The organism is Streptomyces bathyalis, from assembly GCF_015910445.1.
GTDB lineage: Bacteria > Actinomycetota > Actinomycetes > Streptomycetales > Streptomycetaceae > Streptomyces > Streptomyces bathyalis.
In genome coordinates this window covers 2,751,784-2,862,970 of record NZ_CP048882.1, presented here as the reverse complement: position 1 = coordinate 2,862,970, position 111,187 = coordinate 2,751,784, and the positions used below count along the sequence as shown (strand labels likewise).

Sequence of the window (111,187 nt, the reverse complement as noted above, 5' to 3'; positions counted from 1 at the left end):
TTACACCCCGGCTCACCTCCGGGGCCGCGGCTACGCGGGCGCCGTGACGGTCGACGTGAGCAGGGCCGCTCTGGCCGCAGGAGCAACGGACGTCGTGCTCTTCGCAGACCCTGCCAACCCCACCAGCAACGCGCTCTACCAACGCCTCGGATACGTCCGGGTCAACGACTGGGCCGCGTACGACTTCTCGTGAGCCCAACCGGAAGCCAGTCGGTGACGTGACTTCGGCCGGCTGCCCGGAACCAGCATCTTCCGAAGCTCGCGACTCTCAGGAAGACCTCGATCAGGGAATCGGCTGTGCCCGTCGTCCCGTCCGCCGGGCAGCAATTCGCAGGGCCGACCCCGGCTCCCGGACTCCTTCCTCTGAACTACCTCAAGTTGGGGCTCCGCCACCGTCCCGTGGGCAACGATTCGCGACGAACCAGCTCTCTGCAGGCCCTCCCTGACCGAGCGTGGGCGGGGGCGTGAACTCGATTGCGGGGTTGTGCCGAGTAGAGATTGCCGGGTTGTGCCGAGTAGAGGCATCGAGCCGAAGAACTACCAACGGGAACAGGAGCATTCATGCGCAAGCGCATATTGAGAACGTCGATCTTAGGTGTGGCCGGCAGTGTCACGCTGGCTCTCTTGGCCCTGCCGGAAGCGAACGCCGCACGTGATGTCGCCCTGATCCTCGACTACAACGTGGCGAAGAGCTGCCGGGTGTACGAGAACTACCCGAAGGACGGAGTCGTGGGTAACGATCCGTCCTGGACCATCAAGCCCGGGGAAGTCGTCGCCTGGCGCTACAACGTCAACAGCCGCTGGGCGATGATCAGCGACAAGAAGTACCGCAACAGCCCGAAGCACCCTTGGTGGGGATTCGTCGACCCCAGCTGCATCGGCACCTCGGTGGGCGGCGAGCCGTTCCCCACGCCGAGCAGTTCCTATCCCGCCGGGCGCGCGGTGCCCAAGCGCACCCTCGAAGGGCGCAGCGCCGTCGAGAAGGACCACTACCGCAAGGTCGACTTCCGCGTCTCGCCCGGCTCCGTGGTCGACTCGAAGCGGATCGACAGCAAGGGCACGTTGCGCGATTTCCCGAACCGGTTCGTGATCGGCAACGTCAAGGCCGACTGGCACGTGCACCGGACGTCGGAACGCAAGGCCGGCTGGACCAAGGTCTACGTCCCGAACGCGAAGCGCTGGGGCTGGGTGCAGAACACCCACTTCTGACGGGCCCGCGGCGGCCGGGGCCAGGGGGACCGCAGATGTGCCGCCTGAACACTCCTGGGTTCGCATCCTGACGCCCCCACGGACGAGGCCGGCCCCTGACCGAGCACGACGGTCAGGGGCCGGTTCAAGTCGCAGATGTGGTCGTGGACCGTGAGGCGCGAGGTCAGGGAGTCGCCGCCTCGAGGTGTACCGGTTCCCGGTTCCCGTTGGAGGCGTGAGGGCTTCGACCACCCCGGGCCACGAACGCACGCGCCGTCAGGCCGCGAGGGTTTCGTCGGGGCTCACGCCGTAGGTGTGGTGGTACGAGGCGGCGAAGACGGCCGGTGTCGCGAACCCCCAGTGCGCGGCGACGGAGGCCACCGTCGTATCGCCGGTGCCCCTGCCGGTGCCGGCACCGGCGCCCGGCCCGGTAGACCCGGACCCCGCGGCGGCCAGGAGCTCGAAGTGCGCGCGATCCAGACGGACGCTACGCAGAAAGCCGAAGGCCCTAGTCCTGTGATGCCGGGCGAAGGCGAGCCGCAGCGCGCGCGGTGCTACCCGGGCCGCGTTGGCGATGTCGGCGAGGCTGATGTCCGTCTCCGCGTTCGACTCGATGAACGCGACCGCCCTGTGTACCGCCGCGGGTGTGGCGTCGCGGCCCTCCGCCGAAGTGGGCTGCCGTTCCTCTGAGTTGGGGAATGTGGCCATCGCGTTCTCCGCCGGGTTGCGGGCCAGGTTCCCGATCAGGAGCGGCTCGTTCATCGCGTCGGGGTTCGCCTCGATGACGCTGCGGAGATGCTCGACGGCGCTGCGCCACTGGCCCGCGAGCCAGGGGGACGGTCGTTCACGGAGAAGGAACCGAAGTCGTGGCGGGCGTGCCTGACCAGCTCATCGTGCTCGCTACCCCTGATGCGCGCGCGGGTTCCGTAGGCGGCGTTGATGTATTCGCGCCCCACATCGGGATCGTTCGTCTCGAAAAAGGTCCCGGAGGACGGGCAGCGCCGCAGATCCGGATCGACATTGGAAACGTTCATGGGCTTCCCGCAAGCGAGTCAGATCCAGATGCGGGATCGAGCACGGCCGACAAGCTCAGGCAACTGGCAACCCCTGCGCCGAGGCGGATGAACTGCCGCCTGCCCTCGCCGTCCATCTCCTGATCACGATCCGCCGTGATCACCTCTCGGCGGGTGACCGGACCTGCAAGGTCTCTCCCGCTCACCGTTCTCCTGGGACGAGGGGGAGCTGGCCCGCAGTGGAGCCCCCGGCCATCCGCAGCCGGCGAACCCCGGTGCCGTACGAGGGCACCGGGGGTTCGCCGGCAAGAAGTCACAGCGCCGCCGGAAGTGGATCACGCGAGGGGTTGAGCGCCGACGGGCACCGGTCGGGGTGTCCGGTCAGTGGGGCGGCCTGGGCAGTTGCGTGAACGTGCACGGCCCGAGCGGCTGGCCGGCGGTGGCGGCGCACGAGCCCTCCCAGGCCCGTCCGTTCTTGGTCAGCACGGTGATGAACACCGGCCCGCCGGCGACGTCCTGGGTATTGGAGGCCACCGATACGTCGGTGACGTGGCGGGGGGCTCTCGCGTTGACCCAGCCGCCGACGGGCGTCCCGGGCGTTGTGCGCTCGTCGACGGTCAGGGTGTAGACCTTGCCGTTGCACACCAGGGCGACGTACTTCGCGCGGGCGGCCTCGTTGCCCGCGGAACCGCTGTCGGTGCAGCCCTTCGGCCGCTCCCCGCCGGTGTGGTCCTGAGCCTGCGCTCCACCGGCCCCGATGAGCGTGATGATGGCGGTGGCGCCCAGCGCTGCGGCGATCTTTCTTTTGCTCACCATTCGTGCACTCCCCTCTCTCTGTCAGATACGGGTCGTGATCTGTGTGGCGAGCGCATCCGTACCCGCGCACTTCCTGCCGCCCCGAGCGGGAACACCGCTTTCACTCAGGCGTGGCCCATGTTGGTCTCATCGACGTCGACCGCTCGGAGGCCACCGAACTCCCGGCCTCCGGACTCCCCGCCGCACGAAGCAGCACGAACCGGCGGCCCGGCCGACGCCGTGAACCCTGCGGTGGTCGAGGCCGTGCGCGAGCCGTGCATCGACACATCGCCGGCGAGGTGCCGAAGGCCCTGCCCGTGAAGGCGGAACAGGACTCGGACGTCGTGATCACGATGGGCTGCGGCGACGCCTGCCCCTTCTTCCCGGCCAGCGCTACCTGGACCGGACGCTCGACGCCCCGGCGCGCCGGGGCGTGGATGCGGTCCGTCCGATCCGGGACGAGATCGAACGGCGCGCAAGGAGCCTACTGTCCGAACTGGGCCTCACCGCATGCCGATGAGCCGGTGCCGCCGTCCGCGCATGCGTGGCGGCGCCCTGGATTTTCCCGCCCCTGCGGGAGACCGGGCGCGGCCACAACGACGGCTCCGGACCGCAAGTTCGGTCCGGAGCCATCGCCTCCGCGGTGTTACGTGGACGTCTGGGACGTCTGGGATCGTGTGCCCATGCCCGCGCACAGCGCCCAGATGATGAACACGTCCACCGCCAGCGTGATCACTGCCCAGAGCGGGAAGTAGGGCAGCCACATGAAGCTGGCGATCATGCCCAGGCCGGCAAGGGCTATCCCGATCCATCGGGCCCATGTAGCACCCGTCAGCATCACAGCGATGCCGGCGACCGCTATTGCTGCGCCCAGGAACAGGTGCACCCATCCCCAGCCCGTGAGGCTGTAATCGAAGGCGTAGCTCTGCGTCGACGCGAAGACGGCGTCCTCGCGCAGGGCTGCGACACCGGACGAAACGGCGAGCAGCCCGCCGAAGAACATCAGCGCACCGGCCAGCTTCGTCCAGCCGGTGAACATCGCCGGCTTGCCGGTACCGCGAACGGCGGTGCCCGCATGCGCGCCGCCGGCAGCGTGAGTTGCCATGTCGAGACCCTCCCTCTTGCAAGGTCTATCTTCACCTGTTCAGGTGCTTATGTCCTAGTTTGGCAGAATCTCCACAGCCTGCGACCGGAGACGTTTCCCCAGCTCGGAGGACCTGCACAGCTCCATGTCCAAGCCACACCCGGCCGCCACCGGCGGGTGCACCGGGGCTCGCCACCCGGCCGGCGGGCGCCGTGAGGCGGGAAGCTGGTGCCGTGACGCTGGACGTACTGCCGCTGTCGATCACCATGCTGGCCGGGCCTCAGATCATCTCGGCCGTCATTCTGACGACGACTCCCCGCCCGTACCGGCTCTCCGGCGCGTTCATCGCCGGGATCCTGCTCTCCACCGCCGCAGGCACCGCAGCCGCGTTCGGGCTGGCGGACCTGCTGGACCTTGGAAGCGGCACCGGCCACTCGGCGGGCCGCAGCTCCGCGGGCCGCATCGTCCAGTACGTCCTCGTCGCGCTCCTGGTGGCGCTCGCCGTCAAGACGTATCTGGGGCGCCGGACGTCACGGCCGCCGAAGTGGCTGACCGGGCTGCTCTCCGCGGGCCCCGCGCAGGCCTTCAGGACGGGGCTGCTGCTGATCCTGCTGATGCCGTCCGACATCATCGTCATGCTGACCGTGGGCATCTCCTTGCGCGGCGACGCCTCGGGCTACGCGGGAGTGCTGCCGTTCCTGGGCGCGGTGGTGTTCCTCGCCGCGCTGCCCTTGATCGTCTTCACGATCTCCCGCCACTGGACGCAGGCCGCGATGCCGCAGGTGAGGGACTGGCTCGAGTCGCACAGCTGGCTCGTCAGCATCTTCTGCTGCGTGATCTTCATCTTGATCATCCTCGGCGGCAGCTGACGGGAACGGCCGGCCTACGACCCTCCGACGGCGTGCGCATACGCTCGATGTTTCCGCGCGGCTAAGGCGGCCGGACGCGTACGAGCCGCACCCGAGCGGACACCAGCAAGGCGGAGGGACAAGAGTGACGACAGGCGTGACCGGGGGAGAAGCCGGGGGAGCGGACCGCGGGAGCGGGTCCGCGCCGCGTCCCGGGACACCGGCTCCGGCGGCGACCGGGGGCGCCCTCGGCGATTCGTACGCGGCCGGGCTCCTGCCCAGCGCCGGGGACTGCCGCGTCGCGCTGCGCCGCACGCCCGTCTCCGTCTGGAACGACGACGTGACCGACTGGGCCGCCGCGCTCACGTACTACGCCGTGCTCGCGATCTTCCCCGCCCTGCTCGTCACGGTCTCGGCCGTCGGACTCGCCGGTACGGACGCCACACGGGAGCTCATCGCCCGCGTCACGACCGTCCTTCCCGCCGAGTCGGGCGAGCTCATGGCGGGCGTGCTGAAGGACATGGCCGCGCAGAGCACGGCGGCCTGGCTGCTCGCGGTGTTCGGCACGGCGGGATCGCTCTGGTCCGCGTCCAGTTACCTGAGCGTCTTCCGGCGCGCGCTGCACGCGATGCACGGCGTCCAGGACCACCGTCCGGTCTGGCGGACCGTTCCGCGGATCGTGCTGACCGCACTTGTGCTGCTCGCGCTGCTCGTCTCCAGCGTGTTCGTGCTCATGCTGAGCGGTGAGGTCGCGCGTACGGCCGGAGGGCTCCTCGGGATGGGCGGCTTCGCAGCCGGCGCCTGGAACACGATGAAGTGGCCGCTGCTGGTGGGCCTGGTCGCGGTGCTCGTGCTGGTCGTCTTCCGCACCGGGCCCGCCGAGACGCGAGGCGTACGACGGCGGGTTCCGGGCGGCGCGCTCGCGGTGATGCTGTGGCTCGTCGCGTCACTCGGATTCGCGCTCTACGCCTCGCACGTCGGCACCTACCACCGGCTGTACGGGTCGCTCGCCGGGATCGTCGTCTTCCTGATCTGGCTGTGGATGTCCAACCTCGCGCTGCTCGTCGGCGCGCAGTTCAACGCCGAACTCGCCAAGTTGCGCCGCAGCGCGGGCGGTTGATCCCGGCCGGTCCGGCCCGACAGGACCAGGCCCGCCGACGCCACGCCTCAGCGCAGTGCGACCTGTGCGACCGCCTCGTCGACAGGTGTGTCACCGCTGACCAGTTCGAGCGTCAGACCTGCCGTGCCGGGCGCGTGCAGCAGCGCCCCGATCACCGCCGCGACGTCGTCGCGCGGCACCTCGGAGCGTCCCGTGCGCTCGTCGAGCCGCACCCTGCCCGTACCGGGGCCGTCGGTGAGGCGCCCCGGCCGCAGCACCGTCCAGTCGAGGCCACCGCGCGCCCGCACGTCGTCGTCCGCAGCGCCCTTGGCCCGCAGATACGTGGCGAACACGGGGTCCATGCCGGGCGGCGGCTCCGTGAGCCCGGAGTCCGCGTTCATGGACGAGACGATGATGTAGCGCCGTACGCCTGCCTGTTCCGCCGCGTCGGCGAACAGCACGGCAGCCGCACGGTCGACCGTCTCCTTGCGCGCCGCTCCGCTGCCCGGGCCCGCTCCGGCGGCGAAGACCACGGCGTCGGCGCCCCGCAGATGCGCGGCCACCTCCTCGACGGAGGACGACTCCAGGTCGCAGACGATCGGCTCCGCACCCGCCGCCCTCAGATCGTCCGCCTGCTCCGGGTTGCGGATGATGCCCGCGGCCTCGTCCCCGCGCGAAGCGAGCAGACGCCCCAGCCGCATTGCGATTTGACCGTGTCCACCGGCGATGACTGTGCGCATGCCTCCGACCGTACGTCACCGCCGAGCGGACGGTGATGAGGCACCGTCAGCCCGGCGGGCGCTCAGCCCTGCGACTGCCTCGGCAGGTCGAACTCGGACGTACCGGTGAAGTCGCAGAACTCACGCGCCGCGCTGGTGCGTGCGACAACACGCCCCCGGTGCACGACCACTCGGCTGTACGCGAGCGAAAGCGCCCCCGCCAATTCCGTACCGCGCACGGCCACCAGCTCCGCGGGGAAGCCCGCCTCCACCCGCACCTCGGGCAGGCCCATCGTCGTACGGGCCCTTGCGCAGACCGTGTCGTAGGCGTCCTCCGGAGTGGCCTCGCCGTGCGACGCCAGCAAGTAGGCGGCCTCCAGCGGATCGCCCCTGCCCACCGTGTTCGCCGCGTCCCGCAGCGCCCCGCTCCCCGCGGCAACGGTGACGCCCGCCGCCCTGAGCAGCCGTACGGGCGCCACGCGCGAAGGCGCAGTCTGTGAAGGACGCTCCAGCACACCGCAGTTGCCCTGCGGCAGGCAGATGACGGTGACCCCCGCGGCGGCCAGGCGCTCGGCCGTGCGGACCGCGGGCTTGTGCGGCAGCCTGGCCAGGCCCGCGCACGGCCCGATCGCGACTCCGGGGCGCAGCCCGCCCGCCGCGGCGGCCAGCCTGGACAGCCGTGCCGGATCGGCACCGTCCGTGTGCAGGTCGACGGGGCAGCCGTGCTCCGCGGCGACCTCCAGGACGGCATCCACGTAACCGGCCGGGTCGGGGTCGAGGTCCGGGCAGCCGCCGATGACCGAAGCGCCCATCTTCACCGCGTCCCGCAGCATCGACAGACCGTCCGCCCCCGCCACCCCGGTCAGCAGCCGGGGCACCGCCACGGTGCTCAGCTCCACCAGCCCGCGCAGCGCCCGGCGTGCCTGAAGGACCGCCTCCAGCGAGCGCAGCCCCGCGACGTCGCCGATGTGCACATGCGTCCGCGTCGCCGTCGCGCCCAGCCCGAGTTGCTGAAGGGCCGCCTCCGTCGTGCGGCGCTGGACGTCCTCGGGCGCGCTGCGAGGCGGCCCTGCCGAGGTGGGGGAGACGGCTGTCAGCGCCGTGTCGTAGTGCGCGTGTGCCTCCGCGGGCGCCGGGAGCAGCAGATATCCGGCGAGGTCGACGCGCGAGGCGCCGCCCGGCTGCGGACCTTGCGCGAGGCTGCCGGCCGTGCCGACCGCTTCGATGCGGCCGCCGCCCAGGCGGACGTCGACGGTGCGGCCGTCGGCGAGACGGGCCCCGCACAGCATGAGCGGGCGCGGAGAGGTGCTGTCACCGGTGACGTCGCGGGGGGCGGCGGAGTCGCGGGCGGAGGCGCCGTGCGAGTCACGCGCCGGAGAGGCTTCCGCCTTGGGGCCGTCGGTCCCGGCGGACTCGCGAGGGGCGTCGCTCCTGGGGGCGTCGTTCCGGGATTCGGAGGCATCACCGGCCGGGCCGCCGTCCGTCTGGCCGTTCCCGGTGCCGTCCTGGCCCCGGTTCGCGTCAGATTCGTCGCGCGGGCCTTCACCGTCGCCCGGCCCATCTGACTGGCTGTCGGCCATCGCACTCCCCACATCGGCGGATGATCATGATCACGCAGCGTGAGTCGAGAGTAGGGCGCGCGGGGGGCACCGGCGAGGAGGAGGCCAATAGTCGTACTGACGTGGTGCGAGGGGACTTTGGCGCCTTCGGAGACGCGGGATGAGACCCTGGAAGCACGGCCCCCGAACGGCGCTGGACGGGTGCGATACGGATTTCACGTTTGGCTGTCAGGCGTGTAATGTCTTCACCGCTCGCCCCAATAGCTCAGTCGGCAGAGCGTCTCCATGGTAAGGAGAAGGTCAACGGTTCGATTCCGTTTTGGGGCTCTGATGTGTGAGATCTCCCGTCGGGAGATGGGAGTCCGCGCATCGTGGCGGTGTAGCTCAGTCGGTAGAGCAAGCGGCTCATAATCGCTGTGTCACCGGTTCAAGTCCGGTCACCGCTACTTCACCGAATGTAGCCGATTGTGGGTTCGGTCCTTCGATCGGCTACTCTTCCTGCGTTCTGGCCCATCTGTCCGTCAAGGAGCACTCACGTGGCTGCCACAGACGTCCGCCCGAAGATCACGCTGGCCTGCGTGGAGTGCAAGGAGCGGAACTACATCACCAAGAAGAACCGGCGCAACAACCCGGACCGTCTTGAGATGAAGAAGCACTGCCCGCGCTGCAACGCACACACGGCGCACCGCGAGACGCGCTGAACCAGGCCCTGTCACGAGGCCGTCCCCGCACCGGGGGCGGCCTCGTGTCGTTGCCCGCCGCGGCTCGCGGCCGCTTCCGGGGCCCACAGGCCGACGGCCGCTGCATCATCACCGTTCAGGAGGTGACGCGCCCATGGCGCTAGACCAGTCCTTCGTGGGGCGGAACTATCCGCCCACCACCCCGTACGAGGTGGGACGCGAGAAGATCCGCGAGTTCGCCGAGGCCATCGGCGACACCAACCCGGCCTATACGGACCCGGCAGCGGCAAAGGCCCTCGGGCACCCCGATGTGATCGCGCCGCCCACGTTCGTCTTCGCCATCACCTTCCGCGCGGCCCGCCAGGTCACCGAGGACCCTCAACTGGGCCTCGACTACAGCCGAGTTGTGCACGGCGACCAGAAGTTCGCCTACACCCGTCCCGTGCGGGCGGGGGACCGGCTCACGGTCTCCTCGACCATCGAGGCGATCAAGTCGATGGCAGGCAACGACATCCTCGACGTACGCGGCGAGGTGCACGACGAATCGGGCGAGCACGTGGTGACCGCCCACACCAAGCTGGTCGCCCGCGGCCCCGAGGAGGAGCCGTCCGCGCAGGGGACAGGGGGAGCGTGATGGCAGCGAAGATCGCGTACGCCGACGTCGAGGCCGGGACGGAACTGCCCGCGAGCACCTTCCCCGTCGACCGCGAACGCCTCGTGCGCTACGCGGGCGCCTCCGGTGACTTCAACCCCATTCACTGGAACGAGCGTTTTGCCAAGGAGGTCGGCCTGCCCGACGTCATCGCCCACGGCATGTTCACCATGGCCGAGGCGATCCGGGTCGTCACCGACTGGACGGGCGATCCCGCGGCCGTCGTCGAGTACGGCGTGCGCTTCACCAGGCCCGTCGTCGTGCCCGACGACGACAAGGGCGCCGCGATCGAGGTGAGCGGCAAGGTGGCGGCGAAGCTCGACGACGAGGCGCGCACCGTGCGCGTGGACCTGACGGTGATGAGCGCGGGCCAGAAGGTTCTGGGCATGTCCCGGGCCGTCGTGCGGCTCGCCTGAGCGGCGACGCGCGCCGGAGGCTCACTGGTACGGGCGCCGCCGGGGGCGCCCGGCCCGCCCGCTCTCGTACGCTTGAGCGCGTGCAGGAACTCCATGACGCGCCCCTCGCCCCGCTGACCACCTTCCGCCTGGGCGGCCCTGCGGCCCGCCTCCGCACGGCCACGACCGACGAGGAGGTCGTTGCCGCCGTCCGTGAGGCCGACGCCGCGGGCACCCCCCTGCTGATCGTCGGCGGCGGCAGCAACCTCGTCATCGCGGACGAGGGCTTCCAGGGCACCGCCCTGCGCATCGCCACCGCCGGCTTCGAACTCGACGGCACGCGCCTGGAGTTGGCCGCGGGCGAGAACTGGTCGGACGCCGTCGCCCGCACCGTCGAAGCGGGTCTGGCCGGCATCGAGTGCCTGGCCGGCATCCCCGGCTCCGCCGGCGCGACCCCGATCCAGAACGTGGGCGCGTACGGGCAGGAGGTTTCCGCGACCATCACCGACGTCGTCGCGTACGACCGCCGAGCGGACGAGACGGTCACCATCCCGAACTCGGAGTGCGGCTTCTCATACCGCCACAGCCGGTTCAAGGCCGACCCGTCCCGCTACGTCGTCCTCCGGGTGCGCTTCGAACTGGAGGACGCCGGAGGCCTGTCGGCGCCGTTGAAGTACGCCGAGACCGCGCGCGTCCTCGGTGTCGAGCCGGGCGACCGGGTGTCGGCGCAGACCGCGCGCGAGACCGTCCTCAAGCTGCGCGCCGGCAAGGGAATGGTCCTCGACCCGGAGGACCACGACACCTGGTCGGCGGGGTCCTTCTTCACCAACCCCATCCTGGACGAGGAGGAGTTCGCCGCCTTCACCGTCCGCGTCGCCGAGCGCCTCGGCAGCGACGTCGCGGCGCCGGCCTTCCCCGGGGAGGACGGCCGCACGAAGACCTCGGCGGCCTGGCTCATCGACCGCGCCGGATTCACGAAGGGCTACGGGACGGGCCCGGCCCGCATCTCCACCAAGCACACCCTCGCGCTCACCAACCGCGGAGACGCCTCGACGGCCGACCTGCTCGCGCTGGCCCGCGAGGTGCGGGACGGAGTGCGGGAGGCGTTCGGCGTCACCCTCGTCAACGAGCCCGTGACCGTCGGCTGCGCCCTGTAGCAACGGCCGGACTCCCCAGGCCGGTCGGGCATCGCGGTCGCTGAGCACGTCCCGCGTGCGTCACGTGCATGTCCTCGCCCGCGGGCCCGGTTCAGGAGGCGACGCCGACGCCCTGCCTCACGGTCGCCGGGTCCTCCACCATCTCCAGGATCGCGGCGGCCAGATCGGCGCGCGGGACGGTGCGTCCGCGCGGCACATTGGCCCCGATCGTCCGCCGGTACGTGCCGCTCGCGGGCTGGTCGGTCAGCCTGGGCGGCCGCACCAGCGTCCACTCCAGACCGCTCGCCCGTACCGCCTCCTCCATCACCGCAAGGTCCGCGTACACGCGGCGCAGGGCCCGGCGCACCAACGGCACCGCCACCGTGCGGAAGAACAGGCTCTCGTCCTCGCCGAACGGCGCCACCGGAGCGGCGCTCACCCCTATGTAGCGGCGTACCCCGCTCGTCTCCATGGCGGCCAGGATCGCCCGCGTTCCGCGTGAGGCGATGCCCGCGGCCTTGTTGCTCGGTGCGCCGAGCGCCGAGAGCACGGCGTCGCGGCCGGACAGCGCGGGCGCCAGAGCTTCCGGGTCGGTGACGTCGGCGGTGACGACCTCCAGCCGTGCGGAACCCTCGTCCGGTACAGGCAGCCGGGCCGGGTCCCGTACCACCGCGGTGACCTCGTGCCCGGCGTCCAGCGCCTGCCGCACGAGCTGGCGGCCGGTGCCGCCGGTTGCCCCGAAGACCGTGAAGCGCATCGGTTCGGTCCTTCCTTCTGTCCCGAGGCGGTGTTGTTCGGCGGACCGTGTCACCCGGACGGGACGTGGTTGGTAAGTGTTCACTCACCACTCTGCCACTAAGGTGAGTGAATGCCCACTCGCCCAACGGATCCCGCCCGTTCCACCCGGGAACGCATCCTCGACGCCGCCGAGGAACGGATGCGCACCATCGGCCTCGCCCGGGCCACGACCAAGGAGATCGCCCGCGCCGCGAACTGCTCGGAGGCCGCCCTCTACAAGCACTTCGCCGGCAAGGAGGAGATCTTCGTCCACGTGCTGAAAGAGCGGCTGCCCCCGCTCAATCCGCTGCTCCACGAGCTCAACGGGGAGTCCGCCGCGGGGGACGGGCCCGAGGGCCGCCGCAGTGTCGAGCAGAACCTCGTCGACATCGCCGTGAGCGCGGCCCGCTTCTACGAGCAGAGCTTTCCCATCGCTGCGTCCCTCTTCGCCGAGCCGAAGCTGCTGCGCCGCCACGACGCGGCGATGCGCAGCCTCGGCACGGGGCCGCACAAGCCGGTCGAGGCGCTCGCCGGCTATCTGCGTTCCGAGCGCGAGGCCGGACGCATCCGCCCCGGCGCCGACCCGGAGTCCGCGGCCGCGCTCCTGCTGGGCGCGTGCAACCAGCGCGCGATCCTGCTCAGCATCGGGGGCGGTGCGGAGGCGACGCAGCCGCTGGAGGAGTTCGCGGCGGGTCTCGTGCGTACGCTGCTTGCCGGGATCGGCCCGGACGAGGCTCCGTAACAGGCCCGGACGAGGGCCGGGCCAGGGCTCGTCCGGAGCCGAGGCCCTGTCTGACAATTCCCGTCTGGGTTACGACGCCTGGCACGCACGTTCGCTGCGTTGTCGTTCGTCGGCGCAGCCCGCTGCGCTCTCCTCCTCCGCCTTGCGACCGCACGCACCAGACACCGCAACCCACGTCCTGACGGACGGACGGACGGACGGACGGACGACGCTATTTGTCAGACAGGACCTAGGCGAGCCACTCGTCGATGCCGGCGAGCATCTTCTCGCGCACCTCCGCCGGCATCGACGCCGCGCGCACCGACTGCCGTGCCAGTTCCGCCAGTTCGTGGTCCGTGAACCCGTGCGCCTCCCGTGCGATGACGTACTGGGCCGCCAGCCGGGACCCGAACAGCAGCGGGTCGTCGGCGCCGAGGGCCATGGGCACCCCCGCGTCCCAGAGCGTGCGCAGCGGCACGTCCTCGGGTTTGTCGTACACACCCAGGGCGACGTTCGAGGCGGGACAGACCTCGCAGGTGACGTTCCGCTCCGCGAGCCGCGCCAGCAGGGCCGGGTCCTCTGCCGCCCGTACGCCGTGCCCCACGCGGGAGGCGTGCAGGTCGTCCAGGCAGTCGCGCACGCTGCTCGGCCCTGTCAGCTCGCCGCCGTGCGGCGCTGCCAGGAGTCCGCCGTTGCGCGCGATCGCGAAGGCCCGGTCGAAGTCGCGGGCGAATCCCCGGCGTTCGTCGTTGGAGAGCCCGAAGCCGACGATGCCCCGGTCCCGGAAGCGGACGGCCAGCCGCGCGAGCGTACGGGCGTCGAGGGGGTGCTTCATCCGGTTCGCCGCCACCACGAGCCGCATCCCGAGGCCGGTGTCACGGGCCGCGCCCTCCACGGCGTCCAGAATGATCTCCAGCGCCGGGATGAGGCCGCCCAGACGGGGCGCGTACGAGGTCGGATCCACCTGGATCTCGAGCCACTGCGAGCCGTCGCGCACGTCCTCCTCGGCGGCCTCGCGCACCAGCCGCCGGATGTCCTCCGGCTCCCGCAGACAGGAGCGCGCGATGTCGTAGAGCCGTTGGAAGCGGAACCAGCCCCGCTCGTCGGTCGCCCTCAGGCTGGGGGGCTCACCGCCGCTCAGCGCGGCCGGCAGGTGCACGCCGTACTTGTCGGCGAGCTCCAGCAGCGTGGACGGACGCATCGAACCCGTGAAATGCAGATGAAGGTGGGCCTTGGGCAAGGTGCGCAGATCTCGGACAGCCATCCACAGATCCTGCCGCAAACCTCCCGCATGCCGGTAGCCGCCCACCCTGAACGAGCGCTCGGCCGAACGTCAGGACGGTCCCCCGGTACGTACACCGGAGGACCGTCCTGACGAACAAGGAAAGGGGAGAGGGGCTACGCGATGCCCTCGACCTGAGTTCTCAGTCGTGGGCCTCGCCCAGCAGCTTCTGCATGCGCGAGACGCCCTCGGCCAGGTCCTCGTCCCCGAGCGCGTAGGAGAGCCGCAGGTAGCCGGGGGTGCCGAACGCCTCGCCCGGAACGACCGCGACCTCCGCCTCTTCCAGGATCAGCTCCGCCAGCTCGACGCTCGTGGCCGGGCGCCTGCCGCGGATCTCCTTGCCCAGCAGGCCCTTCACGGAGGGGTACGCGTAGAAGGCTCCCTCCGGCTCGGGGCAGACGACGCCCTGGATCTCGTTCAGCATCCGCACGATCGTGCGGCGACGGCGGTCGAAGGCCGTGCGCATCTCCGCGACCGCGTCGAGGTCGCCCGAGACCGCCGCGACGGCGGCGACCTGCGCCACGTTGCTGACGTTCGAAGTCGCGTGCGACTGCAGGTTCGTCGCCGCCTTCACGACGTCCTTCGGGCCGACGATCCAGCCCACGCGCCAGCCGGTCATCGCGTACGTCTTGGCGACGCCGTTGACGACCACGCACTTGTCACGCAGCTCGGGAACCACCGCGGGGAGGGAGGTGAAGGTGGCGTCGCCGTACACGAGATGCTCGTAGATCTCGTCCGTCATGACCCACAGCCCGTGCTCCACGGCCCACTTGCCGACGGCCTCGACCTGCGCGCGCGAGTAGACGGCGCCGGTGGGGTTGGAGGGGGAGACGAAGACGATCATCTTCGTGCGCTCCGTGCGCGCCGCCTCCAACTGCTCGATGCTGACGAGGTAGTTGGTCGTCTCATCGGCAACGACGGGCACGGGCACCCCGCCCGCGAGCCTGATCGACTCCGGGTAGGTCGTCCAGTACGGCGCCGGGACGATGACCTCGTCGCCCGGGTCCAGGACGGCGGCGAAGGACTCGTAGATCGCCTGCTTGCCGCCGTTGGTGACCAGCACCTGCGCGGGGTCGATCTCGTAGCCGGAGTCGCGCAGTGTCTTCTCGACGATCGCGGACTTCAGCTCGGGGAGGCCACCGGCCGGTGTGTACCGGTGATTCCTCGTGTCGCGGCATGCTTCCGCCGCCGCGTCCACGATGTAGTCGGGCGTCGGGAAGTCCGGTTCGCCCGCGCCGAAGCCGATCACCGGACGCCCGGCGGCCTTCAGGGCCTTCGCCTTGGCGTCGACGGCGAGCGTCGCGGACTCGGAGATCGACCCGACACGGGCCGATACACGTCGTTCGGTGGGTGACTGTGCAGGTGGCGTTGCAGCGCTCATAGAGGCATGGTCCCAGACGGCCTCGCACCCCGGCACCGGGGATTGCTCGGGGGGCTGCCTTACGTGTTCGACGCCCGGGCGGCGACCACGTACACTCACACGTCGTCGGTTCCCGGCTCGTCGCCTGCTGCAATCAACGAGCAGTCGTTCCGATGGGGTAAGTTGGGGAATCACAAAGGGTCGTAGCTCAATTGGAAGAGCACTGGTCTCCAAAACCAGCGGTTGGGGGTTCGAGTCCCTCCGGCCCTGCTCCACACACCGCCCGCGCGGCGTGTGAGTGCTTGCGTACGTACTGAAATGCACCGCTGTGCGGCCGGGCCGGATGCCGCACGGCATCGACCCGGATCAGGTGAGGACGAGTGACAGAGATCACGGATACCACCCAGGTCCCAGAGCCCGGCGGATCGTCGGAGGGCAACAGGCCCCGTCGTGGGGGCAAGCGAGGCAAGAAGGGCCCCTTCGGTCGTCTGGGGCTGTTCTACCGGCAGATCATCGCCGAACTCCGCAAGGTCGTCTGGCCCACCCGGCATCAGCTGTCGACGTACACCTCCGTGGTGATTGTCTTCGTTGTCATCATGATTGGTCTTGTGACCGTGATTGACTACGGGTTCACAGAGGCCGTCAAGTACGTTTTCGGCTGAGCCCGCGACGCACTGCCGCGCGGTGCTCTGCGTATGTTCGAACCCATGAAGTCAGGAAGAAGCAGTCACCGTGTCTGATCCCAACCTGAACGATGCCGTCGAGCCCGGTGAGGGCGACGACACCGCACGCGACATCGTCGAGGGTGCGGACGACGCGGACCAGGCAGAAGCGGCCGAGTCCTCCGCCGGTGAGCCGGCGGAGGAAGCCGCGCTCCACGTCGAGTCGGATCAGATCGCCGAGACCGCCGAGGACGCCGCCGCGCAGGAGGCCGATGAGCTGGAGCCGGAGGCCGAGGACCCTGTCGCCGTGCTCCGCGACGAGCTTCGTCTCCTCCCCGGCGAGTGGTACGTGATCCACACCTACGCGGGCTACGAGAACCGCGTGAAGACGAACCTCGAGCAGCGCGCCGTCTCCCTCAACGTCGAGGACTTCATCTTCCAGGCCGAGGTGCCGCAGGAAGAGGTCGTCCAGATCAAGAACGGCGACCGCCGTACGGTCCGGCAGAACAAGCTCCCGGGCTACGTCCTCGTGCGCATGGACCTCACCAACGAGTCCTGGGGCGTCGTCCGCAACACCCCGGGTGTGACGGGCTTCGTCGGCAACGCCTACGACCCGTACCCCCTGACCCTCGACGAGATCGTCAAGATGCTCGCGCCGGAGGCCGAGGAGAAGGCCGCCAAGGCCGCGGTCGCCGAGGAGGAGGGCAAGCCCGCGGGCGGCCCGGGGCGCAAGGTCGAGGTCCAGGTGCTGGACTTCGAGGTGGGCGACTCGGTCACCGTCACGGACGGCCCGTTCGCCACGCTCCAGGCGACGATCAACGAGATCAACCCCGACTCCAAGAAGGTCAAGGGCCTCGTCGAGATCTTCGGCCGCGAGACCCCGGTCGAGCTGAGCTTCGACCAGATCCAGAAGAACTGAGCGATCGAGCACGCGAAAGGCCCCTGACCAGCGCACCGGCGTTGAGCAGGGGCTCTTTCATGCCCTGTGAGCCGTCATGGGGCCGTGGGGGGCTTCCGGGCCGTGCGATACATCTCGTCCACGGCGGTTCTGGTGCGGGTCTCACTGGCCGGCATCAGGTGCGTGTACGTGCGCAGGGTGAAGCCAGGATCTGAGTGACCCAGGTAGGCACTCAGCGCCTTGATGTTCTCGCCAGAGTCGAGCAGGACCGAGGCGTAGAAATGCCGGAGCGCATGAACGCCGTCCTCGCGGGACTCCTTGTACCTCTCACCCGGCCCGGGCACCGGAATCACACCGGCCTGTGCGAGAGCAGGCTTCCAGGCGTGATTGTTGAAGTCGTTCCTCCGCAGAGCTCCCAGCTCCGAGCCCGTGAAGTAGAGCAGCCTCGTCACAGGGGGGCCATCGGCGCGGAGCCACGGCAGAGTGATTTCCACCGGAGGGAACGCAGTCAAGTGCTCAGCCAAAGCGAAGGCCACCGCGTCGGGCAAGGGAACATCCCGGAGCTTGCCGTTCTTCGGGGGTCCGAACAGCAGCCGCCCGTTCACGAGCTTCACCTGGGCCGTGACGTGCAGCACACCCGCCAGTGGGTCAACGTCATCGACTGCGAGTCCGAAGATCTCGCCCTGGCGGAGCCCACATCCCGCGCCAACGTCGATCATCGCGCGCATGCGATCAGGCAGAGACTGGCGTACGGCGAAAACCCGCTCCGCAGTCCACGGAGCAATTCGGCCGGCCGAAGACTTCGGACGCTGCACCGACCGCGCGCGGCAGGGATTCCGCGCGAGGTAGCCGTCATCGACAGCAGCCGAGAGCACGGCCGAGACGTTCCCGAAGATCACACGCCGGTACGAGCTGGCGGCTCCTGTGTCTTCCAGTAGCCGTGCCCACGAGCGGATGTGTGAGGGCTGGAACGAGGCGAGCGGACGCGCACCCAGATGCGGAAAGGCGTGGAGCCGAAGTCGCATCTCAACCGCGTTCCGAGTCGCTACGTCGGTGGTCTGCGTTGCCAGCCAGTCCATGGCGTAGCGCTGGAATGTGATCTTGCCCGCCTTGGGATCGATGTACTGTCCCCGGCTCATGTCCGCCTCGATATTGGCGAGCCAGGCATCTGCCTTGCGCTTCTGCTTGTCGGGGAAGGACTGGCTCTTCTCGGTGCCGTCAGGTGCGACGTAGCGGGCGCGGTAGCGCAAGCCGGTGCCGTGTCGGTCGGTTTTGACCTTGACGGTCGTGCCGTCGGGCCCACTGATCGTCTTGTACCAGCGGTCTTGGACGTGTCCGGCCATCAGGCAGCCTCCTCGATCTGGGAGGTGACCCAGGCCCGGACGTCTTCGGGGTCGTAGCGAAGGTGCCGGCCGACGCGAAAACCGCGGGGACCGGTGCCCTTGCGTCGCCACTGGTAGACCGTCTCGACCGGGACGCCCAGGAGGTCCGCGAGGTCCAACGGGGTGAGGTAGCGCTCAGGCAGGGTGCGCTTCATGCCGCCACCTCCAAGTCATCCAGGTCTGCAAGTGCTTCGCGCGCGGTTTCGCGGTTGGTTTGCAGCTCGCGGTGGATGGTGGCGGCAAGCCAGGATTCACCGGGGGTGTGTCCGTGTCCTGCGTAGGTCCAGTGGGCGAGCGTCAGTGTGGAGCCCTCCGTGTCGTCGGGGTCGGGGAGCCCGCGTTCGTGGCGTTCCTGGCGGGCGCGGTAGTCGGCACGGACCTGGCGAAGCGCTCCCAACGTGGTGGAGTAGCGGCGGGACTTGGTGGAGAAGTGGCCTCGGAAGCCGAGCATGTGAGCCCAGGCCCACAGCTTCCGGTCGGGGTAGTGCTCATCGAGATCGCGGCAGGCGCGGATCATCCGCCGTGTGTGGTCGGGCAGTTCGGGGTGCTTGTCGAGTTCCGAGAGCTCCCCGATACGGCGGTCCAGGGTGCCGGTCGTCTCGGCTGCCTTGGTGGCGTACTTGGCGACGTAGGAAGCCACAGCCTCTTCGTTGAGTTCCTGCCCGTCATCGCCACCAACGGGACGTACGTCGACTTGGGTTCCCCAGCGCAGTTCCCGGGCGGGGTGGTCGCCGGATGCCGGCACTGGCAGCGCGACCCGCGCGGCAGCAGCCTGGATCGCGTCCTCGAGCAAACCGGTCGACGCCCACGCGGGCGGGACCGTCTCCGGGCCTTCGGGGCCGTCGATGCGGACGATGGCGTGGAAGTGGATCGCGCCACGGCGCTGGAACTCTGCGACCTTCCCGAAGGACACCTTGGCCTGGTCCGCCAGCGCCGCTTGGGAGAGTCCAGCGCGTGCAGCGATCTCGCGGCGCAGGTAGATGGTGAAGCGCTGCCACAGGGCCCCGGCGTGGTTGTTCCACAGCACAGCCCCGGCGTAGTCGTACCGTTCCGGATCGACCGCTGTCCCCAGTGCCGGAGAATCTTCCGGGTGTCGGGTACCGCAGGCGCAGCGACCCGAGGCGGGACGGTTGTGCACGGGGCCGAAGGAGGGCGCGGTCAGCGTGGCGAAGACCTTCGGGTGCGTGCGCACCGTGACGGGGGTGCCTTTGCGGGGGTCGCCGGTGAGTCCGGCCCGGATGAGGTGGAAGGTGTCCCCGGCGTAGGTCCAGGCGCACGAAGGGCAGCGCGAGGCGCGGCGGTTGCCGCACGCCAGTCGCAGCGTGCCGCCCGGTTCGGAGTCGGTGGAGTAGGAGTAGAGCACCTGCCCGGTCTTGGCGTCGCGGGTGACGGTACCGCCTTGCAGACGGATCGGGTCGGAGCAGCCACCAGTGCGGCGTACCTGTTCCTGCCAGCGGTCGAAACCGGGGCTGTTGGCCACCCGCAGCAGGTCCGCCAGGGTCACGGGGTCGGTGCCGAACGCGGCAGCCGAGGGGGCCACTGCTTCGGGCGCGACGGGGAAGTGCGTCACTCGGCACCCCCGGCGAGCAGGGGGGCTTGCGGCGTGAAGGACTGGGCGCCGTAGCCGGGGCGGGGCTCGTCCTCAGGGCCGATCTCTACGCGGCCCTGGAAGAAGACCGTGCGTCCCTCGGTGGAGGACGAGGCGGTGTCGTGGTCGGTGTGGTTCATGCGGCCACCGCCTGGAGCTCCGGCGTGCTGTCGGCCAGCCGCACCCTCAAGTGGTCGGTGTAGCCCTCAAGACGAACCCGAGCGTTCTCGCTGATCTCTCCCAGCGCACTGGCGTAGCTGTGCTCCGTCAGACCGGACCCGGAACAGAAGACGCAGAAGATGCCGAACGCCATGGCGGTGAGCTCATCGGCCCAGCCACTTCCCTCGCAGCGCTCACAGTCGCCCCACGGGCGCGAGGTCAGGAAGTACAGGCACTCGGCAGGATCGGCGCACCGCGATTCACCGCAGGCAGGGCAACCACGCTGGGCGTGCATGACGACGGGCGCGGACGTTGCAGGCATGATGGGATCTCCCCTTCGAGGGACGAAGGAGGGCGGCGAGCTGCTTGGCGGTAGACGCGCCGCCCTCCGGGTTCACCGCATTGTTCAAACAATGCGAACAACACTCATCGTGGCCCTAGGTGGAGCTGTCGTCAAGGGCATTGCTTGCATTGACTGGACAATGTGGTCCCACTCGCTGTTTCATGGGTGGCATGGCAGTCAAGAAGGTGGGTCGCGGCTCGTTTAAGCAGCAGATCTCTGACGATCTTCGACAGCAGATCGCAGACGGGACGCTGGAGGCGGGAGCCAAGCTGCCAACTGAGGCCCAGCTGACGGATCAGTACGGGGTCACACGCGGGACCGTGCGTGCCGCACTAGAGATCTTGGTCAACGAGGGTTTGATCATCTCCGCTAGGCCAGTCGGTCACTTCGTCCGCGACCGGAAACCGATGATCTTCCGCCCCCAGGCCGAGTTCCGCCCCAGGCCGTATACGCCTGAGATGGACGCGTTCATGACCGAGAACGCAAGTCGCGACGCGGACCAAGACATTGAAGTCAGCATCGTGGAGCCCACGGCCGAGGTCACCAAGCGGCTGCAACTCGACGCAGGGGAGCTCGTTGTCTCTCGACGGAGGGTCCGCCACCTCGATGGGGAGCCCTTCAACCTCAACGACAGCTTCTATCCGCTCTCGATAGTTCAAGACTCCGCGATCATGCGGCCGGACAACATCCCAGAAGGGGCAAACGAGGTGCTCGCCGCACTGGGATACCGCCAGGAACGTGCCATCGATGAGCTCTACGTTCGGATGCCAACGCCCGACGAGGTACGACGCTTGGAGCTCTTGCCCGGGACCCCGATCGGCTACCACATCTGCACTGGCTACACCGAGGCCGGCAAACCTGTCCGCGTCGCCATCACCGTCCTGCCTGGAGATCGACACGTGATCTCTTACGAGCGGCGGCGCGAGGCACCAAGCGACGAAGCATGAACCACGTCCGCATCCGTGCCGCGCAACCCGATGAACGAGCAGTCGTCGAAGCGCTGTTGACCGAGGCTTCCCAGTGGCTGGCCTCACGCGGGATCGACCAGTGGCAGTTTCCCCCTCATCGAGACCGCATTGAGAAGGCACTAGAACACGGAGAGTGCTTCCTCGTGATCTGCAATGGTGAGCCAGTCGGGACGATAACGGTGGACGACTACGCAGACCCCGAGTTCTGGACCGACGCGGACGACCCGGACGATGCGCTCTATGTGCACCGCATGGCCGTGAGTCGAGCTGCATCCGGGATGGATCTAGGAGCGATCATGCTCGACTGGGCGACAAAGCGTGCCTCGCAACAAGGCAAGGCGTGGCTCCGCCTGGATGCCTGGAAGACGAACCCTGGGCTGCACAGCTACTACGCGAATCATGGCTTCACGCTCGTGCGGATAGTCGACCTTGGACACCGCAGGTCAGGCGCCCTATTTCAGCGCCCGACCTAAATCCGTTACAGATTTCTCTACCTCATCAAGACCCCGCCCGATGGGCGGGGAGGGGTGGGGGGCCGCCTGGTGGGGTGCGCTTCAGTGGGGACCGGAGACCGAACGTGGGTGGTCGGCACCGGTCAGCCTCACGGCAGGGAGAGGGGAGACGGGGAAGCTTTCGCACGGGAGCTCCCGAACTCAGGCCCGGGTCAGCCGGAAGGCTCCGCCCTGGAGGGCAACGTGTCGGTGTCGGCGCCGTGTTGGCGGGGAAGCTCTTGCCCTTCGGGCATCCGGTCGCGTGGCAGATCAATCGGCTTCACAGCCGTCGCTACGGACACACCCCGGGCCCGCAGTGCGGGCCACTCGGGGCTCGGGGCCGGGCGCCTGCCTTCGGCGCGCCCGCCCCGGCCCCGCGGCAGCAAGACAGCCGCGGGATGTCCGTTTCACGCTTTGATCCACCAAAGCCAGCGCCGGACTGACGAGAGCAGAAACACCCCGCCCCACGGGCAACGCACCACCCACAGCCCACAGGCAAGCCACCGACAACCAGCCGGATCGAAGCACCGATCGGTTGCACACCGAATCCCACGCCAGGCCCGGAGCAGTCACCAGCCGAACCCCAAGGCGCAGGAGGAAGAGGGCGGGAGTGAAAGAGGGTGCTGGGTGGGGTCGGCCGGCTCCACGGCTTTACGGAGCCAACTTGGAGCGAGCCTCTAAGATCATGGCCCAGATCGGGCTATTGCGGGCAGGCGAGGAGCCAGCCCGATTCGCAGAAGCGTAAGGGCCATGATCTCTCGCTCCAAGCCAGCTCCACCCCAAAGCCGTTCCGCCGACCTCTGGGCAGCGTTGGAATTCCAACGGAGGAGGCGGGAGCAGTGTCGGACGTCAGACACTGCCAACAACGAAGCTGGGCCGTCTCTGGGCCGTCCAAGAGCGGCCAACGGTGACAGACGCCAACAACTGGCCACACAGGATCTGCGCAGGTCAAGAGGATGTACCGAGGAAACAACGCACGTGGCAGACTCGGCCCACCACTTCCAGAAGAACTGAGCGATCGAGCACGCGAAAGGCCCCTGGCCAGCGCACCGGCGTTGAGCAGGGGCCTTTTCATGCCCTGTGAGCCGTCATGGGCCGCGGGGACCGCGGGTTGCGGGCCTCCCTTGCGTGCACGATGAGTTCGGGCGGCAGATCGTGTCTGCCCTGGCATGACTCGAATCATCGCTGACATCTCGGTGTCCCTCGACGGCTTCGTCACCGGGGCCGACCCCGGCCCGGACAGCGGTCTGGGCGCCGGTGGCGAGGCCCTGCACACCTGGGCGTTCTCCGACGACCCCGGCGACCGCCGGGTCCTGCGCGAGGCGACGGCCCGCTCGGGCGCCGTCGTCCTCGGCCGCCGGCTCTTCGACGTCGTCGACGGGCCGCACGGTTGGGACGACACGACCGGCTACGGCGCCGGCGAGGTCGGCAAGCCCGCGTTCGTCGTCGTGACGAGCTCGCCGCCGGAGTCGGTGCGGCTCACCGACCTCGACTGGACGTTCGTCACCACCGGTCTGAATGACGCGGTGGCCGCTGCGCGCCAGCGTGCCGAGGCCGCGTCGTCGGACAGGGGCAAGGACCTCGACGTCGTCCTCATGGGCGGCGGCGCCCTGATCGGCTCGGCGCTCGACGCCGGACTGGTCGACGAGTTGACGCTGCACCTCGCACCCGTCGTGCTGGGCTCCGGAACGCCCCTGTTCAGCGGCGGTTCGCAGCGCGCGCTGGCGCAGCGGAGCGTGACGTCCACATCGACGGCGACGCACCTGACCTACGACGTCCTCTGAGGACCCGGGGACTGTAATGCGTGCGCGGATCTCCCGTGCCCAGGAAGCCCGTTCGTCGGCGAGCAGACCGAGGACGACCGTGTCGGCGAACGAGCCGTGGACCCAGGCCGAGCGCCGCAGCGTGCCTTCGACCAAGAGTCTCAACCCGCAGGCGCTGCATGGCGCGAACCGCCAACCCGTTCTCGCACAGTAGGCGGACGACGTCCGAGCCGAAGCCGGGCCGCGGAAGTCGGGGAGGAGCGAAATCCCCAGGGGTGCCTTCCTGTTGGGCATGTCGATGGCCCACAGCAGGGCCGCGCGGCCAGTGCCGGAGTCTCGAGTTCGACGATGGAGAAGCGGGCTGTGTCGTCCGACGGCTCGGCCATGGCGAAGGGGGCGGAGGCGACCGGAGGTAGCACCCGGCATTGCCACCGGAACCCGACGAGCCGGTCAACTGGATTTGGCCGTCAGTTCGGCGGCACCCGTGCGGCCCTCCTGAGCAGCCGGTTTCAGGGCCGACCACGGTACGGGCTATCGTGGTGCGGTATGCCTTCATCCGTTCACAGGGTGAAGGACGAATCACCTCTCACTAAAGACCCGGAGAGAGCATGCCTCCCAAGAAGAAGAAGGTCGCGGGGCTGATCAAGCTCCAGATCCAGGCCGGCGCCGCCAACCCGGCACCGCCGGTCGGTCCGGCACTCGGCCAGCACGGCGTCAACATCATGGAGTTCTGCAAGGCCTACAACGCGGCGACCGAGTCGCAGCGCGGCTGGGTCATCCCCGTGGAGATCACGGTCTACGAGGACCGCTCCTTCACCTTCATCACCAAGACGCCGCCGGCGTCGAAGATGATCCTGAAGGCCGCGGGCGTGGACAAGGGCTCCGGCACTCCGCACACGACCAAGGTCGCGAAGATCACGCGCGACCAGGTCCGCGAGATCGCCACGACGAAGATGCCCGACCTGAACGCCAACGACCTGGACCAGGCCGAGAAGATCATCGCCGGCACCGCCCGTTCGATGGGCGTGACCGTCGAGGGCTGACCGGCCCGTCCCTCCCGTGGAAGGGCCCGCGCAGGCCCGCACCACGACTCCGTAACCGCCGTGCGGTCACAGCCGCACGACGACACACTCAGGAGCAGAAGTGAAGCGCAGCAAGTACTTCCGCGAGGCGGACGCCAAGATCGACCGGGAGCGTCTCTACGCCCCGCTCGAGGCCGTGCGTCTCGCCAAGGAGACCTCCACCAAGAAGTTCGACGCGACCGTCGAGGTCGCCCTGCGTCTGGGCGTCGACCCGCGCAAGGCCGACCAGATGGTGCGCGGCACTGTGAACCTGCCGCACGGCACCGGTAAGACCGCCCGGGTCCTGGTCTTCGCGACCGGTGACCGTGCAGCAGCCGCGGAGGCCGCGGGAGCCGACATCGTCGGCGGCGACGAGCTGATCGAGGAGGTCGCCGGCGGCCGTCTGGACTTCGACGCCGTCGTCGCCACCCCGGACCTGATGGGCAAGGTCGGCCGCCTCGGCCGCGTGCTCGGTCCGCGTGGTCTGATGCCGAACCCGAAGACCGGCACCGTCACGCCCGACGTGACCAAGGCCGTCAACGACATCAAGGGCGGCAAGATCGAGTTCCGTGTCGACAAGCACGCCAACCTCCACTTCATCATCGGCAAGGCGTCCTTCGACGAGACACAGCTCGTCGAGAACTACGCCGCGGCGATCGACGAGGTCCAGCGGCTGAAGCCCTCGGCCGCCAAGGGCCGGTACGTGAAGAAGACGTCCATCACCACCACGATGGGCCCCGGCATCCCTGTCGACCCCAACCGCACCCGCAACCTCCTCGCCGAGGAGGACCCCGCCGCCGTCTGAGCGCCACGCTCGGGCCCGTGCGGGCCGCACTGAACACCGGGCCCCGTCCTCCCCGGAGGGCGGGGCCCGGTGCTGTGTTGCACACGCGCCGGCTCCGTCCGGGATAGGGTCCTGTGCGTACTGCTCAACAAGTGGAAATACAGGGGGAATCAGATGCGCCAGGCCCGAATTGCCATGATGGCGGCCGGAGTTGTGATGGCGGCCGGTCTCACGGCTTGCGGCGGCTCCGGCGGTACGGACTCCGGCGGCGGCTCCAAGGACAAGGCGGGCCTCTCGCCGGCGCAGGTGGCCGTCAGCGCGCTGGAACAGGCGTCGAAGAGCACCGAGGAGAAGAAGTCCGCGAAGGTCGAGGGCGACCAGAAGCAGGGCACTCCGCAGGGTGAGATCTCCACGAAGACAGAGGGCTCGATCGACTGGTCCGGCGGCGGCACCACCGCCGAGATGACCGTCACGCAGCAGGGCGCCGGCGCGAGGGCCCTGCCGACGAGCGGCAAGCCCATGCCCGCCCGCTACACCGAGGACGCGATGTACGTGAACCTCGGTGACCAGTTCGCCTCCACGGCCGGCAAGGGCAAGCACTGGATGAAGTACGACTACGACAGGCTGGCGAAGCAGGCCGGCCCATCGGGCGCCCTGATCAAGGACCAGATGCAGAACAACAACCCGGCCCGCTCGGTCGATCTGCTCCTGGCCAGCGGCAAGGTGAAGAAGGTCGGCTCCGAGACCGTCAAGGGCAAGAAGACCACCCACTACAGCGGCACCGTCGAGGTCGCCGAGCTGGCGCGTATGCAGTCCAAGAACCTGACCGAGAAGGAACTGGACCAGCTGTCCGACCAGCTCGAGCAGCAGGGCTTCGACACGGAGAAGGTCGACCTCTGGATCGACGGCGACGACCTGATCGTGAAGAAGCAGGAGCGCGCCAAGGGCAAGAACGGCAACCTGGACTCGACGGTCTACTACTCGGACTACGGCACCGACGTCTCCGTCGAGGCGCCCGCCGCGTCCGACACCCTGGCCTTCGAGGACGCGCTGCCCGGCCGCAGCTGAGCGCCCGCCCCGGCAGGCATTCGGAAGGCCCCCTCAGGCATCGGATTTGGTGCCGGAGGGGGCCTTCGCGTAATCTCGTACGAAGCCAAAGACCGCTGGTCGTCGTCGTGCTCATCCAAGAGGCACGACGGCCGAAGGATCCGCTAGCTGCGGGCGACCCGCGTAGGTGATGAGGAAAGCTCCCGGGGAGACGTGCGTCGTCCCGGTCGAGCCACGCCCCATGCGCCTGCGCTGGGGCGTTTCGTCGTTCCAGCCCCTTCCGAGCGGTCTCATCACCCGGAAGGAGGCCGAGGCTCATGGCGAGGGAGCAGGTCGCGCCCGACAAGATCGCCGCCGTTGAGGAGATCACGAACAAGTTCCGTGACTCCAACGCCGCAGTGGTCACCGCGTACACAGGGCTTTCGGTTGCCCAGCTCAGGGAGCTGCGCCGCTCGCTCGGTGGGGACACCCAGTACCGCGTGGTGAAGAACACTCTGACCAAGATCGCGGCCAAAGAGGCCGGGTTCAACGAGCTCGACGAGTTCTTCACGGGCTCGTCGGCCGTCGCCTTCGTCACCGGTGACCCGGTCGCGGCGGCGAAGGGTCTTCGTGACTTCGCCAAGGACAACCCCGCCCTGGAAATCAAGGGCGGCATCGTCGACGGCGCGCTCTACAGTGCCGCCGACCTGAACAAGCTCGCGGCGCTCGAATCCCGCGAGGTGCTGCTCGCCAAGCTGGCCGGCGGCATGAAGGCGTCCATGGCGAAGGCCGCGGCGACCTTCCAGGCCCCGCTGTCGAAGTTCGCCCGTACCGCGGACGCGCTGCGCAGCAAGGTCGAGCAGGGCGGTGCCGAGTAATTCGGCTCCCGTCGAGGCCGGGCAAGCACACGCACCCGGTCGCAGCGGGCTCGAAGTCTGACGAACCCGTCGATACGTACACACGGCACCAGCCGGACTAGTGGAAGGACCGCCACCATGGCGAAGCTCAGCCAGGACGAACTGCTCGAGCAGTTCAGTGAGATGACCCTCATCGAGCTCTCCGACTTCGTGAAGAAGTTCGAGGAGAAGTTCGACGTCGAGGCCGCCGCCCCGGCCGCCGTCGCCGTCGCCGCCCCCGGCCAGGGTGGCGGTGCCGCCGAGGAGGCCGAGGAGCAGGACGAGTTCGACGTCGTCCTCACCGGCGCCGGCGACAAGAAGATCCAGGTCATCAAGGTCGTGCGCGAGCTGACCTCCCTGGGTCTCAAGGAGGCCAAGGAGCTCGTGGACAGCACCCCGAAGCCCGTCCTCGAGAAGGTCGCGAAGGACGCCGCGGACAAGGCGAAGGAGTCCCTCGAGGGCGCCGGCGCCTCCGTCGAGGTCAAGTGATCAACGGGGTCGTACGACCCCCTCAGCCAGGGGCGATCACCCAGCCGGGTGGTCGCCCTTCGGCGTCTCCGAAGCGGTCCCAGGGGTGCCCGGAACCGGCGGGTATGGTGATCTCCGCCGCCGTGGGGCCCTTGACGAACTCCCCTCGGCACGTAATTCTCTGGACGCGCCGTTCGCATCGATCCGGGTTCCGAGGCATGGATCGAGCACGAAGCGGGAAGTGTTGCGGCAAGCACGTTCCGTCCCGACGTACCGAGGCCGTCGGGATGGGCCGAGGCGGAGATGAACAACTAGGGGGCCCTCCCGGAGGGAACAAAGGACAGGGTCCTCCCGGAGGAGAGATTGCCACCGGCTGGAGGCGGAGACCGGGACCGAGCCCGGTCCCGAAATCTGCTCTGGACATCAGTGGGCCTTGAGGCTACACTGACCCTTTGCGCTGCCTGTTAGCTGCTCCCTGCCCGTCGCCAGGGGCACCGGTATGCGCGCAGAGAGTCCGAGCCCTCGGAAGGACCCCCTCTTGGCCGCCTCGCGCACTGCCTCGACCGCCAATTCGAACAACGGCGCCAGCACCGCCCCGCTGCGTATCTCTTTCGCGAAGATCAAGGAACCCCTCGAGGTTCCCAACCTCCTTGCCCTCCAGACCGAGAGTTTCGACTGGCTGCTCGGCAACGAGGCCTGGAAGTCCCGGGTCGAGGCGGCGCTGGAGAGCGGAAACGACGTCCCGACGAAGTCCGGTCTGGAAGAGATCTTCGAGGAGATCTCCCCGATCGAGGACTTCTCCGGGTCGATGTCGCTGACCTTCCGCGATCACCGTTTCGAGCCCCCCAAGAACTCGATCGACGAATGCAAGGAGCGCGATTTCACGTACGCGGCTCCGCTCTTCGTCACCGCTGAATTCACCAACAATGAGACCGGCGAGATCAAGTCCCAGACGGTCTTCATGGGCGACTTCCCGCTCATGACGGACAAGGGCACCTTCGTGATCAACGGCACCGAGCGTGTCGTCGTCTCGCAGCTCGTCCGCTCGCCCGGTGTCTACTTCGACAGCTCCATCGACAAGACCTCCGACAAGGACATCTACTCCGCCAAGATCATCCCGTCCCGGGGTGCCTGGCTGGAGATGGAGGTCGACAAGCGCGACATGGTCGGTGTGCGCATCGACCGCAAGCGCAAGCAGTCGGTGACCGTCCTCCTCAAGGCGCTCGGCTGGACGAACGAGCAGATCCTCGAGGAGTTCGGCCAGTACGAGTCGATGCGCGCCACCCTGGAGAAGGACCACACCCAGGGTCAGGACGACGCGCTGCTCGACATCTACCGCAAGCTGCGTCCGGGCGAGCCTCCGACGCGTGAGGCCGCGCAGACGCTGCTCGAGAACCTCTACTTCAACCCGAAGCGGTACGACCTGGCCAAGGTCGGCCGGTACAAGATCAACAAGAAGCTGGGCGGCGACGAGCCGCTCGACTCGGGCGTGCTCACGTCGGCCGACGTCATCGCCACGATCAAGTACCTGGTCAAGCTGCACGCCGGGGAGACCGAGTCGACGTCGGCCGAGGGCGACCAGATCGTCATCGAGACCGACGACATCGACCACTTCGGCAACCGCCGTCTGCGCAACGTCGGCGAGCTGATCCAGAACCAGGTCCGCACGGGTCTCGCCCGTATGGAGCGTGTCGTCCGTGAGCGGATGACGACGCAGGACGTCGAGGCGATCACGCCGCAGACGCTGATCAACATCCGGCCGGTCGTCGCCTCCATCAAGGAGTTCTTCGGCACCAGCCAGCTGTCGCAGTTCATGGACCAGACGAACCCGATCTCGGGTCTCACCCACAAGCGCCGTCTCTCGGCGCTGGGCCCGGGTGGTCTGAGCCGTGAGCGCGCGGGCTTCGAGGTCCGTGACGTGCACCCCTCGCACTACGGCCGCATGTGCCCGATCGAGACGCCGGAAGGCCCGAACATCGGTCTGATCGGTTCGCTCGCCTCGTACGGGCGGGTGAACGCCTTCGGCTTCGTCGAGACGCCGTACCGCAAGGTGGTCGACGGTGTCGTCGGCGATGAGGTGCACTACCTGACGGCCGATGAAGAGGACCGCTTCGTCATCGCCCAGGCGAACGCGCCGCTCACCGAAGAGATGCGCTTCGCCGAGGACCGGGTGCTCATCCGCCGCCGTGGCGGCGAGGTCGACCTGATCCCGGGTGACGACGTGGACTACATGGACGTCTCGCCGCGCCAGATGGTGTCGGTCGCGACGGCCATGATCCCCTTCCTCGAGCACGACGACGCCAACCGCGCGCTCATGGGGTCGAACATGATGCGGCAGGCCGTGCCGCTCATCAAGGCCGAGTCGCCGCTGGTCGGCACCGGTATGGAGTACCGCTGCGCGGTCGACGCCGGCGACGTCATCAAGGCCGAGAAGGACGGTGTCGTCCAGGAGGTCTCGGCCGACTACGTCACGGTGGCCAACGACGACGGCACCTACACCACGTACCGCGTCGCGAAGTTCACCCGCTCCAACCAGGGCACCTCCTTCAACCAGAAGGTGCTCGTGGACGAGGGCTCCCGCGTGATCGACGGCCAGGTCCTCGCCGACGGCCCGTCCACCGACGAGGGTGAGATGGCGCTCGGCAAGAACCTGCTGGTCGCCTTCATGCCCTGGGAGGGCTACAACTACGAGGACGCGATCATCCTCAGCCAGCGTCTGGTGCAGGACGACGTCCTCTCCTCGATCCACATCGAGGAGCACGAGGTCGACGCTCGTGACACCAAGCTCGGCCCCGAGGAGATCACCCGGGACATCCCGAACGTCTCCGAGGAGGTCCTCGCCGACCTCGACGAGCGCGGCATCATCCGCATCGGCGCCGAGGTCGAGGCGGGCGACATCCTCGTCGGCAAGGTGACCCCGAAGGGTGAGACGGAGCTGACGCCGGAGGAGCGGCTGCTGCGCGCGATCTTCGGTGAGAAGGCCCGTGAGGTCCGTGACACCTCGCTGAAGGTGCCGCACGGCGAGACCGGCAAGGTCATCGGCGTACGCGTCTTCGACCGCGAGGAAGGGGACGAGCTGCCCCCGGGTGTGAACCAGCTGGTGCGCGTGTACGTGGCGCAGAAGCGGAAGATCACCGACGGTGACAAGCTCGCCGGCCGTCACGGCAACAAGGGCGTCATCTCCAAGATCCTCCCGGTCGAGGACATGCCGTTCCTCGAGGACGGCACGCCTGTCGACGTCATCCTCAACCCGCTCGGCGTCCCGTCCCGGATGAACCCGGGACAGGTGCTGGAGATCCACCTGGGCTGGCTCGCCAGCCAGGGCTGGAACGTTGCCGGCATCGACGAGGAGTGGGCACGGCGCCTGAAGCAGATCGGCGCCGACGAGGTCGCCTCGGGCACCAACGTGGCCACCCCGGTCTTCGACGGTGCGCGCGAGGACGAGATCACCGGCCTCTTCCAGGCCACGGTCCCCAACAGGGACGGCGACCGGATGGTTCTGCCCTCCGGCAAGGCCCACCTGTTCGACGGCCGCTCCGGTGAGCCGTTCCCGGACCCGATCTCGATCGGCTACATGTACATCCTCAAGCTGCACCACCTGGTCGACGACAAGCTGCACGCCCGTTCGACCGGTCCGTACAGCATGATCACCCAGCAGCCGCTGGGCGGTAAGGCACAGTTCGGTGGCCAGCGCTTCGGTGAGATGGAGGTGTGGGCCCTGGAGGCGTACGGCGCCGCGTACGCGCTGCAGGAGCTCCTCACCATCAAGTCCGACGATGTCACCGGCCGCGTGAAGGTCTACGAAGCCATCGTCAAGGGCGAGAACATCCCTGAGCCGGGCATCCCTGAGTCGTTCAAGGTGCTCATCAAGGAGATGCAGTCGCTCTGCCTCAACGTGGAGGTGCTGTCCTCGGACGGCATGTCCATCGAGATGCGTGACACGGACGAGGACGTCTTCCGCGCGGCGGAAGAGCTCGGTATCGACCTGTCCCGGCGCGAGCCGAGCAGCGTCGAAGAGGTCTGACGGGTCCGGCCGGGACGCGTTCGCCAGGCGTTCCGGCCTCCCCCTTCGGCCCTGGGGGCCTGGAGGTGACCCCTCCAAACCCCGCTCAGACCATTCATCGACACAACCCTGAGAGGGATTGACGAGAGTGCTCGACGTCAACTTCTTCGACGAACTGCGGATCGGCCTCGCCACCGCTGACGACATCCGTCAGTGGTCGCACGGTGAGGTCAAGAAGCCCGAGACCATCAACTACCGCACCCTCAAGCCCGAGAAGGACGGACTCTTCTGCGAGAAGATCTTCGGTCCGACGCGGGACTGGGAGTGCTACTGCGGCAAGTACAAGCGCGTCCGCTTCAAGGGCATCATCTGTGAGCGCTGCGGTGTCGAGGTGACCCGCGCCAAGGTGCGCCGTGAGCGGATGGGCCACATCGAACTGGCCGCACCCGTCACCCACATCTGGTACTTCAAGGGCGTTCCGTCGCGCCTTGGCTACCTGCTGGACCTCGCTCCGAAGGACCTGGAGAAGGTCATCTACTTCGCGGCGTACATGATCACGTACGTCGACGAGGAGCGCCGCACGCGCGACCTGCCGTCCCTGGAGGCGCACGTCGGTGTCGAGCGCCAGCAGATCGAGCAGCGCCGCGACGCCGACCTGGAGGCACGCGCCAAGAAGCAGGAGTCCGACCTGGCCGAACTCGAGGCCGAGGGTGCCAAGGCGGACGTCCGGCGCAAGGTGCGCGAGGGCGCGGAGCGCGAGATGAAGCAGCTCCGCGACCGCGCGCAGCGTGAGATCGACCGCCTCGACGAGGTGTGGTCCCGCTTCAAGAACCTCAAGGTCCAGGACCTGGAGGGCGACGAGCTGCTCTACCGCGAGCTGCGCGACCGCTTCGGGACCTACTTCGACGGCTCCATGGGTGCTGCTGCCCTGCAGAAGCGCCTGGAGACGTTCGACCTGGACGAGGAGGCGGAGCGGCTCCGCGAGATCATCCGTACCGGCAAGGGACAGAAGAAGACCCGTGCGCTCAAGCGCCTCAAGGTCGTCTCCGCGTTCCTGCAGACCAGCAACAGCCCCAAGGGCATGGTGCTGGACTGCGTGCCGGTGATCCCGCCGGACCTGCGTCCGATGGTGCAGCTGGACGGTGGCCGCTTCGCGACCTCCGACCTGAACGACCTCTACCGCCGCGTCATCAACCGCAACAACCGCCTCAAGCGGCTTCTGGACCTCGGTGCGCCCGAGATCATCGTGAACAACGAGAAGCGGATGCTGCAGGAGGCCGTCGACGCGCTCTTCGACAACGGCCGCCGCGGCCGCCCCGTCACGGGTCCCGGCAACCGTCCGCTGAAGTCGCTGTCCGACATGCTCAAGGGCAAGCAGGGCCGGTTCCGCCAGAACCTGCTCGGCAAGCGCGTCGACTACTCGGCCCGTTCCGTGATCGTCGTCGGCCCGCAGCTCAAGCTGCACCAGTGCGGTCTGCCGAAGGCGATGGCGCTGGAGCTCTTCAAGCCGTTCGTGATGAAGCGCCTGGTGGACCTGAACCACGCGCAGAACATCAAGTCGGCGAAGCGCATGGTCGAGCGCGGCCGCACGGTCGTCTACGACGTGCTGGAAGAGGTCATCGCCGAGCACCCGGTTCTGCTGAACCGTGCGCCGACGCTGCACCGCCTCGGCATCCAGGCCTTCGAGCCGCAGCTGGTCGAGGGCAAGGCCATTCAGATCCACCCGCTCGTGTGCACCGCGTTCAACGCGGACTTCGACGGTGACCAGATGGCCGTGCACCTGCCGCTGTCCGCGGAGGCGCAGGCCGAGGCCCGCATCCTGATGCTGTCCTCGAACAACATCCTCAAGCCGGCCGACGGCCGGCCGGTGACCATGCCGACGCAGGACATGGTGCTCGGGCTGTTCTTCCTCACCACGACCGAGGAGCAGCGCGAAACCATCGGCGACGGCAGGTCGTTCAACTCGACCGCCGAAGCGATCATGGCCTTCGACGCCGGGGAGCTCTCGCTCCAGGCGGAGATCGACATCCGCTTCCCGATCGGTTCCGTACCGCCTGCGGAGTGGACGCCGCCGCTGCCCGAGCAGGGTGAGCCCGAGTGGCAGCCCGGCGACGGCTTCCGGCTGCGTACGACGCTGGGCCGCGCGCTCTTCAACGAGCTGCTGCCCGAGGAGTACCCGTACGTCGAGTACTCGGTCGGCAAGAAGGAGCTCTCCCAGATCGTCAACGACCTGGCCGAGCGCTACCCGAAGGTCACCGTGGCGGCGGCGCTGGACAACCTGAAGTCGGCTGGTTACTTCTGGGCGACCCGTTCCGGCGTCACCATCGCCATCTCGGACGTCGTCGTCCCGGACGCCAAGCCGGAGATCATCGCCGGTTACGAGGCTCAGGACGAGAAGGTCCAGAAGCAGTACGAGCGCGGCCTGATCACCAAGGACGAGCGCACGCAGGAGCTCATCGCGATCTGGACCAAGGCGACCAACGAGGTCTCCGAGGCGATGAGCGACAACTTCCCGAAGACGAACCCGATCTTCATGATGGTGGACTCGGGCGCCCGAGGGAACATGATGCAGATGCGTCAGATCGCCGGTATGCGCGGTCTGGTGTCCAACGCGAAGAACGAGACCATCCCGCGGCCGATCAAGGCGTCGTTCCGTGAGGGTCTCTCCGTGCTGGAGTACTTCATCTCCACGCACGGTGCCCGTAAGGGTCTCGCGGACACCGCTCTGCGTACCGCCGACTCCGGCTACCTGACGCGTCGTCTCGTCGACGTCTCGCAGGACGTGATCATCCGCGAGGAGGACTGCGGCACCGACCGCGGCCTCAAGCTGGAGATCGCGGCCAAGGGTGCGGACGACGTGCTGCGCAAGGCGGCGGACGTCGAGACCAGCGTGTACGCGCGCTGCCTCGCCGAGGACATCGTCGTCGACGGCAAGGTGCTGGCACCGGCCGGCACCGACCTGGGCGACGTGCTCATCGACGAGCTGGTGCGGTACGGCGTGGAGACGGTCAAGACCCGCTCCGTCCTGACCTGTGAGTCGGCGGTCGGCACCTGCGCCATGTGCTACGGGCGTTCGCTGGCCACCGGCAAGCTGGTCGACATCGGCGAGGCCGTCGGCATCATCGCGGCCCAGTCGATCGGTGAGCCCGGCACCCAGCTGACGATGCGTACCTTCCACACCGGTGGTGTGGCCGGTGACGACATCACGCAGGGTCTGCCGCGTGTGGTCGAGCTGTTCGAGGCCCGTACGCCCAAGGGCGTCGCGCCGATCTCCGAGTCGGCCGGCCGGGTCCGTATCGAGGAGACGGAGAAGACCAAGAAGGTCGTCGTCACCCCGGACGACGGCTCGGACGAGACCTCGTACGCCGTCAGCAAGCGCGCCAGGCTGCTGGTGGGCGAGGGCGACCACGTCACCGTCGGCCAGGCGCTGACGGTCGGTGCCACCAACCCGCACGACGTGCTGCGCATCCTCGGCCAGCGTGCGGTCCAGGTGCACCTGGTCGGCGAGGTCCAGAAGGTCTACAACTCGCAGGGTGTGTCGATCCACGACAAGCACATCGAGATCATCATCCGGCAGATGCTGCGCCGCGTGACGATCATCGAGTCCGGTGACGCGGAGCTGCTGCCGGGCGAGCTCGTGGAGCGTACGAAGTTCGAAGGTGAGAACCGTCGCGTCGTGGCGGAAGGCGGTCACCCGGCCTCCGGCCGTCCGCAGCTGATGGGTATCACCAAGGCTTCGCTGGCGACCGAGTCGTGGCTGTCGGCGGCGTCCTTCCAGGAGACGACCAGGGTCCTCACGGACGCGGCGATCAACGCCAAGTCCGACTCCCTGATCGGCCTCAAGGAGAACGTCATCATCGGTAAGCTCATCCCGGCCGGTACGGGCCTGTCCCGCTACCGCAACATCCGGGTGGAGCCCACCGAGGAGGCCAAGGCCGCGATGTACTCGGCCGTCGGCTACGACGACATCGACTACTCGCCGTTCGGCACCGGCTCCGGCCAGGCGGTCCCGCTCGAGGACTACGACTACGGTCCGTACAACGCCTGACCCGAGGTCATAGCTCTGCTACAGAGGGCGGCCGTCCCTACCGGGACGGTCGCCCTCTGTGCATGATGTGTCAAAGGGGGTGGTGCGGATGCTCGCGGGGAATGCCGACCGGGACCGGGCGGGGGACGTGCTCAAGGCCGCCTACGCGGAGGGCCGGCTGACCAAGGACGAGTACGACTACCGAGTGGGGCGCGCTCTCGCGGCCCGTACGGTGGAGGAGCTTCAGCAGCTGACGAGCGACGTGCCCAACGGGCCGAGCGCCGTCCCTCCGACCTTTCAACGCTCCTTCGCACAGGGCCAGTTGGTGCCCTTCCAGCCGCAGCACATCGCGCCGTACTCGGTGCCCCGCCGGCACAACGGCACGGCGGCTGCGGCGCTCGTCTGCGGCATCGCGGCCCCTGTCCTCTCCCTCATCACCGCACCGCTGCTGTGGGGGCTCCATGCCCCGTACCTGTTCTGGATCGGAGCGGCTCCGGGAGTGATCCTCGGGCACAAGGCGCGCAACGAGATCCGCCGCACGGGAGAGCGTGGCGAGGGCTCGGCGACGGCGGGACTGATTCTCAGTTGGATCTTCCTTGTGCTCAGCGGTCTGACGGCGCTCGTCGCAACGGCGTCGGGCTGAGCGGCCTTCCTTTCACGGTGTCCTGACGGGCCGCCGACCTGGGGCCGCGGAGGCCCGTGTGCCGCGTGGAGGCTTGTTTTGACCGGGGACGACGCGGTAGGTACGCTCTGACCTTGTGCCTGGGGTGCCCCCTGCGCTCTCGTAAGCGATCAGACGCTCGGGAAGTGCGGACGGTGGCACCGGATCTGCATGCTTCTCACCTGAGGGGCCCTTCGCCTTCGCGCGGGACTCTGCAGTCTTCGACACGCCCGACCTCGTGGGTCGGGAGAGTGGCCCAGGTTAGCTTTACCGAGACGGCACACAGAAACCGGAGAAATTGTGCCTACGATCCAGCAGCTGGTCCGTAAAGGCCGGCAGGACAAGGTCGAGAAGAACAAGACGCCCGCACTCGAGGGTTCCCCTCAGCGTCGCGGCGTCTGCACGCGTGTCTTCACCACCACCCCGAAGAAGCCGAACTCGGCCCTGCGTAAGGTCGCGCGTGTGCGTCTGACCAGCGGGATCGAGGTCACGGCCTACATTCCGGGTGAGGGCCACAACCTGCAGGAGCACTCCATCGTGCTCGTGCGCGGCGGCCGTGTGAAGGACCTGCCGGGTGTTCGCTACAAGATCATCCGCGGCTCCCTCGACACGCAGGGCGTCAAGAACCGCAAGCAGGCTCGCAGCCGCTACGGCGCCAAGAAGGAGAAGTAAGCATGCCTCGTAAGGGCCCCGCCCCGAAGCGCCCGGTCATCATCGACCCGGTCTACGGTTCTCCTCTGGTGACCTCCCTCATCAACAAGGTGCTGCTGAACGGCAAGCGCTCCACCGCGGAGCGCATCGTCTACGGCGCCATGGAGGGCCTGCGGGAGAAGACCGGCAACGACCCGGTCATCACCCTCAAGCGCGCGCTGGAGAACGTCAAGCCGACCCTCGAGGTCCGCTCGCGGCGCGTCGGTGGCGCCACCTACCAGGTTCCGGTCGAGGTCCGCCCCGGCCGTTCCTCCACTCTCGCGCTGCGCTGGATCGTGGGTTACTCCCGCGCCCGCCGCGAGAAGACCATGACCGAGCGTCTGCTGAACGAGCTGCTCGATGCCTCCAACGGGCTCGGCGCCGCCGTGAAGAAGCGCGAGGACACCCACAAGATGGCCGAGTCCAACAAGGCCTTCGCGCACTACCGCTGGTAGTCGCAGACCCCATCGAGACCGAGAGAAGACTGAAGCCTTATGGCTACCACTTCACTTGACCTGGCCAAGGTCCGGAACATCGGGATCATGGCCCATATCGACGCGGGCAAGACGACGACCACCGAGCGGATCCTGTTCTACACCGGTCGCAGCTACAAGATCGGTGAGGTCCACGACGGCGCTGCCACGATGGACTGGATGGCCCAGGAGCAGGAGCGCGGCATCACGATCACGTCTGCCGCGACCACCACTCATTGGCCGCTCAACGACGTCGACTACACCATCAACATCATCGACACTCCCGGCCACGTCGACTTCACCGTCGAGGTGGAGCGTGCGCTGCGTGTGCTCGACGGTGCCGTGACGGTGTTCGACGGTGTGGCCGGCGTCGAGCCGCAGTCCGAGACCGTCTGGCGTCAGGCGGACCGCTACGGCGTGCCGCGCATCTGCTTCGTCAACAAGCTCGACCGCACCGGCGCGGAGTTCCACCGCTGCGTCGACATGATCGTGGACCGCCTCGGCGCGGTGCCGCTGGTCATGCAGATCCCGATCGGGACCGAGGCGGACTTCAAGGGCGTCGTCGACCTCGTCAGCATGAAGGCGCTGGTCTGGTCGCCCGAGGCGAAGATGGGCGAGATGTACGACACCGTCGACATCCCGGCCACGCACGCCGAGGCCGCCGACGAGTGGCGCGGCAATCTGCTCGAGGCCGTCGCGGAGAACGACGAGGAGATGATGGAGCTGTACCTCGAGGGCCAGGAGCCCACCGAGGATCAGCTCTACGCGGCGATCCGCCGCATCACCCTCGCCTCCACCGGCGCCGAGGGCACCACGACCGTGACCCCCGTCTTCTGCGGAACGGCGTTCAAGAACAAGGGCGTTCAGCCCCTGCTCGACGCCATCGCCCGCTACCTCCCGTCCCCCCTGGACGTCGAGGCGATCGAGGGTCACTCCGTCAAGGACCCCGAAGAGGTCCTGACGCGGAAGCCGTCGGAGCAGGAGCCCATGTCGGCGCTCGCGTTCAAGATCGCGAGTGACCCGCACCTGGGCAAGCTCACCTTCATCCGGGTCTACTCCGGCAAGCTGGAAACCGGCTCGCAGGTGATGAACTCGGTGAAGGGCAAGAAGGAGCGCATCGGCAAGATCTACCGGATGCACGCGAACAAGCGTGAGGAGATCGAGTCGGTGGGTGCCGGCGACATCGTCGCCGTCATGGGTCTCAAGCAGACCACCACCGGTGAGACCCTCTGCGACGCGAGCAACCCGGTGATCCTGGAGTCGATGGAGTTCCCGGCTCCCGTGATCGAGGTCGCGATCGAGCCCAAGTCCAAGGGCGACCAGGAGAAGTTGGGCGTCGCGATCCAGCGGCTGGCCGAGGAGGACCCGTCCTTCCAGGTCAAGACCGACGAGGAGACCGGCCAGACGATCATCGCGGGCATGGGCGAGCTGCACCTTGATGTGCTGGTCGACCGCATGAAGCGCGAGTTCAAGGTCGAGGCCAACGTCGGTAAGCCGCAGGTTGCGTACCGCGAGTCGCTCCGCAAGACGGTCGACAAGGTGGACTACACCCACAAGAAGCAGACCGGTGGTTCCGGTCAGTTCGCGAAGGTGCAGATCGCCGTCGAGCCGCTCGAGGGTGACGGCTACGAGTTCGTCAACCAGGTCACCGGTGGCCGCATCCCGCGGGAGTACATCCCGTCCGTGGACGCCGGCTGCCAGGAGGCCATGGAGTTCGGTGTGCTGGCGGGTTACCCGCTGACCGGTGTCCGCGTGACGCTGCTCGACGGTGCCTTCCACGACGTCGACTCCTCGGAGATGGCCTTCAAGATCGCCGGTTCCATGGCGTTCAAGGAGGCCGCGCGGAAGGCGAGCCCGGCACTGCTGGAGCCGATGATGAAGGTCGAAGTCACCACGCCCGAGGAGTACATGGGCGATGTGATCGGCGACATCAACTCCCGTCGTGGCCAGGTTCAGTCCATGGACGACAGGAGTGGCGCCAAGCTCATCACCGGCCTGGTCCCGCTGTCGGAGATGTTCGGCTACGTCGGGGACTTGCGCAGCAAGACCTCCGGCCGCGCGAACTACTCCATGCAGTTCGACTCCTACGCCGAGGTTCCGCGGAGCGTCGCCGAGGAGATCATCGCGAAGGCCAAGGGCGAGTAACTCACCGTTCCTCACCCCTTAGGCTGGAGCAAAGGCATTCGGGGCACTTCGGCACAGACCGTACGGCTCGTCCGTCGGCTGTGCCGGGGTCCTCGTCCGCCAGCCCCCCAAGCGAACTGGTCAAGGGCATCCCCCTCGGGGTCCTGACCGGTTCATAACGACCATCTGAACCCCTCCGCAGAATGTGGAGGGTGTACAGCACCAGTCCACAGGAGGACCCCAGTGGCGAAGGCGAAGTTCGAGCGGACTAAGCCGCACGTCAATATCGGCACCATCGGTCACATCGACCACGGTAAGACGACTCTTACCGCGGCGATCACCAAGGTGCTGCACGACAAGTACCCGGACCTGAATGAGGCTTCCGCGTTCGAGAACATCGACAAGGCGCCCGAAGAGCGCCAGCGCGGAATCACGATCTCCATTGCGCACGTCGAGTACCAGACGGAGAACCGTCACTACGCTCACGTGGACTGCCCGGGGCACGCGGACTACATCAAGAACATGATCACCGGTGCCGCGCAGATGGACGGCGCCATCCTCGTGGTCGCAGCCACCGACGGCCCGATGCCGCAGACCAAGGAGCACGTGCTCCTGGCCCGCCAGGTCGGCGTTCCGTACATCGTGGTCGCCCTCAACAAGGCGGACATGGTGGACGACGAGGAGATCATGGAGCTCGTCGAGCTCGAGGTCCGTGAGCTTCTCTCGGAGTACGAGTTCCCGGGTGACGACGTACCGGTCGTCAAGGTCTCCGCGCTCAAGGCCCTCGAGGGCGACGCGGAGTGGGCCGACTCGGTCGCCAAGCTCATGGACGCCGTCGACGGTGCGATCCCGCAGCCGGAGCGTGACGTCGAGAAGCCGTTCCTGATGCCGATCGAGGACGTCTTCACGATCACCGGCCGCGGCACGGTCGTCACCGGCCGTATCGAGCGTGGTGTGCTCAAGGTCAACGAGAATGTCGACATCATCGGCATCAAGGAGACCAAGACCTCGACGACCGTCACCGGCATCGAGATGTTCCGCAAGCTCCTCGATGAGGGCCAGGCCGGTGAGAACGTCGGTCTGCTCCTCCGCGGCATCAAGCGCGAGGACGTCGAGCGCGGCCAGGTCATCATCAAGCCGGGCTCGGTCACCCCGCACACGGAGTTCGAGGGTCAGGCCTACATCCTGTCGAAGGACGAGGGTGGCCGGCACACCCCGTTCTTCAACAACTACCGCCCGCAGTTCTACTTCCGCACCACCGACGTGACCGGTGTCGTGACCCTCCCCGAGGGCACCGAGATGGTCATGCCGGGCGACAACACCGAGATGAGCGTTTCGCTCATCCAGCCCGTCGCCATGGAAGAGGGCCTGAAGTTCGCCATCCGTGAGGGTGGCCGTACCGTGGGCGCCGGCCAGGTCACGAAGATCGTCAAGTGACCTCGACGCCTTGAGCGTTAACCGGCTGCTGAAGCCGGGGGAGGGCCCGTACGACTCCGGTCGTGCGGGCCCTCCGTGCTGTGCGGGGAGGTCCGGGACCGGGAAGTGACGGCACAGCCCCGGCAGGAATAGTTAATCCTTCAACAAGGTTGGTGCTGGCGTAAGCATCGTGACCCTTGGAGGAACGCAATGACCACTGCCAATGACCACGCCACGCTGACCGGGGAGTACGTCCTCGACCCGACCCACACCCGCATCGGCTTCGTCGCACGTCACGCGATGGTGACCAAGGTCCGGGGTGCCTTCAACGACTTCACCGGCACCGCCCGTATCGACGGCGAGAAGCCCGAGCAGTCGTCGGTGGAGCTGGTCATCAAGGCCGAGAGCATCGACACCCGCAACGCGGACCGCGACTCCCATCTGCGGAGCAACGACTTCCTGAAGATGGACGAGTACCCGGAGATCACCTTCCGGTCCACGGGGGTCCGGCAGAGCGGGGAGGACACGTTCGAGGTCACCGGCGACCTCACCATCAAGGGCGTGACCCGCTCGGTGACCGTCCCGTTCACGTACGAGGGCCAGGCCACCGACCCGTTCGGCAACAGCCGGATCGGTCTCGAAGGCAGCACGACGATCAACCGCCAGGACTTCGGCGTGAGTTGGAACGCCGCGCTGGAGACGGGCGGATTCCTCGTGAGCGACAAGGTGACGCTCGAGTTCGAGGTCTCGGCCGTCAAGCAGGGTTGATCAGCCCCACGCGTACGACGGCCCACGTCGTGAGCCACGGCGCTCACGACGTGGGCCGCTCCGTGTGGACGGCGGTGCCTGTGCCCGTCCTGCGGTTCCCTTGCCGCTGTCGCCTACGATGGCCGGGTCGGCGCGCACCTCTTCGCGAGGGCGCGACCTTCTTCCCCAGGAGCGACGCATGCTGCGCACCATGTTCAAGTCCAAGATCCACCGTGCCACCGTGACCGAGGCCGATCTGCACTACGTGGGATCCGTCACGGTCGACGCCGAACTGATGGAAGCCGCCGATCTGCTGTCCGGCGAGCTGGTCCACATCGTCGACATCACCAATGGCTCGCGTCTGGAGACGTACGTCATCGAGGGCGAGCGTGGCTCGGGCGTCATCGGCATCAACGGAGCCGCTGCCCACCTGGTCCATCCCGGCGATCTGGTCATCCTGATCAGCTATGCGCAGGTCGACGACGCCGAGGCCCGGCGGCTGCGGCCCGCCGTCGTCCATGTGGACGCGGACAACCGCATCGTCGGTACGGGCGCGGACGCGGGGGAGCCGGTGCCGGGTGGCGAGACCGTCCGGGGCCCGCACGCCGTTGCCGCGTCCGCGGCCGGGTGACCCCGGCGCGGACGCGGACAGCACGGCGCGGATGGAAGTCGCGGGGCGGTGATCTCCGGCTCAGCCGACTTCCAGCACCAGCTTTCCGGTGGTGCGGCCGGTCTCGCCCAGCTCGTGGGCCTTGGCGGCGTCCGCCAGCGGGAACGTTCCTGCGATGACTGCCTTCAGCCTGCCCTCCTCGGCCAGTGCTGCCACGGCGCCCATGCCGGCCTGGTCGGCCTCGACGAGCATGACCTTGCCGTGGACGCCGAGCTTCTTCGCCTCCTCGGCCAGTGCCTCTCGTTCCCGCAGGATGATCGAGACGAGGGTGCCGCCCGGGCGGAGGGTCCGCAGGGAGCGGCTGCGGTAGTCGTCGCTGCCGATGGTGTCGAGGACGACGTCCATGTCCCGGGCCGCCTCCGCGAAGTCCGCCTCCCGGTAGTCGATCAGCTCGTCCGCGCCGAGCTCGCGGAGCATCTCGTGCTTGCCCGAGCTGGCTGTTCCGGTCACGTGCGCGCCCCTGGCCTTGGCGATCTGCACTGCCAGGTGGCCGACGCCGCCGGCCGCGGCATGGATCAGAACGCGCTGGCCGGGGCGGAGCCCGGCAGTGTCGACCAGTGCCTGCCAGGCTGTCAGTGCCGCGAGGGGCAGGGCACCGGCCTGCACGTGTGACAGTCCGGCAGGTTTGCGGACGAGGGCCCGCGCAGGCGTGGTGACGTACTCGGCGTGGGAGCCCGCCCCGTGTGGATACGGCAGCATCCCGAAGACCTCGTCGCCGGGTTCGTGCAAGGTGACGCCGAGCCCGGTGGCCTCCACCACGCCGGAGACGTCCCAGCCCAGGACGTACGGGGGATCGCCCAGGAAGAGGCGCAGCCGCCGGTGCTTCCAGTCCGTCGGGTTGAGCCCGGCGGCGCGGACTCTGACGAGGACCTGGCCCGGGCCCGGCTGAGGCCGCTCCAGCTCGACTTCCTTCAGCACCCCGGGTTCACCCAGCTCGTCCTGGCTGATCGCACGCATGGTGCCGGATGTATCGGTTTGTCTCATGCCTCAAGGCTGTCGTCTTCGACTGCCACCGGCAATGGCAGGAATGCCAGCATTCGATAGGATCATGCCATGCATCGTGTCGTGGTACTGGCCCTCGACGGCGTCTATCCCTTCGAACTCGGCATCCCCAACCGGGTGTTCGGCTCCGCGGGTGGTCACTACGAGGTGATCACCTGCAGCGTCGACGGGCGCCCGGTGCGCAGTGACTCCGACTTCGGCATCGTCGTCGGCCACGGCCCGGAAGTGCTCCGGACGGCTGACACGGTGGTGATCCCTCCCTTCGACATGTCGCAGGCCACCGCGCCGCTGTCGGAGCCGGTCGCCCGAGCGCTCGATCTCATCCCGCCCGGTGCTCGCACCGTGTCCATCTGCACGGGAGCCTTCGTGCTGGCCGCCGCGGGCCGGCTCGACGGCCGTCCGGCAGCCACGCACTGGGCGCTGGCCGATGACTTCCGCCGTCTCTTCCCGGCCGTGGAGCTGGACGCGGATGTGCTGTTCGTCGACGACGGAGATGTGCTGACGTCGGCCGGTGCCGCCTCCGGCATGGACGTGTGCCTGCACGTCGTACGCAAGGACCACGGCGCCGAACTGGCGAACCGCGTGGCCCGCTGCTGTGTGGTCCCGCCCTGGAGGGACGGAGGCCAGGCGCAGTACATCGAGCATCCCGTTCCGGACGCCCCTGATGCGGGCACGTCGGCGACCAGGCAGTGGGCACTGGAGCGGCTCCATCTGCCGCTGACGATGAGCGACTTGGCGGGGCACGCGAGGATGAGCGGTCGCACCTTCGCCCGCAGATTCCGCGAGGAGGTGGGAATGAGCCCCGGCCGATGGGTCATCCAGCAGCGCGTGGCCAGGGCGCGCCATCTGCTGGAGAGCAGTGAACTGTCCGTGGACCAAGTGGCCTCCCGGGTGGGTTTCGCGACGGCGGCCTCGCTCCGGCAGCATCTTCAGGCGGCCATCGGCGTCTCGCCGCTCGCGTACAGGCGCACGTTCCGGACGGCCGAGCCCGTCTAGACGACGCCGGGGCACCGCAGCGTACGGCTACCCGTCGGCCCCGCTCCTGGCCCCGATCCCGGCCGTGCACATACGTATGCGGGAGACATGTGTCTGTGTCACACTTCCTCGATGGCACCGACGAAGGAACTGACGGCGAACTGGCTCGGCGCCCTGGCCGTCGGCCTCGGAGACCTGCTGGACCACTCGCTCCGGGAGGAGTCCGGGCTCGACCCCGCGGGCGTCGCCGCGGTGCTCACCGTGCGGGCGCGGCCCGGCCAGTCCGTGTCGGACCTGGCCGCGACTCTCGCCATGACGCACTCGGGCTGCGTGCGGGTCGTGGGACGCCTCGTCGACTCGGGGCTGCTGCTGCGCGGGCCGGGCCCGGACGGCCGTACGCGCGGACTCCGGCTGACCGAGGCAGGCGAGGACGCGGGCCGCCGGATGCTCCGGGCGCGACGGGAGGCACTGGAGGGCGTCGTCGGACGGCTCTCGCCGGAGGAGACCGGAAGCCTGGAGCGCGCTCTTCGGGCCGTCCTCCCGCACCTTCCCGGAGACCGGACGTCGGCCCGCCGGATCTGCCGGCTCTGCGAGCACGCCGTGTGCCGGGGCGACGACTGCGTCGTCTCCGTCGCGGCCGGCGGTTGAGGAGGGGCTGGTGGCGGACGACCCGAGCACGGCCGTGGCGCCCGACGAGTCCGGCGTGGCCGCTCAACAGCCGGACTACGCCCGGTACTTCAGCGACCAGGCGGGTCATGTCTGGCTGAACACCGCACACCAGGGCCCGATGCCGGAAGCCGCCGTGCACGCGGCAGTCGAGGCGGCTCGGGAGAAGGCGACCCCGCATCTCATCCCGGACGCAGCGTTCACCGAGCGCCCCGAGAGACTGCGGGCGCTGCTCGCGGAGTTCGTCGGAGGCCGCCCCGACGAGATCGTTCTGGGCGACAGCACGTCCCACGGGATGAACCTCGTCGCGTACGGGCTCCCGTGGCGGGACGGCGACGAGGTGCTCTGCGTCGAGGGGGACTATCCGGCCACCGTGCTGCCCTGGCTGGCGCAGCGGCAGCGCGGAGTGAGCGTCCGGTTCGTGCGACGCGGCCCGGACGGGAGGCTCGATCCCGAGCGGGTGCGGCAGGCCCTCACGGCTCGGACCCGCGTCATGGCGGTCACCTGGGTCGACTCCTTCACCGGTGCCGCTGCCGATCTGCGTGCGCTGGGTGAGATCTGCCACGCGGCGGGAGCGCTGCTCGTGGTGAACGGTTCGCAGGCGGTCGGTGCCAGGCCCGTCGACGTCGCCGGCACTCCCGTCGACGCGCTCGCCTCGTGCGGCTACAAGTGGATGTGCGGCCCGTACGGCACCGGCTTCGCCTGGCTCGATCCCGCCCTGACCGAGCTGCTCGACCCCCGCAGGGTCTACTGGCTCGCCCAGCAGCGCGGCCGCGGGCTGGAACACATGCGTACGTACACGATCGAGGACCTGGGCGTCCGTGCCCTGGACGTCTTCTGCCCGGCCGACTTCCTCGACACCGCCGCCTGGACGAGCTCCGTCGAACTGCTCGGCGGCTTCGGCGTGCACGGCATCCACGCCCACGGGCAGCGACTGGTGCAGCAACTGCTGGACGGCGTGGACCGGGACCTCTACGAGGTTGTCGGCCCGCAGACGCCGGAGGAGCGCTCCAACCTCGTGGTCCTCGCCAGGAGCCGCGGCTCGGTGGAGATCGCTGCCGCCGCGTTGACGGCCGCGAACGTGCACGTCGCAGTGCGCGAGGGCAACATCAGGCTCTCGCCACACCTCTTCAACACGTGCGAGCACATCGACCGGGCACTCGAAGTGCTGAATTCAGCGCACGATTGAGGACGTCCCCCGGCGGGCAGCCTGCCGGGCAGGTGAGCGCTCCGAGCCCGCAGCGGCAGGCAATCATCCCGATTGGCGTGCGCCAAACGCCATGTGGCACACTGTCCAGGTTGCTCGGTTGAGTGCCGATGCTGTGCGCCTCCCGCCGGGAGGACCGGAAGCGAGTCCCAGAGTATTCGTCGCCCCTTATCAGGAGCGGAAGTACGGGAATCTTCCGGGAAGTGCAGGAGGGGCTTCCAGCCAGGCGCCCGGTGGGTCCGTACCCCCAATCCTTTCTCTTGAGAGAAACCTCCGCGGTTCATTGCGGGAAGGGATGCGACACGCCCGACCGCGTGGGTCGGAAGTCGAGGAGGACGGCACCCATGGGTTCCAGAGCGTTTACGAGAGACAGGACTACGAAGTAGCCATGGCGGGACAGAAGATCCGCATCCGGCTCAAGGCCTACGACCACGAGGTCATCGACAACTCGGCGAAGAAGATCGTCGAGACGGTGACCCGTACTGGAGCGTCGGTCGCGGGCCCGGTGCCGCTGCCCACAGAGAAGAACGTGTACTGCGTCATCAAGTCGCCGCACAAGTACAAGGACGCGCGCGAGCACTTCGAGATGCGCACCCACAAGCGACTGATCGACATCCTCGACCCGACGCCCAAGACCGTTGACTCGCTGATGCGCCTGGACCTTCCGGCCGGCGTCGACATCGAGATCAAGCTCTGAGGGGTGCGGGAAGATGGCTAAGCAGATCAAGGGTGTCCTGGGCGAGAAGCTCGGCATGACCCAGGTCTGGGACGACAAGAACCGCGTCGTTCCCGTGACCGTCGTCAAGGCCGGGCCCAATGTCGTGACCCAGGTCCGCACAGCAGACAAGGACGGCTACGAAGCCGTTCAGATCGCCTTCGGCGAGATCGACCCGCGCAAGGTGAACAAGCCCCTCAAGGGCCACTTCGCCAAGGCGGACGTCACTCCCCGCCGTCACCTCGTCGAGCTGCGTACCTCCGACGCCGGTGAGTACTCGCCCGGCCAGGAGATCAACGCCGACACCTTCGAGGCCGGCGGCAAGGTGGACGTGACGGGCAAGTCCAAGGGCAAGGGCTTCGCCGGCGGCATGAAGCGCCACGGTTTCCGCGGCGGCAAGGCCTCGCACGGTGCGCACCGCATCCACCGCAAGCCCGGTGCCATCGGCGGCTGCGCCACGCCCGGCCGTGTCTTCAAGGGCACGCGCATGCCCGGCCGCATGGGCAATGAGCGGGTCACCACCCAGAACCTGACCGTCCATGCCGTTGACGCGGAGAAGGGCCTGCTGCTCATCAAGGGCGCGGTCCCGGGTCCGAACGGCGGCCTCGTCCTGGTCCGCACCGCGGCCAAGGGGGCCTGAGGTTAAACCATGACTACCGTTGACATCCTTTCGCCGGCAGGCAAGAAGGACGGCACCGTCGAGCTCCCCTCGGAGATCTTCGACGCGCGGGTCAGCGTTCCGCTGATCCACCAGGTCGTCGTCGCCCAGCTGGCCGCTGCCCGCCAGGGCACGCACAAGACCAAGACGCGCGGCGAGGTCCGCGGCGGCGGCAAGAAGCCGTACCGCCAGAAGGGCACCGGCCGCGCCCGTCAGGGCTCGACCCGCGCTCCGCAGTTCGCGGGCGGTGGCGTCGTGCACGGTCCCGTGCCGCGTGACTACTCGCAGCGGACGCCGAAGAAGATGAAGGCCGCCGCCCTGCGCGGTGCCCTCTCGGACCGCGCCCGCCACGGCCGTGTGCATGTCGTCTCCGGCGTCGTCGAGAACGAGATCTCGACGAAGGCCGCGAAGACGCTGCTGGGCAAGGTCAGCGAGCGCAAGCACGTGCTGCTGGTCGCCGAGCGCAGCGACGAGCACGCCTGGCTGTCGGCTCGCAACCTGCCCCAGGTGCACATCCTGGAGCCGGGTCAGCTGAACACGTACGACGTGCTGGTCTCCGACGACGTGGTCTTCACCAAGGCCGCCTTCGAGACCTTCGTGGCCGGCCCGAAGAAGGCCGACGCGACCGAGGCCGAAGGGAGCAAGGCCTGATGAGTGAGGCAACAGCCGCCACCAGCAAGACGTTCACGGACCCCCGTGACATCTTGATCAAGCCCGTGGTCTCGGAGAAGAGCTACGCGCTGCTGGACGAGAACAAGTACACCTTCATCGTCGACCCGCGCGCCAACAAGACCCAGATCAAGCAGGCCGTCGAGGCGGTCTTCTCGGTCAAGGTCAGCGGGGTCAACACGCTCAACCGGCAGGGCAAGCGCAAGCGCACCCGCACCGGTTACGGGAAGCGCGCCGACACCAAGCGCGCCATCGTGACCCTGGTCGAGGGCGACCGCATCGACATCTTCGGCGGCCCGGTCTCCTGACGGAGACAGGACCGTCCGATATCGGACGAGGACTGAGAAATGGGTATCCGCAAGTACAAGCCGACGACTCCGGGCCGTCGTGGCGCCAGTGTCGCCGACTTCGTCGAGATCACGCGGTCCACGCCGGAGAAGTCACTGGTCCGCCCCCTGCACAGCAAGGGCGGCCGTAACAACGCCGGTCGTGTGACCGCTCGCCACCAGGGCGGTGGCCACAAGCGCGCCTACCGAGTGATCGACTTCCGTCGTCACGACAAGGACGGCGTGCCGGCCAAGGTCGCGCACATCGAGTACGACCCGAACCGCACCGCGCGCATCGCGCTGCTGCACTACGCCGACGGCGAGAAGCGCTACATCCTCGCGCCGGCGGGCCTGTCGCAGGGCAGCCGCGTGGAGAACGGTCCTGGGGCCGACATCAAGCCGGGCAACAACCTGGCGCTGCGCAACATCCCGGTCGGTACGACGATCCACGCCATCGAGCTGCGGCCCGGCGGCGGCGCGAAGTTCGCCCGGTCCGCCGGTGCGTCCGTGCAGCTGCTGGCGAAGGAGGGCCGCATGGCCCACCTGCGCATGCCGTCCGGCGAGATCCGCCTGGTCGACGTCCGCTGCCGCGCCACCGTCGGCGAGGTCGGCAACGCCGAGCAGTCGAACATCAACTGGGGCAAGGCCGGCCGTATGCGCTGGAAGGGCGTCCGCCCGACCGTCCGCGGTGTGGTCATGAACCCGATCGACCACCCGCACGGTGGTGGTGAGGGCCGTACCTCCGGTGGCCGCCACCCGGTTTCGCCGTGGGGCCAGAAGGAGGGCCGTACGCGCTCGCCGAAGAAGGCCAGCAACAAGTACATCGTCCGCCGCCGCAAGACGAACAAGAAGCGCTAGGAGGCGGGTTAGATGCCGCGCAGTCTCAAGAAGGGGCCCTTCGTCGACGACCACCTGACCAAGAAGGTGGACGCACAGAACGAGGCAGGCTCCAAGAACGTCATCAAGACCTGGTCCCGCCGCTCGATGATCGTCCCGGCCATGCTCGGCCACACGATCGCGGTGCACGACGGCCGCAAGCACGTCCCGGTGTTCGTCACCGAGTCGATGGTCGGCCACAAGCTCGGCGAGTTCGCGCCGACCCGCACCTTCCGCGGCCACGTCAAGGACGACCGCAAGTCGCGTCGTCGCTGATGGCGGGGTGTGAAGACCTATGACTGACACCGAAGGGACAACCATGGAAGCCAGGGCCTCCGCGCGCTATGTGCGCGTAACGCCCATGAAGGCCCGCCGGGTGGTGGACCTTGTCCGTGGCTTGCCTGCCACGGAGGCTCAGGCGGTCCTGCGCTTCGCACCGCAGGCCGCGAGCGTGCCGGTGGGCAAGGTGCTGGACAGCGCCATCGCCAATGCCGCACACAACTACGACCACACCGACGCCGACAGCCTCTTCATCTCCGAGGCGTACGTCGACGAGGGCCCGACCCTGAAGCGTTTCCGTCCGCGCGCCCAGGGCCGCGCCTACCGGATCCGCAAGCGGACGAGCCACATCACTGTGGTCGTGAGCAGCAAGGAAGGAACCCGGTAATGGGCCAGAAGGTAAACCCGCACGGGTTCCGCCTCGGCATCACCACCGACTTCAAGTCGCGTTGGTACGCCGACAAGCTCTACAAGGACTACATCAAGGAAGACGTCGCGATCCGCAAGATGCTCACGCAGGGCATGGAGCGGGCCGGCATCTCCAAGGTGGAGATCGAGCGCACCCGTGACCGCGTACGTGTCGACGTGCACACCGCACGTCCCGGCATCGTCATCGGCCGCCGCGGCGCCGAGGCCGACAGGCTCCGGGGCAACCTGGAGAAGCTGACCGGCAAGCAGATCCAGTTCAACATCCTCGAGGTCAAGAACCCCGAGACGGATGCGCAGCTGGTGGCCCAGGCCGTCGCCGAGCAGCTGTCCTCCCGCGTCTCCTTCCGTCGTGCGATGCGCAAGAGCATGCAGACGACGATGAAGGCCGGCGCGAAGGGCATCAAGATCCAGTGCGGTGGCCGCCTCGGCGGCGCCGAGATGTCCCGCTCGGAGTTCTACCGCGAGGGCCGCGTGCCCCTGCACACGCTCCGCGCGAACGTCGACTACGGCTTCTTCGAGGCCAGGACCACCTTCGGCCGCATCGGCGTGAAGGTCTGGATCTACAAGGGTGACGTCAAGAACATCGCCGAGGTCCGCGCCGAGAACGCCGCCGCCCGTGCGGGCAACCGCCCGTCGCGCGGTGGTGGTGGCAGCGACCGCCCCCGTCGTGGTGGCGAGCGCGGAGGCCGCGGCCGCAAGCCGCAGCAGCAGAGCGGTTCCGCCGAGGCCCCCAAGGCCGAGAGCGTGACTCCCGCCGCTGCGGCAGCAGAGCCCGGCGCTGCCGGGAAGGAGGGCTGACGCCATGCTTATCCCGCGCAGGGTCAAGCACCGTAAGCAGCACCACCCGAAGCGCACGGGCATGGCCAAGGGTGGCACCGAAGTCTCGTTCGGTGAGTACGGCATCCAGGCCGTCACTGCCGCGTACGTGACGAACAGGCAGATCGAGGCAGCTCGTATCTCCATGACTCGTCACATCAAGCGTGGCGGCAAGGTCTGGATCAACATCTACCCGGACCGCCCGCTGACGAAGAAGCCCGCCGAGACCCGCATGGGTTCCGGTAAGGGTTCTCCGGAGTGGTGGGTCGCGAACGTCAAGCCGGGGCGCGTGATGTTCGAGCTGTCCTACCCGAACGAGAAGATTGCCAAGGAGGCGCTCACCCGCGCCGCCCACAAGCTTCCGATGAAGTGCCGGATCGTTCGGCGCGAGGCAGGTGAGTCGTGATGGCGGCCGGGACGAAGGCCTCCGAGCTGCGTGAGCTGGGCGACGAGGAGCTTCTCGGAAAGCTTCGCGAGTCCAAGGAAGAGCTGTTCAACCTCCGCTTCCAGGCGGCGACCGGGCAGTTGGAGAACCACGGTCGGCTGAAGGCCGTCCGCAAGGACATCGCCCGGATCTACACCCTGATGCGTGAGCGTGAGCTGGGCATCGAGACGGTGGAGAGCGCCTGATGAGCGAGACGAATGTGACTGAGAAGACGCAGGACCGCGGTTTCCGCAAGACCCGCGAGGGTCTGGTCGTCAGCGACAAGATGGACAAGACCGTCGTCGTCGCCGTCGAGGACCGCGTCAAGCACGCGCTGTACGGCAAGGTCATCCGCCGTACCAACAAGCTCAAGGCACACGACGAGCAGAACGCCGCCGGGGTCGGTGACCGCGTACTCCTCATGGAGACCCGGCCGCTGTCCGCGACCAAGCGCTGGCGCGTCGTCGAGGTCCTTGAGAAGGCGAAGTAAGCAGTTCCGGAACGGAATTGGCTTGGCAATCAGCCTGGGGACCCCCAGGACAGTTCCGCCAGGCTCGGCAGGGCACGCCCCGCGCGGGTGTGACCCTGCCGGGAACCGGCAGACGATCAGGAGATAGACGTGATCCAGCAGGAGTCCCGGCTGCGCGTCGCCGACAACACGGGTGCGAAGGAAATCCTCACCATCCGTGTGCTCGGCGGCTCGGGCCGGCGCTACGCGGGCGTCGGTGACGTCATCGTCGCTACCGTCAAGGACGCGATCCCGGGCGGGAACGTGAAGAAGGGCGACATCGTCAAGGCCGTCATCGTGCGCACCGTCAAGGAGCGCCGCCGGCCCGACGGCTCGTACATCCGCTTCGACGAGAACGCCGCGGTCATCCTCAAGAACGACGGCGACCCCCGCGGCACCCGCATCTTCGGCCCCGTGGGCCGGGAGCTGCGCGAGAAGAAGTTCATGAAGATCATCTCGCTCGCGCCGGAGGTGCTGTGACGATGAAGATCAAGAAGGGTGACCTGGTCCAGGTCATCACCGGCAAGGACAAGGGCAAGCAGGGCAAGGTCATCGTGGCCTACCCCCGCGAGGACCGCGTCCTGGTCGAGGGTGTCAACCGGGTCAAGAAGCACACCAAGGCCGGCCAGACCGCTCGTGGTTCGAAGACGGGCGGCATCGTGACGACCGAGGCTCCGGTCCACGTGAGCAACGTGCAGCTCGTGGTGGAGAAGGACGGCAAGAAGGTCGTCACCCGTGTCGGATACCGCTTCGATGACGACGGCAACAAGATCCGCGTTGCCAAGCGGACCGGTGAGGACATCTGATGACTGCCACCACTGAAGCACCGCGCCTCAAGCAGCGCTACCGCTCCGAGATCAAGGGCAAGCTGCACGACGAGTTCAAGTACGAGAACGTCATGCAGGTGCCCGGTCTCACCAAGATCGTGGTCAACATGGGTGTGGGCGACGCCGCCCGCGACTCCAAGTTGATGGACGGTGCCATCCGGGACCTCACCACGATCACCGGCCAGAAGCCGGCGGTGACCAAGGCCCGCAAGTCCATCGCGCAGTTCAAGCTGCGCGAGGGCATGCCGATCGGCGCGCACGTGACGCTGCGCGGCGACCGGATGTGGGAGTTCCTGGACCGCCTGCTGTCCCTCGCACTGCCGCGCATCCGCGACTTCCGCGGCCTGTCGCAGAAGCAGTTCGACGGGAGGGGCAACTACACCTTCGGTCTCACGGAGCAGGTCATGTTCCACGAGATCGACCAGGACAAGATCGACCGGGTCCGGGGCATGGACATCACCGTGGTCACCACGGCGACCACCGACGACGAAGGGCGCGCCCTTCTCCGTCACCTCGGCTTCCCGTTCAAGGAGAACTGACCATGGCTAAGAAGGCTCTGATCTCCAAGGCGAGCCGTAAGCCGAAGTTCGCTGTCCGCGCGTACACGCGTTGCCAGCGCTGCGGCCGGCCGCACTCCGTCTACCGCAAGTTCGGCCTGTGCCGCGTGTGCCTTCGCCAGATGGCGCACCGTGGCGAGCTGCCGGGCGTGACCAAGAGCTCCTGGTAACCCGTCGCCCGCCCTTCGCGAGGAGGGCGAGCGAATACGGGCCAGCCAGGACTCTCGGTAAGAGCATCAAGGCCGGACGGGTGTCCACCGCACACCGCCGAGGTGTGCGGCCGGCCGCCCGCCGTCCGTGACCGTCTTACTACGCCGTAGGTCCCCGCGCCCCACCTGTCCTGTCCCTGTACAGGGAGAAGGAGGGCGCATACAGGAAACCCCGGCGAGAGAGGCCGAAGGCCATCACATGACAATGACCGATCCGATCGCGGACATGCTGACGCGTCTGCGTAACGCGAACTCGGCGTACCACGACTCCGTCGCGATGCCGCACAGCAAGATCAAGTCGCACATCGCGGAGATCCTCCAGCAGGAGGGCTACATCACCGGCTGGAAGACCGAGGAGGCCCAGGTCGGCAAGAGCCTCGTGCTCGAGCTGAAGTTCGGCCCCAACCGCGAGCGCTCGATCGCCGGCATCAAGCGGATCTCGAAGCCGGGCCTGCGGGTCTACGCGAAGTCCACCAACCTGCCGAAGGTGCTCGGTGGCCTGGGAGTGGCGATCATCTCCACCTCCCACGGGCTGCTCACCGGCCAGCAGGCACAGAAGAAGGGCGTGGGCGGGGAAGTCCTCGCCTACGTCTGGTAACGGAAGGGAACGGAGGTAAAGCAATGTCGCGTATCGGCAAGCTCCCCATCCAGGTTCCCGCCGGTGTGGACGTCACCATCGATGGCCAGGCGGTCGCCGTGAAGGGCCCCAAGGGTTCCCTTTCGCACACCGTTGCCGCGCCCATCGAGATCGTGAAGGGCGAGGACGGCGCGCTGGTCGTCTCGCGTCCCAACGACGAGAGCCGGAACAGGGCCCTGCACGGTCTGTCCCGCACGCTGGTGGCGAACATGATCACTGGCGTGACCAACGGATTCAGCAAGGACCTCGAGATCAGCGGCGTGGGTTACCGCGTCCAGGCGAAGGGCTCCAACCTGGAGTTCTCGCTGGGCTACAGCCACCCGATCCTGGTCGAGGCGCCGGAAGGCATCTCGTTCAAGGTCGAGTCGCCGACCAAGTTCTCGGTCGAGGGCATCGACAAGCAGAAGGTCGGCGAGGTCGCCGCCAACATCCGCAAGCTCCGCCGCCCGGACCCGTACAAGGCCAAGGGCGTGAAGTACGCGGGCGAGACCATCCGCCGCAAGGTCGGAAAGGCTGGTAAGTAAGCCATGGCATACGGCGTGAAGATCGCTAAGGGCGACGCCTACAAGCGCGCCGCCGCCAAGCGCCGTCACATCCGCATCCGCAAGAAGGTCTCGGGCACCCCCGCCCGTCCCCGTCTTGTGGTGACGCGCTCGAACCGCCACATGGTCGCCCAGGTCGTGGACGACCTGGCGGGCCACACGGTGGCCTCGGCGTCGTCGCTGGACGCGTCGATCCGCGGTGGTGACGGCGACAAGAGCGCGCAGGCCAAGCAGGTGGGCGCACTCGTTGCCGAGCGTGCGAAGGCCGCGGGTGTGGAGACCGTCGTGTTCGACCGCGGCGGCAACAAGTACGCAGGGCGGATTGCCGCTCTGGCTGACGCCGCCCGTGAGGCCGGGCTCAAGTTCTGAGTGCGGTTCCTGCGCAGCGGACGTAAACGAGAGAGGTAATTCCAATGGCTGGACCCCAGCGCCGCGGTGGCGGCGCCGGTGGCGGCGAGCGTCGGGACCGCAAGGGCCGGGATGGCGGCGCCGCCGCCGAGAAGACCGCGTACGTTGAGCGCGTTGTCGCGATCAACCGCGTGGCCAAGGTAGTCAAGGGTGGACGTCGCTTCAGCTTCACCGCGCTCGTCGTGGTGGGCGACGGTGACGGCACCGTGGGTGTCGGATACGGCAAGGCCAAGGAGGTGCCGGCCGCCATCGCCAAGGGTGTGGAGGAGGCCAAGAAGCACTTCTTCAAGGTCCCCCGCATCCAGGGCACCATCCCCCACCCGATCCAGGGTGAGGAAGCCGCGGGTGTCGTGCTGCTCAAGCCGGCTTCGCCCGGTACCGGTGTGATCGCCGGTGGCCCGGTGCGTGCCGTGCTGGAGTGCGCGGGCATCCACGACGTGCTCAGCAAGTCGCTCGGCTCCGCCAACCCGATCAACATCGTGCACGCCACGCGTGCGGCTCTGCAGGGCCTTCAGCGCCCCGAGGAGATCGCCGCCCGCCGTGGCCTGCCGCTCGAGGACGTGGCGCCCGCCGCTCTGCTGCGGGCACGTGCCGGGGTGAGTGCGTAATGGCTCGCCTGAAGATCACGCAGACGCGTTCTGTCATCGGTACGAAGCAGAACCACCGGGACACCCTGCGGACGCTCGGACTGAAGAGGGTCCGCGACGTGTCCGTACGCGAGGACCGTCCTGAGGTGCGCGGCATGGTGCAGACCGTGCGGCACCTCGTCACGGTCGAGGAGGTCGACTGAGATGGCGGAGAGCAACCCGCTGAAGGTCCACAACCTCCGGCCGGCTCCGGGCGCCAAGACCGCGAAGACCCGCGTGGGTCGTGGTGAGGCGTCCAAGGGCAAGACCGCCGGACGTGGCACCAAGGGCACCAAGGCCCGTTACCAGGTTCCGGAGAACTTCGAGGGCGGGCAGATGCCGCTGCACATGCGGCTGCCCAAGCTCAGGGGCTTCCGTAACCCTGCCCACAAGCAGTTCCAGGTCGTGAACCTGGACAAGCTGGCCGAGCTGTACCCCAAGGGGGGCGAGGTCACGGTGGCCGATCTGGTCGCCAAGGGCGCCGTTCGCAAGAACGAGCTCGTCAAGGTGCTCGGCACCGGCGAGATCTCCGTGGCTCTGACGGTGACCGTCAACAAGGTCTCCGGCTCCGCCAAGGAGAAGATCACCGCTGCCGGCGGCACCGTCACCGAGCTCGGCTGAGTTCGTTGACTGACTGGCCGGGGACGTCCCAACGGGGCGTCCCCGGTCCGTCGTTCCACGGCGGGCACCGTCGCCGGTAAGGTGGCGGGCACTGTTGGTATCTGTCGACCCCAAGACCGTCACCTCTCGCGCGAGACGCGGGGGGCGCAGGAGGCACCGTGCTCACCGCGTTCGCCCGGGCGTTCCAGACGCCCGACCTGCGAAAGAAGCTGTTGTTCACGCTCGGCATCGTGGTGCTCTTCCGGTTGGGGCAGCACGTTCCGGTGCCGGGTGTCAGCTTTGAGAATGTCAACCAGTGCATGAACGAGGCCAAGGGGAGTCAGGGCCTCTTCGGGCTGGTCAATATGTTCAGCGGTGGCGCACTGCTGCAGTTGACCGTTTTGGCGCTCGGCATCATGCCGTACATCACAGCGAGCATCATTCTTCAGCTGCTGGTCGTGGTCATTCCGCGGCTCGAGGCTCTGAAGAAGGAGGGCCAGGCCGGCCAGGCCAAGATCACGCAGTACACGCGTTATCTCACGGTCGCGCTCTCGATCCTGCAGGCGACCGGCCTTGTGGCCACCGCCCGCAGTGGCACCCTCTTCCCGCAGTGCCAGGTCCGTGACCAGATCATCCCGGACCAGTCGATCTTCACCACCGTCACGATGGTGATCTGCATGACTGCCGGCAGCGCGCTGATCATGTGGCTCGGTGAGCTCATCACCGACCGCGGCATCGGCAACGGCATGTCCATCCTGATGTTCATCTCGATCGCCGCCGGCTTCCCCGGCGCGCTGTGGGCCATCAAGAAGCAGGGCAAGCTCGCAGACGGCTGGATCGAGTTCGGTGCGGTGATCATCAGCGGCCTCGCCATGGTCGCGCTGGTGGTTCTGGTGGAGCAGGCGCAGCGCCGCGTTCCTGTGCAGTACGCGAAGCGGATGATCGGGCGCCGCAGTTACGGCGGTACGTCGACCTACATTCCGCTGAAGGTCAATCAGGCCGGTGTGATTCCCGTCATCTTCGCGTCGTCGCTGCTCTACATTCCTGCGCTCATCGTTCAGTTCAGCGGCTCTCAGGCCGGCTGGGCGCAGTGGATCCAGGCGCACTTCGTGAAGGGTGACCACCCGATTTACATCGTCACGTACTTCGTGCTGATCGTCTTCTTCGCGTTCTTCTACGTGGCGATCTCCTTCAACCCCGAAGAAGTTGCCGACAACATGAAGAAGTATGGTGGCTTCATCCCGGGCATCCGGGCAGGTCGGCCCACTGCGGAGTACCTGAGCTATGTGCTGAACCGCATCACATGGCCGGGTGCGATGTACCTCGGGTTGATCGCTCTGGTGCCGACCGTCGCGCTGATCGCGTTCGGTGCTCAGCAGAACTTCCCGTTCGGCGGGACGAGCATTCTGATCATCGTGGGCGTCGGGCTCGAGACCGTGAAGCAGATCGAGAGCCAGCTTCAGCAGCGCAATTACGAAGGGTTCCTCCGCTGATGCGTATCGTCCTCGTCGGACCGCCGGGCGCGGGTAAGGGAACGCAGGCCGCGCTCCTGTCCAAGAACCTGTCGATTCCGCACATCTCCACGGGTGACATCTTCCGCGCGAACATCAGCCAGGGCACTCCGCTCGGGCAGCAGGCGCAGGAGTACATGCGGGCGGGTCAGCTCGTGCCCGACGAGGTCACGATCGGCATGGCGAAGGACAGGATGGACGAGCCGGACGCCGCGAACGGCTTCCTGCTCGACGGCTTCCCCCGCAACATCGCGCAGGCCGAGGCGCTGGACGGGGTCCTGGAGGAGAGGGGCCAGCGGCTCGACGCCGTACTGGACCTGGAGGTCCCCGAGGAGGAGGTCGTCAAGCGGATCGCGGGCCGTCGCATCTGCCGGAGCGACAGCAGCCACGTCTTCCACGCGGAGTACAGCGCCCCGAAGCGGGACGGTGTGTGCGACGTGTGCGGCGGCGAGCTGTACCAGCGTGACGACGACCGTGAGGAGACCGTCCGCAAGCGGCTGGCGGTCTACCACAGCGAGACCGAACCGATCATCGACCATTACAAGCGTCAGGACCTCGTGACCACCATCTCGGCGCTGGGCGAGGTCAGTGAGGTGACCGAGCGTTCCATGCGGGCTCTCGAGACCGCGAGGGATTCGGTCGCCGACTGACGAAGAGCGGTTCGGAACGGGCTTCGTATGCGGTCGCGGTACCCGGCAGGGTCCGCGGCCGCAGGCTTGTACGGCACACTGAGTGAAGCGGGGGTGCCGACCTCCCGCAGCACTACCCACGGCCCGGTGCGCCGGCCGTGGTCATCCCTTTGAGTACCCGTCGAGGAAGGCACCGCCGCATGGTGGAGATCAAGACCCCGGAGCAGATCGCGAAGATGCGCGAGGCGGGCCTGGTCGTTGCGGCGATGCACCAGGCCTGCAGTGCGGCCGCGGTGCCCGGCGCCAGCACGAAGGACCTGGACGAGGTCGCCGCGAAGGTCCTCGCCGACCACGGCGCCAAGCCCAATTTCCTTGGATACGGCGGCTTCCCCGGCAACATCTGCACGTCCGTGAACGAGATCGTCGTGCACGGCATCCCCGACAGGCAGACCGTCCTGAAGGACGGCGATCTCCTGTCCATCGACGCCGGCGCGATCATCGACGGCTGGCACGGCGACGCCGCGATCACCGTCTTCGTGGGCGAAGGGCACCCGGTCGAGCTGCATGAGCTGAGCCGCGTCACCGAGGAGTCCATGTGGGCGGGCATCGCCGCCGTGCGCAAGGGCAACCGGCTCGTGGACGTCTCCCGGTCGATCGAGGGCTACATCCGGCGCCAGCCGCGTCCGGCCTCCGGCTCGTACGGCATCGTCGAGGACTACGGCGGGCACGGCATCGGATCCCAGATGCACATGGACCCCCACCTGCTGAACTACGTCGACCGCCGCCGTGGCCGCGGGCCGAAGCTGGTGCCGGGACTGTGCCTGGCCATCGAGCCGATGGTGACGCTGGGCACCCCCAAGACGCACGTGCTCTCGGACGACTGGACGGTCAAGACGAACGACGGCACCTGGTCGAGCCACTGGGAGCACTCGGTGGCCCTCACCGAGGAGGGGCCGCTCGTGCTGACCGCGCCGGACGGCGGCAAGGCGAAGCTCGCCGAGCTGGGGATCACCGCCGCACCCGATCCGCTCGCCTGACGCCCACACTGCGCTCAGTCCCGGCGTTCGGCCGCTCTCGCAAGGCGGCGTGCTCGTGCCGACTTCGTCCGCGCGAGCATAACGATCTTGATAGCCGGGGAGACTACCCGAATTCGTCTTTGCGGGACGCGTACCGTAGACTGGCTCGTCGGTCCCGGGGTATTTCTATGCCCGGGATCACCCCAGGTAGCCGATCCCGGAAGGTGAAGCGCTAGAGCATGGCCAAAAAACAAGGGGCCATCGAGATCGAGGGCACGGTCGTCGAATCTCTGCCGAATGCGATGTTCAAGGTGGAGCTTCAGAACGGGCACCAGGTTCTCGCGCACATCAGCGGCAAGATGCGGATGCACTACATCCGTATCCTTCCCGACGACCGGGTCGTGGTGGAGCTCTCTCCGTACGACCTGACCCGCGGGCGGATCGTCTACCGCTACAAGTAGCTCGACAGATCGAGCCGTTGTCCCATGTCCGTGGGGCGGCGGCCTGACCCGGAGAACCTCATCCATGAAGGTCAAGCCGAGCGTCAAGAAGATCTGCGACAAGTGCAAGGTGATCCGCCGTCACGGCCGGGTCATGGTCATCTGCGACAACCTGCGCCACAAGCAGCGCCAGGGCTGACGCAAACAGGACCGCGAACCTTCGCACAGATCGCACTCTTCGCGCGACGCAAGTGAAAAGTACATACGCAGACGCCCGACCCCCCGCCTGGTCATTCTTGTCGGTGGGGACGACACCCTCGGTCGGAGGCCGGGGACCCTGCTCACGGGTGTGTGTACGGCACGGTCCGTACGGCACACAGCAGGGGACGGCGCTGCGGCAGACCTCCGCAAAGCAATCAGGAGCCCAAGGAATGGCACGCCTCGCAGGCGTCGACCTCCCGCGCGAGAAGCGCGTCGAGGTCGCCCTCACCTACGTCTTCGGCATCGGTCGAACCCTTGCCCAGCGGACTCTGGGTGAGACCGGCGTCAACCCCGACACCCGCGTGCGGGATCTGGCCGAGGAGGACCTCGTCAAGATCCGCGAATACGTGGACAACAATCTCCAGGTCGAGGGTGACCTCCGCCGTGAGATCCAGGCCGACATCCGCCGCAAGGTCGAGATCGGCTGCTACGAGGGACTGCGGCACCGCCGCGGCCTCCCCGTCCACGGCCAGCGCACCAAGACCAACGCCCGCACCCGCAAGGGCCCGCGTCGCGCGATCGCCGGCAAGAAGAAGCCGGGCAAGAAGTAGTCCGCACCGGACACGCTGCAAGCGGTCCGTGTTGCAGGACCGACGACCTCCACAGGAGTAAATCCATATGCCTCCGAAGGGCCGTACGGCCGGCGCCAAGAAGGTGCGCCGCAAGGACAAGAAGAACGTCCCCGCCGGACACGCGCACATCAAGAGCACGTTCAACAACACCATCGTTTCGATCACCGACCCGACCGGCAACGTGATCTCCTGGGCCTCCGCCGGCCACGTCGGCTTCAAGGGTTCCCGGAAGTCGACGCCGTTCGCCGCGCAGATGGCCGCCGAGAACGCGGCCCGCCGCGCTCAGGAGCACGGCATGCGCAAGGTCGACGTCTTCGTGAAGGGCCCCGGCTCCGGTCGTGAGACCGCGATCCGTTCCCTCCAGGCCACGGGCCTCGAGGTCGGCTCCATCCAGGACGTCACCCCGACCCCGCACAACGGCTGCCGCCCGCCGAAGCGCCGCCGAGTCTGACCAGCTGAAACAGGAGAACTGAGACATGGCGCGTTACACCGGGGCCGACTGCAAGCGTTGCCGTCGGGAGAAGCAGAAGCTCTTCCTCAAGGGAGCTAAGTGCGAGAGCGCGAAGTGCCCGATCGAGATCCGTCCTTACCCCCCGGGTGAGCACGGTCGCGGGCGCACCAAGGACTCCGAGTACCTGCTGCAGAAGCGCGAGAAGCAGAAGGCAGCGCGTATCTACGGCGTCCTGGAGAAGCAGTTCCGCGGGTACTACAACGAGGCCAACCGCCTGCAGGGCAAGACCGGCGACAACCTGCTGCGGATCCTCGAGACCCGTCTGGACAACGTGGTCTACCGGGCAGGCTTCGCCAAGTCCCGCGACCATGCCCGTCAGCTGGTCCGGCACGGGCACATCACTGTCAACGGGCGCAAGACCGACATCCCGTCGGCCCGCGTGTCCGTGAGTGACATCGTCGAGGTCCGCGAGTCCTCCCGTAGCCTGACGCCTTTCCAGGTGGCGGCTGCGGAGGCCGGCGAGAAGACGGTTCCGGCCTGGCTGGAGTCCATCCCGTCGAAGTTGCGGATCCTCGTCCATTCGCTGCCCGAGCGCCAGGTGATCGACACCCAGGTGCAGGAGCAGTTGATCGTCGAGCTGTACTCGAAGTGATTCGAGTGCGGTCCGGCTGCTGATCCCGAACTCTGTTCGGGGCAGCTGTTCAAGTGGGGTGGGTGGTACGGCACTCGGATGTGCCGTGCCGCCCGTACCCTGTCAGTACGGCATCAAATAGCGGTTGCCGAAGACTGGAGGCATCACCACATGCTGATCGCTCAGCGCCCGTCCCTGACCGAAGAGGTCGTCGACGAATTCCGCTCACGGTTCGTTATCGAGCCGCTGGAGCCGGGTTTCGGATACACCCTCGGTAACTCCCTGCGTCGCACGCTCCTCTCCTCGATCCCCGGCGCTGCTGTCACCAGCATCCGGATCGACGGTGTTCTGCACGAGTTCACGACCGTGCCGGGCGTCAAGGAGGACGTCACCGACCTCATCCTCAACATCAAGTCCCTGGTCGTCTCCTCGGAGCACGACGAGCCGGTCGTGATGTACCTGCGCAAGCAGGGCCCCGGCCTGGTCACCGCGGCGGACATCGCCCCGCCGGCCGGTGTCGAGGTGCACAACCCCGACCTGGTCCTGGCCACGCTCAACGGCAAGGGCAAGCTGGAGATGGAGCTGACGGTCGAGCGCGGCCGCGGCTACGTCTCCGCCGTGCAGAACAAGCAGATGGGCCAGGAGATCGGGCGCATCCCGGTCGACTCCATCTACTCGCCGGTGCTCAAGGTCACGTACAAGGTCGAGGCGACCCGTGTCGAGCAGCGCACCGACTTCGACAAGCTGATCGTCGACGTCGAGACCAAGCAGGCCATGCGGCCGCGCGACGCCATGGCCTCGGCCGGCAAGACTCTGGTCGAGCTCTTCGGCCTGGCCCGCGAGCTGAACGTCGACGCCGAGGGCATCGACATGGGTCCGTCCCCGACGGACGCCGCGCTCGCCGCCGATCTGGCGCTGCCGATCGAGGAGCTGGAGCTCACGGTCCGCTCCTACAACTGCCTCAAGCGCGAGGGCATCCACTCCGTGGGTGAGCTCGTGGCGCGTTCCGAGGCGGACCTGCTCGACATCCGCAACTTCGGCGCGAAGTCGATCGACGAGGTGAAGGCGAAGCTCGCCGGAATGGGCCTCGCCCTGAAGGACAGCCCGCCCGGATTCGACCCGACGGCCGCCGCGGACGCCTTCGGCGCCGAGGACGACACGGACGCCGGCTTCGTCGAGACCGAGCAGTACTGAGCCTCGCCGAGCGGTTCTGATCCACGGGGTCCCACCGCGGCCCCGTTGCCCCGGCCGGGAATCCGCCCGGCCGGGCTCCCTCTCGCCCTGGCGGGCCTGGGGGAACCACATCCCGGTACCTGATACGGCCGGAACTGTCACTGGTACCTGATACGGCCGGTGCAGGAACACAGAAGGAGAAGCACGATGCCGAAGCCCACCAAGGGTGCCCGCATGGGCGGCAGCGCCGCGCACCAGAAGGCGATGCTGGCGAACCTCGCCACGAACCTTTTCGAGTACGGGCGCATCACCACCACGGAGGCGCGGGCACGTCGGCTGCGTCCCGTCGCGGAGCGTCTGATCACCAAGGCGAAGAAGGGCGACCTGCACAACCGTCGCCAGGTCATGCGCACGGTGGCGGACAAGAGCGTGGTCCACACCCTCTTCACCGAGATCGGTCCCCGCTACGAGAACCGGCCGGGTGGCTACACCCGCATCACCAAGATCGGTAACCGCCGTGGCGACAACGCGCCCATGGCCGTGATCGAGCTGGTGGAGGCCCTCACCGTGCAGCAGCAGGCTGTCGGCGAGGCCGAGGCCGCGACCAAGCGGACGGCGAAGGAGGCCCCGGCCAAGAAGGCACCGGCGAAGAAGGCCGAGGGCGACGAGGCGGCTGCCGGCGAGAAGAAGGCCACAGCCAAGAAGGCGCCTGCCAAGAAGGCCGAGGACGACGAGGCCGCTGACGGCGAGAAGAAGGCAGCTGCCAAGAAGGCTCCGGCCAAGAAGGCACCTGCCAAGAAGACCGCCGCCAAGAAGGCCACCGCGAAGAAGGAGTCCGAGGCAACGGCCAAGACCGATGCCAAGTCCGAGGCCGAGGGCGGCGAGTCCGCGGCCGGGGAGTCGAAGGACGCCTGACACTCGTGGAGCTCTGAGCGGGCCCGTTCCCTTCGGGGAGCGGGCCTGTTCGTTCTTCATCGGGAGAGGAACGGGAGGATCGGCTGCGTGACGGATGGGACGTACGGGACGGACGCGGTGGAGCCCGGCAAGGTACGGGTGCGGCTCGACCTGAGCTACGACGGCAAGGACTTCTCCGGCTGGGCCCGGCAGCGGAGCCGGCGGACCGTGCAGCAGGAGCTGGAGGACGCGATCCGCGTGGTGCTGCGCCTCGGGCAGCAGGACGAGGCCGTGCCGGTGGATCTGACCGTCGCCGGCCGTACGGACGCCGGTGTGCACGCGCGGGGTCAGGTCGCACACGTCGACCTGCCTGAGGAGGTATGGGCCGAGCACAGCGGGCAGTTGCTGCGGCGCCTCGCCGGGCGACTGCCGATGGATGTGCGCGTGTGGCGGGTGTCAGCGGCGCCGCCGCACTTCAACGCCCGCTTCTCCGCGATCTGGCGGCGCTACACGTACCGGGTGAGCGACCATCCCGGCGGCGTCGACCCGCTGCTGCGCTCGCACGTGCTCTGGCACAACTGGCCGCTCGACGTCGACGCGATGAACGCCGCTGCCGGGCATCTGCTCGGAGAGCACGACTTCGCCGCGTACTGCAAGCGGCGCGACGGCGCGACCACCATCCGCACGCTGCAGCAGCTGCACTGGGAACGGCACGACGACGGCGTGCTGGAGGCGACGGTCAAGGCAGACGCCTTCTGCCACAACATGGTGCGCTCGCTGGTGGGAGCGATGCTCTTCGTCGGTGACGGGCACAGGCCCCCGAAGTGGCCGGGGGAGGTGCTGGCCGGGCAGGTACGGGACTCCGCGGTCCACGTCGTGCGGCCGCACGGGCTGACCCTGGAAGAGGTCGGCTATCCACCGGACGAGGAGCTGGCGGCGCGCAACCTCGCGGCGCGCACCAGGCGTTCACTGCCTGCTGGGGGCACCTCCCCGGCGGCAGCCGGGGGAGGCGCGGCCGCAGCTGCGAGCTGCTGCTGAACGGCCGCCGGCGGCTTGCCTCTTCGGCCGTCCGCTACTCCTCGGGCGAGGCACCGACGGCGGCCGCCGCCTGCTCCTTGCCGCGCTTGAGGATCCGGGCGTAGGCGTACGTGGAACCGTCGCGGCCCGCCTGCTCCGCCTTGGTGTCGGCGGCGGTGGAGGGCTTGCCGTTGGTGCGTCCCGAGATCGTGAAGTAGGCGTACCGGCCGAAGGAGTTGGCAGTCGTACGGCAGGTGACCGTGCGGCAGAAGTCGGGGACGCCCCCGCCCTTCAGGGCGACGAGGTTCGGCTTGTACTGCTTCTTCACCTTGGCCGCGGTCCTGGCGTCGTCGAAGACCGCGATCCCGACCGTGACGCCGAGCTCGCCGCGCGTGTAGGTGGCCCGGAAGAGGCTCTCGCAGCCGTTCTTGCTGAGCACCGGGCCGAGACCGGCGTGGGCCGCGTCGGTGCAGCCCTTGCTCGCATCGGTCGAAGCGCGCTTGTACGGACGCCCGTTGATGCTGACGCGCTTGGACGGGAAGAGCGTGCCGACGGTGAGCGGGGCCTTGTCGCGCTTGGCGTCGGAGATGAAGTCCCGGGGCGGTGGAGGGGGCGGCGGCTCGTCCTTGAACGTCGGGTCCGGCTGGCCCGCGGTGCTCGACGGCAGATCCTCGGGGGTCGGGAGGGTCTCCGACGGCTTGTCGGAAGCGCTGCCGCCGCTACCCCCCTCGTTCATGACCGCGACAGCGACGATGCCGGCCACGACGACCGTGGCGAGCGCACCCGCACCCGCGATCATCCAGCGGCGCTTGCGCGTGCGGTCCCGCTCCGTCTCGTCGGCGAGCGCGGCCCAGTCGGGAGTGGAAGAACCGCCCGGACCCTCGCCGGGTCCACCCTGCCCAAAGCTCATGGGCGCATCATATTCGTTTGGTTGCGGGTGATTGCCAGCGCGAGTATGAGCCCATGGGCCATCTCGAAGTCGCGCATCTCGAGTACTTCCTCCCTGACGGGCGGGCGTTGCTGTCCGACGTCTCGTTCCGGGTCGGAGACGGTGCCGCCGTTGCGCTGGTGGGCCCGAACGGGGCCGGGAAGACGACGCTCCTGCGCCTGATCTCGGGCGAACTGCAGGCGGACGGCGGCACGGTGACGTCCAGCGGCGGACTGGGCATCATGCCGCAGTTCATCGGCGCGGACACGGGGACGAACGGTGAACGGACCGTGCGGGACCTGCTGGTGTCCGTGTCACCGCCCCCGGTCCGCCGCGCCGCCGAGGAGGTGGACGCCGCCGAACTGGCCGTCATGGAGGCGGACTCGGACGACGAGGACACGCAACTGCGGTACGCGCAGGCCCTCGCCGACTGGGCCGAGGTGCAGGGCTACGAGGCCGAGACGCTGTGGGACAAGTGCACAACCGCCGCGCTCGGTACGCCCTTTGAGAAGGCGCGGTGGCGCACGCTGAGCACTCTCTCCGGCGGCGAGCAGAAGCGCCTGGTGCTGGAGGCACTGCTGCGCGGCACCGACGAGGTGCTGCTCCTGGACGAGCCCGACAACTATCTCGACGTCCCTGGCAAGCGGTGGCTGGAGCAACGCCTCAAGGAGACCCGCAAGACGGTGCTGTTCATCTCCCACGACCGTGAACTGCTGGCCCGTGCCGCGCAGAAGATCGTCAGCGTGGAACCGAGCCCGGCGGGTTCCGAAGTGTGGGTGCACGGCGGGGGGTTCGGCAGCTATCACGAGGCGCGGCGGGAACGGTTCGCACGCTTCGAGGAGCTGCGCCGCCGATGGGACGAGAAACGCGCCCAGTTGAAGCGGCTGGTGCTGGACCTTCAGCAGTACGCGGCGCGCAGCAGCGAGATGGCCTCCCGGTACCAGGCGGCGAAGACGCGCCTGCGGAAGTTCGAGGAGGCCGGGCCGCCGCCCGAGCCCCCACGCGAGCAGCGCATCGCGATGCGGCTGCGCGGCAGCCGTACCGGCGTGCGCGCGGTGACCTGCGAACAGCTGGAGCTGACCGGGCTGATGAAGCCGTTCAGCCTGGAGGTCTTCTACGGGGACAGGGTCGCGGTGCTGGGCTCGAACGGGTCGGGCAAGTCCCACTTCCTGCGGCTGCTGGCGGGCGGCCCGGACGGTGGATCGGTTGCGCACACGGGCAGTTGGAAGCTGGGCGCGCGTGTCGTGCCGGGGCACTTCGCCCAGACGCACGCCCACCCCGAACTCGCCGGACGCACCCTGCTGGACGTCCTGTGGACGGAGCACGCCAAGGACAGGGGCGCGGCGATGTCCGCGCTGCGCCGCTACGAGATGACCGGACAGGCCGAGCAAACCTTCGAGCGGCTGTCGGGCGGCCAGCAGGCACGCTTCCAGATCCTGCTGCTGGAACTGGAGGGCACGACGGCGCTGCTGCTGGACGAGCCCACCGACAACCTCGACCTGGAGTCGGCGGAGGCGCTGCAGGCCGGACTGGAGGCGTACGAGGGCACGGTGCTGGCCGTGACGCACGACCGCTGGTTCGCGCGGTCCTTCGACCGGTTCCTGGTCTTCGGCGCGGACGGTGTCGTACGGGAGACGCCGGAGGCCGTATGGGACGAGGGGAGGGTCGAGCGCGCCCGCTGAGCGGCCGTCGGACGCACGGGCGAGGCGGCGACGCAGGCGCGGAACGGAAGCGCGGCGTGGGGGCGGAACGGAAGTGCGGCGAGGCGGCTGACGGAGCCCGGGAACGGGAGCCGGGGCCGATCACAGCGCGTGTACGGCCCGCTTTGACCCGTACGGGTGCGCCCCGGTAAGCTGCCGGTTCGTTGTGTGTATTGGCTTGCTCATTCTCACGTGGGAGGGCCTTACACCCGGCCCACCGGCCGATGACCAGCGATCAGCACAAGCGGCTCGCGTCACCGCAGTGCGGTCAAGGCTGTCGTGATCTGCCAGGTGGCCTTGTCAGGACTCTTCCCGTGGCCCCTCCGGGGCATTGGGAGGCCGTCCCCTGGTCCTGCGGGCCCGGGGATACCCCACCTAGAAGAAGCGAAGGCTACGACAGTGCGTACGTACAGCCCCAAGCCCGGCGATGTAAAGCGCCAGTGGCACGTCATCGACGCGCAGGACGTTGTCCTGGGCCGTCTGGCCACCCAGGCCGCCACCCTTCTCCGGGGCAAGCACAAGCCGGTGTACGCGCCTCACGTCGACACCGGTGACTTCGTCGTCATCATCAACGCCGACAAGGTGCACCTGTCCGGCAACAAGCGGACTCAGAAGATGGCCTACCGCCACTCCGGTTACCCGGGTGGTCTGCGGTCCGTCCGCTATGACGAGCTGCTGGAGAAGAACCCCGAGAAGGCCGTGGAGAAGGCCGTCAAGGGCATGCTCCCGAAGAACACCCTGGGCCGCCAGATGCTCTCGAAGCTGAAGGTCTACGCGGGTGACCAGCACCCGCACGGCGCCCAGCAGCCCGTGCCGTTCGAGATCAGCCAGGTCGCGCAGTAAGTCCGGCCACCAACCCGATACAGAGAGAAGTTGAGGAGAACCGTGGCCGAGACCACTGCTGAGACCCCCGTAGAGGGCGTCGAGGAGTACACGACCGAGACCCCCGAGGCGCCGGAGGAGTTCACCTCCGAGTCGCTCGCGTCCCGCTTCGGCGACCCGCAGCCGGCCGCCGGCACCGGGCGCCGCAAGAACGCCGTCGCCCGCGTCCGTATCGTCCCGGGCAGCGGCAAGTGGAAGATCAACGGTCGCACCCTTGAGGGGTACTTCCCCAACAAGGTGCACCAGCAGGAAGTCAACGAGCCCTTCAAGGTGCTCGAGCTGGACGACCGCTACGACGTCGTCGCCCGCATCAACGGTGGCGGCATCTCGGGCCAGGCGGGCGCCCTGCGCCTCGGCGTGGCCCGTGCGCTGAACGAGGCGGACACGGACAACAACCGCGGTCCGCTGAAGAAGGCCGGCTTCCTCACGCGCGACGCTCGTGCCGTCGAGCGCAAGAAGGCCGGTCTGAAGAAGGCCCGCAAGGGCACGCAGTACAGCAAGCGCTGACGCGCCGTACTGGCTGCGCTGTTCACAGCAGCGATACGAACCGCCCCGGGGGTACGAAACCGTGCCCCCGGGGCGTTCGTCTATCAGGAGGACGGACGCGGGGCGGGCCACACGGCGGGTGCACAGGTGCCGGCCGGGACGGCACGCTTCCCGCGTGCACTCGGTATACAACGCGCGGCGACGGGCACCTTTGGTGAGTGCGGGCGGCGCGTGAGCGTGCCGGACGCGGGGGAGTGCGGAAGACCGGGGCGCGGCGGATACCTTGCACGGATGGGGCCGGGCTCGGACCTTCCATACGGACCGGGTGGTGTCCGGTTCGTGTTCGGCTCATATGCGGCTCGTATACAGCTCGTATCCGGCCGGGAGCCGCCCTCGGCCCGGTACGACTCGACTCGACTCGGAGGAACCACAAGTGGGACGACTCTTCGGAACGGACGGTGTGCGCGGTGTCGCCAACGAGGGGCTGACCGCCGAGCTGGCGCTCGGCCTGTCGGTCTCGGCGGCGCATGTGCTCGCTGAAGTGGGCTCGTTCGAGGGCCACCGGCCGGTGGCCGTGGTCGGACGGGACCCACGAGCGTCCGGGGAGTTCCTGGAGGCCGCCGTCGTCGCGGGCCTGGCGGGTGCCGGTGTCGACGTGCTGCGCGTGGGCGTGCTGCCCACCCCGGCCGTCGCCTATCTGACCGGTTCCCTCGGCGCGGACCTCGGCGTGATGCTCTCCGCGAGCCACAACCCCATGCCCGACAACGGCATCAAGTTCTTCGCGCAGGGCGGCCACAAGCTCGCGGACGAGCTGGAGGACCGTATCGAGGCGCTGTACCACGAGCACGGCACGGGCCAGCCCTGGGACCGGCCGACGGGTGCCGCTGTCGGACGCGTCCGCGACTACGACGAGGGCTTCGACAACTACGTGGCCCACCTCGTCGGCGTGCTGCCGAACCGGCTCGACGGGCTGAAAGTGGTCATCGACGGCGCGAACGGCGCGGCCTCCCGCGTGTCCCCGGAGGCGTTCGCGCGCGCCGGTGCCGAAGTGGTCACCATCGGCGCCGATCCGGACGGGCTCAACATCAACGAGAACTGCGGCTCGACCCATCTGGACGGGCTGCGCGCGACCGTCGTGGAGCACGGTGCCGACCTGGGCGTCGCGCACGACGGCGATGCGGACCGCTGCCTTGCCGTCGACGCGGAGGGCGAAGTGATCGACGGCGACCAGATCCTCGCCGTCCTCGCCGTGGCCCTGCGGGACTCCGGGCACCTGCGCAAGGACACCGTGGTGGCCACGGTCATGTCCAACCTCGGCTTCAGGCTCGCGATGGGCCGTGAAGGGATCGAGGTGCTGCAGACGGCGGTCGGCGACCGCTACGTGCTGGAGGAGATGAAGCGCGGCGGATACGCGCTGGGCGGCGAGCAGTCGGGGCACGTGATCGCGCTCGACCACGCCACCACCGGCGACGGCACGCTGACGGGGCTGATGCTCGCCGCCCGCGTCGCCTCCACGGGCAAGTCCCTCTCGGAACTGGCGAGCGTCATGGAGCGCCTGCCGCAGGTGCTGATCAACGTGCGGGACGTGGACAGGAGCCGGGTGAAGACCTCCGGTGAGCTCGCCGCCGCCATCACGGACGCCGAGCGCGAGCTGGGCGCGACCGGCAGGGTGCTGCTGCGTTCGTCCGGTACCGAGCCGCTCGTCCGGGTGATGGTGGAGGCCGCGGACAGCGAGCAGGCCGAGTCCGTCGCGGGCAGGCTGGCCGACGTGGTGAAGAGCTCGCTCGGCTGAGCCTCTGGGCCCCGCAGCGGTCGGCTGCACTTCCTCCTGGGACGGGAACCGCCGGGCGCACACGGCTCGGACGGCACGGTGCTCCGGGCGGTCGGCCAGGGGCCGCCCCCGGTGACGGCCCGCTCAGAGCTTCCGCAGCGAGAGCCGCTCGACCTTGTGGTCCGCCCCCTTGTGGAGCTGCAGCGTCGCTCGTCCGCGCGTGGGCGCGATGTTCTGCCGCAGATTGACCTCGTTGATGGTGCGCCAGGTCCGGCGTGCGTACGCCAGTGCCTCTTCCTCCGTCACCTGCGTGTAGCGGTGGAAGTAGGAGCGCGGGTTCTGGAAGGCCGTCTCCCGCAGCGCGCGGAAGCGGGTCAGGTACCACTGCTCGATGTCGCTCGTGCGGGCGTCGACGTAGACCGAGAAGTCGAAGTGGTCGGAGAGGGCGAGCCGGGGGCGGCCGTCGCGGTCGGGCAGCGGTGGCTGCAGCACGTTCAGCCCCTCGACGATGAGTATGTCGGGCCTCCGTACGGTCAGCCGCTCCCCGGGGACCCGGTCGTAGATGAGGTGCGAGTAGACGGGGGCCGACACCTCGGGCTTGCCGGCCTTGACGTCGGCGACGAAGCGGGTGAGCGCCCGGCGGTCGTAGGACTCGGGGAAGCCCTTGCGCGACATCAGGCCGCGCTCCTCCAACTCGGCCGTGGGGAGCAGGAATCCGTCGGTGGTGACGAGTTCGACGTGCGGGTGCTCGGGCCACCGGGCGAGCAGCGCGCGCAGCAGCCGGGAGACCGTGGACTTCCCCACGGCGACGCTGCCCGCGACGCCGATCACGAACGGGGTGCCGCGCTGCGCGTCCGCGTCGCCGAGGAAGGTGTTCACCGCGGAGCGGAGGCCGTGCGTGGCGGCCACGTAGAGGTTGAGCAGCCGGGAGAGCGGCAGGAAGACCTCGCGCACCTCGTCGAGGTCCACGACGTCACCGAGGCCGCGCAACTCCTCGACCTCGTCCGCGTTCAGGGGGAGCGGCGTGCGTTCGCGCAGCGCGCTCCATTCGGCACGTGAGAGATCCACGTAGGGCTTCGTCGGCACGGGGACCATTCTGCGCCGTATTCATGGCCGGAAACCGGTGTGCCGCCGCGCGGAACTGCCCCGGGAGCGATTGAGAGGGCGGAGCGGGGACATCGGAGGGCTCGGCACGAACCCTCCGTGAAAATAGGATGTGCAGACGGTGTACGCCCGGGGGTTTATGCCGCTACGTTTCCCGTCATGTCCCTCCGCATCGGCCACATGAGCCTGAAGCACCGCATACGAAGAAGACCCGCCCTGGCCCAGGCGCATCCGGACCGGGACTTCGCGGCCCGCATACAGGGCGATCTGGCACTGGACTACCTGCCGGACGAGGACCTGGCCGAGGATCTGACGGAGAGCCTCGACATGTACGTCCTGGGCAGCAAGCCGCGGTGTGAGGAAGCGGAGTACCTGGAGCTGGTCGAGGACGCCATAGAGCGCATCGCACGGGGCCACTGAGCGCCCGTCGGCGCCCGGCCGCGTCCACGCTCTAGGGTGCTCGCATGTGCGGAATCGTTGCGTACACGGGAGGGCGTTCCGCCCTTGCCGTGCTCCTCGAAGGGCTGCGCCTGCTCGAGCGTCCCGATTACGACTCGGCCGGGGTCGCTCTGCTCGTCGACGGCGGACTTGCCGCGGCGAAGAAGGCGGGGACGTTCGGGGACGTGCGCGAAGAGCTGAGAGTGCGTCCGCTGCCCGCCGCCACGACGGGGATCGGGCACATCCGCCGCGCCACGCTCGGACCGCCCACGGACGTCAACGCGCACCCGCACATGGACGATTCGGGACGCGTCGCGGTCGTCCAGAACGGCGACATCGCGGGCCACGAGCAGCTGCGCGCCGAACTCGCCGCCCGCGGCCACGTGTTGGTCTCGGAGACTGACACGGAGGCCGCGGCCCATCTCCTCGCGGAGCACTACTCCTCCAGCGGCGACCCGGCCGAGGCCATGCGCCAGGTCTGCCGGCAGCTCACCGGCAACTTCGCGCTGGTCGCCGTCCACGCCGACGAACCCGAGGTGATCACGGGCGGATGCCGCGGGCTGCCGCTCACGGTCGGCATCGGCGACGGGGAGACGTTCCTGGCGTCCCACGCAGCGGCGTTCGCGCCGCACACAGGCGAAGCGGTCGATGTCGGGGACGGCCGGGTGGTGACGGTGCGGCCCGACGGCGCATGGATCACCGACCTGAACGGGGTTCCCGTGGATCCGCTCCCGTACGACGTGCGCACGGCAGCCGCACGCGAGCCGGACGTGCACGTTGAGCCGGCCGAGGACGAGGCCGTCGGGGGTACCAGGTGATCGTCGGGGTCGGCATCGATGTGGCCGCCGTCGACCGGTTCGGCGAGGCGCTGGAGCGCACCCCGACACTGGCCGAACGGCTCTTCGTGGACGCGGAGTTGTGGCTGCCCGGCGGTGGCAGGCGAGGCGTGGCGTCACTCGCCGCCCGCTTCGCAGCGAAGGAGGCGCTGGCAAAGGCGCTGGGTGCGCCGGGCGGTCTGAGCTGGACCGACGCCGAGGTCGTCCAGGCCGATTCGGGCCAGCCGTCGCTGAGGGTACGGGGAACCGTGGCGGCACGCGCCGAGTCGCTGGGCGTGCGGGGATGGCACCTGTCGCTCTCGCACGACGCGGGCATCGCGTCCGCCGTGGTGATCGCCGAGGGGTGACCTCCGCGGCGTGACCGCCCCCGCGGTGAACCCGGTCAGCGCCCGTCGTCCCCGTGTGGTCCGCACCGCTGGTGCGCCGTCAGACTGGTGGCATGAGGACTGCTTACAGCGTGGAGACCGTACGGGCGGCCGAGCGGGCGCTGATGGAGCGCCTCCCCGACGGTGTGCTGATGCAGCGCGCCGCGGCCGGGCTCGCGGCGACGTGCACGGGAATGCTCGGACGGACGTACGGCAGCCGTGTCGTGCTCCTCGTCGGCAGCGGCGACAACGGCGGCGACGCGCTGTTCGCCGGAGCGCGGCTCGCCCGTCGCGGAGCCGGGGTGAGTGCCGTACTGCTGTCGCCGGAGCGGGTGCACGAGGGCGGCCTCGCGGCGTTGCGCGCGGCCGGGGGGCGTGTACTGGTCGCGCCGGGAGCCGTCGTCGAGGGCGTCGCCGTGCCGGTGGAACCGGTCATCGCAGGTGCGGACCTCGTCGTGGACGGCATCGTCGGGATCGGCGGCAAGGGCGGGCTGCGTCCCGCGGCCGTCGAGCTGATGGAACTTGTGCGCTCGCCGGTGGTGAGCGTGGACCTGCCCAGCGGTGTCGACGCGGACACGGGCGAGGTGACGGGCGTCGCCGTACGGGCCGACGCGACGGTGACGTTCGGCGCGTACAAGCCGGGGCTGCTGCTCGATCCCGCGCGGGAGTACGCAGGGGCGCTGCGCCTGGTCGACATCGGGCTCGGGCCGCTCCTCGAGGGGCGCCCGGCTGCGGAGGCCCTGCAGCACGCGGACGTGAACGGGCTGCTGCCCCGCCCGGGGGCCGAGAGCGACAAGTACCGGCGCGGCGTGGTCGGCGTCGTCGCCGGGTCGGCGCGCTATCCAGGGGCGGCCGTGCTGACCGTGTCGGGGGCGCTGCGCGGCGGCGCGGGAGCCGTGCGCTACGTGGGACCCGCCGCCGACGCCGTGATCGCCCGGCACCCGGAGACGCTGGTGTCCGCGGGCCCGCCGAGCAAGGCCGGACGCGTGCAGGCATGGGCCGTCGGATCGGGTCTGGGGGAGGACCGGGAGCGGCTGGAGGACGTGCTGTCCGCCCACGTGCCGGTGCTCATCGACGCCGACGGGCTGCGGCTGGCGGAGGAGTCGGCGCTGCGCGCCCGCACGGCGCCGACCGTACTGACACCGCACGCCGGTGAGGCCGCCGCGCTGCTCGGCTGGGAGCGCGGCGAGGTCGAGGCGCGCCGACTCGCGGCCGTACGGGAGCTGGCGGACCGTACGGGCGCGACCGTGCTGCTGAAGGGGTCGACGACGGTCGTCGCCGGTCCCGGCGGCGTGCGCGTCAATCCGACCGGCAGCGGCTGGCTGGCGACCGCCGGCACGGGCGATGTGCTCTCGGGGCTGATCGGTTCGCTGCTGGCCGGGGGCCTGGACGCGCTGGACGCGGCCTCCGCCGGGGCGTACGTGCACGGGCTGGCGGGACGGTTCGCACCGCGGCCGGCTGGAGCCTCCGACGTCGCGGACGCGCTGACGGCCGCCTGGCGCGACCTGCTCCGGGACGGCCGGGCCGACGGCAGGCCGGCGGCCTGCTGACGTGTGCTGTCAGCCGAGGGGCTTCTCGCAGAAGTACCCCGCTGGGGGAGCCGCCCAGCGGTAGCTGGGGAGGGTCGTGGTACCGGGGCTCTCCGCGTCGCCGTGACGTTCGTACGGCCGCCGCCCCCCACCAGGTCGCTCCGGGTGCCCAGCCGCATGGTCGTGGCGCCGAGACCCGCGGCGGCGTGTTCGGCGGCGGTGAGCAGCCGGGCTCCATGGCCGTGCCCGCGGGCGCCGGGACGGGGCCAGACCTGCGTCATCTCTGCCGTCTTCGGGGCGAGCCGCGCACCCGGCGGGCCCGCCGTCGGTGACGCCCCGCACGACCAGGAAGACGCCACCCGGTGGTGCCAGGTCCGGCACGGGCATGAGGGCGTACTCCTCGTCGATCTCTGGCGGCACCGGCCAGCGGTAGCTGGGGCAGGGGCGCGGGGCTCCCGTAGTACCGGCTGATGAGCCCGTCGAGGCAGGAACGGCCCCAGGGCGACGAGGCCCTCGCCGGCGACCGGCGCCGGAGCGATTGCCCGGTGCATGCCTGGAGTTCTCGCCGCGCCTTGCGGCAGCAGCAAGCGGTTCTCCCCCGCATGTGCGGCGGGGCGGCGCGGAACCGGGACGGTACGGAGAAAGGCCGTACCGGTTCACCTGAGACACTGACACGGTGAACGACCGCCCCAGCCCGACCACTTTCCCCGCGCCGCCCGCAGCGGGATCCCGCCGCGCCCGCGCCGAGATCGACCTCGACGCCGTGCGCGCGAACGTCCGTACGCTGCGCGCCTGCGCACCGCGCGCGGAGCTGATGGCCGTGGTGAAGGCCGACGGATACGGGCACGGAGCCGTGCCCTGCGCCCGGGCGGCGCGCGAGGCGGGCGCGTCCTGGCTGGGGACCGCCACGCCGCAGGAGGCCCTGGCGCTGCGCGCCGCCGGAGACGCCGGACGGCTGATGAGCTGGCTGTGGACACCGGGCGGGCCGTGGCAGGAGGCCATCGAGGCGGACATCGACGTCTCGGCGAGCGCGCTGTGGGCGCTGGAGGAGATCGTCGCGGCGGCCCGCAGGAGCGGCCGCACCGCGCGGGTCCAGCTCAAGGCCGACACAGGTCTCGGACGCGGCGGCTGTCAGCCCGCGGACTGGCCGGGCCTCGTCGCGGCCGCACGTGCCGCCGAGGCCGAGGGCGCCGTCAAGGTCACCGGCATCTGGTCCCACTTCGCCTGTGCGGACGAGCCGGGGCACCCCGCCAACGCCGCACAGCTCGACGCCTTCCGCGAGGCGCTGACGGTGGCCGAACGCGCGGGTCTCGACCCCGAGGTGCGGCATCACGCCAACTCGCCCGCGACGCTGACACTTCCGGAGTCGCACTTCGACCTCGTGCGGCCGGGCGTCTCCGTCTACGGGCTCTCGCCGTCGCCCGAGGTCGGAGTGGCGGCGGAGCTGGGGCTGCGTCCGGCCATGACGCTGAGCGCCTCGCTCGCCCTGGTCAAGGACGTGCCCGCCGGGCACGGCGTCAGCTACGGCCACACCTACCGCACCGCCGGTCCCACCACCCTCGGTCTGGTGCCGCTCGGCTACGCGGACGGGGTGCCCCGGCACGCCTCCGGGACGGCACCGGTGCTGGCCGCGGGCAAGTGGCGGACGGTGGCGGGGCGCGTCGCGATGGACCAGTTCGTCGTCGACCTCGGCGGCGACGCGGCCTCCGCGGGCGACGACGTCGTGCTCTTCGGCCCCGGCGACCACGGAGAACCGACCGCGGAGGACTGGGCGCGGGCCGCGGGCACCATCTCCTACGAGATCGTTACGCGTATCGGCGCCCGGGTATCACGGATCCATACGAACGAACGGGCGAATACGGGGGGTTGAACGGATGACGACGGTGTTGGAGGCCGAGGAGATCGCGGACGCCGCGGCCCGCGCCGCCGAGGCGGTCCCGGGCGGCGGTCGCGGGGGATGGGGCCGGCGGGCCGGGTTCGCCGGAGCGACGCTCGGACTGGTGGCGGCGGGTGTCGCCGTGGAGCGCCTGACGGTCAACCGCGGGGTACGGCGCAAGGCCCGCCTCGCCCTGGACGCGGCCGGTCCGTACGGCTCATTGCGCGGCACCCCGGGCACGGTCCGCGCGGAGGACGGCACGGAGCTGTACTTCGAGACCGACGAGCCCGAGTTGTACGAGGACGCCTCCGACCCGGAGGCAGGCTCCGGCTCCGCCGGCGGTTCCCGTGGGGCCCGTACGGGCAACAGGCGCGCGTCGGACGACTCGGCGCCTCTGGCCGCACGTACCGCCGCTGCCGCGGCGGCGGGAGACGGCGTCGGTGGCCCGACGGTGGACCCGGTGCGCATCGAGGCGGGGGCAGGCGAGGGCGACGTGTGGCCAGGGGCCCCGCCGACCCCTCACCGCAGCCGCCTGATGCGGATGCTCAGACGTCGCCCCGGGCCGGCGGACGGCCCGGACGGCCGTCCCTCGCGGAGGACCCCGGCCACACCGCCCACCGTCGTCTTCACTCACGGCTACTGCCTCAGCCAGGACGTCTGGCACTTCCAGCGGGCCGCCCTGCGCGGCGCCGTGCGCACCGTCTACTGGGACCAGCGCAGCCACGGCCGCTCCGGCCGCGCACCCGTCGGCGAGCCTGTGACGATCGACCAGCTGGGCCGCGATCTCAAAGCGGTGCTCGACGAGGCCGTCCCGGAGGGGCCGATCGTCCTCGTCGGCCACTCGATGGGCGGCATGACGGTGATGGCGCTCGCCGACCAGTACCCCGGGTTCGTCGCCGAGCGCGTCACCGGCGTCGCCCTGATCGACACCAGCGCGGGCGGCCTCGGTGAGGTGACGTACGGACTGCCGCTCCCCACTCTGGGCGTCAAGGCGGTGCGGCGGGTCGTGCCCGGAGTGCTCAAGGCGATGGTCGCGCAGAGCGCGCTGGTCGAACGCGGCCGGCGGGCGACCGCGGACCTCTTCGCGGGGCTGGTCAAGCGCTACTCGTTCGGGGACGCCGGGAGCGTCGACCCGGGGGTGGCGCGCTTCGCGGAGCGCCTGATCGAGTCGGTGCCGATCGACGTCGTCGCGGAGTTCTACCCGGCGTTCGAGGCCCACGAGAAGACGGAGGCGCTCGCGGCGTTCGACGGGTGTTCCGCGCTCGTGCTCGCGGGGGAGCGTGACCTGCTCACGCCGTACGCGCACAGCGAAGCCATCGCCGCGGCGCTGCCCTCGGCCCGGCTGCGGATTCTCGAGAAGACCGGCCATCTGTCGATGCTGGAGCGCCCGCACGAGGTCAACGAGGCCCTGGCGCAGCTGATCACCCGCGCCGTGACCGGCGGCTGAACGCGGCACCGCGCACGGGATCAGGGGGAAGCGCGGCGCAGGGCGCCGCCCGCCGCGCGTACCATCCGGACGCATGGAAGCACCACAGTCCCCGGCGGCGGCCGAGCCGCTCGCCGTCCAGCACACCGCCCTCGTACCGACGCCCGAGCGGATGCAGGAGGTGGGGCGGCGCATTGCCGGGCTGCTCGGCCCCGGTGACCTCGTACTGCTCACGGGCGAGCTGGGCGCGGGCAAGACCACGCTCGCACGCGGCCTCGGTGCCGCGCTCGGAGTGCGGGGCTCCGTCACGTCGCCCACCTTCGTCATCGCGCGCGTGCATCCTCCGCTCGGCGACGGGCCGCCGCTCGTGCACGTGGACGCGTACCGGCTGGGCGGGCAGGGCCTGGAGGGCATGGACGACCTGGATCTGGACGTCTCCCTGCCCGAATCGGTCGTGATCGTGGAGTGGGGCGAGGGAAGGGTCGAGGAGCTCTCCGAGGACCGGCTGCACGTGGTGATCGGGCGCAGAACCGGCGAACACGCGGACGCCGCGGCGCACAGCGGCGCGGACGACTCCGCCGGCGAGAACGGCGGGGACGACGAGCGGACGGTGACGGTCACCGGTGTCGGCGAGCGGTGGCGAGGGGTGGATCTCTCCGTTCTCGGGTGACGTTCCGGCAGGCAGGCCGTGCGGACGCATGTGCCGACAGGTTGTCGGCAAGATGTTGCACCCGCGGTGGCGGGCATGGTCAGATGGTCGGGAGAGCGGGGTTAGGTCTGCCTCACTTGACCCGCCCGCCCAGGAGCCACGGGAGGATCCCATGCCCGCCGAAGACCGAGCGCGGAAGCCCGGCGCGCTGCCGTCGGCTCCACAGGAGACAGGCGTTTCGATGAGTGCGCTGCTCGCGTCCTGCGCGGCCGCGGACGCGGTCTCGACACCGCCGTCGGACGCCGACCAGCAGGCTGAGCGCGGGAAGCGGGCGAAGGCGGACGGCGACGAGGGATCCGCCGCGGTGGCGGGGAGCCCCAGGTCGCATCCCGGCCAGGACGCCGCCTGACAGTCGGCACAGGACTCCGGAGACATCGCTCGGCCGTCCGGTCAGGGCTCGCGCGCCCCGGCGCGTGACGCTGCCGTGAGGGCGCCTCGCTAGCGGACCACCACGACCTTCGTGCCGATGGTGGCGAACAGCCACATGGCCTCTCCGTCCGCCCGGCGCTCCCGGATCCCTCCGGTCGGCTCCACCGGGTCGGCGTCCGGCAGCGACCCGTCGAGCGCCGCGCTGAACCCTATGGTCGTGCCCTGGCTGGTCGCGAAGCGCACCACGTTCTCCACCGGCACTCCGTCCGAGCCGGTCACGTGCGGGGCGCGGGATTCGACCTTGTACGTACCCGGCTTCGGGTCGACGGAGCTGGGGGCGACGCGGAAGGTGCGCTTCACCTCCTGGTTCCGGCCCATCAGCCAGACGCGGTTGCGGTCCAGGTCGTACACGACGCGCTCGCCCGCGCCGGAGAAGGCGGGGAGGTTGGTCTCCCGCTCCTTCTTCTCGCGCTCCGACAGACCGCCGGAGCCGCCGCGGGAGTCGGAGGAGCCGGCCTTCTCGCGGTCCTGCGCGGCGCTCGCCTGATATGTGAAGAAGCCGATGACGGCGAGGGCCGCCGCCGTAAGCGCGGCCACGACCGCTCCCGCGCTGCTGCCACGTGCCACCGTGTGCCGCCACCTCTCAGTCCGCATTCGCCGCGACGACGGTAGCAGCAGGCGGCACATCCCCGACCTGGGTGCCGGGCGGGCGGAGCCGTACCGGCTGCCACGGGGGCGAGTTGGAGATCGCGAAGGCCCTGTGGTCGCATGATCCGATGAGCGCGCACGGATCCCCGACAAGTTCCACGTCATGGACAAGGACGGCACCGAATCCTTACGAGCAGCTGGCGTCGCCGGACGCACCCCCCATGGCTCCGCACAGACCCAGCCCGTACGACGCGCTCGCGGCAGACCCCGCTCCCGCCCCCGACGGAGAGCCCCCGGCCGGCTCCGGCCTCTACGGCAGCCCGTACGACGACTTCCGCGGCGACGTGGGGGACGTGTACGACGAGGGCTCCGGTCGGCAGCCTTCCGAGCCCGAGGGCTTCCTCGGCGGATTCTCACCGCGCTCCGGGTACGACGGCCCCGAGGACCGGATGCCCTATCTGCGCGCGGTGCGCAGACGCCGCCGCTCGCTCATGGGCAGGGCCGTCAAGACTGCCGTCGCGGTCGTCGTCCTGCTCGCGTTCCTCGTCGTCGGCGACCGGTGGGCGGCGCTCTACGCCGAGAACCAGGCCGCCGGAAAGGTGCAGGGCGCGCTGAAGCTGCATGCGGAACCCGAGGTGCACATCCGCGGCTTCCCCTTCCTGACGCAGCTCGCGGACGAGCGGCTCGACCACGTCGACATCGCGGTCCCGGACATGCCCGCCGGGCGGATATCCGTCGCTCAGGTGAAGGGTTCCGTCGACGACGTACGGATCGTGGGCGGCGCCCCGTCCTCCATCAAGGGCGCCGTGCTGGGCCGGATGAAGGGCGACGTACTGCTCGACTTCGACGACCTGGACCGCGAACTGGGCACCTCCCAGGTGGACTTCACCGCCGGCTCCCGCGACACCGTGCTCGCGCACGGCGAGCTGCCGGTGGCGGGCAAGCGGGTCGAGGTGGGGGCCCGCGCCCATCTGCGGCGCACCGGTGACCACGGTGTGGGCACGACGGTCGACCGCATGCGGCTGAAGGTCCCCGGTCTGTTCTCGTACACGCCGGGCAAGGACGGCGGTCTGCGGCTCGCCCGTCCCGTCGCCGAGCGGATCAAGCGGGACGCGGCGGAGGCGAAGGCACTCTTCCGTGTGGGGTCGGTGGCCGAACGCTTCGGGCTGACCCCGCAGCGCGCGGCGCAGGTACGGCAGAGCGAGACGGAGCTGCGCCGCACGACGGGTGCTCCGCGCTTCGTCGACAGGCTGATGAAGGTCAACATGCTGGACGTCCTGGTCGAGCACCCCTCCCTGCTGAGGCGGATCGGCATCGACCCGGGCCTCATCGGGAGCCTGAAGAAGATCGAGGAGCCGAAGCTGGCGGAGAAGCTGTCGCTGTCCGTGCGGCTGCCGGAGGTGCCGGGAGATGTGCGGTTGCGCGGGATCTCCGTGGAGAAGGACGGGATACGGGCGCAGCTGACGGGCTCGGAGATGCCCTTCGGGGGCGCGGAGAAGGCGCGTCAGGGACCCGGCGGGCAGCGCTGAGAATTCACTGCCGAGTGCCTCGCGTGCGGTGAGTCACCCGAAAGCGTCCCGTGCGGGACCCCGGGACCGGCCGCTCCCCGTTCGCCGTAGGCTGGCTACCGTGCTGCTGCTAGCTCTTGACACCGCCACCCCGGCCGTCACCGTCGCGCTGTACGACACCGACGGTGACCGCCTCCTCGCGGCCTCCGACCAGACCGACGCCCGCCGCCACGGCGAGCTGCTGCTGCCCTCTGTCGACCGGGTGCTGCGCGAGGCCGGCCGCCCGCTGCAGGACGTCGACCGGGTCATCGTCGGTACGGGCCCTGGCCCGTACACCGGGCTGCGGGTCGGGCTGGCCACAGCCGAGTCCTTCGGCGCCGCCCTCGGCGTCCCGGTGCTCGGAATGTGCACGCTCGACGGCATCGCGTACGCCTCCGGGCTGGAGGTCCCCTTCGTCGTGGCGACGGACGCCCGCCGCAAGGAGGTCTACTGGGCGCGGTACTCCGATGCCCGCACCCGCCTCGACGACCCGGCGGTGGACCGCCCCGGCGAGCTGCCCGCGGAGGTCACCGCGATGCCCGCCGTCGGGGCCGGGGCCAGGCTCTACGAGGAGATCTTCACGGGTCTGCGCACGGACCTTCCCCTCGACCAGTCGGCCGCGGCGCTCGCCTGCCTCGCCGCCGAGAGGCTCGCCAAGGGCGAGGAGTTCCCGCCGCCGCGCCCGCTCTACCTGCGCCGCCCCGACGCCCGCGTTCCCGCCAACTACAAGGTGGTCACGCCGAAGTGACCCGGACCGCCGCCGAGTACCGCAGCGGGGGCAGCGCCGATGTGGTCCTCCGCGAGATGCGCTGGTGGGACATCGATCGCGTGCTGGAACTCGAACGGATCCTCTTTCCCGAGGACGCATGGTCGGCCGGCCTGTTCTGGTCCGAGCTCGCGCACGCCCGCGGCTCCGGGGCCACCCGCCGCTACATCGTGGCCGAGGAACAGGACGCCGGGCGTCCGGCGACCGGTGCCCCGGGCGCGGGCGAGCCGGGATCCGGTACCGGCGGCACGCTCGTGGGCTACGGCGGTCTGGCCGCCGTCGGCGGCACCGGCGACATCCAGACGATCGGAGTCCTCCCCTCCCACCGCGGCACCGGCCTCGGTGCCCGCCTGCTGGGCGAACTCCTCGCCGCGGCCGCCGGGTTCCGCTGCCACGAGGTGCTGCTGGAGGTCCGCGTGGACAACGCACCCGCACAACGTCTCTACGAGCGCTTCGGCTTCACCCGGATCGGGTTCCGCCGCGGCTACTACCAGCCCGGAAACGTGGACGCCCTCGTCATGCGCCTGGAGACCCCCGCCCCCTCGACGAACTCCCAAGGAACGAAGACTCATGGCTGACGAACCCCTCGTCCTCGGCATCGAGACCTCCTGCGACGAGACCGGCGTCGGCATCGTCCGCGGCCACACGCTGCTCGCCGACGCCATCGCCTCCAGCGTCGACGAGCACGCACGCTTCGGCGGCGTCGTGCCCGAGGTCGCCAGCCGCGCCCATCTGGAGGCGATGGTCCCCACCATCGAACGCGCCCTGCGCGACGCGGGCGTCGCGGCCTCCGACCTCGACGCCGTCGCGGTCACAGCGGGCCCGGGGCTCGCCGGCGCGCTCCTCGTCGGTGTCAGCGCCGCCAAGGCCTACGCGTACGCGCTGGGCAAGCCGCTCTACGGGGTCAACCACCTCGCGTCCCACATCTGCGTCGACCAGCTCGAACACGGCGCCCTCCCCGAGCCGACCATGGCCCTGCTCGTCTCCGGCGGTCACTCCTCGCTGCTGCTCGCCCCCGACATCACGGCGGACGTGCGCCCCCTCGGCTCGACCATCGACGACGCGGCGGGAGAGGCGTTCGACAAGGTGGCGCGGGTGCTCAACCTCGGCTTCCCGGGCGGCCCTGTCATCGACCGGTACGCCCGTGAGGGCAACCCCGAGGCGATCGCCTTCCCGCGCGGTCTGACGGGCCCCCGCGACGCCCCGTACGACTTCTCCTTCTCAGGACTCAAGACGGCCGTCGCCCGGTGGATCGAGGCCAAGCGCAACGCGGGCGAGGAGGTCCCCGTACGCGATGTGAGCGCGTCGTTCCAGGAGGCGGTCACCGACGTCCTGACGCGCAAGGCCATCCGTGCCTGCAAGGACGAGGGCGTCTCCCATCTGATGATCGGCGGCGGCGTAGCGGCCAACTCGCGGCTGCGTGCCATGGCCGAGGAGCGCTGCGCCGACGCGGGCATCGAGCTGCGCGTGCCCCGTCCCAAGCTGTGCACGGACAACGGGGCGATGGTCGCCGCTCTCGGCGCCGAGATGGTCGCGCGCCGCCGCGCCGCCTCCGACTGGGACCTTCCGGCGGACTCCTCGCTCCCCGTCACCGAACCGCACGTGCCGGGCCAGGGGCACACTCACGCCCACGACCACGTGCACGAACTGAGCCGGGAGAACCTCTACTCATGACCGTCGCCCTGATGTGGGAGGCGAAGGCGTCCGAGGGCCGCGGCGGTGAACTGCTCTCCTGGGCCCGTGCCCAGGAGCTGGACGCCTCCCCGCAGCGCCGGGAGACCTTCCGGGCACCCGGGGACCGCGTCCTGGTCATCACCTGGTGGTCCGCGGAGTTGTCCGCGAAACTCCCCGAACTCCCGGACCCACCCGAGCAGTTGACGGCCCGTCCCGTGCATCGCTGGCGGTTCGAACAGGTCTGAGGGCCGCACGCGGGAGCCCTCCAGGACCGGGCACCGAGGCGCTCGCAGAGCACCAACAGAACCTGGACATCCCGCACTTCGGGGTGCCGTCCGCCAACAGCCCCCGGGTGGCGACGGGTTACGGGTCACCAGCCGCAGCCTGTGTTCCGAGTGGCTGCCCGAGCAGAACCGTCGGTGCGCCCGCGACCCGGGTGAGGAACACCGTGCATTCGCCCGGCCCTTCGAGCTTGAGCTTCTTGCGCAGCTCCGCCGGTTCCACGGCCGAGCCGCGCTTCTTGATCGTGGCCACTCCGATCCCGCGCTCGCGCAGCAGCGCCCGCAGCCGCTTCAGCTGGAAGGGCAGCACGTCGGTGATCCCGTACCCGGTCGCGTACGGGGTGGAGTGGGCCTCGTCGCACGTCACATAGGCGATCGTCGGGTCGATGAGCCTGCCGCCCAGATCCGCCGCCACTTCGGCCACGAGATGCGCGCGTACGACCGCGCCGTCCGGCTCGTAGAGGAAGCGGCCCACCTGACCCACCGGCGGATCGGGCAGACCGCGTGCGGAGAGTGAATGCCCGCCGGGCAGCAGCGTCGCTCGTACGGGGGAACTTCTCGCCGGTTCCGAGGTGCCGAACCAGAGCACGGCCTCCTTCACGTCCCCCGAGTCCGAGATCCACTCCGCCTCGGCCTCGTCAGGAACCATCTCGTGCGGAATGCCCGGCGCCACCTTCAGCGCCGAGTGCCGGAATTGCCGGGCCACTTCGACGGCCCACGAGAGCGGTGGCGAGTAGGCCTCGGGGTCGAAGATCCGGCCCTTGCCGCCGCGGCGCGCGGGATCCACGAACACGGCGTCGCAGCCCGAGAGGTCGGCGTCCGCCACATCCTGGCAGCGGACCTCGATGCGGTCGCCCAGTCCGAGCGCCGCGGCGTTCGCCCGTACGACGTCGCACGTCAACGGATCGTGGTCCACGGCCAGTACGTGCATGCCGGCACGCGCCAGGGCGATCGCGTCACCACCGATCCCGCAGCACAGATCCGCGGGACGCTCAACGCCCGACCGCAGGAAGCGCTCCGCCCGGTACGCGGCGACGCCGGCCCGCGTCGACTGCTCCAGACCGTTGGGCGTGAAGTACATCCGTGCGGCGTCCTCGGCGCCGAACTTCGCCGCCGCCCGCTGACGCAGCCGAGCCTGGCCGAGGGCGGCGGAGACGAGTTCCGGCGCGTACGTGCGCCGCAGCCGCGTCGCCACGCTCAGCTCGCGGTCGGGCTCGTAGAGCTCCAACGAGCCGAGCAGGGCCTGTCCTTCATCGCCGAGCAACGCGGCGAACGCCTCACGGTCCACCACGGCATTCTCCCGTCCGGCGGCGACGGGTCCGCCCGGGGGCGGGGGTTCGGCACCGGCGCGACTGGCACTCTGGTTGACGGAGTGCTAACCGCAGCATAATGTCGGCCTTGGCACTCTCCCAAGGCGAGTGCCAGACACAGCGACAGGAAGATCCGGCACCCGCGACGACGGATCTGCCAGGTCGCCACCCCAGACATAAGACCCCGTTATGAGATCTCCGAAGGGGGAGGTCGGATCGTGACGACCGCCAGCAAGGTTGCCATCAAGCCGCTCGAGGACCGCATCGTGGTCCAGCCGCTCGACGCTGAAGAGACCACGGCCTCGGGCCTGGTCATCCCGGACACCGCCAAGGAGAAGCCCCAGGAGGGCACTGTCCTGGCCGTCGGCCCGGGCCGCTTCGAGGACGGCAACCGTCTGCCGCTCGACGTGAGCGTCGGCGACATCGTTCTGTACAGCAAGTACGGCGGCACCGAGGTGAAGTACAGCGGCGAGGAGTACCTCGTCCTCTCGGCTCGCGACGTTCTCGCGATCGTCGAGAAGTAAGTCACCGCAGCCGGAAGACATTTCTGATCCGCGCCCCGGTCCCTCCCGCATCGCATACGAGATGCACCGGGGCCGGGGCGCGGTTCGTCTGAGAGGACTCAACAGCTCCCATGGCCAAGATCCTGAAGTTCGACGAGGACGCGCGCCGCGCCCTCGAGCGCGGCGTCGACAAGCTGGCCGACACCGTGAAGGTGACCATCGGCCCCAAGGGCCGCAACGTCGTCATCGACAAGAAGTTCGGCGCACCCACCATCACCAACGACGGCGTGACCATCGCCCGTGAGGTCGAGGTCGAGGACCCGTACGAGAACCTCGGCGCCCAGCTGGTGAAGGAGGTGGCGACCAAGACCAACGACATCGCTGGTGACGGCACCACCACCGCCACCGTGCTCGCCCAGGCCCTGGTCCGCGAGGGCCTGCGCAACGTGGCCGCCGGCGCCTCTCCCGCCGCCCTGAAGAAGGGCATCGACGCCGCGGTCAAAGCCGTCTCCGACGACCTGATCGCCAACGCCCGCCCGATCGACTCCAAGGAGGACATCGCCTCCGTCGCCGGTCTGTCCGCCCAGGACAAGCAGGTCGGTGAGCTGATCGCCGAGGCGATGGACAAGGTCGGCAAGGACGGCGTCATCACCGTCGAGGAGTCCCAGACCTTCGGCCTGGAGCTCGACTTCACCGAGGGCATGGCCTTCGACAAGGGCTACCTCTCGCCGTACATGGTCACCGACCAGGAGCGTATGGAGGCCGTCCTCGACGACCCGTACATCCTGATCCACCAGGGCAAGATCGCGTCAATCCAGGACCTGCTGCCGCTGCTGGAGAAGATCATGCAGGCCGGCGGCTCCCGTCCGCTGCTGATCATCGCCGAGGACGTCGAGGGCGAGGCCCTCTCCACCCTCGTCGTGAACAAGATCCGCGGCACCTTCAACGCCGTCGCCGTCAAGGCGCCCGGCTTCGGTGACCGCCGCAAGGCGATGCTCGGCGACATGGCGACGCTCACCGGCGCCACCGTCATCGCCGAGGAGGTCGGCCTCAAGCTCGACCAGGCCGGGCTGGACGTGCTGGGCAGCGCCCGCCGCGTCACCGTCACCAAGGACGACACGACGATCGTCGACGGTGCCGGCAAGAGTGAGGACGTGCAGGCCCGCGTCGGCCAGATCAAGGCGGAGATCGAGGCCACGGACTCCGACTGGGACCGCGAGAAGCTGCAGGAGCGTCTGGCCAAGCTGGCCGGCGGCGTCTGCGTCATCCGCGTCGGTGCCGCGACCGAGGTCGAGCTCAAGGAGAAGAAGCACCGCCTGGAGGACGCGATCTCCGCGACCCGTGCGGCGGTCGAGGAAGGCATCGTCGCCGGCGGCGGTGCCAGCCTCGTCCACTCCGCGAAGGTCCTGGAGGGCTCGCTCGGCAAGACGGACGACGAGGCCACCGGTGTCGCCGTCGTGCGCCGTGCCGTGGTGGAGCCGCTGCGCTGGATCGCCGAGAACGCGGGCCTGGAGGGCTACGTCATCACCTCGAAGGTCTCCGAGCTCGACCGCAACCAGGGCTTCAACGCGGCCACCGGCGACTACGGCGACCTGATCAAGGCCGGCGTCATCGACCCGGTCAAGGTCACGCGCTCCGCGCTGGAGAACGCGGCGTCGATCGCGTCGCTGATGCTCACGACCGAGACGCTGGTCGTCGAGAAGCCGGAAGAGGAAGAGCCGGCAGCGGCGGGCCACGGTCACGGCCACGCCCACTGACCCGGTCACACGCACAGGCCCGGTACCCCGTCGCGGGGTGCCGGGCTTTCGTGCGTCCTGCCGTCCTGCCCGCGCGCGTCAGCGGGGCCCGAACCTGCGCCCCGTCGTCGACGACGCCTTCGACAGCAGCTCCCTGGGCAGCAGCCGGGCCGCGCCCATGAGTGCCTTGTAGCGGGCGTCCGGGATGGACAGGCTCCGGCCGCGGGCCAGGTCCTTCATCGCCGAGTCGACCACGGCGTCCGCCTCCAGCCACATCCAGCCCGGCACGCTCCCGGCGTCCATGCCGGCCCGCTCGTGGAACTCCGTCCGCACGAACCCGGGGCACAGCGCCATCAGCCGCACACCTGAGCCCGCCAGCTCCTTCGCCGCGCCCTGCGAGAACTGCACGACCCACGCCTTGCTCGCCCCGTACGTGCCGCGCGGCACGAACGCGGCGACCGACGCGACGTTGACCACGCCCCCGCGCCCCCGCTCCCGCATGCGCTCCACCCCGGCCGAGGTGAGCCGCAGCACCGCCTCGCAGTGGACCTTGAGCATCGTGAGCTCGTCCTCGACGGGGACGTTCAGGAACGTGCCCTTGTTGCCGAAGCCCGCGTTGTTGATCAGCAGGTCCACGGGGTGGTCCCGGTCCCGCAGCCGGTCCTCGACGGACGAGATCCCCTCGTCCGTGGACAGGTCCGCGGCGAGTACGGACGCTTCGACGCCGTGCAGGTCGTGGAGGTCCGTCGCCTCCTGCGACAGACGTTCCTTGTTGCGGGCGACCAGCACGAGGTGGTGCCCGTCCCGTGCGAGCCGTCGGGCGAAGGCAGCTCCGAGGCCGGAGGTCGCTCCCGTGATCAGCGCAGTCGTCATGGGGGCACGTTATCCGCGTGTCAACCGGCCCCGCGCCGCAGGGCTTTGCAGCGGGCCTCGGGGTGGAGTGCGTCGCCCGCGGCCAGCACGTGCGGCAGGAGGTCCGGCTCCCGCGTCAGCGCGCGGAAGAGGAAGCTCACGGTCACTTCGTGGTCGGGACGGTGAACGATCCGGATCCCGTCCCCGCCGCTCACCGGCCCGGGCTCGATCACCCGCAGATACGCCCCGGGCAACGCCCTGTCCGTGAAGCGCTTGACCCAGCCGCGCTCGTCGAGCCAGCTCGCGAACGTACGGCAGGGGATCCGCACCGCGCTCACCTCCAGCACCACCCGGCTCCCGACGAGCCAGCGCTCGCCTATGCGGGCACCGTTCACATCCAGCCCCCGGGTGGTCAGGTTCTCGCCGAACGACCCGTTGCTCAGGTCACGGCCGAGTTCGTGAGCCCAGTCGTCGAGGTCCTCGCGCGCGAAGGCGTACACCGCCTGGTCGTCGCCGCCGTGGTGGCGCATGTCGCCGATGGTGTCCTGCGCGAGGCCGCTGCCGCCGGTGCCCTTCGGGCCGGGCGCGGCCACCTCGACGGGGCCGGAGACGGGGCGCTTGTCGATGCCCGTCAGATTCCCCGGTGCGTCGGTGTACGAGGGAGCGTGCAGCGGCCTGGCGAGATTGACGGACAGCAAGTTCATGAGCGTCAGGCTAGGCGGGTGAATCTCCGCGTACGAGCGGTTTCCGTGCCGACCGTGAACTTGCGCGGCAGGGCGAGGAACTGGAGGGGACGGTGCCGTTGCGAGGAAGGTTCCGGGCCCGTGGCGCGGGTTCAAGTAGAAACGTTTCTTCTCAATTCTGGGTGTCCGGCACGGCGACGAGCCTGCTGCGGGCACGGCCCATCAGCTCCTCGCGCTCGTCCTCGGTCAGGCCGCCCCACACCCCGTACGGCTCACGTACGGCCAGCGCATGAGCTGCGCACTCCGAGCGGACGGGGCAGCGCATGCAGACCTCCTTGGCGGACGCCTCACGTGCGCTGCGGGCGGCTCCACGCTCGCCCTCGGGATGGAAGAAGAGAGAGCTGTCGACACCCCGGCAGGCGGCGAGCAGCTGCCAGTCCCACAGGTCGGCGTTGGGGCCCGGCAGGCGGGAGAAGTCGGCCATTGCGTGTCCTCTCGTCGGCGTACGTGGGGCTCGCTCTCGCTCCGTCCATTTATAGACAAATATGACTCATTGCGAACCTAGCCGAAAGAAAGCGATAAGTAGAACTGAGTCTGCTAAATAGGGCAAAAGGCAAAAGACGCCACTCGGGGAAACCCTTCAGCACGACGCGGCTGAACTGTGTACGCGCGATCACGTAGAGTGCTGATGGCGGTGGCCGAAACCCGTAACTCTTTTGGGTGACCGTCGTTGAGTGTGCGGAGGCGGTTGGCGGAACGATCTTGGGCACTGTTGTCCGAGGGGTGTCAACCGCACAGGTGACGATTCGTAACAGCCTGGAGGCTCAAGGTGACGCGCATCAGCTGCGGAGGGCGGTCATGACATCCGTCCTCGTCTGTGACGATTCCCCGCTTGCCCGAGAGGCGCTCCGCCGCGCGGTCGCGACCGTGCCCGGTGTCGAGCGCGTGACGACGGCAGCCAACGGCGAGGAAGTCCTCCGCCGCTGGGGTGCCGACCGGTCCGACCTCATCCTCATGGATGTCCGCATGCCTGGCCTCGGTGGTGTTGAGACCGTGCGGCGGCTTCTGTCGGCCGACCCTGGCGCCCGCATCATCATGCTCACGGTGGCCGAGGACCTCGACGGGGTGGCGCTCGCCGTGGCCGCCGGCGCCCGCGGCTACCTGCACAAGGACGCCTCGCGCGCCGAGCTGCGCGCCACGGTCACGCAGGCGCTCGCGGACCCGACGTGGAGGCTCGCGCCGCGCAGGCTGCGTTCGGCCGAGATGGGCGCCGCCCCGACCCTCACGGCCCGCGAGATCCAGGTGCTGGAGGGCATGAGCCACGGCAGGTCGAACGCCGAGATCGGCCGCGAGCTGTTCCTCTCCGAGGACACGGTGAAGACCCACGCGCGACGCCTGTTCAAGAAGCTCGGAGCTTCGGACCGGGCGCACGCCGTGGCCCTCGGTTTCCGCTGGGGTCTCGTCCGATAGATAGCTCACGTTCGCCAATTGCCCGCCCGTCCCCGCCTGCGAAGTTGCGCCACGCACGATGCGCGGGGCCGGCCCGGGGGGAAGGGCGGGGCGGCGTATGAGGCCCAGGAATCCCGCGCGTGCCGCATGCTTGTCGTATGGAGTTCCTCGGGGACCGGTCGGTCAGGCGTGAGGGGAGGGCGCGGGAGATGAAGGTCAGTACCCCTGCTCATAACGCTTCGGTGCACAACCATGGACGCGGTGCGACGGATCGTGGGGCTCAGGTGCACCATGGACCGATGCGCAACGAGGGGTCTGACGACAACGCGGTCGTGAGCGCACTCGTACGACGCGCCAGGGAAGGCGACAAGCAGGCGACTCACGACCTTCTCGCGCACGTGCATCCCCTGGCGCTGCGGTACTGCCGCAGGCGGCTGTCCCGACTGCCGGGCGACGCACGGCACTTCGTGGACGACCTCGCACAGGAGGTCTGCATCGCGGTGCTCTGCGCGCTGCCGCGTTACCGCGACACGGGGAAGCCCTTCGAAGCCTTCGTCGTGGCCATCGCCCAGCACAAGGTCGCCGATCTGCAGCGGGCCGCCATGCGTGGCCCCGGTCAGACGGCTGTGCCCTCCGACGAGATGCCCGAGCAGCCCGACGACTCGCTCGGCCCGGAGGAGCGCGCGCTGCTCAGCAGCGACGCGGCGTGGGCCAAGAAGCTGCTCGCGAACCTTCCGCAGCATCTGCGCGAACTCGTGCTGCTGCGCGTCGCGGTCGGGCTCACCGCCGAGGAGACCGGGGAGATGCTCGGGATGTCGCCGGGCGCGGTGCGTGTCGCACAGCACAGGGCGCTGAGCCGGCTGAGGGCACTGGCCGAGCAGTAGGTCCGCGCCGTTTAGCATGGACTTTCACCCTGGGCAAGCATTGGAAGGTGTCATGACAGCGAACGACGGAGTCGGAGCCGAGGCCGGAGTCCCCGCGAAATTCGCCATGCTCGGCCTGACGTTCGACGACGTGCTGCTGCTGCCCGGAGAGTCGGACATGGCTCCCGGAGACATCGACACCGGCTCGCGGATCTCCCGCAACGTGCGCGTGAACGTACCGCTGCTGTCGGCCGCGATGGACAAGGTCACCGAGTCCCGGATGGCCATCGCCATGGCCCGTCAGGGCGGCGTCGGCGTGCTTCACCGCAATCTCTCGATCGAGGACCAGGCGGCCCAGGTCGACAGGGTCAAGCGCTCCGAGTCGGGCATGGTCACCGACCCGATCACGATCCGCCCCGACGCGACGCTCGGCGACGCCGACGTGCTGTGCGGCCGCTTCCGCATCAGCGGCGTGCCCGTCACCGACGACGCGGGCAAGCTGCTCGGCATCGTCACCAACCGCGACATGGCCTTCGAGTCCGACCGTGACCGGCCCGTGCGTGAGCTGATGACGCCGATGCCGCTGGTCACCGGCAAGGTCGGGATCTCGCGGAACGACGCGATGGAGCTGCTGCGCCGTCACAAGATCGAGAAGCTGCCGCTCGTCGACGACTCGGGCGTGATCAAGGGGCTCATCACCGTCAAGGACTTCGTGAAGGCGGAGCAGTACCCGCTGGCCGCGAAGGACTCCGAGGGCCGGCTCGTCGTGGGTGCGGCCGTGGGTGTCGCGGGAGACGCGTACGAGCGGGCGCAGGCCCTCATCGAGGCAGGCGTGGACTTCGTCGTGGTGGACACGGCGCACGGTCATTCGCGGCTCGTCGGCGACATGGTCGCCAAGATCAAGTCGAATTCACCGGTCGACGTGGTCGGCGGCAACGTCGCCACGCGCGACGGTGCGCAGACGCTCATCGACGCCGGTGCCGACGGCATCAAGGTCGGTGTCGGGCCGGGCTCCATCTGTACGACGCGCGTCGTCGCGGGCATCGGGGTCCCGCAGGTCACCGCGATCCACGAGGCGTCGCTCGCCGCGCAGGAGGCCGGCGTCCCCGTCATCGGCGACGGCGGTCTGCAGTACAGCGGCGACATCGCCAAGGCCCTGGTCGCGGGCGCCGACACGGTGATGCTCGGCTCGCTGCTCGCGGGGTGCGAGGAGTCGCCGGGCGAGCTGCTGTTCATCAACGGCAAGCAGTTCAAGTCCTACCGGGGCATGGGCTCGCTGGGCGCGATGCAGTCGCGCGGCGAGCAGAAGTCGTACTCGAAGGACCGCTACTTCCAGGAGAACGTCGGCGGCGACGACAAGCTCATCCCGGAGGGCGTCGAGGGACAGGTGCCCTACCGGGGTCCGCTGGGCGCCGTGGTGCACCAACTGGTCGGCGGGCTCAAGCAGTCGATGTTCTATGTCGGCGGGCGCAGCGTGCCCGAGATGAAGGAGCGCGGCCGGTTCGTGCGCATCACCTCTGCGGGGCTCAAGGAGAGCCACCCGCACGATGTGCAGATGACGACCGAGGCGCCGAACTATTCACGCCGCTGAGCGCCCGCGACCCACCGGGCTTCCGGGCGCGGCGTGTCAGTGATACTGGAGCGGCACAGCACAGCGCACGGCGAGAAGGGCTTCACAGGTGACTGAGATCGAGATCGGACGCGGCAAGCGCGGACGCCGGGCGTACGCATTCGACGACATCGCTGTGGTGCCCAGCCGCCGCACGCGCGACCCCAAAGAGGTGTCGATCGCCTGGCAGATCGACGCCTACCGCTTCGAACTGCCCTTCATGGCCGCGCCGATGGACTCCGTCGTCTCACCGGCCACCGCGATCCGCATCGGTGAGCTGGGCGGGCTCGGCGTGCTCAACCTCGAAGGCCTCTGGACGCGTTACGAGGACCCCGAGCCGCTGCTCGCGGAGATCGCGGAACTGGACGAGCGCACGGCCAACCGCCGCATGCAGGAGATCTACGCGGAGCCGGTCAAGGAGGACCTGATCGGCGAGCGGATCAAGGAGGTGCGCGACGCGGGCGTGGTGACGGCCGCCGCGCTCTCGCCGCAGCGTACGGCCCAGTTCTCCAAGGCAGTTGTGGACGCGGGCGTCGACCTGTTCGTCATCCGCGGCACCACGGTCTCCGCGGAGCACGTCTCCGGCGCTGCGGAGCCGCTCAACCTCAAGCAGTTCATCTACGAGCTGGACGTGCCCGTCATCGTGGGCGGTTGCGCCACGTACACGGCGGCGCTGCATCTGATGCGTACGGGCGCGGCCGGTGTGCTGGTGGGCTTCGGCGGCGGCGCCGCGCACACCACGCGGAACGTGCTGGGCATCCAGGTGCCGATGGCGACCGCCGTGGCCGATGTCGCCGCCGCGCGCCGCGACTACCTCGACGAGTCGGGCGGCCGGTACGTCCACGTCATCGCGGACGGGGGCGTCGGCTGGTCCGGCGACCTGCCCAAGGCCGTCGCCTGCGGCTCGGACGCCGTGATGATGGGTTCACCGCTGGCCCGGGCCACGGACGCGCCCGGTCGCGGCCACCACTGGGGCATGGAAGCCGTGCACGAGGACGTGCCGCGCGGCAAGCGCATGGATCTGGGCGCGGTCGGCACCACGGAGGAGGTCCTGCTCGGCCCCTCGCACACCCCGGACGGCTCGATGAACTTCTTCGGGGCGCTGCGCCGTGCGATGGCGACGACCGGCTACTCGGAGCTCAAGGAATTCCAGCGCGTCGAGGTCACGGTCACGCGGTAGTCCTCGCGGGGCGAAGCCGAGGGGGTTCGCCTCCGGTGCGTTCGTGCTTCCGGGGGCGTGCCGCGAACGACTCCGGTTGCTGGTCAGCGGTTCGCCTCAGTCACCGTGCCCCGTCACCGTCGCCCAGCCCGGGTCGACACGACGCAGCCATGCGTCCTGGCCGTCGGTAAGCGGATGTTCCAGCGGCAGCGGCACGAAGCGGCAGGCGAACACGAGGCCGGCGTCCTCCCCTTGGCCGGGACGCGATGGTGCCACGCGTCGGGAACTCCGCCGGGCGCCCGGAGCAGGAAGTACGTGGTTCGGCGCGGCTCTCCGGTTCCGGGGGATGGCCATGCCCGGATCGTCCTCCGCCGGCTCCCACTGCGCACGAGAGCGTGACCGTGACCGTGCGGTTTCCCCGCCGCGACGTCACAGGCGGTGGGCGGCGCCCGTGGGGCTGGCTCCCCTTGTGTCGAACAGCAGTTGGGCCTTCGCGGCCAGCCCCTGCAGGTCGTATCTGCGGTGGTGCTGGAGCAGCACGGTGAGGTCGGAGTCGGCGGCGGCCTCGTAGAGGGAGTCGGCACGCGGCACCGGCTGGTCCGCGACCTGCCACTCCATGACGTACGGGTCGTGGAAGCTCAGCTGCGCACCGAGTTGCTTGAGCCGGAGCGCCACCTCACGTGCGGGGGCGCCCTCCTGGTCGGGCAGATCGGGCTTGTACGTGACGCCGAGCAGCAGTACGCGCGCCCCGCGGGCCGACTTGCCGTGCTCGTTGAGGAGTTCGGCGGCGCGCTGGCACACGTACCGCGGCATGCGCCCGTTGACCTCCTGCGCGAGCTCGACCATGCGCAGCGGATAGCCCAGCGAACGGCTGCGGTACGCAAGGTAGTTGGGGTCGATGGAGACGCTGTGGCCGCCGACGCCGGGCCCCGGCCTGAAGGCCTGGAAGCCGAACGGCTTGGTCTCGGCGCAGCGGATGACGTCCCACAGGTCGACGCCGATGTCGTGGCAGAAGACGGCCATCTCGTTCACGAGGGCGATGTTGACCTGGCGGAAGTTGGTCTCCAGCAGCTTCACCGTCTCCGCCTCGCGGGGTCCGCGTGCCCGTACGACCTTGGCGGCCAGCTGCCCGTAGAACGCGGCGGCGCGCTCCGTGCAGGCCGGGGTCAGACCGCCGATGACCTTGGGGGTGTTGGCGTATCCGTAGCGCCGGCTGCCCGGGTCGAGGCGGGCAGGGGAGTAGGCGAGATGGAAGTCACGGCCGGCGCGCAGGCCGGAGCCCTCCTCGAGCAGCGGCTTGAGGATTTCCTCCGTACTGCCCGGGTACACCGCGGACTCGAGCACGACGGTCGTGCGGGGGCGCAGCTGAGAGGCGAGAGTGTGAGCGGTGGCGCGCACCGCGTCCAGGTTGAGTGCGCGGTCGGGCCCCAGGGAGGTCGGAGCGCAGATCAGGGCCGTACGGACGTGGCTCAGTACCTCGGGATCGGTCGTGGCGCGGAAGCCGCGGGAGATCATGCGGCGGAGGCCGGCCGCGGTGATGGTTCCGTCGGCGGGCGGCCTGCCCGCGTTGAGGCCGGCGACGGTCTCCTCGTCCGCGTCGTAGCCGATGGTCTCGATCCCCGCGGCGACGGCGGCCTGTGCGACCGGAAGACCCGAATGGCCGAGTCCGAGGACGGCGAGATCTGCGGACATTGCTGCGGACATCCTTCCCCTTGCTTCCCTCGCTGGGGTGGCGAGGCCCCGTGTGTGCCGTTCCGGGGGAGGGCCCCGGAAGATCGCGTCGAACTGCCCGGTCCCGTGCTGCGCGGCGCTATAGCAAGTTAATCGGCAATATGACGGATATCTGGGATTACCCGCTCTGCGGCGCCCGCAGCGCGGACGAAGTCAGGGAATTGGAGGACCATCGGCAGGGGAACACTGCCTACGTTCTTTCAATCACCACAAGCACCACCGACGGACGCACGACCCACGGGAGGCATCGGTGAGGACGGCGACACTGGGACCCGAGCAGCGTGTCAGGGCGCTGGCGCAGATGTCCGAGCACGAACTCGACGTGCTGGTCGTCGGTGGTGGCATCGTCGGCGCCGGTACCGCGCTGGACGCCGCGACGCGCGGCCTGTCCACCGGGCTCGTCGAGGCGAACGACTGGGCGTCCGGCACCTCCAGCCGCTCCAGCAAGCTGATCCACGGCGGGCTGCGCTATCTGGAGATGCTGGACTTCGCCCTCGTGAGAGAGGCGCTCAAGGAGCGCGGGCTGCTGCTTCAGCGGATCGCGCCGCACCTGGTGAAGCCGGTGCCGTTCCTCTACCCGTTGCAGCACAAGGCATGGGAACGGCTCTACGCCGGTTCGGGCGTGGCCATGTACGACATCATGTCGATCTCGTCCGGGCACGGGCGCGGCCTTCCCAGGCACCGGCACCTCACCCGGCGTCACGCCCTGCGCGTGGCACCCGCGTTGAGGAAGGACGCGCTGGTCGGCGCGCTGCAGTACTACGACGCGCAGATGGACGACGCTCGCTATGTGGCCACCGTGGTCCGCACCGCCGCCGCCTACGGGGCGCACGCCGCCAACCGGGCGCGGGTCGTGGGCTTCCTCCGTGAGGGCGAGCGCGTCGTCGGGGCGCGCGTCGAGGACCTGGAGCTGGGCGGCGAGTACGAGGTGCGCGCCCGGCAGGTGGTCAACTCCACCGGCGTGTGGACCGACGACACGCAGGGGCTGATCGCGGAGCGCGGGCAGTTCCATGTGAAGGCGTCGAAGGGCATCCACCTGGTCGTGCCGAAGGACCGGATCAACTCGACGACCGGGCTGATTTTGCGCACCGAGAAGAGCGTGCTGTTCGTCATCCCCTGGGGCCGGCACTGGATCATCGGCACGACCGACACCAGCTGGGACCTGGACAAGAGGCATCCGGCCGCGTCGAGCGCCGACATCGACTACCTGCTGGACCACGTCAACTCGGTGCTCGCGGTGCCGCTCACGCGCAACGACGTGGAGGGCGTGTACGCGGGGCTGCGTCCGCTGCTGGCCGGCGAGTCGGAGGCGACGAGCAAGCTGTCGCGTGAGCACACCGTCGCGCATCCGGTGCCGGGGATGGTCGTCGTCGCGGGCGGCAAGTACACGACGTACCGCGTGATGGCGAAGGACGCGGTGGACGAGGCGGTGCACGGTCTGGACCGAAGGGTCGCGGACTGCGTCACCGAGGAGGTGCCGCTCGTCGGCGCCGAGGGCTATCACGCGCTGTGGAACGGCCGGGCCCAACTGGCGGCCCGTACCGGCCTGCACGTGGCGCGCGTGGAGCATCTCCTCAACCGCTACGGCACGTTGACGGAGGAGCTGCTCGAACTCATCGCCGAGGACCCGAAGCTGGGCGAACCGCTGCCCGCCGCCGACGACTACCTCAAGGCGGAGATCGTCTACGCGTGCACGCACGAGAGCGCACGGCACATCGCCGATGTGCTCACGCGCCGTACCCGGATCTCGATCGAGACGTTCGACCGCGGTGTGCGCAGCGCCCGTGAGGTCGCGGAGCTGATGGCCACGGTCCTGGGCTGGGACGCCGACCAGATCGACCGTGAGGTGGAGTACTACGAGAAACGCGTCGAGGCCGAGCGCGAGTCGCAGCTCCAGCCGGACGATCTGACGGCGGACGCGGCACGGTTGGGCGCGCCGGACATCTCGCCCGTGTGAGGCGCAGCGTGAGGCACCCCGTGTGAGGTACTCGACGGAGAGGTGAAGTCCGAATTACGGACAGGGATCCGAACTACGGGCAGGGATCCGAAGTGCGGGCTGGGAGGGGCCGGTTCGGGATGACCGGTGCACGGGCGCCGGTGACCGTGCGTTGCGCGTATGCCCGGCGCGTTCCGTGACGATGGGTGAGGCGCCGAGTGCGACGGCGTCGCGGTGCCCGGCTGCGGCGCCCCCGTACGCGATGTGACGGCGCGATGGTTCACAATGAGATCCGGGCTGGGGTGGGCCATCGCTGAGGGGACACAAGGGGATTCATGAGCGAGCACGAGGGTCGGCTGGTAGGAGGTCGGTATCGGCTCGGGGGAGTCCTCGGCCGTGGTGGCATGGGCACCGTGTGGCGGGGCGAGGACGAGGTCCTGGGCCGTTCGGTCGCCGTGAAGGAGCTCCGGTTCCCCTCCAGCGTCGAGGAGGACGAGAAGCAGCGGCTCATCACCCGTACTCTGCGCGAGGCGAAGGCGATCGCGCGCATCCGCAGCGGCAGCGCGGTGACGGTCTTCGACGTGGTCGACGAGGACGACCGTCCGTGGATCGTGATGGAGCTCGTCGAGGGCGGTTCGCTCGCCGACCACATCCGCACGGAAGGGCCGCTCACCCCGCAGCGCGCCGCGGAGGTCGGGCTCGCCGTGCTCGATGTGCTGCGCGCCGCGCACCGTGAAGGCGTCCTGCACCGCGATGTGAAGCCGTCCAACGTGCTGTTGGAGGACGTGACCGGACGCGTGGTCCTCACCGACTTCGGCATCGCGAAGGTGGAGGGCGACCCGTCGGTGACGTCGACGGGCATGCTCGTGGGCGCCCCCTCGTACATCTCTCCCGAGCGGGCCCGCGGAAAGCCGCCGGGTCCGCCCGCGGACCTGTGGTCGCTCGGCGCCCTGCTGTACGCGGCGGTCGAGGGCCACCCCCCGTACGACAAGGGCTCGGCCATATCGACTCTGACGGCGGTGATGACGGAGGACGTGCCGCCGCCGGAGCAGGCCGGTGAACTCGAAGAGGTCATCTTCGGGTTGCTGATGAAGGACCCGGACAAGCGGCTCGACGTGGCGGGCGCACGGGCGCTGCTGGAGCCGGTGGCCTCCGGCAGGCACGGTGCGGGCGCGGGGGCCGGTGCGGCAGCTGCAGCTCCCGTGCAGGACGGCGGTACGACGGCCGTGCTGCCGCCGAAGCCGGACGGGACCGAGGGCGACGCGTCCGAGGCCGGGGAGGCCGGAGAGAGCGGAGACGCAGGCGCCGAGGACGGCGGCAAGGGGCAGGACGCGGGGCCCGCCGAGGGCGGGACCACGGGCGGCGGCTCGCCCGCATCGCAGGGCGCCGGCAAGGAGCGCCGTCAGCGCGGCAAGGCGGCGACCGTGAAGCCGGCCCCGGCAAAGGGGACTTCGAAGAACGCGGCACCGGCAGGCGCCGCGGGCGCGGCAGCCGCGGGCGCCGCTGGTTCCGGCGCCACCGCCGACGAGGCCAAGGCCCCGGAAGGTGAGGAGACTTCGGCTCCCGCCGCCTCCGGTGCACTCGCCCGCAGCGACGAAAAGGCGGCGGCGCACGGCCCGTCGGGGTCGGGGGACGGCTCCGGCGGAGCGACGACGGGGCTCTCGCAGTTCGCGAGCGGCTTCTCGCGCCGCTCGCTGGCGATCGTGGCCGTGGCGGCAGCCGCCGTGCTGACGCTGATCGCGGTCCTCGCCCTCAACGGCGGTGGCGGTGGCGGCGACGACAAGTCCCCGAAGAACGCCACGAGTTCGGGCGCGGGAGGCGCTGAACGCAACAAGGGCGAAGGCGGCAGCGGCACCAAGAAGGACGACAAGGGCGGCGGCGAGAAGAAGGAGAGCCCCTCCCCGGACCCGAGCGCCTCCTCCGGCGGCGAGGGCGAGGAGGAGCCCGGCGCGGAGCCCTCCCTGCCCGAGGACTACGAGCAGGTCGAAGACAAGCGCTTCCACTTCAGCATGGGGATGCCGGAGGACTTCGAGCGTTCGGGAGTCGCGGGTGCCAACTCCGGGGCCAAGTACTCCGACGGCGGACTGCCCAAGCTCCAGGTGGACTTCAGCCCCAAGCCGCTGAAGGACGCCGCCGCCGGATGGCGCGACCTGGAGCCCTCCGTGAAGAGCAACAGCAGCGGATACCGGCAGATCAGCATCAAGAGCGTGAAGTGGCGGGGCTATCCGACCGTCGGGGACTGGCAGTTCGAGCGCAACGAGGACGGCCACAAGGTGCGTGTTCTCAACCGCGGTTTCCGCGTGGACGATTCACACGGCTACGCGATAATGATCACCTGCCGCGCGGACAAGTGGGACGACTCGGAGTGCAAGACGCTGCGCAAGACGGCGTTCAGCACTTTCAAGCCGCTCACCTGAACGGGGTTCCCGGCCCGCGTTCCGGGGGACGTTCGGGTTGAGGCCGAATCGGGCAAGCGTTTCACGTGAGTGAGGCCCGCTGCGGCGTGCGCGCGGCCGGAGAGTCACCGAGTCCGCCCGCGCAGGACAGCTCGGGCACGTATCGTGAATGGCCGCGGACCGGTATCCGTCCGTAAAGATACGGATGAGTTGTGCAATCGACGGTCTCGCGTGCTGTGGGGAGGCGTCGTGGACGACTACGCGGACAAGGCGGGACGGCTGCTGGCCGACCGCTACCGCTTGCCCCGGACCACCGCCGATTCCCATCAGTTGACGGAGTCGGTGGCCTACGACACGGCCAGCGGGCAGGAAGTGCTCGTACGCCAGGTGCCGTTGCCCGAGATCGTCGAGGCCGAGGTGCTCGAGGACGGCGGTTCCGTCGGTGCCGGCGCCGCACACGGCGCCGCGTTCCGCGGCTCGATAGGACGCGCGACGCGCAGCCCCGCGGACCCGGCCGTCCGGCGTGCCGTCGAGGCGGCGGTCGCCGCCGCCCGTCTGCCCGACCACCCCAGGCTCGACCAGGTCTTCGACGTCTTCGTCGAGGGCGACGGTCTGTGGATCGTCAGCGAGTTGCTGCCGGCCACGCCGCTCGCGACGCTGCTTTCGCACCAGACGCTGACCGCGCACAGAGCCGCGGAGATCGCCGCCGATCTCCTGACCGCGCTGCGCGTGGTGCACGCGCACGGCTGGACCCACCGGAACGTCACCGCGCACACGGTCCTGATCTGTGACGACGGGCGGGCTCTGCTGACGGGGCTCGCGGTCGGGGCGGCCCAGGAGGCGCTGTGCGGGTACAGCCCGCTGCCGGACTCCGAGCGCGTGGCGCTGCCGCCCAGCGGCAACATTCCCGGGGAGCCACGGCGGAGCAGCGGTGGCGGCAGCGAGGCCGAGACAGCCGGCGAGCAGCCGCAGTCAGGGGCCGGGTCCTCGCCCGAATCGGAGTCGTGGAAGGGCATCACCCTGCCCGAGGGCTTCGACGTGCGGCAGGAGGACCAGGCGGACGACCCGTACGGGCGCGGTCCCGTGCAGGGCGGCGGCGACGATCCGGGCCAGGGTCCTGCCAGGGCCGGGGGGTCCCCGCGCGGCATCTTCGGTCTCCAGGGTCTCGGGCACGACGGCCCGCCGGCCGAGCAGGGCAGCGGGCCCGTACGTCATGGATACGAGACCGGCGGACGTGGCCCGCGCAGCGGTGCCGTCGCGGCCTACCAGGCGGGTGCCAAGCGCGGCGCCGCCGCCCGTGTGCACGGCGCGGAGCGCGACGAACCGGAGCCGGCGCGGCAGGAGAGTGGTCCGGGGGACGAGGCGGGCGCCCGGGAGGACTGGTGGAACCGCCCCGCGTCGGCACCCCCGGCGGACACCCGTCACGCGACGCCCGACGACTACGTGCGCTGGTTCCCGGCCGGGGAGGACGAGGTCACTCCGAGCGACCTGCCGGGCTCACGTCCGCCCAACAGCCTTCCCGTGAAGGCCACTTGGCGTCCGGCCGAGCCGGAACCGAGGCCGGAGCAGGAACGGGGAGGCCGGCCGGAGGGCTCCCTGTACTCCGACGTCCCGTACGCCGAGGAGATGTACGGCGGCAGTTCCCGCAGCGAGAGCCGGTACAGCGACCCGTACGACAGTGACGCCCACGACAGCGCCCCGTACGACAGTGACGCCTACGACGAGGACCCGTACGCCGACGAGCCCGAGAGCCGTCCGTGGGGCGGCGAGGGCGCCGAGGAGAACGGCGCGCCCGAGGGCTTCCGCGGCCCTGCCACAGCGCTGGCCGCCGAACGTGCGAGGCAGGCGCGCATGACGGTCGTCGGCGCGGTCAGCGAGCGGTGGGCGCCCGAGCAGGCCGGGCCGGTCCATCAGAACTGGCGGCTCGCCCCGCCCGTCGGCCCCTCCGCGGACCTGTGGGCGCTGGGTGTGCTGCTCTTCCGTGCCGTGCAGGGCCATGCGCCCTACCCCGAGGACGACGTCGCCGAACTGGTGCAGATGGTGTGCGGTGAGCCGCCCGCGTTCGCCGAGGAGTGCGGCCCGCTGCGTCCCGTCGTCGAATCACTGCTGCGCCAGGACCCCACGGAGCGCCCGGACTTCGAGGAGCTGAGGGGCTGGCTTCGGTCGCTGGTGCGCTCCGCGCCGGAGCCCGAAGTCGGCTGGCACACGGTGTACGCCCCTTCGCTGGATCCGGGCGGCACGTCGGACCCGAGACGGCTGCCGATACTGCGCCGCCGCGGCGAACTCGTGCGCAGACGGCGGGCGGCGAGACGCGCGGCCCGCGCCGAGCAGAGACAGCAGCACCGGCATCAGCAGCGCGAGCAGCGCCGGCAGAAGCAGCAACGACCGCGGCCCGCCCCGCTCCAGGGCGCGCCCCACGCGTCCCACCCTCAGGCCCCGCACGATCAGACCGCGCGCCTTCAGGCGCAGCAGCCCCCGCAGCCGGGCCCCGTTCCGCCGATGCCCCAGCAGTCGCCGGAACCGAGGCGCGAGCGGGCCGCGCACAGGCGGAGCCGGCCCGCGCGGGAGAAGAAGCCACGGCAGGGCGCGGGCCCCCGCAAGCTCGGCGGCATTCTGGTCGGCCTCGTGCTCGCGGGCCTCGCCGCCGCACTGATGTACGCGGTGTGGTTCATGCCCGAGGGCGACACGAACGGCGCCTCGAACCAGCAGCGCGGTTCCGTCGGCGGCGAGAGCAGGCCCCCGGAGGCGGGCGACGGCAGTGGCAACGGCGGCGGCGACGGTGGCGGTGACGGCGGAGGCAGCGGCGAGAAGCAGCAGCCGCCCGCCGCAGGCAAGGCGCCGAAGGGCTACAAGCTCAGCCAGGACCCCGCGGGCTTCCGTGTCGCCGTCCCCGACGAGTGGAACCGCCGCTCGACGACCGGTCGCGGCCAGGTCCGCTACAACGGCGGCGAGGTCGAGATGGTCATCGTCAACGGCCGGGACGCAGTGGGGAAGTACGGCAAGGACCCGATGGCCTACCAGAGCGACGACGAACCGGAGTTGAAGGCCTACCGCGCCTCGGACTGGGCGTCGACCTCCGGGCTGCGGCGCATCGACGTCGGCGAAACCGCCATGGCCGAGGGCACGTTCAGCTGGAAGGACGGCGGCCGGGACATCTACGCACGCAACCGCGCGATGATCCTCGACGGGCGCTACCACGTGCTGATGGTGATGGGCTCGAAGGGCAAGAAGCAGGAGATCGACCGGCACTTCGAGGCCGTGGCCGACACCTACCGGTCGACGGGCCGCTGATCCCCGCTAGCCTCATCCGACGCGTGCCGGCGTCCCGGACCGGGCGCCGGGAGTCACCGGAGGTCAGCGACCTGAGCCGCACCTGCTGCCGCCCGGTCGCGCCAGCGTTCGCTGGCAGATTCGGTGAAAGTGGTTACCGCCGGGTATGCAGCGTGTTTCCGGGGTCGTACGCTCTCTCGCATGACGGACACGCAGGACACCCGCTCCCAGGACCAGGGCGAAGACCGCGGCACCGGCGGCACCGCCACATCGGACGTCGCCGCCGGCGGTAACCCGGTGGCCCCCGCTCCCGCAGGGGTGCGCACAGCCGCCGAGGTCGTCACCGCCGAGCTCGTCGAAGCTCTCACCGAGGGAGTGATCGGCAGCGGCCGCACGTCCAGCCACACGCCGTTCACGGGGAAGAAGCTCGCCGAGCTGCCGGAGGCGACGCCCGAGGACGTCGCCTTCGCCTTCCACCGCGCGCGCGAGGCACAGCGTGAATGGGCCGCCACACCCGTAAGGGAGAGGGCCGCCGTCCTGCTCCGCTTCCACGACCTGGTGCTGAAGCGGCAGAGCGAGGTGCTGGACCTGATCCAGCTGGAGACGGGCAAGGCACGGCTGCACGCGCACGAGGAGGTGCAGGCCGTCGCCGTGGCCGCACGCCACTACGGGCGGCGTGCCCCCGCGTATCTGCGTCCCAAGCGGCACACCGGCGCGTTCCCCGTCCTGACCAAGGTGACCGAGAACCGTCATCCACGCGGCGTCGTCGGGCAGATCGCGCCGTGGAACTACCCGTTCGAACTCTCCGTCGGCGACGCCCTTCCCGCGTTCGTCGCGGGCAACGCGGTGGTGATGAAGCCCGACACCGAGACGGCGCTGACCGCCCTGTGGGCGCGCAAGCTGCTCATCGAGGCCGGGCTGCCGAAGAACGTGTGGCAGGTCGTCATAGGCGAGGGCCATGTGATCGGCCCCGCCGTCGTCGAGCGCGGTGACTACGTCTCGTTCACCGGTTCCACCCGAACCGGCCGCGGTGTGGCGCAGAAGGCCGCGGAGCGGCTCGTGGGCGCTTCCCTCGAACTCGGCGGCAAGAACGCCATGATCGTGCTGCCCGACGCCGACCTGGACAAGGCCGCGGCGGGTGCGGTGCGCGGTGCGTTCTCCTCGGCCGGCCAGCTGTGCATCTCGATCGAGCGGCTGTACGTGCACGAGTCGGTGGCGGACGCGTTCGTGGAACGCTTCGTCGCCCGTACGAAGCGGATGCGGCTCGGTTCGTCGCTCGCCTACGGCGCCGACATGGGTTCCCTCGTATCGCAGAAGCAGCTCGACAACGTCAGCCGCCACATCGAGGAAGCGGTCGCCAAGGGCGCGAAGGTGCTCGCGGGCGGGCGCGCACGCCCCGACGTGGGACCGCTCTTCCACGAGCCGACGATCCTCGACGGCGTCGAGTCTCCGATGGCCGTGTGCACGGAGGAGACCTTCGGGCCCGTCGTCTCCATCTACCGCTACGCGGACGAGGACGAGGCCGTCGAGCTGGCCAACTCCACGGCGTACGGGCTGAATTCGAGCGTCTGGGGCCGCAACGGCAGCCATGCCCGCGCGGTCGCGGCACGGCTGCGCAGCGGGACCGTCAACGTCAACGAGGGTTACGCGGCGGCGTACGGCAGCGTGCAGTCGCCGATGGGCGGCATGGGCGACTCCGGCCTCGGCAGGCGTCACGGCAGCGAGGGCATCCTCAAGTACACCGAGTCGCAGACAGTGGCGCACCAGCGCGTGCTGCCGATGGCGCCGTCCTTCGGCATGGACGACGCGAAGTACTCGGCCTTCATGAGCCTCGCCCTCAAGGTGCTCAAGGCGCTCCGCTTCCGCTGACCCCGGGCAGCCGCCCGCCGCGGCGGCTCCCGGCCCCGACCATCCGACCATCCGTACAACCGATCCAGAGCCGAACCACTCGCACCGGAGGCCCCATCGTGCCCGAGGAGAACTCCGCCCCAAACGAGGGCGGTTCGTACGACTACGACGTGATTGTCATAGGCTCCGGCTTCGGCGGTTCCGTCTCCGCTCTCCGTCTCACGGAGAAGGGATACAGCGTCGGAGTGCTGGAGGCCGGACGCCGCTACACGCGCGAGACCCTGCCCAAGAACTCCTGGGACACGAAGAACTACATCTGGGCGCCCGCACTGGGCCTCTACGGCATCCAGCGCATCCATGTGCTCAGCAATGTCATGATCCTGGCAGGCGCGGGAGTGGGGGGCGGTTCGCTGAACTACGCCAACACCCTCTACGTGCCGCCGAAGGCCTTCTTCCAGGACCGCCAGTGGGGCCACATCACCGACTGGCAGGAGGAGTTGAAGCCCTTCTACGACCAGGCGCAGCGGATGCTGGGCGTGCGCCTCAACCCGACGATGACGCCCTCGGACGAGCACCTGAAGACGGCCGCCGAGCGGATGGGCGTCGGTGACAGCTTCCACATGGCGCCTGTCGGGGTGTTCTTCGGCGACGGCGAGGACGCGGACGGCAAGGCGAGGACCAAGCCGGGCGGTGAGGTCGCCGACCCGTACTTCGGCGGCGCCGGTCCGTCGCGCAGGGCCTGCTCGGAGTGCGGCGAGTGCATGACGGGCTGCCGTCACGGCGCGAAGAACACCCTCAACGAGAACTACCTCTATCTCGCCGAGAAGGCGGGCGCCGTCGTGCACCCGATGACGACGGTGCGCGAGGTCGAGGAGCTGCCGGACGGCATGGGCTTCGCCGTCACCTGCGTGGCGACGGACAAGCGCAAGGGGCCGGCAACGGTGCTGCGCGCCCGCAAGGTGGTCATCGCGGCCGGTACGTACGGGACGCAGACGCTGCTGCACCGCATGCGCGACACCGGCACGCTGCCCCGTCTCTCCGAGCGTCTCGGTGAGTTGACCCGCACCAACTCCGAGGCGCTGGTGGGCGCGCAGACCATCGAGCGGCGCTACCGCAAGAAGTGGAAGGACGGCCGGAAGCTCGACTTCACGCGGGGCGTGGCCATCACCTCCTCCGTCCACCCGAACGAGCACACGCACATCGAGCCCGTCCGCTACGGCAGGGGCTCCAACGCGATGAGCGCGCTGACCACTCTCCAGGTCAACCACGACACGAAGCTGCCCAAGGTGCTGGGCCACCTGCTCACCTGTCTGCGGCATCCCAACCTGTTCCTCAGGTCGCTCTCAGGCCGTAAGTGGTCCGAGCGGATCATCATCGGCCTGGTGATGCAGACGCACGACAACTCCCTGACCACGTACCGGAAGACGAAGGGACTCGGGAAGGGACTGCTCACCGCCCGCCAGGGCCACGGCGCGCCCAACCCGGCCTACATTCCCGAGGGCGCGGAGGCCGCACGCCATCTCGCCGACGACATCAACGGCTTCGCCGGGACCAACCTCGGCGAGCTGATGGGCATGCCGCTCACGGCGCACTTCCTCGGCGGCTGCCCGATCGGGGCGGACGCCGACAGCGGCGTCATCGACCCGTACCACCGGCTGTACGGGCACCCGGGCATCACGGTGGTGGACGGCTCCGCCGTCTCCGCGAACCTCGGCGTCAACCCCGCGCTCACCATCACCGCTCAGGCCGAGCGCGCCATGTCGCTGTGGCCGAACAAGGGCGAGGAGGACGCGCGGCCCGAACAGGGATCGCCGTACGTACGGATGGCGCCCGTGGCGCCGCGCGAACCGGTCGTGCCGGACGACGCGTTCGGGGCGCTGCGGCTGACGATGCTGCCCGTGCCGGAGGTGCCCGCCAAGAAGCGGGAGCCGGCGCACGAGGCCGCCGAAGTGGAGTAGTCCCCGAATCCGCGTTCCCGTCGGGGCAGTTCGCCCGGGCGGGAACGCGGAGGGGCTGTCGCACGCGCGAAGGGCCCCGTGGCGCCGGCCGGTTGGTGGACGGCGCCGCGGGGCCCTTGGCGTCCAGCACGGGCGTCAGGGCAGCGCCCGCCTGAAGGAACGGCACCGGGGGGTAGTGCCGCCTGGCCGTCCGAGCTGCGGCAGCATGCTGCGCAGCTGGTCAACGGCCGGGTCTTGAAAGGGAGTTCGTGTGCATGTTGCTGGATGCGCATCTGACGCGCAAGGCGTCCGACTCCCTTGGTCACGGCATTGGTACCGGCTGGCCGGAACTTTTACCGTCGGACGACAATCTCCCGAGAATCTTCCTGAATCCCGCGCTCCGCGGAGCGGCCGGTCCTGGGCGTCCCCGGGACCGGCCACTGTCTCCCCGCGCGGGGAGAGTTGGTGACCGGGCTGCTGTCCCCTGCTGACCGGTCACTCGCGCCGGAGCGAGGTCCCACGACACTTCCGTCCCCGCCCACGAGGAGGAACGGGCGTCTCATCGCTGCGATGGCGCGTCCCCGAACTGCCGGACGTCCGGCGGGCATCGGGGTCACCGGGACCAACGAAGCCGCGCACGCGGCGGTCACGCTCCTTACGGGTGACCGCCGCGCCGCGGACTTGCCATGTTGTGCGAACGGGCTGCGGGAGCCGCCGTGCGCCGGCCCGCCGCCCGGTGGCTCCCCTGCGGCGGGTTCACCAGCGTGCGTGCCGCAGGTTCACGACCGGGTTCACGCCTGGGCGCATGACCGGGTTCACGATTGCGCGCGGCACAGTGCCAGCAGCGTCATCGCGAGCTGTGTGCCGGGTCGGCCGAGCTCGCTGCGGTAGCGATTGAGGATCTCCATCTCCCGTGCCAGACCCACTTGTTCCCCTGCCCCGGAGCGCTCACCGGCCGGTCCGTCTCCGGCTTCGGTGCGCGCCTGCCGGACGCCTGCCGCGACGGTCCTGCGTTCCTGCACGAGCGCGATGATGCGGGCGTCCAGCTCGTCGATGCGGGACCGGGCCCCGGTCCCGGACTCGGCCCCGGACTCGCCCCCGCCCGCCGCGCCCGCCCCGGTCGTGTCCGGGCCGGTACGCCCGGTGGTCTCTGCGGTTTCCGTGCTCATGGTGTTCACGTCTCCGTCCTCGTAGGTCGTACGTACGGCGGAGCCCTGGACCTCGCGGCCCGTGGAGCGGAAACGAAGAGCGCCCCGGGCCTTTGCCGGCCCGGGGCGCCCGGTGAGTCGCTCGTCAGTGGATCAAGCAGCTCGACCACGGCGGCCGTGAGGGCCGGATCCGTAGCCGAACCAGAAGCTGGTTGTGACGGGCTGCTCGAACATGCTCGACAGTATGCACGGGCCCCCTGTGGAGGCCAAGCAGCACCCCCGGCGGCTCCCGTTAGAATCGGCCGTACGAAGTGAGCACGTGCTCCGCGCTCCGGCACGGCGTGCATCAACGCCGTCCCCGCCGTCCCACGCTCCCGTACCACCGCCGTAAGGCCGAAAGGCAGCCGCTCCGTGGCATCAGCGCCCGCCCCTCGTGGCTCAGGCTCCCCGGAATCCGCCTCCGCATCTCCGGACGCTCCGGAGACCGTCCTCGTGGTCGATTTCGGTGCGCAGTACGCGCAGCTCATCGCGCGCCGCGTGCGCGAGGCGCGGATCTACAGCGAGGTCGTGCCCTCCACCATGCCGGTCGAGGAGATGCTGGCCAGGAACCCGAAGGCGGTGATCCTCTCCGGCGGCCCCTCGTCCGTGTACGCCGACGACGCACCGTCCCTCGACGGCTCGCTCTTCGACGCCGGGGTCCCCGTGCTCGGCCTGTGCTACGGCTTCCAGCTGATGGCGCAGTCCCTCGGCGGCACCGTCGACAACACCGGCAGCCGCGAGTACGGGCGCACGGACCTGTCGGTCTCCAAGGGCGCATCCACCCTCTTCGAGGGCACGCCCTCGCACCAGCAGGTGTGGATGTCGCACGGCGACGCCTGTTCCGCCGCGCCCGAGGGCTTCACGGTCACCGCATCCACCGACATGGTCCCGGTCGCGGCCTTCGAGAACGACGAGCGCAGGCTCTACGGCGTCCAGTACCACCCCGAGGTCATGCACTCCACGCACGGCCAGCAGGTGCTGGAGCACTTCCTCTACCGCGGCGCCGGTCTCTCCCCGACCTGGACGACCGCGAGCATCGTCGACGAGCAGGTCGCCGCGATCCGCGAGCAGATCGGCAGCAAGCGTGCCATCTGCGGGCTGTCCGGCGGCGTGGACTCGGCGGTGGCCGCAGCCCTCGTCCACAAGGCTGTCGGTACGCAGCTGACCTGCGTGTACGTCGACCACGGGCTGATGCGCAAGGGCGAGACGGAACAGGTGGAGAAGGACTTCGTCGCGGCCACCGGCGTGCAGCTGAAGGTCGTCGACGCCGCCGACCGCTTCATCGCCGCGCTGGCAGGAGCCTCCGACCCGGAGCAGAAGCGGAAGATCATCGGACGTGAGTTCATCCGGGTCTTCGAGCAGGCGCAGGCGGAGCTCGTCGCCGAGGCGGGCGCCGCCGGTGAGGACGTCGCCTTCCTCGTGCAGGGCACCCTCTATCCCGACGTCGTCGAGTCCGGCGGCGGCACGGGCGCGGCCAACATCAAGTCGCACCACAACGTGGGCGGGCTCCCGGAGGACCTGGAGTTCGAACTGGTCGAGCCGCTGCGGAAGCTGTTCAAGGACGAGGTCCGCATGGTCGGCCAGGAGCTGGGCCTGCCGGAGGAGATCGTCCAGCGGCAGCCGTTCCCCGGCCCCGGGCTCGGGATCCGCATCATCGGCGAGGTCACGCGCGAGCGCCTCGACGTGCTCCGCGAGGCCGACGCCATCGCCCGCGAGGAGCTCACGGCCGCCGGCCTGGACCGCGACATCTGGCAGTGCCCGGTCGTGCTCCTGGCCGACATCCGCTCCGTGGGCGTGCAGGGCGACGGCCGCACATACGGGCATCCCGTGGTGCTGCGCCCCGTCTCGTCCGAGGACGCGATGACCGCGGACTGGTCGCGGCTGCCGTACGACGTGCTGGCCCGCGTCTCCAACCGCATCACGAACGAGGTCTCCGGCGTCAACCGTGTCGCGCTCGACATCACGAGCAAGCCGCCGGGCACGATCGAGTGGGAGTGAGCCGGGACGACCCGGCGAGCGCCCAGGCGGATCCTCCGTCAACCTGGCGTCGTGCTTCATGCCTCCGAGTGACCAGGGCTCGCTCCCGCCCGCTGCGGTGGGTGCGGGGCGGAGAAGCCCGTCCATGGGAGGAACCATGACCGCCGAGCCCGTGCCCACCAGCGGCGATTCCCAGGATGCCGCCCCGCAGTGGCCTGTGCCCCCGCGGCAGGGCTACACCGTGGAC

The 111,187-nt window shown here is 69.4% G+C and carries 114 protein-coding genes, 3 tRNA genes and 5 pseudogenes (2 of these 122 running past the window's edge); 97 read left to right on the top strand and 25 right to left on the bottom strand.

The features are described 5' to 3' along the window. Both G4Z16_RS12375 and G4Z16_RS12370 read left to right on the top strand, forming a co-directional pair. Positions 1-193 carry the final stretch of a GNAT family N-acetyltransferase gene (locus G4Z16_RS12375; protein ID WP_197350842.1) on the top strand. It extends 668 nt beyond the left edge of the window, so only the last 193 of its 861 coding nucleotides appear in the window; its start codon lies beyond the left edge, outside the window; it ends in the stop codon at positions 191-193. A 431-nt stretch (positions 194-624) separates the two neighbouring features. Further along, positions 625-1,209 (top strand): hypothetical protein, encoded by a 585-nt coding sequence (locus tag G4Z16_RS12370; RefSeq protein WP_197350841.1) that lies wholly within the window; start codon positions 625-627, stop codon positions 1,207-1,209. 255 nt (positions 1,210-1,464) lie between these two features. Here G4Z16_RS12370 and G4Z16_RS12365 read toward each other — a convergent pair whose 3' ends face one another. Next, the gene (locus G4Z16_RS12365; protein ID WP_197350840.1) at positions 1,465-1,950 is read right to left on the bottom strand and encodes a helix-turn-helix transcriptional regulator; all 486 of its coding nucleotides are present in this window, start codon (positions 1,948-1,950) and stop codon (positions 1,465-1,467) included. A 632-nt stretch (positions 1,951-2,582) separates the two neighbouring features. After that, positions 2,583-3,017 carry a hypothetical protein gene (locus G4Z16_RS12360; RefSeq protein ID WP_197350839.1) on the bottom strand — a complete coding sequence of 145 codons (435 nt, stop codon included), beginning with the start codon at positions 3,015-3,017 and terminating at the stop codon, positions 2,583-2,585. A gap of 207 nt (positions 3,018-3,224) precedes the next feature. On the opposite strand from G4Z16_RS12360, the pseudogene G4Z16_RS32465 reads away from it, so the two are divergent. Continuing rightward, positions 3,225-3,516, top strand: a pseudogene (locus G4Z16_RS32465) (low molecular weight phosphatase family protein); the annotation flags it as partial. A gap of 126 nt (positions 3,517-3,642) precedes the next feature. On the opposite strand, the gene G4Z16_RS12355 reads toward G4Z16_RS32465, so the two are convergent. Then, positions 3,643-4,101 (bottom strand): DUF7144 family membrane protein, encoded by a 459-nt coding sequence (locus G4Z16_RS12355; protein WP_246530814.1) that lies wholly within the window; start codon positions 4,099-4,101, stop codon positions 3,643-3,645. Between the two features lie 212 nt (positions 4,102-4,313). On the opposite strand from G4Z16_RS12355, the gene G4Z16_RS12350 reads away from it, so the two are divergent. Next, entirely contained in the window at positions 4,314-4,949 is a 636-nt protein-coding gene (locus G4Z16_RS12350; protein ID WP_197350838.1) for a GAP family protein, read from the top strand. A gap of 124 nt (positions 4,950-5,073) precedes the next feature. After that, positions 5,074-6,048 carry a YihY/virulence factor BrkB family protein gene (locus G4Z16_RS12345; RefSeq protein ID WP_343070802.1) on the top strand — a complete coding sequence of 325 codons (975 nt, stop codon included), beginning with the start codon at positions 5,074-5,076 and terminating at the stop codon, positions 6,046-6,048. 47 nt (positions 6,049-6,095) lie between these two features. Here the strand turns inward: G4Z16_RS12345 and G4Z16_RS12340 are convergent, their stop codons facing one another. After that, entirely contained in the window at positions 6,096-6,767 is a 672-nt protein-coding gene (locus G4Z16_RS12340; RefSeq protein WP_197350837.1) for an NAD(P)H-binding protein, read from the bottom strand. 62 nt (positions 6,768-6,829) lie between these two features. Continuing rightward, positions 6,830-8,035 (bottom strand): amidohydrolase family protein, encoded by a 1,206-nt coding sequence (locus tag G4Z16_RS12335; protein ID WP_425508159.1) that lies wholly within the window; start codon positions 8,033-8,035, stop codon positions 6,830-6,832. Between the two features lie 524 nt (positions 8,036-8,559). Here G4Z16_RS12335 and G4Z16_RS12330 point away from each other — a divergent pair. The 6 genes from G4Z16_RS12330 (at position 8,560) to G4Z16_RS12305 (ending at position 11,189) form a co-directional block, all read left to right on the top strand. Then, positions 8,560-8,632 (top strand) — tRNA-Thr (locus G4Z16_RS12330). Positions 8,633-8,678: 46 nt separating this feature from the next. After that, positions 8,679-8,751: transfer RNA gene (locus G4Z16_RS12325), tRNA-Met, on the top strand. Between the two features lie 90 nt (positions 8,752-8,841). Next, entirely contained in the window at positions 8,842-9,006 is a 165-nt protein-coding gene (gene rpmG / locus G4Z16_RS12320; RefSeq protein WP_003948671.1) for a 50S ribosomal protein L33, read from the top strand. A gap of 133 nt (positions 9,007-9,139) precedes the next feature. Continuing rightward, positions 9,140-9,619 (top strand): MaoC family dehydratase N-terminal domain-containing protein, encoded by a 480-nt coding sequence (locus G4Z16_RS12315; protein WP_197350836.1) that lies wholly within the window; start codon positions 9,140-9,142, stop codon positions 9,617-9,619. Further along, a complete protein-coding gene (locus tag G4Z16_RS12310; RefSeq protein WP_197350835.1) occupies positions 9,619-10,053 on the top strand; it encodes a MaoC family dehydratase in 435 nt (144 codons plus the stop codon). The genes G4Z16_RS12315 and G4Z16_RS12310 overlap by 1 nt, the downstream gene beginning before the upstream one ends. Further along, on the top strand, positions 10,050-11,189 hold the full coding sequence (locus G4Z16_RS12305; RefSeq protein WP_281393807.1) for a UDP-N-acetylmuramate dehydrogenase: 1,140 nt from the start codon (positions 10,050-10,052) through the stop codon (positions 11,187-11,189). Before G4Z16_RS12310 ends, G4Z16_RS12305 begins: the two co-directional genes overlap by 4 nt. A gap of 91 nt (positions 11,190-11,280) precedes the next feature. Here the strand turns inward: G4Z16_RS12305 and G4Z16_RS12300 are convergent, their stop codons facing one another. Continuing rightward, positions 11,281-11,925 (bottom strand): NAD(P)-dependent oxidoreductase, encoded by a 645-nt coding sequence (locus tag G4Z16_RS12300; protein ID WP_197350833.1) that lies wholly within the window; start codon positions 11,923-11,925, stop codon positions 11,281-11,283. A gap of 111 nt (positions 11,926-12,036) precedes the next feature. Between G4Z16_RS12300 and G4Z16_RS12295 the strand changes: the two genes are divergently transcribed. After that, entirely contained in the window at positions 12,037-12,687 is a 651-nt protein-coding gene (locus G4Z16_RS12295) for a TetR/AcrR family transcriptional regulator (RefSeq protein ID WP_197350832.1), read from the top strand. Positions 12,688-12,916: 229 nt separating this feature from the next. Here the strand turns inward: G4Z16_RS12295 and G4Z16_RS12290 are convergent, their stop codons facing one another. Together G4Z16_RS12290 and G4Z16_RS12285 are read right to left on the bottom strand one after the other, a co-directional pair. Continuing rightward, positions 12,917-13,930 (bottom strand): adenosine deaminase, encoded by a 1,014-nt coding sequence (locus G4Z16_RS12290; protein ID WP_197350831.1) that lies wholly within the window; start codon positions 13,928-13,930, stop codon positions 12,917-12,919. A 160-nt stretch (positions 13,931-14,090) separates the two neighbouring features. Next, complete coding sequence (locus G4Z16_RS12285; protein WP_197350830.1) at positions 14,091-15,329, bottom strand: pyridoxal phosphate-dependent aminotransferase; 1,239 nt, start codon at positions 15,327-15,329, stop codon at positions 14,091-14,093. 176 nt (positions 15,330-15,505) lie between these two features. Between G4Z16_RS12285 and G4Z16_RS12280 the strand changes: the two genes are divergently transcribed. The 3 genes from G4Z16_RS12280 (at position 15,506) to nusG (ending at position 16,889) form a co-directional block, all read left to right on the top strand. Next, positions 15,506-15,578, top strand: a tRNA-Trp gene (locus G4Z16_RS12280). Between the two features lie 119 nt (positions 15,579-15,697). Then, on the top strand, positions 15,698-15,970 hold the full coding sequence (secE, locus tag G4Z16_RS12275; RefSeq protein WP_246531274.1) for a preprotein translocase subunit SecE: 273 nt from the start codon (positions 15,698-15,700) through the stop codon (positions 15,968-15,970). Between the two features lie 70 nt (positions 15,971-16,040). Then, positions 16,041-16,889: a transcription termination/antitermination protein NusG gene (nusG, locus tag G4Z16_RS12270; protein ID WP_197350828.1), complete on the top strand. Its 849-nt coding sequence runs from the start codon at positions 16,041-16,043 to the stop codon at positions 16,887-16,889. Between the two features lie 74 nt (positions 16,890-16,963). Here the strand turns inward: nusG and G4Z16_RS12265 are convergent, their stop codons facing one another. Genes G4Z16_RS12265 through G4Z16_RS12245 form a run of 5 tightly spaced genes read right to left on the bottom strand, consistent with a single transcriptional unit; the run spans position 16,964 to position 20,319 of the window. Next, positions 16,964-18,211, bottom strand: a complete 1,248-nt coding sequence (locus G4Z16_RS12265) for a tyrosine-type recombinase/integrase (protein ID WP_197350827.1) — start codon at positions 18,209-18,211, stop codon at positions 16,964-16,966. Further along, positions 18,211-18,405, bottom strand: a complete 195-nt coding sequence (locus tag G4Z16_RS12260) for a helix-turn-helix transcriptional regulator (RefSeq protein WP_197350826.1) — start codon at positions 18,403-18,405, stop codon at positions 18,211-18,213. The genes G4Z16_RS12265 and G4Z16_RS12260 overlap by 1 nt, the downstream gene beginning before the upstream one ends. Then, complete coding sequence (gene repSA, locus G4Z16_RS12255) at positions 18,402-19,790, bottom strand: replication initiator protein RepSA (RefSeq protein WP_197354423.1); 1,389 nt, start codon at positions 19,788-19,790, stop codon at positions 18,402-18,404. Before repSA ends, G4Z16_RS12260 begins: the two co-directional genes overlap by 4 nt. Before the next feature lie 26 nt (positions 19,791-19,816). Beyond that, entirely contained in the window at positions 19,817-19,978 is a 162-nt protein-coding gene (locus G4Z16_RS12250) for a hypothetical protein (RefSeq protein WP_197350825.1), read from the bottom strand. Next, positions 19,975-20,319, bottom strand: coding sequence for a hypothetical protein (locus G4Z16_RS12245; RefSeq protein ID WP_197350824.1), 345 nt, complete (start codon positions 20,317-20,319; stop codon positions 19,975-19,977). Before G4Z16_RS12245 ends, G4Z16_RS12250 begins: the two co-directional genes overlap by 4 nt. 191 nt (positions 20,320-20,510) lie before the next feature. Between G4Z16_RS12245 and G4Z16_RS12240 the strand changes: the two genes are divergently transcribed. The 17 genes from G4Z16_RS12240 to panD all read left to right on the top strand — a co-directional run bounded on the left by G4Z16_RS12240 (position 20,511) and on the right by panD (position 42,569). Continuing rightward, positions 20,511-21,287 (top strand): GntR family transcriptional regulator, encoded by a 777-nt coding sequence (locus G4Z16_RS12240; protein WP_197350823.1) that lies wholly within the window; start codon positions 20,511-20,513, stop codon positions 21,285-21,287. Then, positions 21,284-21,781, top strand: a complete 498-nt coding sequence (locus G4Z16_RS12235; protein ID WP_197350822.1) for a GNAT family N-acetyltransferase — start codon at positions 21,284-21,286, stop codon at positions 21,779-21,781. The genes G4Z16_RS12240 and G4Z16_RS12235 overlap by 4 nt, the downstream gene beginning before the upstream one ends. Before the next feature lie 1,187 nt (positions 21,782-22,968). Beyond that, the gene (locus G4Z16_RS12230) at positions 22,969-23,583 is read left to right on the top strand and encodes a dihydrofolate reductase family protein (RefSeq protein WP_197350821.1); all 615 of its coding nucleotides are present in this window, start codon (positions 22,969-22,971) and stop codon (positions 23,581-23,583) included. A 587-nt stretch (positions 23,584-24,170) separates the two neighbouring features. Beyond that, positions 24,171-24,605: a 50S ribosomal protein L11 gene (rplK, locus tag G4Z16_RS12225; protein ID WP_028433846.1), complete on the top strand. Its 435-nt coding sequence runs from the start codon at positions 24,171-24,173 to the stop codon at positions 24,603-24,605. A gap of 100 nt (positions 24,606-24,705) precedes the next feature. Continuing rightward, on the top strand, positions 24,706-25,428 hold the full coding sequence (gene rplA / locus G4Z16_RS12220) for a 50S ribosomal protein L1 (protein ID WP_197350820.1): 723 nt from the start codon (positions 24,706-24,708) through the stop codon (positions 25,426-25,428). A 153-nt stretch (positions 25,429-25,581) separates the two neighbouring features. Next, positions 25,582-26,475, top strand: a complete 894-nt coding sequence (locus G4Z16_RS12215; RefSeq protein ID WP_197350819.1) for an SCO4651 family lipoprotein — start codon at positions 25,582-25,584, stop codon at positions 26,473-26,475. Between the two features lie 296 nt (positions 26,476-26,771). Beyond that, complete coding sequence (rplJ, locus tag G4Z16_RS12210) at positions 26,772-27,311, top strand: 50S ribosomal protein L10 (protein WP_197350818.1); 540 nt, start codon at positions 26,772-26,774, stop codon at positions 27,309-27,311. 117 nt (positions 27,312-27,428) lie between these two features. Then, positions 27,429-27,818 carry a 50S ribosomal protein L7/L12 gene (gene rplL / locus G4Z16_RS12205; protein ID WP_070008907.1) on the top strand — a complete coding sequence of 130 codons (390 nt, stop codon included), beginning with the start codon at positions 27,429-27,431 and terminating at the stop codon, positions 27,816-27,818. A gap of 517 nt (positions 27,819-28,335) precedes the next feature. After that, the gene (gene rpoB / locus G4Z16_RS12200) at positions 28,336-31,821 is read left to right on the top strand and encodes a DNA-directed RNA polymerase subunit beta (RefSeq protein ID WP_197350817.1); all 3,486 of its coding nucleotides are present in this window, start codon (positions 28,336-28,338) and stop codon (positions 31,819-31,821) included. A gap of 127 nt (positions 31,822-31,948) precedes the next feature. Beyond that, the gene (locus G4Z16_RS12195; protein ID WP_197354422.1) at positions 31,949-35,848 is read left to right on the top strand and encodes a DNA-directed RNA polymerase subunit beta'; all 3,900 of its coding nucleotides are present in this window, start codon (positions 31,949-31,951) and stop codon (positions 35,846-35,848) included. 58 nt (positions 35,849-35,906) lie between these two features. Continuing rightward, on the top strand, positions 35,907-36,470 hold the full coding sequence (locus G4Z16_RS12190; RefSeq protein ID WP_246530812.1) for a DUF1707 and DUF4190 domain-containing protein: 564 nt from the start codon (positions 35,907-35,909) through the stop codon (positions 36,468-36,470). A 318-nt stretch (positions 36,471-36,788) separates the two neighbouring features. Beyond that, on the top strand, positions 36,789-37,160 hold the full coding sequence (gene rpsL / locus G4Z16_RS12185; RefSeq protein ID WP_003948652.1) for a 30S ribosomal protein S12: 372 nt from the start codon (positions 36,789-36,791) through the stop codon (positions 37,158-37,160). A 2-nt stretch (positions 37,161-37,162) separates the two neighbouring features. Continuing rightward, positions 37,163-37,633, top strand: coding sequence for a 30S ribosomal protein S7 (rpsG, locus tag G4Z16_RS12180; protein ID WP_028433241.1), 471 nt, complete (start codon positions 37,163-37,165; stop codon positions 37,631-37,633). Positions 37,634-37,672: 39 nt separating this feature from the next. Continuing rightward, positions 37,673-39,796: an elongation factor G gene (gene fusA, locus G4Z16_RS12175; RefSeq protein ID WP_197350816.1), complete on the top strand. Its 2,124-nt coding sequence runs from the start codon at positions 37,673-37,675 to the stop codon at positions 39,794-39,796. Positions 39,797-40,018: 222 nt separating this feature from the next. Next, complete coding sequence (gene tuf, locus G4Z16_RS12170) at positions 40,019-41,212, top strand: elongation factor Tu (protein ID WP_028433855.1); 1,194 nt, start codon at positions 40,019-40,021, stop codon at positions 41,210-41,212. Between the two features lie 189 nt (positions 41,213-41,401). Continuing rightward, positions 41,402-41,959, top strand: coding sequence for a YceI family protein (locus G4Z16_RS12165; protein WP_197350815.1), 558 nt, complete (start codon positions 41,402-41,404; stop codon positions 41,957-41,959). A gap of 178 nt (positions 41,960-42,137) precedes the next feature. Further along, positions 42,138-42,569 (top strand): aspartate 1-decarboxylase, encoded by a 432-nt coding sequence (panD, locus tag G4Z16_RS12160; protein WP_197350814.1) that lies wholly within the window; start codon positions 42,138-42,140, stop codon positions 42,567-42,569. Between the two features lie 60 nt (positions 42,570-42,629). Here the strand turns inward: panD and G4Z16_RS12155 are convergent, their stop codons facing one another. Beyond that, entirely contained in the window at positions 42,630-43,592 is a 963-nt protein-coding gene (locus G4Z16_RS12155; protein WP_246530811.1) for an NADP-dependent oxidoreductase, read from the bottom strand. A 69-nt stretch (positions 43,593-43,661) separates the two neighbouring features. Between G4Z16_RS12155 and G4Z16_RS12150 the strand changes: the two genes are divergently transcribed. The 35 genes and pseudogenes from G4Z16_RS12150 (at position 43,662) to truA (ending at position 65,180) form a co-directional block, all read left to right on the top strand. Further along, positions 43,662-44,606, top strand: coding sequence for a GlxA family transcriptional regulator (locus G4Z16_RS12150; protein ID WP_197350813.1), 945 nt, complete (start codon positions 43,662-43,664; stop codon positions 44,604-44,606). A gap of 111 nt (positions 44,607-44,717) precedes the next feature. Beyond that, a complete protein-coding gene (locus G4Z16_RS12145) occupies positions 44,718-45,233 on the top strand; it encodes a MarR family winged helix-turn-helix transcriptional regulator (protein ID WP_197350812.1) in 516 nt (171 codons plus the stop codon). Positions 45,234-45,243: 10 nt separating this feature from the next. Beyond that, positions 45,244-46,440, top strand: a complete 1,197-nt coding sequence (locus tag G4Z16_RS12140) for an aminotransferase class V-fold PLP-dependent enzyme (protein WP_197350811.1) — start codon at positions 45,244-45,246, stop codon at positions 46,438-46,440. Positions 46,441-46,846: 406 nt separating this feature from the next. Then, positions 46,847-47,155, top strand: coding sequence for a 30S ribosomal protein S10 (gene rpsJ, locus G4Z16_RS12135; RefSeq protein WP_016909683.1), 309 nt, complete (start codon positions 46,847-46,849; stop codon positions 47,153-47,155). A gap of 13 nt (positions 47,156-47,168) precedes the next feature. Further along, positions 47,169-47,813, top strand: coding sequence for a 50S ribosomal protein L3 (gene rplC / locus G4Z16_RS12130; protein ID WP_070008915.1), 645 nt, complete (start codon positions 47,169-47,171; stop codon positions 47,811-47,813). A 9-nt stretch (positions 47,814-47,822) separates the two neighbouring features. Beyond that, the gene (gene rplD, locus G4Z16_RS12125) at positions 47,823-48,482 is read left to right on the top strand and encodes a 50S ribosomal protein L4 (RefSeq protein ID WP_197350810.1); all 660 of its coding nucleotides are present in this window, start codon (positions 47,823-47,825) and stop codon (positions 48,480-48,482) included. Beyond that, positions 48,482-48,808: a 50S ribosomal protein L23 gene (gene rplW, locus G4Z16_RS12120; RefSeq protein WP_197350809.1), complete on the top strand. Its 327-nt coding sequence runs from the start codon at positions 48,482-48,484 to the stop codon at positions 48,806-48,808. The genes rplD and rplW overlap by 1 nt, the downstream gene beginning before the upstream one ends. Before the next feature lie 39 nt (positions 48,809-48,847). Further along, positions 48,848-49,684 (top strand): 50S ribosomal protein L2, encoded by an 837-nt coding sequence (gene rplB, locus G4Z16_RS12115; RefSeq protein ID WP_055485904.1) that lies wholly within the window; start codon positions 48,848-48,850, stop codon positions 49,682-49,684. Positions 49,685-49,696: 12 nt separating this feature from the next. After that, on the top strand, positions 49,697-49,978 hold the full coding sequence (rpsS, locus tag G4Z16_RS12110) for a 30S ribosomal protein S19 (protein ID WP_028433864.1): 282 nt from the start codon (positions 49,697-49,699) through the stop codon (positions 49,976-49,978). A gap of 43 nt (positions 49,979-50,021) precedes the next feature. Next, positions 50,022-50,369: a 50S ribosomal protein L22 gene (gene rplV, locus G4Z16_RS12105; protein WP_055485902.1), complete on the top strand. Its 348-nt coding sequence runs from the start codon at positions 50,022-50,024 to the stop codon at positions 50,367-50,369. Beyond that, entirely contained in the window at positions 50,369-51,208 is an 840-nt protein-coding gene (gene rpsC, locus G4Z16_RS12100; protein ID WP_028433866.1) for a 30S ribosomal protein S3, read from the top strand. Before rplV ends, rpsC begins: the two co-directional genes overlap by 1 nt. Before the next feature lie 4 nt (positions 51,209-51,212). Continuing rightward, positions 51,213-51,632: a 50S ribosomal protein L16 gene (gene rplP, locus G4Z16_RS12095; RefSeq protein ID WP_028433867.1), complete on the top strand. Its 420-nt coding sequence runs from the start codon at positions 51,213-51,215 to the stop codon at positions 51,630-51,632. Further along, on the top strand, positions 51,632-51,856 hold the full coding sequence (gene rpmC / locus G4Z16_RS12090) for a 50S ribosomal protein L29 (protein WP_028433254.1): 225 nt from the start codon (positions 51,632-51,634) through the stop codon (positions 51,854-51,856). Before rplP ends, rpmC begins: the two co-directional genes overlap by 1 nt. Beyond that, entirely contained in the window at positions 51,856-52,140 is a 285-nt protein-coding gene (rpsQ, locus tag G4Z16_RS12085) for a 30S ribosomal protein S17 (RefSeq protein WP_197350808.1), read from the top strand. Before rpmC ends, rpsQ begins: the two co-directional genes overlap by 1 nt. A 129-nt stretch (positions 52,141-52,269) precedes the next feature. Further along, a complete protein-coding gene (gene rplN / locus G4Z16_RS12080; RefSeq protein ID WP_027738919.1) occupies positions 52,270-52,638 on the top strand; it encodes a 50S ribosomal protein L14 in 369 nt (122 codons plus the stop codon). A gap of 2 nt (positions 52,639-52,640) precedes the next feature. After that, positions 52,641-52,964: a 50S ribosomal protein L24 gene (gene rplX, locus G4Z16_RS12075; protein WP_028433869.1), complete on the top strand. Its 324-nt coding sequence runs from the start codon at positions 52,641-52,643 to the stop codon at positions 52,962-52,964. Further along, complete coding sequence (gene rplE, locus G4Z16_RS12070; protein ID WP_197350807.1) at positions 52,964-53,524, top strand: 50S ribosomal protein L5; 561 nt, start codon at positions 52,964-52,966, stop codon at positions 53,522-53,524. Before rplX ends, rplE begins: the two co-directional genes overlap by 1 nt. A 2-nt stretch (positions 53,525-53,526) precedes the next feature. Then, a complete protein-coding gene (locus G4Z16_RS12065) occupies positions 53,527-53,712 on the top strand; it encodes a type Z 30S ribosomal protein S14 (RefSeq protein ID WP_028433259.1) in 186 nt (61 codons plus the stop codon). 238 nt (positions 53,713-53,950) lie between these two features. Beyond that, positions 53,951-54,349, top strand: a complete 399-nt coding sequence (gene rpsH / locus G4Z16_RS12060) for a 30S ribosomal protein S8 (protein ID WP_197350806.1) — start codon at positions 53,951-53,953, stop codon at positions 54,347-54,349. Positions 54,350-54,372: 23 nt separating this feature from the next. Beyond that, positions 54,373-54,912: a 50S ribosomal protein L6 gene (rplF, locus tag G4Z16_RS12055; RefSeq protein ID WP_070008928.1), complete on the top strand. Its 540-nt coding sequence runs from the start codon at positions 54,373-54,375 to the stop codon at positions 54,910-54,912. 3 nt (positions 54,913-54,915) lie between these two features. Beyond that, positions 54,916-55,299 (top strand): 50S ribosomal protein L18, encoded by a 384-nt coding sequence (gene rplR, locus G4Z16_RS12050; protein ID WP_197350805.1) that lies wholly within the window; start codon positions 54,916-54,918, stop codon positions 55,297-55,299. Between the two features lie 44 nt (positions 55,300-55,343). After that, complete coding sequence (rpsE, locus tag G4Z16_RS12045; protein ID WP_028433263.1) at positions 55,344-55,946, top strand: 30S ribosomal protein S5; 603 nt, start codon at positions 55,344-55,346, stop codon at positions 55,944-55,946. Then, positions 55,946-56,128 (top strand): 50S ribosomal protein L30, encoded by a 183-nt coding sequence (gene rpmD, locus G4Z16_RS12040; RefSeq protein ID WP_197350804.1) that lies wholly within the window; start codon positions 55,946-55,948, stop codon positions 56,126-56,128. Before rpsE ends, rpmD begins: the two co-directional genes overlap by 1 nt. A 1-nt stretch (position 56,129) precedes the next feature. After that, a complete protein-coding gene (gene rplO / locus G4Z16_RS12035) occupies positions 56,130-56,585 on the top strand; it encodes a 50S ribosomal protein L15 (RefSeq protein ID WP_197350803.1) in 456 nt (151 codons plus the stop codon). A 158-nt stretch (positions 56,586-56,743) separates the two neighbouring features. Then, positions 56,744-58,057 carry a preprotein translocase subunit SecY gene (gene secY, locus G4Z16_RS12030; protein ID WP_028433876.1) on the top strand — a complete coding sequence of 438 codons (1,314 nt, stop codon included), beginning with the start codon at positions 56,744-56,746 and terminating at the stop codon, positions 58,055-58,057. Beyond that, complete coding sequence (locus tag G4Z16_RS12025; protein WP_197350802.1) at positions 58,057-58,725, top strand: adenylate kinase; 669 nt, start codon at positions 58,057-58,059, stop codon at positions 58,723-58,725. The genes secY and G4Z16_RS12025 overlap by 1 nt, the downstream gene beginning before the upstream one ends. A 179-nt stretch (positions 58,726-58,904) precedes the next feature. Beyond that, entirely contained in the window at positions 58,905-59,741 is an 837-nt protein-coding gene (map, locus tag G4Z16_RS12020) for a type I methionyl aminopeptidase (protein WP_197350801.1), read from the top strand. A 218-nt stretch (positions 59,742-59,959) separates the two neighbouring features. Next, positions 59,960-60,181, top strand: a complete 222-nt coding sequence (gene infA / locus G4Z16_RS12015; RefSeq protein ID WP_003948620.1) for a translation initiation factor IF-1 — start codon at positions 59,960-59,962, stop codon at positions 60,179-60,181. Between the two features lie 64 nt (positions 60,182-60,245). Then, the gene (gene rpmJ, locus G4Z16_RS12010; protein WP_003956441.1) at positions 60,246-60,359 is read left to right on the top strand and encodes a 50S ribosomal protein L36; all 114 of its coding nucleotides are present in this window, start codon (positions 60,246-60,248) and stop codon (positions 60,357-60,359) included. A gap of 232 nt (positions 60,360-60,591) precedes the next feature. Next, entirely contained in the window at positions 60,592-60,972 is a 381-nt protein-coding gene (gene rpsM, locus G4Z16_RS12005; protein WP_197350800.1) for a 30S ribosomal protein S13, read from the top strand. A gap of 67 nt (positions 60,973-61,039) precedes the next feature. After that, the gene (gene rpsK / locus G4Z16_RS12000; protein ID WP_028433270.1) at positions 61,040-61,444 is read left to right on the top strand and encodes a 30S ribosomal protein S11; all 405 of its coding nucleotides are present in this window, start codon (positions 61,040-61,042) and stop codon (positions 61,442-61,444) included. A 25-nt stretch (positions 61,445-61,469) separates the two neighbouring features. Then, positions 61,470-62,096, top strand: a complete 627-nt coding sequence (gene rpsD / locus G4Z16_RS11995; RefSeq protein ID WP_197350799.1) for a 30S ribosomal protein S4 — start codon at positions 61,470-61,472, stop codon at positions 62,094-62,096. A gap of 150 nt (positions 62,097-62,246) precedes the next feature. Further along, a complete protein-coding gene (locus G4Z16_RS11990) occupies positions 62,247-63,269 on the top strand; it encodes a DNA-directed RNA polymerase subunit alpha (protein WP_028433881.1) in 1,023 nt (340 codons plus the stop codon). 186 nt (positions 63,270-63,455) lie between these two features. Next, positions 63,456-63,947 (top strand): annotated as a pseudogene (gene rplQ, locus G4Z16_RS11985) (50S ribosomal protein L17); the annotation flags it as partial. Between the two features lie 333 nt (positions 63,948-64,280). Then, positions 64,281-65,180: a tRNA pseudouridine(38-40) synthase TruA gene (gene truA, locus G4Z16_RS11980; protein ID WP_197354416.1), complete on the top strand. Its 900-nt coding sequence runs from the start codon at positions 64,281-64,283 to the stop codon at positions 65,178-65,180. A 34-nt stretch (positions 65,181-65,214) separates the two neighbouring features. On the opposite strand, the gene G4Z16_RS11975 is transcribed toward truA, so the two are convergent. Then, positions 65,215-66,069 (bottom strand): hypothetical protein, encoded by an 855-nt coding sequence (locus G4Z16_RS11975; protein ID WP_197350798.1) that lies wholly within the window; start codon positions 66,067-66,069, stop codon positions 65,215-65,217. 53 nt (positions 66,070-66,122) lie between these two features. Between G4Z16_RS11975 and G4Z16_RS11970 the strand changes: the two genes are divergently transcribed. From G4Z16_RS11970 to glmM, 4 genes are all read left to right on the top strand, one after another. Then, the gene (locus G4Z16_RS11970; protein ID WP_197350797.1) at positions 66,123-67,769 is read left to right on the top strand and encodes an ABC-F family ATP-binding cassette domain-containing protein; all 1,647 of its coding nucleotides are present in this window, start codon (positions 66,123-66,125) and stop codon (positions 67,767-67,769) included. 417 nt (positions 67,770-68,186) lie between these two features. Next, positions 68,187-68,630 carry a 50S ribosomal protein L13 gene (gene rplM, locus G4Z16_RS11965; protein ID WP_028433885.1) on the top strand — a complete coding sequence of 148 codons (444 nt, stop codon included), beginning with the start codon at positions 68,187-68,189 and terminating at the stop codon, positions 68,628-68,630. A gap of 42 nt (positions 68,631-68,672) precedes the next feature. Next, positions 68,673-69,176, top strand: a complete 504-nt coding sequence (rpsI, locus tag G4Z16_RS11960; protein WP_197350796.1) for a 30S ribosomal protein S9 — start codon at positions 68,673-68,675, stop codon at positions 69,174-69,176. Between the two features lie 412 nt (positions 69,177-69,588). After that, complete coding sequence (gene glmM, locus G4Z16_RS11955; protein WP_197350795.1) at positions 69,589-70,947, top strand: phosphoglucosamine mutase; 1,359 nt, start codon at positions 69,589-69,591, stop codon at positions 70,945-70,947. A 123-nt stretch (positions 70,948-71,070) separates the two neighbouring features. Here glmM and coaA read toward each other — a convergent pair whose 3' ends face one another. Continuing rightward, on the bottom strand, positions 71,071-72,021 hold the full coding sequence (coaA, locus tag G4Z16_RS11950; RefSeq protein WP_197350794.1) for a type I pantothenate kinase: 951 nt from the start codon (positions 72,019-72,021) through the stop codon (positions 71,071-71,073). 168 nt (positions 72,022-72,189) lie between these two features. On the opposite strand from coaA, the gene G4Z16_RS11945 reads away from it, so the two are divergent. From G4Z16_RS11945 to G4Z16_RS11930, 4 genes and pseudogenes are all read left to right on the top strand, one after another. Beyond that, a complete protein-coding gene (locus G4Z16_RS11945; protein WP_028433889.1) occupies positions 72,190-72,450 on the top strand; it encodes a hypothetical protein in 261 nt (86 codons plus the stop codon). Between the two features lie 44 nt (positions 72,451-72,494). Further along, positions 72,495-73,211 (top strand): annotated as a pseudogene (locus tag G4Z16_RS11940) (hypothetical protein); the annotation flags it as partial. Positions 73,212-73,282: 71 nt separating this feature from the next. Further along, positions 73,283-73,651 carry a holo-ACP synthase gene (locus G4Z16_RS11935; RefSeq protein ID WP_055485877.1) on the top strand — a complete coding sequence of 123 codons (369 nt, stop codon included), beginning with the start codon at positions 73,283-73,285 and terminating at the stop codon, positions 73,649-73,651. A 92-nt stretch (positions 73,652-73,743) separates the two neighbouring features. Then, the gene (locus G4Z16_RS11930) at positions 73,744-75,219 is read left to right on the top strand and encodes an NAD(P)H-hydrate dehydratase (protein WP_197350792.1); all 1,476 of its coding nucleotides are present in this window, start codon (positions 73,744-73,746) and stop codon (positions 75,217-75,219) included. Between the two features lie 146 nt (positions 75,220-75,365). On the opposite strand, the pseudogene G4Z16_RS33250 reads toward G4Z16_RS11930, so the two are convergent. Continuing rightward, positions 75,366-75,749 (bottom strand): annotated as a pseudogene (locus tag G4Z16_RS33250) (GNAT family N-acetyltransferase); the annotation flags it as partial. A 125-nt stretch (positions 75,750-75,874) separates the two neighbouring features. Between G4Z16_RS33250 and alr the strand changes: the two are divergent. From alr to G4Z16_RS11910, 4 genes are all read left to right on the top strand, one after another. After that, entirely contained in the window at positions 75,875-77,068 is a 1,194-nt protein-coding gene (alr, locus tag G4Z16_RS11925; protein ID WP_197350791.1) for an alanine racemase, read from the top strand. Positions 77,069-77,072: 4 nt separating this feature from the next. Continuing rightward, positions 77,073-78,521: an alpha/beta fold hydrolase gene (locus tag G4Z16_RS11920; protein ID WP_197350790.1), complete on the top strand. Its 1,449-nt coding sequence runs from the start codon at positions 77,073-77,075 to the stop codon at positions 78,519-78,521. 73 nt (positions 78,522-78,594) lie between these two features. Then, entirely contained in the window at positions 78,595-79,170 is a 576-nt protein-coding gene (gene tsaE / locus G4Z16_RS11915; RefSeq protein ID WP_197350789.1) for a tRNA (adenosine(37)-N6)-threonylcarbamoyltransferase complex ATPase subunit type 1 TsaE, read from the top strand. 220 nt (positions 79,171-79,390) lie between these two features. Continuing rightward, positions 79,391-79,558, top strand: a complete 168-nt coding sequence (locus G4Z16_RS11910; RefSeq protein ID WP_197355069.1) for a hypothetical protein — start codon at positions 79,391-79,393, stop codon at positions 79,556-79,558. A gap of 89 nt (positions 79,559-79,647) precedes the next feature. On the opposite strand, the gene G4Z16_RS11905 is transcribed toward G4Z16_RS11910, so the two are convergent. Then, a complete protein-coding gene (locus G4Z16_RS11905; protein WP_246530810.1) occupies positions 79,648-80,205 on the bottom strand; it encodes a L,D-transpeptidase in 558 nt (185 codons plus the stop codon). Positions 80,206-80,447: 242 nt separating this feature from the next. Here G4Z16_RS11905 and G4Z16_RS11900 point away from each other — a divergent pair, with 242 nt between their 5' ends. The 5 genes from G4Z16_RS11900 (at position 80,448) to G4Z16_RS11880 (ending at position 84,458) form a co-directional block, all read left to right on the top strand. Then, the gene (locus G4Z16_RS11900) at positions 80,448-81,755 is read left to right on the top strand and encodes an LmeA family phospholipid-binding protein (protein ID WP_246530809.1); all 1,308 of its coding nucleotides are present in this window, start codon (positions 80,448-80,450) and stop codon (positions 81,753-81,755) included. A gap of 100 nt (positions 81,756-81,855) precedes the next feature. Next, complete coding sequence (gene tsaB / locus G4Z16_RS11895; protein WP_197350786.1) at positions 81,856-82,521, top strand: tRNA (adenosine(37)-N6)-threonylcarbamoyltransferase complex dimerization subunit type 1 TsaB; 666 nt, start codon at positions 81,856-81,858, stop codon at positions 82,519-82,521. Positions 82,522-82,577: 56 nt separating this feature from the next. Next, positions 82,578-83,117 carry a ribosomal protein S18-alanine N-acetyltransferase gene (rimI, locus tag G4Z16_RS11890; protein WP_197354414.1) on the top strand — a complete coding sequence of 180 codons (540 nt, stop codon included), beginning with the start codon at positions 82,578-82,580 and terminating at the stop codon, positions 83,115-83,117. After that, positions 83,110-84,213: a tRNA (adenosine(37)-N6)-threonylcarbamoyltransferase complex transferase subunit TsaD gene (gene tsaD, locus G4Z16_RS11885; RefSeq protein ID WP_028433898.1), complete on the top strand. Its 1,104-nt coding sequence runs from the start codon at positions 83,110-83,112 to the stop codon at positions 84,211-84,213. Before rimI ends, tsaD begins: the two co-directional genes overlap by 8 nt. Continuing rightward, on the top strand, positions 84,210-84,458 hold the full coding sequence (locus G4Z16_RS11880; protein ID WP_197350785.1) for a hypothetical protein: 249 nt from the start codon (positions 84,210-84,212) through the stop codon (positions 84,456-84,458). The genes tsaD and G4Z16_RS11880 overlap by 4 nt, the downstream gene beginning before the upstream one ends. 118 nt (positions 84,459-84,576) lie before the next feature. Here the strand turns inward: G4Z16_RS11880 and G4Z16_RS11875 are convergent, their stop codons facing one another. Next, entirely contained in the window at positions 84,577-85,782 is a 1,206-nt protein-coding gene (locus G4Z16_RS11875) for a THUMP-like domain-containing protein (RefSeq protein WP_425508158.1), read from the bottom strand. Positions 85,783-86,019: 237 nt separating this feature from the next. Here G4Z16_RS11875 and groES point away from each other — a divergent pair, with 237 nt between their 5' ends. Both groES and groL read left to right on the top strand, forming a co-directional pair. Next, a complete protein-coding gene (groES, locus tag G4Z16_RS11870; protein ID WP_028433901.1) occupies positions 86,020-86,328 on the top strand; it encodes a co-chaperone GroES in 309 nt (102 codons plus the stop codon). Positions 86,329-86,438: 110 nt separating this feature from the next. Beyond that, positions 86,439-88,064 (top strand): chaperonin GroEL, encoded by a 1,626-nt coding sequence (groL, locus tag G4Z16_RS11865; protein WP_028433902.1) that lies wholly within the window; start codon positions 86,439-86,441, stop codon positions 88,062-88,064. A gap of 78 nt (positions 88,065-88,142) precedes the next feature. On the opposite strand, the gene G4Z16_RS11860 is transcribed toward groL, so the two are convergent. The 3 genes from G4Z16_RS11860 to G4Z16_RS11850 form a co-directional block, all read right to left on the bottom strand. Next, the gene (locus G4Z16_RS11860; protein ID WP_197350783.1) at positions 88,143-88,916 is read right to left on the bottom strand and encodes an SDR family NAD(P)-dependent oxidoreductase; all 774 of its coding nucleotides are present in this window, start codon (positions 88,914-88,916) and stop codon (positions 88,143-88,145) included. A gap of 20 nt (positions 88,917-88,936) precedes the next feature. Next, the gene (locus tag G4Z16_RS11855; protein ID WP_197350782.1) at positions 88,937-89,599 is read right to left on the bottom strand and encodes an MOSC domain-containing protein; all 663 of its coding nucleotides are present in this window, start codon (positions 89,597-89,599) and stop codon (positions 88,937-88,939) included. A gap of 151 nt (positions 89,600-89,750) precedes the next feature. Next, entirely contained in the window at positions 89,751-90,062 is a 312-nt protein-coding gene (locus G4Z16_RS11850) for a WhiB family transcriptional regulator (RefSeq protein ID WP_197350781.1), read from the bottom strand. A 374-nt stretch (positions 90,063-90,436) separates the two neighbouring features. Here G4Z16_RS11850 and G4Z16_RS11845 point away from each other — a divergent pair, with 374 nt between their 5' ends. The 4 genes from G4Z16_RS11845 to G4Z16_RS11830 all read left to right on the top strand — a co-directional run bounded on the left by G4Z16_RS11845 (position 90,437) and on the right by G4Z16_RS11830 (position 94,679). Further along, positions 90,437-91,048, top strand: a complete 612-nt coding sequence (locus G4Z16_RS11845; RefSeq protein ID WP_003948568.1) for a response regulator transcription factor — start codon at positions 90,437-90,439, stop codon at positions 91,046-91,048. Positions 91,049-91,326: 278 nt separating this feature from the next. Further along, positions 91,327-91,911, top strand: a complete 585-nt coding sequence (shbA, locus tag G4Z16_RS11840) for an RNA polymerase sigma factor ShbA (RefSeq protein ID WP_028433906.1) — start codon at positions 91,327-91,329, stop codon at positions 91,909-91,911. A 52-nt stretch (positions 91,912-91,963) separates the two neighbouring features. Further along, complete coding sequence (gene guaB, locus G4Z16_RS11835) at positions 91,964-93,481, top strand: IMP dehydrogenase (protein ID WP_197350779.1); 1,518 nt, start codon at positions 91,964-91,966, stop codon at positions 93,479-93,481. Positions 93,482-93,569: 88 nt separating this feature from the next. Next, a complete protein-coding gene (locus G4Z16_RS11830; RefSeq protein WP_197350778.1) occupies positions 93,570-94,679 on the top strand; it encodes a GuaB3 family IMP dehydrogenase-related protein in 1,110 nt (369 codons plus the stop codon). Positions 94,680-94,775: 96 nt separating this feature from the next. On the opposite strand, the gene G4Z16_RS33245 is transcribed toward G4Z16_RS11830, so the two are convergent. Then, positions 94,776-94,934 carry an NUDIX hydrolase gene (locus G4Z16_RS33245; RefSeq protein ID WP_197350777.1) on the bottom strand — a complete coding sequence of 53 codons (159 nt, stop codon included), beginning with the start codon at positions 94,932-94,934 and terminating at the stop codon, positions 94,776-94,778. A 153-nt stretch (positions 94,935-95,087) separates the two neighbouring features. Further along, positions 95,088-96,350, bottom strand: coding sequence for a nucleotide sugar dehydrogenase (locus tag G4Z16_RS11820; protein ID WP_197350776.1), 1,263 nt, complete (start codon positions 96,348-96,350; stop codon positions 95,088-95,090). A 289-nt stretch (positions 96,351-96,639) separates the two neighbouring features. On the opposite strand from G4Z16_RS11820, the gene G4Z16_RS11815 reads away from it, so the two are divergent. The 5 genes from G4Z16_RS11815 to G4Z16_RS11795 all read left to right on the top strand — a co-directional run bounded on the left by G4Z16_RS11815 (position 96,640) and on the right by G4Z16_RS11795 (position 107,797). After that, positions 96,640-98,346: a glycerol-3-phosphate dehydrogenase/oxidase gene (locus G4Z16_RS11815; RefSeq protein ID WP_197350775.1), complete on the top strand. Its 1,707-nt coding sequence runs from the start codon at positions 96,640-96,642 to the stop codon at positions 98,344-98,346. A gap of 314 nt (positions 98,347-98,660) precedes the next feature. Continuing rightward, positions 98,661-100,742 carry a serine/threonine-protein kinase gene (locus G4Z16_RS11810; RefSeq protein WP_197350774.1) on the top strand — a complete coding sequence of 694 codons (2,082 nt, stop codon included), beginning with the start codon at positions 98,661-98,663 and terminating at the stop codon, positions 100,740-100,742. A gap of 228 nt (positions 100,743-100,970) precedes the next feature. Continuing rightward, positions 100,971-104,012, top strand: a complete 3,042-nt coding sequence (locus G4Z16_RS11805) for a protein kinase family protein (protein ID WP_197350773.1) — start codon at positions 100,971-100,973, stop codon at positions 104,010-104,012. A gap of 180 nt (positions 104,013-104,192) precedes the next feature. After that, entirely contained in the window at positions 104,193-105,860 is a 1,668-nt protein-coding gene (locus tag G4Z16_RS11800; RefSeq protein ID WP_197350772.1) for a succinic semialdehyde dehydrogenase, read from the top strand. Positions 105,861-105,958: 98 nt separating this feature from the next. Further along, positions 105,959-107,797, top strand: a complete 1,839-nt coding sequence (locus tag G4Z16_RS11795) for a GMC oxidoreductase (RefSeq protein ID WP_197350771.1) — start codon at positions 105,959-105,961, stop codon at positions 107,795-107,797. Between the two features lie 794 nt (positions 107,798-108,591). On the opposite strand, the gene G4Z16_RS11790 is transcribed toward G4Z16_RS11795, so the two are convergent. After that, positions 108,592-108,945, bottom strand: coding sequence for a chorismate mutase family protein (locus tag G4Z16_RS11790; protein WP_197350770.1), 354 nt, complete (start codon positions 108,943-108,945; stop codon positions 108,592-108,594). A 471-nt stretch (positions 108,946-109,416) separates the two neighbouring features. Between G4Z16_RS11790 and guaA the strand changes: the two genes are divergently transcribed. Then, positions 109,417-110,961 (top strand): glutamine-hydrolyzing GMP synthase, encoded by a 1,545-nt coding sequence (guaA, locus tag G4Z16_RS11785; protein WP_246530808.1) that lies wholly within the window; start codon positions 109,417-109,419, stop codon positions 110,959-110,961. Positions 110,962-111,085: 124 nt separating this feature from the next. Beyond that, positions 111,086-111,187: pseudogene (locus G4Z16_RS32455) on the top strand (Uma2 family endonuclease); its annotated part runs 30 nt beyond the window's last position; the annotation flags it as partial.

Coding starts and splice junctions, on each gene's coding strand:
- G4Z16_RS12245 (WP_197350824.1), bottom strand. CDS start 20,319: ATGCCTGCAACGTCCGCGCCCGTCGTCATGCACGCCCAGCGTGGTTGC.
- G4Z16_RS12215 (WP_197350819.1), top strand. CDS start 25,582: ATGCGCCAGGCCCGAATTGCCATGATGGCGGCCGGAGTTGTGATGGCG.
- G4Z16_RS12230 (WP_197350821.1), top strand. CDS start 22,969: ATGACTCGAATCATCGCTGACATCTCGGTGTCCCTCGACGGCTTCGTC.
- G4Z16_RS12355 (WP_246530814.1), bottom strand. CDS start 4,101: ATGGCAACTCACGCTGCCGGCGGCGCGCATGCGGGCACCGCCGTTCGC.
- groL (WP_028433902.1), top strand. CDS start 86,439: ATGGCCAAGATCCTGAAGTTCGACGAGGACGCGCGCCGCGCCCTCGAG.
- G4Z16_RS12265 (WP_197350827.1), bottom strand. CDS start 18,211: ATGGCCGGACACGTCCAAGACCGCTGGTACAAGACGATCAGTGGGCCC.
- G4Z16_RS11880 (WP_197350785.1), top strand. CDS start 84,210: ATGACCGTCGCCCTGATGTGGGAGGCGAAGGCGTCCGAGGGCCGCGGC.
- rpmD (WP_197350804.1), top strand. CDS start 55,946: ATGGCTCGCCTGAAGATCACGCAGACGCGTTCTGTCATCGGTACGAAG.
- G4Z16_RS12285 (WP_197350830.1), bottom strand. CDS start 15,329: ATGAGCGCTGCAACGCCACCTGCACAGTCACCCACCGAACGACGTGTA.
- G4Z16_RS11850 (WP_197350781.1), bottom strand. CDS start 90,062: ATGGCCGACTTCTCCCGCCTGCCGGGCCCCAACGCCGACCTGTGGGAC.
- G4Z16_RS11975 (WP_197350798.1), bottom strand. CDS start 66,069: ATGAGCTTTGGGCAGGGTGGACCCGGCGAGGGTCCGGGCGGTTCTTCC.
- rplD (WP_197350810.1), top strand. CDS start 47,823: ATGACTACCGTTGACATCCTTTCGCCGGCAGGCAAGAAGGACGGCACC.
- rpmC (WP_028433254.1), top strand. CDS start 51,632: ATGGCGGCCGGGACGAAGGCCTCCGAGCTGCGTGAGCTGGGCGACGAG.
- rpsG (WP_028433241.1), top strand. CDS start 37,163: ATGCCTCGTAAGGGCCCCGCCCCGAAGCGCCCGGTCATCATCGACCCG.
- tsaE (WP_197350789.1), top strand. CDS start 78,595: ATGGAAGCACCACAGTCCCCGGCGGCGGCCGAGCCGCTCGCCGTCCAG.
- G4Z16_RS11945 (WP_028433889.1), top strand. CDS start 72,190: ATGTCCCTCCGCATCGGCCACATGAGCCTGAAGCACCGCATACGAAGA.
- rplF (WP_070008928.1), top strand. CDS start 54,373: ATGTCGCGTATCGGCAAGCTCCCCATCCAGGTTCCCGCCGGTGTGGAC.
- rpsH (WP_197350806.1), top strand. CDS start 53,951: ATGACAATGACCGATCCGATCGCGGACATGCTGACGCGTCTGCGTAAC.
- G4Z16_RS12260 (WP_197350826.1), bottom strand. CDS start 18,405: ATGAAGCGCACCCTGCCTGAGCGCTACCTCACCCCGTTGGACCTCGCG.
- infA (WP_003948620.1), top strand. CDS start 59,960: ATGGCCAAAAAACAAGGGGCCATCGAGATCGAGGGCACGGTCGTCGAA.
- G4Z16_RS12295 (WP_197350832.1), top strand. CDS start 12,037: ATGCCCACTCGCCCAACGGATCCCGCCCGTTCCACCCGGGAACGCATC.
- G4Z16_RS11855 (WP_197350782.1), bottom strand. CDS start 89,599: ATGAACTTGCTGTCCGTCAATCTCGCCAGGCCGCTGCACGCTCCCTCG.
- G4Z16_RS11910 (WP_197355069.1), top strand. CDS start 79,391: ATGAGTGCGCTGCTCGCGTCCTGCGCGGCCGCGGACGCGGTCTCGACA.
- G4Z16_RS11820 (WP_197350776.1), bottom strand. CDS start 96,350: ATGTCCGCAGATCTCGCCGTCCTCGGACTCGGCCATTCGGGTCTTCCG.
- rplR (WP_197350805.1), top strand. CDS start 54,916: ATGGCATACGGCGTGAAGATCGCTAAGGGCGACGCCTACAAGCGCGCC.
- rpsQ (WP_197350808.1), top strand. CDS start 51,856: ATGAGCGAGACGAATGTGACTGAGAAGACGCAGGACCGCGGTTTCCGC.
- G4Z16_RS12340 (WP_197350837.1), bottom strand. CDS start 6,767: ATGCGCACAGTCATCGCCGGTGGACACGGTCAAATCGCAATGCGGCTG.
- rimI (WP_197354414.1), top strand. CDS start 82,578: ATGCGCTGGTGGGACATCGATCGCGTGCTGGAACTCGAACGGATCCTC.
- shbA (WP_028433906.1), top strand. CDS start 91,327: ATGCGCAACGAGGGGTCTGACGACAACGCGGTCGTGAGCGCACTCGTA.
- G4Z16_RS11930 (WP_197350792.1), top strand. CDS start 73,744: ATGAGGACTGCTTACAGCGTGGAGACCGTACGGGCGGCCGAGCGGGCG.
- G4Z16_RS12065 (WP_028433259.1), top strand. CDS start 53,527: ATGGCTAAGAAGGCTCTGATCTCCAAGGCGAGCCGTAAGCCGAAGTTC.
- G4Z16_RS12155 (WP_246530811.1), bottom strand. CDS start 43,592: ATGAGACAAACCGATACATCCGGCACCATGCGTGCGATCAGCCAGGAC.
- G4Z16_RS12310 (WP_197350835.1), top strand. CDS start 9,619: ATGGCAGCGAAGATCGCGTACGCCGACGTCGAGGCCGGGACGGAACTG.
- rpsK (WP_028433270.1), top strand. CDS start 61,040: ATGCCTCCGAAGGGCCGTACGGCCGGCGCCAAGAAGGTGCGCCGCAAG.
- G4Z16_RS12360 (WP_197350839.1), bottom strand. CDS start 3,017: ATGGTGAGCAAAAGAAAGATCGCCGCAGCGCTGGGCGCCACCGCCATC.
- rplX (WP_028433869.1), top strand. CDS start 52,641: ATGAAGATCAAGAAGGGTGACCTGGTCCAGGTCATCACCGGCAAGGAC.
- G4Z16_RS12025 (WP_197350802.1), top strand. CDS start 58,057: ATGCGTATCGTCCTCGTCGGACCGCCGGGCGCGGGTAAGGGAACGCAG.
- rplB (WP_055485904.1), top strand. CDS start 48,848: ATGGGTATCCGCAAGTACAAGCCGACGACTCCGGGCCGTCGTGGCGCC.
- panD (WP_197350814.1), top strand. CDS start 42,138: ATGCTGCGCACCATGTTCAAGTCCAAGATCCACCGTGCCACCGTGACC.
- fusA (WP_197350816.1), top strand. CDS start 37,673: ATGGCTACCACTTCACTTGACCTGGCCAAGGTCCGGAACATCGGGATC.
- G4Z16_RS11900 (WP_246530809.1), top strand. CDS start 80,448: ATGGCTCCGCACAGACCCAGCCCGTACGACGCGCTCGCGGCAGACCCC.
- G4Z16_RS11920 (WP_197350790.1), top strand. CDS start 77,073: ATGACGACGGTGTTGGAGGCCGAGGAGATCGCGGACGCCGCGGCCCGC.
- rpsE (WP_028433263.1), top strand. CDS start 55,344: ATGGCTGGACCCCAGCGCCGCGGTGGCGGCGCCGGTGGCGGCGAGCGT.
- rpsS (WP_028433864.1), top strand. CDS start 49,697: ATGCCGCGCAGTCTCAAGAAGGGGCCCTTCGTCGACGACCACCTGACC.
- rplV (WP_055485902.1), top strand. CDS start 50,022: ATGGAAGCCAGGGCCTCCGCGCGCTATGTGCGCGTAACGCCCATGAAG.
- G4Z16_RS11990 (WP_028433881.1), top strand. CDS start 62,247: ATGCTGATCGCTCAGCGCCCGTCCCTGACCGAAGAGGTCGTCGACGAA.
- G4Z16_RS12165 (WP_197350815.1), top strand. CDS start 41,402: ATGACCACTGCCAATGACCACGCCACGCTGACCGGGGAGTACGTCCTC.
- rplO (WP_197350803.1), top strand. CDS start 56,130: ATGGCGGAGAGCAACCCGCTGAAGGTCCACAACCTCCGGCCGGCTCCG.
- rplK (WP_028433846.1), top strand. CDS start 24,171: ATGCCTCCCAAGAAGAAGAAGGTCGCGGGGCTGATCAAGCTCCAGATC.
- coaA (WP_197350794.1), bottom strand. CDS start 72,021: ATGGTCCCCGTGCCGACGAAGCCCTACGTGGATCTCTCACGTGCCGAA.
- G4Z16_RS11860 (WP_197350783.1), bottom strand. CDS start 88,916: ATGACGACTGCGCTGATCACGGGAGCGACCTCCGGCCTCGGAGCTGCC.
- tsaD (WP_028433898.1), top strand. CDS start 83,110: ATGGCTGACGAACCCCTCGTCCTCGGCATCGAGACCTCCTGCGACGAG.
- rpsD (WP_197350799.1), top strand. CDS start 61,470: ATGGCGCGTTACACCGGGGCCGACTGCAAGCGTTGCCGTCGGGAGAAG.
- rplW (WP_197350809.1), top strand. CDS start 48,482: ATGAGTGAGGCAACAGCCGCCACCAGCAAGACGTTCACGGACCCCCGT.
- rplJ (WP_197350818.1), top strand. CDS start 26,772: ATGGCGAGGGAGCAGGTCGCGCCCGACAAGATCGCCGCCGTTGAGGAG.
- G4Z16_RS12300 (WP_197350833.1), bottom strand. CDS start 11,925: ATGCGCTTCACGGTCTTCGGGGCAACCGGCGGCACCGGCCGCCAGCTC.
- G4Z16_RS12235 (WP_197350822.1), top strand. CDS start 21,284: ATGAACCACGTCCGCATCCGTGCCGCGCAACCCGATGAACGAGCAGTC.
- G4Z16_RS12145 (WP_197350812.1), top strand. CDS start 44,718: ATGGCACCGACGAAGGAACTGACGGCGAACTGGCTCGGCGCCCTGGCC.
- map (WP_197350801.1), top strand. CDS start 58,905: ATGGTGGAGATCAAGACCCCGGAGCAGATCGCGAAGATGCGCGAGGCG.
- G4Z16_RS11845 (WP_003948568.1), top strand. CDS start 90,437: ATGACATCCGTCCTCGTCTGTGACGATTCCCCGCTTGCCCGAGAGGCG.
- rpmJ (WP_003956441.1), top strand. CDS start 60,246: ATGAAGGTCAAGCCGAGCGTCAAGAAGATCTGCGACAAGTGCAAGGTG.
- G4Z16_RS11790 (WP_197350770.1), bottom strand. CDS start 108,945: ATGAGCACGGAAACCGCAGAGACCACCGGGCGTACCGGCCCGGACACG.
- rpsM (WP_197350800.1), top strand. CDS start 60,592: ATGGCACGCCTCGCAGGCGTCGACCTCCCGCGCGAGAAGCGCGTCGAG.
- G4Z16_RS12365 (WP_197350840.1), bottom strand. CDS start 1,950: ATGAACGAGCCGCTCCTGATCGGGAACCTGGCCCGCAACCCGGCGGAG.
- rpsJ (WP_016909683.1), top strand. CDS start 46,847: ATGGCGGGACAGAAGATCCGCATCCGGCTCAAGGCCTACGACCACGAG.
- rplL (WP_070008907.1), top strand. CDS start 27,429: ATGGCGAAGCTCAGCCAGGACGAACTGCTCGAGCAGTTCAGTGAGATG.
- G4Z16_RS12335 (WP_425508159.1), bottom strand. CDS start 8,035: ATGCTGTGCGGGGCCCGTCTCGCCGACGGCCGCACCGTCGACGTCCGC.
- G4Z16_RS11810 (WP_197350774.1), top strand. CDS start 98,661: ATGAGCGAGCACGAGGGTCGGCTGGTAGGAGGTCGGTATCGGCTCGGG.
- rplC (WP_070008915.1), top strand. CDS start 47,169: ATGGCTAAGCAGATCAAGGGTGTCCTGGGCGAGAAGCTCGGCATGACC.
- G4Z16_RS12150 (WP_197350813.1), top strand. CDS start 43,662: ATGCATCGTGTCGTGGTACTGGCCCTCGACGGCGTCTATCCCTTCGAA.
- G4Z16_RS12315 (WP_197350836.1), top strand. CDS start 9,140: ATGGCGCTAGACCAGTCCTTCGTGGGGCGGAACTATCCGCCCACCACC.
- rplE (WP_197350807.1), top strand. CDS start 52,964: ATGACTGCCACCACTGAAGCACCGCGCCTCAAGCAGCGCTACCGCTCC.
- G4Z16_RS12240 (WP_197350823.1), top strand. CDS start 20,511: ATGGCAGTCAAGAAGGTGGGTCGCGGCTCGTTTAAGCAGCAGATCTCT.
- G4Z16_RS11800 (WP_197350772.1), top strand. CDS start 104,193: ATGACGGACACGCAGGACACCCGCTCCCAGGACCAGGGCGAAGACCGC.
- rpsC (WP_028433866.1), top strand. CDS start 50,369: ATGGGCCAGAAGGTAAACCCGCACGGGTTCCGCCTCGGCATCACCACC.
- G4Z16_RS11970 (WP_197350797.1), top strand. CDS start 66,123: ATGGGCCATCTCGAAGTCGCGCATCTCGAGTACTTCCTCCCTGACGGG.
- guaB (WP_197350779.1), top strand. CDS start 91,964: ATGACAGCGAACGACGGAGTCGGAGCCGAGGCCGGAGTCCCCGCGAAA.
- G4Z16_RS12290 (WP_197350831.1), bottom strand. CDS start 13,930: ATGGCTGTCCGAGATCTGCGCACCTTGCCCAAGGCCCACCTTCATCTG.
- rplP (WP_028433867.1), top strand. CDS start 51,213: ATGCTTATCCCGCGCAGGGTCAAGCACCGTAAGCAGCACCACCCGAAG.
- G4Z16_RS12250 (WP_197350825.1), bottom strand. CDS start 19,978: ATGAACCACACCGACCACGACACCGCCTCGTCCTCCACCGAGGGACGC.